Here is a 111,044-nt window from a genome sequence, read left to right on the forward strand (position 1 = left end):
AGAACCCCCCGCGGGGGGGGGGGGGGGGGGGGGGGGGGGGCCCCCCCCCCCTGGGGGTCCCCCCCCCGACCCGGTGGTCACGTCACGCCGGCCAGTTCGGCGAACGGCCGAGCAGGCCGACGAGGCGGTCGGTGATCGGCGCGTCCTCCGGCACCGCGACCGGCATCGCGAACGCGGCTCCCGGCCCTCGGACGTCCGGCGTGGTCGGGAAGTACCGCGACATCCGGTAGGCGGCCGTGGCGAGTTCGGTGTCCAGCGTGCTGTCCACGCCGATCGCGCGGGACAGGTCCCAGGCGTGCACCAGGTTGTCGATGAAGTGCCCGGCCACCAGCTCGCGGCCGCGGCGCAGGCCGTAGTTGGGGAACTCGGCCTCGCGCTCCAGCACGCCGTCCGCGCGGAACGCCTCGGTGACCGCGTCGGTCGCGACCCGGTAGGCGACGGTCAGGTCGTCGCTCGCCGGGGCGTCGACGGCCGTGCCGCGGACGGACGCGGTGAACGCCAGCGTGGACTCGACCTGGTGGCGCAGCAGTTCGTAGACGGTCCAGCCGGCGCACGGCGTGGGCAGGTCCAGGTGCGACTCGTCCAGCTCGGCCATGAGCTTCAGGTTGAGGTCGAGCGACGACCGGTTCAGGTCCAGGAGATCCATGTGTCCATCCACCCCTCAAGTTGTACGAACGATCGTACAATTAGTTTGCGAGTGGTCAAGGGGGCTAGCGTGGAGGACGTGAAGGTCGACGGACGGGTGGAGCGCGGCGAGCAGACGCGGCGGCAGATCCTGCGGCGGGCGGCGGAGATCGCGTCGGTGGAAGGGCTGGAGGGCCTGTCGATCGGGCGGTTGGCCACCGAGCTGGAGGTCAGCAAGAGCGGCGTGTTCGCGCACTTCGGGTCGAAGGAGGAGCTGCAGCTCTCGACCGTGCGCGCGGCGGCGGCGATCTTCGCGCGCGAGGTCGTGGAGCCGGTGACCGAGCCCCCGGGCCCGGCCCGGCTGGCGGCGCTGCTGGACCGGTGGCTGGCGTACTCGGAGAACCGCACGTTCCCCGGCGGGTGCTTCTTCTACGCCGTGCAGGCCGAGTTCGACGCCCGGCCGGGACGGGTGCGCGACGCGATCGCCGGGTACGGGCGCGAGTGGAACTCCTACGTCCGCGAGACCGTCGCCGCGATCCCGGAGGTCGCCGACCCGGACCAGTTGGCGTTCGAGCTGGTCGCGTTCCTGGAGATGGCCAACGCCCAGTCGGTCCTGCACGACGACCCGCACGCGTACGAGCGGGCCCGGGTCGCGGTGCGCAACCGCTTGGCTCAGGCGGCCACGGCCCGGCGCTGAGCGGCCCTCACCGCCATCCCGATCGGCACCCCGACCAGCGTCGCCACCGCGAACGAGACCAGCGTGGCCACCACCGGGTCGGTGAAGACCTGCCCTCCGAAGTAGCCGAGCGTCGCTGTGTAGGCGCTCCACAGCGTGGCGCCGACCGCTGCGATCGGCGCGAACCGCCGCAGGCGCCACCGCAGCGACCCGGCCAGGACCGCACCGGCCAGCCCGCCGCCGGGCACGAACCGCACCGCGACCAGGATCGACTCGCCGCGCGTGGCCAGCCTCTCCGCCGTCCACGCGATCACCGCCCGCGGACCGGGCCGCCTCCCGACCCGCTCGAGCGCCCGCAACCCGACCCCGCGCCCGACGCCGAAGTTGACGAAGTCGGAGAGGGTGCAGCCGAGGGCCGCCACGGCGATCACGGCCGTCAGCGACAGCTCGCCGGAGGCGGCCAGCACGCCGTAGCCGATCAGCACGGCCTCGGTCGGCGCGAGCGGCACGACGGCGACGACGAACAGCACCACGAACGCGGTCATGATCTCCGAACGCGGGGGAGTTCCGGATCATCTCCGACCTGAGGAGGTCTTCAGCAACCCGTTAGCTCACCGTCACATATCCGCTGGCAGGGCCTCGATGATGTGATGCGCGGCACTGATCTCGCCGAGGTCTTCGGTGAAGAACGCGGAGGCCAGGTGCGCGTGGAACACGACGTCCGCCCCCTCCGGCATGAGGAACAACGTGAACGGCCGCGCCCCGCCCCCGACCGTGTGCACCCCGGTGGCCGTCGCGTGCAGCAGGTCGAGCGCGCGGGTCGCCTCGTCGCCCCACGCGCACCGCAGTTCGGGCAGGTGCGCCTGTTGCGAGACCGCCAGCAGCCGCTGGTACTCGCCCCCGAGCGCCGGCGCGCACGCCACCAGGTCGGGGAACCGGACCGGCGCGTACCCGGCCTCGACCCGCTCGATCTGCCGCACCGACCCCCGTGACCGGGCCGCCACCTCCTCGACCCCGAGCCCGGCCGCCTCGCGCAGCGCTCGGACCTCCCGCCCCAGCAGCCGCCCCCGCAACGTCGGCACCGCCATCACGCCACCTCCCGCGCGTCCGCGGCCAGGTCCAGCAACGCCGTGCGCGCCAGCACGTACTGCCGACACGGCACGGTCGGCCGCTGCCACCACCTCCGGCCCCAGCACGCGCGGCAGTGGCCGTCGACGTCCGGCCGGTGCCCGTCGAGCAGCACGCGGATCGCCGCCACGAGGTGCGGGACCTCGGACCGCGCCAAGTCCGCCACCACCCGCTCGTCGCCGCCGGTCGCGACCCCTTCGACCACCGCCAGCCGGTTCCTGACCTGGAGATGCAGTTCCTGCCACACGAGCCCTCCCGAGAGCGGGGATCATCAAGGCAGTCAAAGCTAAGGCAAAATACTTTGAGCGGGATAGTCGCCTGATCGGGTGCACCGCGACACGGCAGGATGGCCGTCATGTCCCGACGCGACACCGTCGCACTCAAGTGGCTCCTCGGCGCGACCCTCCGCAACCACCGCAAGGCGGCGCGGAAGACGTTGGAGCACAGCGCCGCGCACCTCGGCGTCTCCGAGAGCAAGATCAGCAACATGGAGTCGGGCCGCTACGGGCAGCCGCCCGAGGAGGTCGCGAAGCTGCTCGCCTTCTACGGCGCGGACCCCGGCCGCGTCGAGCGGATCATCGCGTTGGCCGAGGCGGACGACACCGGCAGTTGGTGGGCCCCTTGGTCCGGTGTCATCCCCAACTGGCTCCGCCTCTTCGCCGGTCTGGAAGGAATGGCCGAGTCGGCTTTCGTGTACTCACCCCTCTTCGTGCACGCCCTGCTGCAAACCGAGGACTACGCCACGGCCGTGGCGAGTTCGGCGCGCCGGGTGCGACCGGTGGACATGGACCGGATGGTGGCGTTCCGCATGGAGCGCCAACGGCGGCTCACCGCCGACGCGAACCCGCTGAAGCTGCACTTCGTGATCGAGGAGTCGGCGCTTCTCCGCCCCATCGGTGGCAAGGACGTCCTGCGCCGGCAAGCGGAACACCTGCTGGAGGCGACCAGACTGCCCACTGTGGACATCCAGGTGATCGAGGCGCGGGTCGGCATGCACCCCGGCCTCACCGGTGAGTTCACCTTGTTCGGGTTCGAGGAGTTCGACGAAACGGTGTACGTGGAGCTGCAGGAGGACGCGGTCTATCTCAACGACTCGGCGAAGGTCAGGGCCTATAGCATGACTGCGAAGACTCTTCGCGATATCGCCTTGGACCCACCCGAGTCCGCGGCCCTGATCACGTCGCTGATCCGGGCGCTGTAGCAACAGGAGGCCGCCGTGACCACCTCGGCCCGCTGGGTCAAGTCCAGCTACTCGATGGAGAACGGCAGTTGCGTCGAGGTGGCTGTCACCGACGCCGTGACCGGGGTGCGGGACTCGAAGAACGCCGACGGGCCGGTGTTGACCTTCCCGACCGACCGCTGGGCGGCGTTCCTCGCTAAGACCCCCTGACCGCCCGGAGGCAACGGGCGGCGTGCGCGCTCAGCGCGTCGACCAGCTCGGGCGGTCCGTCGGTCAGGGTGAAGTCGACGTCCACCGACGTGATCATCCACACCAGGTCGCCCGCGGTCTCCGCGCCGACGTGCAGCAGGCAGCTGCCCGAGTCCACGGGTTCCAGCACGCCCATGCCCGGCCAGAGCCGGTCGGCCACGGCGACCGCCGGTTCGTGCAGCGTCACGGTCGCCCGCACCGGCCACGCCCGCGCCGAGAGCCGGTGCTCCAGGTACGCCCCCACGTCACCGTCGGGCGGCTCCCGCGGCGCGAAGCGCGGGCCGTTCGGCGTGCGCAGCGCCAGCCGGTCCACGCGGAAGCTGCGCCAGTCGTCGCGGTCGGTGTCCCAGGCGACCAGGTACCAGTGCCGGGTGGAGCTGACCAGGCTGTGCGGCTGCACGGACCGGGTCGTCGCGCCGCCGCGCGGGCTGGTGTAGTCGAACCGCAGCGACTCGTGCCGGCGGCAGGCGTCCGCGATGGCCATGAGCACGTCCGGGTCCACCCGCGGCCCGCCCGCCCCGACGCGGACGGTCGCCGAGTGCAGCGTGCCGACCCGGTGCCGCAGGCGCGCGGGCAGCACCTGCTCCAGCTTGGCCAGCGCCCGCGCCGACGTCTCCTCGATCCCGGCCACCGAACCGCCCGCCGCCGTGCGCAGGCCCACCGCCACGGCCACCGCCTCGTCGTCCTCCAGCAGCAACGGCGGCAGCGAGGCGCCCGCCCCGAGCCGGTAGCCGGCGGTGCCCCGCGTCGCGTGCACGGGGTAGCCGAGGTCGCGCAGGCGTTCGACGTCGCGGCGCACGGTGCGGGTGGTGACGCCGAGCCGTTCGGCCAGCTCGGCGCCGGACCGGTCGCACCGGGCCTGCAACAGCGACAGCAGCCGGAGCAGCCGCGCGGACGTGTCCACCATGGCGTCGAGCCTGCCCGATCGTTAGGAACCGAACCGTCCCAAGGGCCTCCTACCGTCGCGGCCATGACCGAGATCCACCCGTTCCGCATCGACGTGCCCCAAGCGCAACTCGACGACCTGGACGCCCGCCTGGCCAACACCCGCTGGCCCGACGAGCTGCCCGGCGTCGGCTGGAGCCGGGGCGTCCCGGTGGGCTACCTGAAGGACCTCGCCGAGCACTGGCGCACGACCTACGACTGGCGCGCGCACGAGGCCGCGATCAACGCCCACCCGCAGCACCTCGCCACCGTCGCCGGGCAGGTCGTGCACTTCCTGCACGTCCGCTCACCCGAACCGGACGCCCTGCCGCTCGTGCTGCTGCACGGCTGGCCGGGCGGGTTCACCGACTTCCTCGACGTCATCGGCCCCCTGTCCGACCCCCGCGCGCACGGCGGCGACCCGGCCCGCGCGTTCCACCTGGTCGTCCCGTCCCTGCCGGGCTTCGGCTTCTCCACCCCGCTCGCCGGGCCGGGCATGGGCGCGGCGCGGATGGCCGGCGTGCTGGTCGAGCTGATGGCCGCGCTCGGGTACGAGCGGTACGGCGTGCAGGGCTACGACACCGGCGCGTGGGTCGGCCCGGAGATGGGCAGGCAGGCGCCCGACCGGGTGGTGGGCGTCCACCTGAACGCCCTGCTGACGTTCCCGGACGGCGAGGTCGAGGGCCTCACCGAGGTCGAGCAGCGGCGGTGGGAGGCGATGGAGAACTTCAACGACGGCTACCTGCAGTGCAACTCGAAGAGGCCGCAGACGGTGGCCTACGGGCTGCACGACTCGCCGGTGGGCCAGCTCGCGTGGATCGTGGAGAAGTTCAAGGAGCTCACCCACCCGGCGGACGGCCTGCCCGAGGACGGCGTCGACCGGGACCGCATCCTCACCGACGTCTCGCTGTACTGGCTGACGGGCACGGCCGCGTCGGCGGCGCAGGTCTACTACGAGGAGGTCTCCGCGAAGGGGTGGGGCGAGCAGGCGCCCGGGACCGTGCCGACGGGGGTGCTGGTCTCGGCCCACGACGTGTCGATCCGCCGGTGGGCCGAACGCGAGCACCACGTCGTGCGCTGGACCGAGCTCGACGAGGGCGGCCACTTCCTGGCCATGGAACGGCCGGACCTGCTGGTCACCGACGTGCGCGAGTTCTTCGCCGTCCTGCGCTGAGCCGTCCGCCTCGCCGGTGCCCGGGCACCGGCGAGGCGGGCACCGGCCTCAGCGGTGGGCGCGGTTGATCGCGGAGACCAGGGCGCGCAGCGACGCGGCGACCGTGGAGCTGTCGATGCCGACGCCCCACAGCACGCGGTCGGACACGGCGCACTCCAGGTACGCCGCCGCACGCGCGTCGTCACCCGACGACATGGCGTGCTCGAAGTAGTCCAGCACCCGCACGTCGTAGCCCACGGTGGCCAGGGCGTCCACGAACGCGGCGATCGGGCCGTTGCCGCCGCCGGTGATCTCCTGCGCCTCGCCGTCCACCACGACCACGGCCTTGATCGTCTCGTGGCCGCTGCCGTCGCCGGACACCTTCTGGCGCAGCAGCTTCAGCGGCGCGGCGGCGTCCAGGTACTCCTCGGAGAACGCGTCCCACATGTCCTTGGGGCCGATCTCGCCGCCCTGGGTGTCGGTGACCTCCTGGATGACCTTGGAGAACTCCACCTGCAGCCGCCGCGGCAGGTCCAGGTGGTGCTCGGTCTTCATCAGGTACGCCACGCCGCCCTTGCCGGACTGCGAGTTCACCCGGATCACGGCCTCGTAGTTGCGGCCGACGTCCTTCGGGTCGATCGGCAGGTACGGGACCTCCCACGGGAACTCGTCCACGTGCTGCCCGGCGGCCTTGGCGGCGTCCTCCAGGGCCTCGAAGCCCTTCTTGATCGCGTCCTGGTGCGAGCCGGAGAACGCGGTGAACACCAGGTCGCCGCCGTACGGGTGCCGTTCGGGCACGGGCAGCTGGTTGCAGTACTCGACCGTGCGCCGGATCTCGTCGATGTCGGAGAAGTCGATCTGCGGGTCGACGCCCTGGCTGAACATGTTCATGCCCAGCGTCACCAGGCACACGTTGCCGGTGCGCTCGCCGTTGCCGAACAGGCAGCCCTCGATCCGGTCGGCGCCCGCCAGGTAGCCCAGCTCGGCGGCGGCCACGCCGGTGCCGCGGTCGTTGTGCGGGTGCAGCGACAGGATGATCGACTCACGGCGGGCCAGGTTGCGCGACATCCACTCGATCGAGTCGGCGTAGACGTTCGGCGTGGCCATCTCCACCGTCGCCGGCAGGTTGATGATCAGCGGCTTGTCGGGGGTCGGCTGGATGATCGCCGAGACGGCGTCGCAGACCTCCAGCGCGTACGACAGCTCGGTGCCGGTGTAGGACTCGGGCGAGTACTCGTAGCGGAACTCGGTCTCCGGGTAGTCCTTCTCCTGCTCCAGGGCGAACGCGGCGGCGTCCGTGGCGATCTTCTTGATGCCCTCGCGGTCGGACTTGAACACGACCCGGCGCTGCAGGATGGACGTCGAGTTGTAGAAGTGCACGATCGCCTTGCCCGCACCGCGCAGCGACTCGAACGTGCGGCTGATCAGCTCGGGGCGGCACTGGGTCAGCACCTGGATGGTGACGTCGGGCGGGATCGCGCCGTCCTCGATGATCTCGCGGACGAAGTCGAAGTCGGTCTGCGAGGCGGCCGGGAAGCCGACCTCGATCTCCTTGTAGCCCATCCGCACGAGCAGGTCGAACATCTTGCGCTTGCGGGCGGGCGACATGGGGTCGATCAGGGCCTGGTTGCCGTCGCGCAGGTCGACCGCGCACCACAGCGGCGCCTTGGTGATCCGCTTGGTCGGCCAGGTGCGGTCGGGTACGTCGACCGTCTCCACCTGCTCGTGGAACGGCCGGTAGCGGTGCACGGGCATGGACGTGCCGCGCTGCGGGTTCCAGACCGGCTGGTCGGCCACGGGGCGGGCCGGCGGTCGGATGCGGCTGGTGCCGGAGGTGTACGCGTCGGGAGTGGCGCTCATGTTCGGGGTGCTCCTGCTGCTGCCGGTGGGAAGACGACCGGCGGGCAACGCTGCGTCCCGCGACGGGGGGCCGGTCTGATCAGACCCCGTCACGGCGGCGAAGCAGGAGGGCGCGTGCCATGACGGACAGGTTAACCGGATTCCGCGCCGAGGTGGAACCGAGCGCCCAGATGGTGGAACTTCACTCGGTCGAGTTTCACTCGATCGTGGGGCGGGCACCTTCTTGACATGTCCAGATGGCGAACCTCAACGCGCAGCGGCAACTACACCGCTGCCCGAGTGATCCGCGGTGTCGGTGCCGTGTTCGCCGGCATCGAGGTGCTGTACATCCTGATGCTCCTGATCGGGGTGAACACCGCCAACGCGTTCTTCCGCTTCATCCAGCAGCTCGCCGAGCCGCTGGCGCTGTTCTTCCCAGGGCTGTTCCAGACGGGCAACGCCAACCTCGACGTGATCCTGAACTACGGTCTCGCCGCGGTGTTCTGGCTGGTCGTCGCAGGTCTGCTGGCCCGCGTCGTCGCGCGCTAGCGCCCACTCTCCCCGGTCCCCGCCGTCCTCCCCCCTGCGGTGGGGCCGGGGGTTCTTCCGAAGTCACGCGTTCACGACGACCAGCGCGTCACGGCGAGGCCGATCGTCGGTTGCCGCGGGCCGTCGAGAGGGCCGTCACCCCACGGAGCGCCCAGAGCGGTGATCACCGCGGCCACCACGTTGCCCTCGTCGGTCACCACGCACAGCACCGTGCCGACCGGCATGCCGTGGATCGACCGGTAGTCGCCGATCGGGTTGCGCAACGCCGCGCCGCGGCACTGCTCGCGGGTCGGCTTCGGCCCGTCCGCGAACAGCCCGGCCGAGCCGTTGGAGCCCGGGTAGACGTTGCCGTCACAATCGTCGTACTCCAGGTCGGCTTCCTTGCTCTCCTTCTCGCCCGGCACCGACCTCTCAGGCGAGTCCAGGTGCACGTCTACGCCGGCCGACGCGCCGCAGCCCGGCGGCGGGACGCTCATCGGCAGGTCGGTCGCTTCCGGTGCCGGCTCGGCGGAGGTCGTCGTCGTGAGGGCGGCGGTCGAGGAGCCGGGTGCGGACGTCGTCGTGGAAGAGGGTGAAGGCGACGTCGAGGCGGTCGTCGTGCCCAGTGCCGCGGCGCTCCCCTCCGGCGCGTCCGGACCGTCTGCCAGCACGAGCCCGAAGAGCACTCCCACCGTGAGGAACGCCGCCGACGACAGGGCCAGCGCCACCCCTCGCCGGGACGGCTTCCCAGCCCGCTGCGCCGCGTCGGACTTGAGTTGGCGGATCGCGACGACCCCCTGGGGCACACCGACGGCCAATGTCACGAGGGCGATCACGGCTTCGACCGACACGACCGCAAACTAGCCTTCCGGCACGTCGGAGTAGCCGCACTACAGCGGTTTGGACGGGTGAACTCGATCGAGGCATGCGCGGCGGGCGCGGTGGCTTTGCGCTGCGCATGGCGGCGATCTTCTGGCCGGTCGTGCGCTCACTCGTGCCCAGGCTCGTTCGCAGGCTCGTTCGCAGGCTCGTCTGAGAATGCCGGTTGACCCCACCTGCCTGCGAAAACGGTCTCGCTCAGCGGTTTGCGCACCCGTGGCCGCCGTTCCCTGGCCCGCAGGTCCTCGGGCAGGTCCTCGTCGTCGCCGAGCAGTCCGACCGCGATCACGACGACCGGCCGCACGTGCTCGGGCAGCCCGAACGCCTCGCGCACCGCGTCCGGCGAGAACCCGCCCATCTGGTGCGTGACCAGGCCCAGCTCGACGGCCCGCAGCACCAGGTTCTGCACCGCGAGCCCCAGCCCGAACTCGGTGTTCGGCATCGGCCCGCGCTCGTCCGACTCGGCCACCGCGCCCACGAGCAGCACCGACGCCCGCCCCGCCCACGCCTGGTTGCCCGGCCGCAGCGCCGCGAAGATTCGCCCGAACGTGTCGTCGCCGCGGTAGCCGACGAGGAACCGGGCGGGCTGGGTGTTGCCGTGCGAGGCCGCCCACCGGGCCGCCTCGACCAGCGCGCGCACGGTGTCCGGCGACACCTCGGCCGCCCCGTCGAACGCGCGCGGGCTCCAGCGCCGCATGATCAGGTCGTTGCCGTCCACCGACCCATACTGTCGATCAGATCGCGTACGGCCAAGCCGTGATGGCGTAGGCGCCGAACCACGCGCTGAACACCGACACGCCCACCAGCACCGCCACCACAGTGCCGGTGCGCCGCCGCGCCAGCGCCAGCGCGATCGGCAGCAGGAGCGTGAACGCGGGCAGCAGCAGCCGCGCCTTCGAGTTCATCAGCCCGTTCGACCCGAGGTCCATCGCGAGCACGCCGGCGCCGTAGACGATCAGCGGCCACTCCAGCCCGCGCCGCAGGCTGAGCACCACCAGGGCCAGCGCCACCACCAGCAGCCACACCGTGGCCAGCTCCAGCACCGACCGGGGCTCGCCCAGGATGAGCAGCGCGAACTTCCAGGTGGCCGCGCCGCCGTCGAACCGCGAGTCCCACCCGATCTGCTGCACGGCGAACCAGCCGTCCCACCGCCCGGTGCGCGCCGCGACGTACCCGAGGTACCCGACCAGCCCGAGCGGGGCGATCAGCGCGCCCACCCACGGCCGCCAGTCGTCCCGCCGCCGCCACGCCGCCACCAGCGCCGCCGCGCACACCGCCAGGACCAGCGCCGCCGCCGTCGGCCGCACCAGCCCCGCCGCCGCGCAGCACGCGCCGGCCAGCAGCCAGCGCCGTTCCACCACGCCGACCAGCGACCACACGGCGAGCGCGCAGAACGTCGCCTCGGAGTACGTCATCGACAGCACCACGGCCATCGGCGATGCCGCGAACAGCACCACCAGCACCAGCCCGGCGCGCTGCGACCCGCCGGACACCCGGGAACCGAGCCGGGCCAGCCCGTAGGCGCACAGCACGCCGCTGACCAGGCTCACCGCGAACGCGGCGCCGACCGTCGGCACGCCGGGCAGCCCGTCCACCCAGCGCACCAGCGTCGGGTAGCCGGGGAAGAACGCCAGCGGCGTCTCCGCCGTCCGCCGCCCGAACGCGTCCACCAGCCACGTCGGCACGTTCGCGTAGCCGCCCTCGGCGATGCCCAGGAACCACTGCCCGTCCCACGACGTGAGCGCCCGCGTGACGTCCTTGTCCCACCGCGCCGCCATGAGCTGCAGCGCGAGCAGGCCGAGCTCGCGGACGGCCAGGTAGAGCAGGGCGGGCGCGAGCGCCGCGGTGACCCGGTGTCTGGCCACGCGCGCCAACCGCTCACGCGCGCTCGGCGCGTCCTCCGGCTCCACGCGAACGGCCTCCAGGGTCGACACGGGGTCGAGAGTAGTGGCCGTCACGGCGACCGCTGTCCACTCCTTGGGCCAGGTAGTCTCCCCGATGAGCTGGGCTTGAAGCACCTGGGAGGAGTGGGTCTGTGGCGCTCGTCGTCCAGAAGTACGGCGGTTCCTCGGTCGGGAGCGCCGAGCGGATCAAACGGGTGGCCGAGCGCATCGTCGCGACCCGCAAAGCGGGCAACGAGGTCGTCGTCGCCGTCTCCGCGATGGGCGACACGACCGACGAGCTGCTCGACCTCGCGCGCCAGGTGTCCCCGGTGCCGCCCGCCCGCGAGATGGACATGCTGCTCACGTCCGGTGAGCGCATCTCCATGTCGCTGCTGGCGATGGCGATCAGCTCGCTGGGCGCCGAGGCGCGTTCCTACACCGGCTCGCAGGCCGGCGTGATCACCACGTCCGTGCACGGCAAGGCGCGCATCATCGACGTGACGCCGAGCCGCATCCAGGACGCGCTCGCGGAAGGCGCCATCGCGATCGTCGCGGGCTTCCAGGGCGTGAGCCAGGACAGCAAGGAGATCACCACGCTCGGTCGCGGCGGCACCGACACCACCGCGGTGGCGCTGGCGGCGGCGCTGAAGGCCGACGTCTGCGAGATCTACACCGATGTCGACGGCGTGTTCACCGCCGACCCGCGCATCGTGCCGAACGCCAAGCGGCTGGAGACCATCTCCTACGAGGAGATGCTCGAGATGGCGGCGAGCGGGGCCAAGGTGCTCATGCTGCGCTGCGTCGAGTACGCCCGCCGCTACGGCGTCCCGGTGCACGTCCGATCTTCGTTCAGCAACAAGCCCGGGACCATCGTGTCCGGGTCAGTGGAGGACCTTCCCGTGGAACAGGCGATGATCACCGGCGTCGCGCACGACCGGTCCGAGGCCAAGGTGACCGTGACCGCGGTGCCCGACCTGCCCGGCATGGCGGCGCGGATCTTCCGCGTCGTGGCCGAGGCGGAGCTCGACATCGACATGGTCGTGCAGAACGTCTCGCAGGCCGTGTCCGGCCGCACCGACGTGACGTTCACGCTGCCGAAGGACGACGGGCCGCGCGCGGTCGCCGCGTTGGAGAAGTCGCGCGCGGAGATCGGCTTCGACCAGGTGCTCTACGACGAGCACGTGGGCAAGGTGTCGCTGGTCGGCGCGGGCATGCGCTCGCACCCCGGCGTGACCGCCCAGTTCTGCGAGGCGCTCGCGTCGGCGGGCGTCAACATCGAGATCATCTCCACCTCGGAGATCCGGATCTCGGTCATCTGCCGCGACACGCAGCTCGACGACGCCGTGCGGGCCCTGCACGACGCGTTCGACCTCGGCGGCGACGAAGAAGCTGTGGTGTACGCGGGGAGTGGGCGATGAGCGGACCTGTCCTGGCTCTTGTGGGGGCCACCGGTGCCGTCGGCACCGTCATGATCGACATCATGAACGGCCGGGAGTCCGTGCCGTGGGGTGAGGTCCGGCTGATCGCGTCCGCGCGCTCGGCGGGCAAGAAGATCACCGTGCGCGGCGAGGAGCTGACCGTCGTCGCGCTGTCGCCGGAGGCGTTCGACGGCGTGGACGTCGCGATGTTCGACGTGCCGGACGAGGTGTCGGCCGAGTGGGCGCCGGTCGCCGCGGCCAGGGGCGCGGTCGCGGTGGACAACTCGGGCGCGTTCCGGATGGACCCCGAGGTGCCGCTGGTGGTGCCCGAGGTGAACGCCGACAAGATCGGCGAGCGCCCCAAGGGGATCATCGCGAACCCGAACTGCACGACGTTGTCGATGATGGCCGCGCTGGGCGCCCTGCACCGGGAGTTCGAGCTGCGCGAGCTGGTCGTGGCGTCCTACCAGGCCGCGTCGGGCGGCGGGCAGGCGGCGATCGACCGGCTGTACGCGGAGATCTCGGCGTTGGCGGGCAAGGAGGTCGGCGTGCGCGCGGGCGACGTGCGCGAGACGTTGGAGGCCGCCGGCCTGCCGGTGTCGGACTCGCCGTTCCCCGCGCCGCTGGCGTTGAACGTGGTGCCGTGGGCGGGTTCCCTGAAGGACGAGGGGTGGACCAGCGAGGAGCTGAAGGTCCGCAACGAGTCCCGCAAGATCCTGGGCATCCCGGACCTGAAGGTGTCCGCGACCTGCGTGCGCGTGCCCGTGGTGACCACGCACTCGCTGGCGGTGCACGCGACGTTCGCCCGCGAGGTGACCGTCGAGCAGGCGCACAAGATCTTCGACGCGCAGCCGTCGATCGTGCTGGTGGACGACCCGGCGGCCAAGGAGTTCCCGACGCCGGCGGACGTGGTCGGCGGCGACCCGACCTACGTGGGCCGCGTGCGGCAGGCGTTGGACTTCCCGAACACGCTGGACTTCTTCGTGTGCGGGGACAACCTGCGCAAGGGCGCGGCGCTGAACACCTACGAGATCGCCGAGGAGCTGGCGACCCGCCTGTAGGTTCACCCCCATGGCGGACGTAGTGCTCGCGATCGACCTCGGGACGACGTCGACCAAGGTGATCGCGGTGGACCGGGACGCGGGCGTGGTCGCATCGGCGGAGCACGGCTACCCGATGCGCACCACGCCCTCCGGTGAGGCGACCCACGACCCGGCCGAGGTGTGGGGCGCGGCGCTCGAGGCGTTGCGCGAGGTCGCCGCGCAAGGGCTCGCCGTGCGGGCGTTGTCGTTGACCGGCGCGATGCACACCCTGGTCGGGTTGGACTCCTCGGGCACGCCCGTCACGCCGTCGTTGTCGTGGGCGGACAACCGCGCGCTGGAGCAGACGGCGCGGCTGCGCGGCACGGCGGAGGGGATCGCGCTGCACCGCGCGACCGGCACCCCGATCCACACCATGTCGCCGCTGGTGAAGCTCGCGTGGTTCCGCGACCAGGGCTTCTCCGCCGCGCGGTGGTGCGGGCTCAAGGACTTCGTCGCGCTTCAGCTGACCGGGGTGCTGGCGACCGAGCACTCGTCGGCGTCCGCGACCGGGTTGATGGACCTCCGGTCGCTGAACTGGCACCCGGACGCGCTGGCCTTCGCGGGCGTGGACCCCGGGCAGCTGCCCGGCCTGCACGCCCCGGTGGACTCGCTGCCGTTGGCGCTGGACGTGCCGGGCCTGCCCGCCGGCCTGCCGGTCGTGCTGGGCGGCGGTGACGGGCCGATGGCGAACCTCGGCGTCGGCGCGGTCGTGCCGGGGGTGGCGGCGGTGTCGCTGGGCACGAGCGGCGCGCTGCGGGTGGTGCGCGACGAGCCCGTCGTGGACGAGCAGGGGCGGGTGTTCTGCTACGCCGTCGCCGAAGGGCTGTGGGTGCTCGGCGGGGCGGTGAGCAACGGCGGCGTGGTGGCGCAGTGGGCCGCCGAGGCGTTCGGCGTCGACGTGCGCGACCTGCTGGTGGAGGCGTCCGGGGCGCCGGTGGGCGCGGCCGGCGTGATCGCGCTGCCGTACCTGTTGGGGGAGCGCGCGCCGTGGTGGGACGCGGACGCCACGTCGGCGTTGATCGGGCTGCGGCGCGAGCACGGGCGGGCCGAGATCACCCGTGCGCTGGTCGAGGGCGTGGCGCAGCAGTTGGCGCTGGTGCTGGACGCGGTGCGCTCGGTGGCGGACGTGCACGCGGTCCGGGTGACCGGTGGCGCGTTCCGCAGTGAGCTGTGGGCCACCGTCCTGGCGTCCGCGCTGGGCCTGGAGCTGGAACTGGCCGACGACAGCGAGGGCTCCGGCGTCGGCGCGGCCCTGGTCGCCTGGCGGGCACTGGGCGAGATCCCGTCCCTGACCGTCGCCGCCGACCTGATCAAGCCGGTGAGGACGATCCCGCCCGACCCCGACGCGGTCCGCCACTACGCCCGGTCGCGCCCCACCATCGACCGCCTCTACCAGGCCCTACGCGACCTCGAAGGCATCTGACTACTTGGATCGAGCCGACTTCGGCCGATTGGGAATCCCGATCAGCACATCCTTGCCGAGGTGTTGTTTGATCAGATGTACCAGCTCTTGGCCATCGATGAGTTCGATGCGGCCGTGCTCCCTGGCCTTCTGCCTGCACCCCGACGCGAACCACGAGGTGGTGACCAGGATTCCCCACCCTGCCTTCTTCTCCTCCATCGCACCGGCCAACTCGCGGATGTGATTCACCCCGACCACCCGGCTGTACCGCTTGGCCTGCACGATGCTCAGTCCGCCGAACAGCGGGGTGCGGCGGGCGATGACGGCGTCGACACCATCATCCTTGCTCTGCTCCGTGGTCCAGCCTTCTGCTCCCTGTGCCTCGAAGATCTGGCGTACTAAATGCTCGAAGTTCGTGTACGACATGTCCATGAGATCGGGTCGGGCGTCCAGGGTGGAAACCGCGTCGAATCCATCGACAAAGGAGTACTTGCTCAAGTCGAAATCGAGGATCGGTTCGACTGGTTCGAGTTCGTACGGGTGGTTGGACACGATCGCCCGTAGGTGGCGGACGCAGGCGTCGGGATTGATGCGTCGCAGGTTGTCGTCGCTGGGGAAGTCCTCGCGGGCGACCTCAAGACTGACCAGGCACGGATATTCGAGGTCCCCGGTCGCCGGGTTGACCGCGTGCACGTGCCCGTTGAAACCGATCGAAGCCAGGGAACGATCAGCGTTGAAGAGGTCGCGCAGGCACAACAGCGCCACCTGGCTCACCACGTTCCGGTAGAGGTCGCCGACTTCCTTCGGTTTTCTCGGGACCGCGCGTTCCTCGTCCTTCGTCGGCAGATACCGGTAGGAGGCGGTCGTGGGGATGACGTCACGTGGTGGCAGCTCGAACCGCACTACCGCCTGCTCGGCCCGCGGGTTGTACGTCATCTCGAAACGGTGGGGGAACGCCCGCGGAAGTGGAACGGCTGCGAGCACCTTCGACAGGTACTGTTCGACGAAGCTCTGCTGCCGTGTTTCCACACCACGACGGAAGAGCGCGAGTTGTCGATTGTGCTCCTCCGCCTCGGCCTCGGCCTGGGAAACCCGGTCGGCGTGTGCGGCTCGCGCGGCCACTACCGCGCGCTGACGGGCGACTTCTTCAGCTCGCCGAGCCTCGGTGTCCTCATGGAAACGCGTCTTCGCTTCCTCGAGCCTGCGCTCATGGCGACTCTGTCCACCGAACACCCGTGCCAAGCGCCCCGGATCGCTTGGAGCGTAGTCCTCCCACCGTGGCTCTTTGACCGGCACCGCCAGACCACCGAGATCGAGTGGGGAGACTTGGGTCTTCGTCCGGAGGGCGGTCCAATCCAATGCCGCTGGTCGCCCTAGTCCGGCGACCAGAACCGCATTCAGAGCGTCGACCTCGTTCTGCAGTCTGATGGTCTTCTCATCGGCTTCGCCAGCACGTCGTTCGGTGTGCAGTCTCTTGCGTTCCCTTTCCGCAGCGGCTCGTTGCCGTTCCGCTGCGGCCCGCGCGCGTTCTGCTTCACGAGCGATCTGCTGTGCGGTCTTCTGTGTTCGCTGTGGACCGCGTCCTGCGCCCGCCACGAGTGCACCCCCACATCCACTGGTCCGGGATCCCGAACACGGAGCGGCTTCGTTCGAGAGCAACACCCATCATCGACGATGGCGGACTGGCGATCGCGCATTTCGAGGAATCGTGCCTCGACTGGCGGTGTGAATTGGTCTGTTCGAGTGGTCCAGTGTCCCCACGTGAATCGGTTGGGTGACGAAACGTGAGTCGGTCAACGAACCCCGGCCAGAGCAGTGTGGCGGCCGAGCGCCACCGTGCCCGCCGCGACGACGACCGCGCCCGCACCCGCCACGGCGAAGCCCCACGCCGGGGACGAGTGGTCGATCACGAAACCGGTGACCGGCGCGCCCAACGCCACGCCCAGCGTGAACGCCGAGCTCTGCAGGCCCATCGCCACACCGCGCGCGGACACCGGGGCGTACTTCGTGATCAGCTCACCCGTCGCGGTGATCGTCGGCGCGCACAGGAAGTTCGTCGGCACCAGCGCCAGCGCCAGCCACCACGGCGACCAGCCGAACAGGCCGATCGGCACGGCCAGCACCCCCATGCCGCCCATCAGCACCCACAACGGCGGCACGCGCGTCAGCCCGCCGTAGAGGAAACCGCCCGCCAACGACGCCACGCACATCACCACGATCATCGCGCCGGTCCACCCGGTCAGCCCGAGCCCGCGCATCGACGCCACCACCGACACCTCGACGCCCGACAGCACGAACGTCGCACCGCCCGCGCTGATCAGCACGCCGAGCAGCCGGCCGTCCAGCCACTCCCGCCGCGGCACCCGCGCCCCGGTCTCGCCCTCGTGCCGCACCGGCGGGTTCACCGCGTACAGGATCGCGCCGATCAGGACCATGGACGCGCCGATCGCCCACATCGCCGTCCGGCTCGACGCCTGCGTGGTGAGCGCCACCCCGAGCGCCGGCCCGGCCATGAACGACAGCTCGACGGCCATCGAGTCCATCGCCAGCGCGGTGCGCCTGCGGTCCTCCGGCACGAGCGCGGTCAGGATCTGGCGGCCGAGCGACATGACGGGCATCACGGTGATGCCGGTGATGAAGCACGTGACGAGCAGCACCTCGTAGGACAGCAGCGGCGCGACGAACCAGAACGCGCCTTCGGTGACCATCGACAGGACCAGCATCGCGCGCAGACCACGCCGGTCGACCAGGTGGCCCATCAGCGGCGAGCCCAGCGCGATGCCGACCGTGCTGACCGCCCCGACCAGGCCCGCGGCGCCGTAACCCCGTTCCAGGCCGAGGAGGACGTGCATGGTGATCGTCATGCCCGCCGCCGTCGGTGGCACGCGCGCCAGCAGCATCAACAGCATGAAGCCGGGCACGCGCGGGGTCCGGAGGACGGCCAGGTAGTGAGAGACGTTCACGTGCTCATCTTCACTCGCCCGGGCAACAGGTTTAACCGTTCGTTTTCTTGACTCGTTCCAGAAAGCGTGATGGAGTGGTGGAGCCATGACCCCAGGACCACGCGAGCTGCTCAAGGACGCCGGGCTGCGCATCACCGCGCCCCGGATCGCGGTGCTCGAATGGCTCGCCGAGCACCCCCACGCCACGGCCGACGCGGTCGCCGAGGGCGTGCGGGCCAGGTTGGGGTCCGTGTCGACGCAGGCCGTCTACGACGTGCTGCACGCGTGCGCGCGGACCGGGTTGCTGCGCCGGATCGAACCCGCCGGGCACCCGGCGCGGTACGAGACGCGGACCGGCGACAACCACCACCACCTCGTCTGCCGGGACTGCGGCCGGACCGAGGACGTCGACTGCGTCCACGGCGCCGCGCCCTGCCTGGAACCCTCGGACACGGTCGGCTTCGCCGTGGACGAGGCGGAGGTCCTCTTCTGGGGTCTGTGCCCCGACTGCCGAACCCCTCAGAAGGAGCTACCAGCGTGACCGACGCGCGTCACACCACCAACAACGCAGGCATCCCGGTCGCGAGCGACGACCACTCGCTGACCCTCGGCGCCAACGGCCCGATCCTGCTGCAGGACCACTACCTGATCGAGAAGAACGCCCAGTTCAACCGGGAGCGGGTGCCCGAGCGGGTCGTGCACGCCAAGGGTGGCGGTGCGTTCGGCTACTTCGAGACGACCGAGGACATCAGCCGCTTCACCAAGGCGGCCCTGTTCCAGCCCGGCGTGAAGACCGAGACGCTGCTGCGCTTCTCGACCGTCGCCGGTGAGCTGGGCTCGCCCGACACCTGGCGCGACCCGCGCGGTTTCGCGCTGAAGTTCTACACCACGCAGGGCAACTACGACATCGTCGGCAACAACACGCCGGTGTTCTTCCTGCGCGACCCGATCAAGTTCCCGGACTTCATCCGCTCGCAGAAGCGCCGCGCCGACACCGGCCGCCGCGACCACAACATGCAGTGGGACTTCTGGACGCTGCAGCCGCAGACCGCGCACCAGGTGACGTGGCTGATGGGCGACCGCGGCATCCCGAAGACGTGGCGCCACCAGAACGGCTACGGCTCGCACACCTACCTGTGGGAGAACGCCGCCGGCGAGCGCTTCTGGGTGAAGTACCACTTCAAGACCGACCAGGGCATCGAGACCCTGACGTCGGAACAGGCCGCGAAGATCGCCGGCGAGGACGCCGACGCGCACCGCGCCGACCTGTGGCACGCCATCGAGCGCGGCGAGTTCCCGTCGTGGACGCTGCACGTGCAGGTGATGCCCTACGAGGACGCCGCGACCTACCGCTTCAACCCGTTCGACCTGACCAAGGTGTGGCCGCACGCCGACTACCCGCTGATCAAGGTGGGCAAGCTCGTGCTGGACCGCAACCCGGCGGACTACTTCGCCGAGATCGAGCAGGCCGCGTTCGAGCCGACGAACCTGGTGCCCGGCATCGGCACGTCGCCGGACAAGATGCTGATCGGCCGGATCTTCTCCTACCCGGACGCCCACCGCTACCGCATCGGCGCGAACTACAACGAGCTGCCGGTGAACCGGCCGAAGTCGCCGGTGAACTCGTACTCCAAGGACGGCGCGATGCGTTTCAACAACGCCGTCGACCCGGTGTACGCGCCCAACTCCTACGGCGGCCCGCACGCGTCCGTCGAGGCGGCCGGCGAGGTGGCGTCGTCCTACGGCGTCGAGGACGCGGTCACCCGTTCGGCATACAAGCTGCACGCGGAGGACGACGACTTCGGCCAGGCGGGCACCCTGATCCGCGAGGTGATGGACGAGGGCCAGCGCGAGCGCCTGGTGCAGACCGTGATCGCGCACGCCTCGAACGGCGTGTCCGAGCCCGTGCTGGAGCGCGTGTTCGAGTACTGGCGCAACATCGACAAGGAGACCGGCGACAAGATCGCCGCCGCGTTCGGCAAGTGACCGCGCCACCCCGAACTGTGCACCCCTGATAGTGCACACCCCGACAGGGCCGTCCGGATTCGTCCGGGCGGCCCTGTCCCTTGTCCCGAGGGGCTTTCCAGACCGGACCTACGCGCCGGTCTCCCGGTCCTTCTGCCACGGATAACGCGGCACGACCAGCTCGAACGAGTCCACCAGCCACGTCTTCCGCGTCTCCGACTCCGACCCGGCCTCACCGGCGGCGGCACGCGGCGGCGGGGCCACGGCGGCGCGCCGCGTGGCCCGGACCCAACGGGGCTCACTGCCCGTGATCGGAAGGGCAGGCGGCGGCGGGTCACCCACCCTCACCCGCACCCAGTAGCCCACGATCTTCAGATTACCGTAGTGAATAACGGAACCAGGCTCGGTTGATCTTCGTCCGAACGGGGACACCGTGCCGCCGATCGGGGGTCGCGCGCATGACGGATCAGCCTTCACTGGACGAGCTGGCGGCCCGCGCCGAACGACTCGACCAGGCGCGGCTCGCGCTCAAGCGCGACCTCGCCGAACGGGTCGTCTTCGGCCGCGACGACAGCGGCCTGGTCGAGATCGGGGTGGACCACACGGCCAAGGTCGTCGAGGTCGCCCTCAACGCGACGCTGGTCGGCCGGGTCGACCCGAAGGTGCTGGCGAACGCGGTCCTCCAGGCCGCGACCGAGGCGCAGCGCCAGGCGCGCGAGCTGGTGGCGGAGCGGCGTTCGTACTACCTGGGCACGCAGTAGGGCAAGACAGCGAAGGGGGAGGTCATGGCAGGTTTCAAGGTCGACAGCGACCGGTTGCGCCGGTCCGCCGACGGGTTCGGGCGCGCGGGCGAGCACGCCGGCACGGTGGCGAGCTCGTTGGGCGGCGCGACCGTGCCGGGCGGCGCGTTCGGCGTCTCCGGCCCGGGCGCCGGGCTCGCCGCGGACCTGGACGCGATCGTCGGGCGCCGGCGTGACGCGATCGCGCGACGCCGCGACCGGCTCGCCGAGATCGCCGACAAGGTGCGCCGGGACGCCGACGAGTACGACCGGTCGGACGCGGACAACGCCGAGGGCGTCACCCGTTCCGGAGAGGGCCTGCGATGACCCACCCGGCACTGCAGAAGGCGATGGACGGCTGCACGCGGCTCGCGCAGGCCGCCGGCACGGTCGGCTCACCGGACCCGATCGCCGCGATCCGGCAGATCGACTACGACCCGCAGGCCGTCCAGGCCTACGTCGACCAGCTGCGCGCGGCCGCCGGCGACCTCGACAAGGCGATCGCGCAGCAGGAGGACGCGATCGCCGAGCACGAGGCGGGCTCGGAGGGGTCCGCGTCCGACTCCGCCCGCGCGGAGATGGCCAAGGAGCTCGACGCGCTGGTCGACGAGCGCAAGCGGCTCGAGGAGCTGATCAAGGAGGTCGACCGGATCTCCGCGCGGATGGACCAGCTCGCCGGCACCGCGGCCGACCAGGTCCTGGCGATCGCCGCCCACGCCGACCCCGCCGTCTCGATGGTGCTGGACGGCAGCTGGCTCGACGACGCGACCGGCGAGGGCGCGCAGGCGGAGGAGATCGTGCACACCGCCGTCGCCGACGTCATCAAGGTGTGCCAGTCGGTCCAGGACCAGGTCGCCACGCTCCGCGCGGAGCTCAACGCCACGATGGACGACGCCGAGAGCAGCGGCGCGTCGGCGGGCGGCACGACGGGCGGCGCCGGTGAAGGCGGCGTCCCGCAGGGCGAGGGCGAGGTGGGCGCGCCGGAAAGCGGGGGTGAGGCCGGCACGCCGGAGGGCGGGCAGGCGGAAGCAGGCGGGTCGGGCGGCGCCGCGGGCAGCGGCGGCTGAGCCGAACGGGCCGGTCGCCCCGCCCGGGGCGACCGGCCGCGCGTCACGCGGTCTCGGGGATGTCCTGCCGCGTGTTGGCCAGCGCCAACCCGGTGCGCAGCGACCCGACCGCCTCCGCCACCGCCTCCCGGAACACGCCACCGACGCCGAGGATGTTCGCGTAGCCGTGGAACAGCCCCTCGTACCGCCGCAGCACCACCGGCACGCCCTGCCGCGCCAACTTCTCCGCGAACGCCTCGCCCTCGTCCCGCAGCGGGTCGAACCCGGCCGTCGCCAGGTACGTCGGCGGCAGCCCGCTCAGGTCCTCCGCCAGCAGCACCGACAGCCGCGGATCGGTGTGCGTCTCGCGTGAGGGCGCGTAGTGGTCCAGGAACCAGTCCATCTTCTGGTCGGTGAGGAAGAACCCGTTGCCGAACAGCTCCCGCGACCGCCGGCGCACCGACGCGTCCACCGCCGGGTAGAACAGCAGCAGGAACACCGGCTTCACCTCGCCCGCGTGCAACGCCGTCACCGCCGCCAGGTTGCCGCCCGCGCTGTCACCGCCCAACGCGATCCGCCGCGGGTCGACCTTCAGCTCCTCGGCGTGCGCCACCGCGTACTCGAACGCCGCCCGCGCGTCGTCCGCCGCCGCCGGGAACGGGTGCTCCGGCGCGAGCCGGTAGTCGGCCGACAGCACCCGCACCCCGCCCTCGACGGCGAGGAACCGGCACAGGTTGTCGTGGCTGTCCAGGTCGCCGCTGACCCACCCGCCGCCGTGGTAGAAGACCAGCAGCGGCGAGCCGGCGGCCAGCCCGGTCGGCTCGTAGAACCGCGCGCCGACGCCGTCCAGCGACAGCGAGCGCACCGCCACGCCACCGATGACCGGACCGCACACCAGCGCGTTGCTGCGGGTCAGCGCCAGGCGGTTCGCGGCGGGCGTGGTCGTCTGCCAGTCCTCGCCGCTGAGCTGCTGCAGCCTGAGCAGCAGCTGGGCTTCCGGGTGCAGCCGCTGGCCGTCCACCGTGACGGGACGGCCGGCGATCAGCTTGCGCAGCGGCGCGGGCAGGCCGAACACGAAGCGCAGGGCACCGGCCAGGACACCGGGAGGGATCGACTCGGCGAGCTTCGACATGAGACGTACGTTACTCGCCGGTAGGGCCTCGGGCGAGCGACTGGACCTCCAGTTAGGTCCAGGTGGCAGGATCGGACACCATGACGGTCACCGTGGTGGGCATCGGCGGATCCCTCCGCCCCAACTCGCAGTCCGAGCGCGCGATGAGGATCGCCTTGGAGGGCGCCGTGGACGCGGGCGCGAAGGTCGTCGAGGTCTCCGGGCCCGACCTGGTGCTCCCGTTCTACGACCCGGCCATCCCGGACCGCACCGAGAACGCCCACCGGCTGGTCGAGGCGCTGCGCGGCGCGGACGGCGTCGTGCTCGTCTCGCCCGGCTACCACGGCACGGTGTCCGGCCTGGTCAAGAACGCCCTGGACTACATCGAGGACCTGCGCGGCGACGCGCGCCCCTACCTCGACGGCCGCGCGGTCGGCTGCGTGGCCACCGCCCAGGGCTGGCAGGCGTCGGTGACCACGCTGACCGCGTTGCGCTCGATCGTGCACGCGCTGCGCGGCTGGCCCACGCCGTTGGGCGCGGCGGTGAACTCGCGCGAGGTCGAGTTCGACCTCGAAGGCGGCTGCACGGTGCCGTCCGTGGCCGACCAACTCCGCACGATCGGGCGACAGGTGGCCGAGTTCGCCGTGTCGAGGGCGGGCTGAGCGGGTACGTGTGAGGGGGCGTGAGCTGCCACACGACCGGGTGTGGTTCGGCTTCGGCCGGGTGTTGGGCTGATCGACGGGGCTTGACCACCAGCTCGAAGGGGAGCGTTGAAGATGCAGGTGCTCTACACCGCGGAAGCCATCGCAGTCGGGGACGGCCGCAACGGAGAGGTCCGCTCCTCCGACGGCGTGATCGACGAGCAGCTCTCCACGCCCAAGGAGCTCGGCGGCCCCGGCGGCGACCGGACCAACCCCGAGCAGCTGTTCGCGGCCGGGTACGCGGCGTGCTTCCACAGCGCGCTGAAGGTCGCCGCGCGGCAGGCCAAGGTCAAGATCGGCGAGACGTCGGTGACCGCGAAGGTCGACCTCGGCGCCAACGGCAGCGGCGGCTTCCAGCTGGCCGTCGAGCTGGTCGCGCACGTCCCGGGCGTCGAGCAGGCCGTGGCCGAGCAGCTGTCCGCCGCCGCGCACCAGATCTGCCCGTACTCCAACGCCACGCGAGGCAACATCGAGGTGGCCCTCACGACCACCGTCTGAGGAGGCGTCAGACCCATGAGCAAGTCGCAGAAGTCTCCGATCACCAGCCCCCTGGCCGACGCGGACAAGGCGTCGGTCGCGGCGGTGCTCCAGGCCACCCTGGTCGACCTGGTCGACCTGTCCCTGGTGGCCAAGCAGGCGCACTGGAACGTGGTCGGCAAGAACTTCCGCAGCGTCCACCTCCAACTGGACGAGCTCGTCACGACCGCCCGCACGTACACCGACGAGGTGGCCGAACGGGCCGCCGCGCTCGGCATCTCGCCGGACGGCAAGGCGAAGACCGTGGCGGAGGGCTCGGGCGTGCCGGAGTTCCCCGGCGGGTGGTTGAAGGAGGACCAGGTCGTCGCGGCCGTCGTCACGGCGCTGGGCGAGCTGATCGGGCGGCTGCGCAAGCGGATCGACGAGACCGACAAGTCCGACCTCGTCACCCAGGACCTGCTGATCGAGATCACGAAGAACTTCGAGCAGGCGCACTGGATGTGGCAGGCGCAGCAAGCCTGACCCACCTGCCCGCGCACCGGCCTCGACCGACCTTCGGGGGCCACCGGACATCCGGCGGCCCCCGAAAATGTCGGACCCCCTCGGTAATATCGAAAACAGGGATCCCCTGGGCGGGGACTCCTGCGCAGCTTCGCCCCGCAGGCCGGCTCGGCCAGGCCCGCGGCTACAGCACGCGCTGCACGAACGCGACCTCGGCGGCCGTCTGCCGGATCGTCTCCGCGACCACGAGCGAACCGTGCCCGGCGTCGTACCGGTACACCTCGTACGCCGCCCCGCGCGCCGCCAGCCGCTCCAGGTAGTTGTCGATCTGCCGGATCGGGCAGCGCGGGTCGTTCTCCCCCGCCAGCACGAGCACCGGCGCGCGCACCGCGTCCACGTACGTCAACGGCGAGCACTCGCGGTACCGGTCGGGGAGTTCCTCCGGCGAACCCCCGAACAACGCCCGGTCGAACGCGCGCAGCGGCTCCATCTCGTCCTCGTACGCGGCCAGGTAGTCGGCCACCGGCACGCCCGCCACGCCGGCCGCCCACCGCTCCGGCTGCGTGCCCAGCGCCAGCAGCGACAGGTACCCGCCCCACGACGCGCCGTTGACCACGCACTTCGCCGGGTCGGCGAACCCGGACCCGACGGCCCACTCGTGCACCGCCGCCACGTCCTCCAGCTCGGTCAACCCCGGCCGGCCCTCGATCGCGTCACGCCACTTCGACCCGTACCCGGTGGACCCGCGGTAGTTCACGTGCACCACGGCGAACCCGGCGTCCAACCACACCGCGCGGTACGCGGAGAACCGGTCCTCGTCCGCCGAGTGCGGCCCGCCGTGCAGGTGGAACACCGTCGGCAGCGGACCGTCGGGCGCGCCGGCGGGCCGGGCGACCAGGGCGTGCACCTCGCCCACGAACACGTCGGTCAGGTCGACCGACGGCGGGGCCTTGTGCCCGGGCGGCTCCAGCAGCACGCGCTCGTCGCCGTCCACGTCCAGCACCCGCACCACGCCCGGCCGGGCGGCCGACGACCACGAGTACTCCACCGCGCCGTCCGGCCGCACGTTCGCGCTGCCGACCGTGCCGTGCGGGGTGTCCAACGCGTGCAGGACGCCGGTGGCCAGGTCGTAGCGGTGCAGGGTGTTGCGCGCCTGGAACGTGTGCACGACCAGCAGCGACTTCGCGTCCGGGTACCAGTCGGCGCTGATCTCGCCCGGCAGGTCGATCACGACCTCGGTCTCGGTGTCCGCCGCGACGTCCCAGATCAGCAGCTCCTCCTTGCCGCGCCGCTCGTGCCCGACCAGCAGCCGGTTGTCGCCGCGCACCGGGCTGAACGCGATCGCGTCCAGGCCCTTGCCCGGCCCGTCCCACTTCTCGGCGACTTTTTCACCCGACGGGGTGACCACGCGCAGCGCCGCGTGCCGGTTGTCGCCGTGCTCCGAGTGCGACAGCACGACCAGCGTCTCGTCCTTGGACAGCGCCGACACGCCGCCGTCGTTCTCGTGCGCGTAGATCACCTCGGCCGGCCCGCCGCCCCGCGCCACGTACACGGTGGTGCCGTCGTCGGTGGACGTGCCGACCGCGACGACCTCGTGCCCGATCTCCAACCCGGCCGGGTACCCGGCCCGCACGCCGTCCACCGCGGGCTTCGGGTCGCGGCCCGGCTGGAACGGCTCGCTGACCCACGTGCCGAACTCGTCACCGTCGGTGTCGGCGAACCACCAGATCGTGTCGCCGTCGGGGCTGAGCGCGCCGTGCGACGTGCCGTTCGGGCGGTCGGTCACCTTGCGGTGGGTGTCGCTCGCGCGGTCCCAGGCGTAGATCTCCCACACACCGCTGGAGTTCGACAGGTACAGGCTGCGGTCGGGTGCGTCGTCGGCCCACCCCGGCAGGCTCACGCGCGGGGCCGTGAAGCGGGCCCGCCAGCGGGCTTCGGCCTCGGCGTCGGCGAACAGCGGGTCGGGCACTTCGGCGGTCGGGTGCGTCGTCACAGCCCCGATCCTGCCGGCTTCCGCGCGGTGACCAGGTAGTAGTCCACGAGACCCTGCTCGACGGCGCGCAACCAGTTGCGGTCCCAGTGGTCCGGGCGCGGCCCCTGCTCGAGCCACCGGTCCAGGCCGCGCCACACGTGCTCGCCGACGCTGCGGGCGGTGACGTCGGCGAACCCCGCCGCACGCAGGTCGCGCACCACGTCGTCGACGCGGTGCGCGTGGTCGAGGCCGGAGGCGAACGTCTTCAGCAACCCGGCCAGCCGCTCGGCCGCGTCACCCGTCCTGGTGAAGAACGTGGTGACGGCGAACCGGCCGCCCGGCGCGAGCACGCGGGCGCTCTCGCGCGCGAACCCCGGGACGTCCTCGAAGTGCTGCGCCGCCTCCACGGACAGCAGCGCGTCGAACGAGCCGGCGGGGAACGGCAGGTCGTCGCACGCGCCCTGGACGAACGCCACCCGTGGGTCGTCGTTGGCCTCCGTCGCCCGCGCGACCTGCTCCGGCACCAGGTCCACGCCCCGGACCACCGCCGGCCCGCGCCGCAGGACGCGACGCGCGCCCAGGCCGTGCCCCGAGCCGACCTCCAGCACCCGGTCGCCCGGCCCGATCGAGAGCGCGGCCACGACCAGGTCGTACAGGGCCTCCTGCGAGGCGATCCGCTGCTCGACGGTCAGCTCGCCGTCCAGCGGGATGCCCGCCCAGTAGCCGAAGTTGATGAAGCCGCCCGCGAACACCGGCAACGCCGCCAGGTCGCCCGTCCCGTACGCGCGCCGAACCTCGGTGAGATCTCCCATCTGTCGATCTTCCCGGCTAGCGTGCGGACATGACCGGGGACGGGTACGACTTGGCGCAGGTGAACATCGGCCGGATGCTCGCGCCGCTGGACAGCCCGCGGATGGCGGGGTTCGTGGCGGCGCTGGACCCGGTGAACGCGGTCGCCGACCGCGCGCCGGGGTTCCGGTGGCGGCTGCAGACCGAGGACGGCGACGCGACCGCGATGCGGATCTTCGACGACGAGTGGCTGCTGGTGAACATGTCGACGTGGGCGTCGCACCAGGCGCTCGTCGACTACGTGTACGGGCCGGAGCACGTGGCCGTGCTGCGGGAGCGCAGGCAGTACTTCGAGCGGCCGGCCGAGGCGATGACCGCGCTGTGGTGGGTGCCCGCCGGCCACCGGCCGACCGTGGCGGAGGCGCAGGAGCGGCTGGTGCGGCTGCGCGAGGACGGTCCGACGCCGTTCGCGTTCACGTTGCGCGAGACGTTCCCGGCGCCGGACGCGACGGAGCGTGACCTGGTGGAGCGTGACCTGGCGGGCTGCGGGGTCGACTAGCGGTCCAGTTCCTCGGCCAGGATCCGGTCCACCTGGCGTGACGCGCGGAGCAGGGCGCGGACCGCGAGGGCGATCAGCGCCACCGCCGCCGCGACGACGACGGCCGCGGTGGGCGAGGCCAGAACCGCGACCAGACCGGCTAACCCGAGCGCGACCTGGATCGAGGCGACGACAGGGACCCAGCTCTTCACGGCGGTGGTGGTGGTCATCGGGCATCTCCCTGCTGGCGGTGGCGGGCGGCGGCGCGACGCGTTGACTCGTCGTCGCCCGAACCCCGCCGCTCGTTACGCAACGTCACTTGAATCGGCAACGTTCACTCGAACGGTGTAGCCCAACGTGACGAAGGTTCACGGAAGATGGCAGTGGACGAATTAAGCAACAGCGAGGAGTAGTTCGTAACGTCCTCGTTGGTCCGAACGAATCACGAGTTACACGGGTGGTAGCGCAGGGAGGTCTGACCGATGATCGAGAACACGGTTCGGCAGGGCGGTCGCGTCGGGTGCGTCGACGCCCTGGGTCGTCGGCGGACGCTGGAGGTGTCGCTCACCGAAGAGGGCAACGTCTGCATCCACACCCCGCCCGGCGAGTCCGCGAAGCTCGACTGGAACGAGGTCGGCGAGCTCCTCCGGCGCCTCGCGGAGCTGCGACCGCACGTCAAGTGACGTCCGGCCGGCGCGCGTCCGGGAGGGCCGGCTAACCCTCCCGGACGCCCCGGCGCGGGAAAACCGCTCGCCCGTGGTCGGGCGAGCCACTCCAATGAGCGGATGATCGACCACACGGAACTCAACCGCCGGCACTGGGAAGACACCGCCGCCGCGGCGCACGGACCACTGGCCCGTGAGCACTGGGCGAAGACCGAGCCGCAGTGGGGCCTGTGGGCCACCCCCGAGTCCGAGGTCTCCGTGCTGCCGCCCGACGTGTCCGGCATGGACGTCATCGAACTCGGCTGCGGCACCGCCTACGTGTCCGCGTGGCTCGCCAGGCTCGGCGCCCGTCCCGTCGGCATCGACATCTCGGCCCGCCAGCTCGACACCGCCCGCGAGATGCAGGCCGAGTTCGGCCTCGACTTCCCGCTGCTCCTCGGCGACGCCCAGCGCGTGCCCCGCGACGACGCCACCTTCGACCTCGCGATCAGCGAGTACGGCGCCTCCCTCTGGTGCGACCCGCACCGCTGGATCCCCGAAGCCGCGCGCCTGCTCCGGCCGGGCGGCCACCTGGTCTTCCTCCACCGGTCACCGCTGTTCGCCCTGTGCGCCCGCGACGGCACGACCGCGTCCACGTCGCTCATGCGCCCGCAGTTCGGCCTCAACCGGGTCGACTACGCCGACTCCACCGAGTTCACCCTGCCGCACGGCGACATGCTGCGGCTGCTGCGCTCGTCCGGCTTCACCGTGGACGACCTGATCGAGATCCAGGCGCCCACCCCCGCGAACCGCGAGTTCCACGAGGTGTCGTCGGCGTGGGCGAGCCAGTGGCCGAGCGAGGAGATCTGGAAGGCGCGACTGACGTCTCCCCAGGTCAGGTAGTCCTGGCTGCCCGGTCGAGCAAATCTATGATCGCCGGAGTAGACATTCGCACCTCGACGTGTGTAGTGTTCTCCCTGTACGAGAGAACGTCGGATCGGCACGGGAGATGACGAACTACCCGTGACGCGAGGGCGGTCGGCGCGTGCGGTACCCGGAGTGCAAACGATTTACGCAGGACAGCAAGTCGCACTCCGAGCCGACAGACCCGCGCGTGCAGTGGCAAGGCGGTCAGGCGAGCTGGAGCCGATCAGTGGAAGGGGTTCCAGCGCGGTGGCCGGGCGGTCGGCGAGGTGAGCCGGAGCAAGCGAGAAGTCCGGTGTCGGCCGTCGAACGAGTGGCGAGAAAGTCCGGAAACCAGAGAAGAAGGGAAGGGTTGAACACCATCGGATCGCCTGCCTCGGGCTGAAGTCGGGCCAGGCGGGTACCGCAGTCCAGAAAGATTGGAAGGTGGTCTCCGGTTACGCAAACGCGATCCACGCAGTCTCCGCCGCTGTACGGGCGGATGACGCGGACACGGTAAACCGGCCGCGAGGCCGGATGGTGGGAACCCATAACCCTGGGGCCCGGTGCCGACAGACGGCACCGGGCCCCTCGTGGCGCGGAGGTGCGATGACCCCAGAAACGAACGAGCCGCGACCGGCGGCGGACAACTTGGACGACGACCACTACCCCGCCTTCACGATGGGCAGGGCCGCGGAGATGCTCGGCACCACGCCGGGTTTCCTGCGGGGCCTCGACGAGGCGAAGCTGATCGAGCCGGAGCGCTCGTCAGGCGGCCACCGCCGCTACTCCCGGTACCAACTCCGGTTGGCCGCACGGGTCAGGGAACTGGTCGACCAGGGCATGAGCCTCGACGCCGCGTGCCGCATCGTCACCCTGGAGGACCAACTCCAGGAAGCCAGGAACCTGAACAAGCAGAACGCACCGCCCGAGCCGGACCAGCCGTACCCGCCACTGCGGGGCGTGTGACCGGGTCGGGCCGTCGACCCGACCGAGCAGAGAGCGCGCGTCACGGCCTCACCACCCGTGACCGCGCCCGCCGCTGACTCAAGCCCTCGCGAACCCGTCGCCGTCCGCTTGCCGGCCCCGTGCCACATCACGCGTCGGCGGTTTGCCTGCGTGCCTGGTGTCCTCCACCAACGCCGCGCCACCCGCTGCGGCCAACGCGATCATGCCTCCGCCGGCACAAACCCTCCAGCGCGCTCGAACCGCCGACAGCAGCCGAAGTGAGCTGCACCGAAAACGACTCAGGGCCTGTCCGAAGACTTCTCGGACAGGCCCTGATCTGGTCGGGGTGACAGGATTTGAACCTGCGACCTCTTCGTCCCGAACGAAGCGCGCTACCAAACTGCGCCACACCCCGGCTTGCTCTCGAACGAGGAGAACTCTACCTGACGTTCCCACCCACTCCGAACCGGGTATCCCTTTTCGCTTCGGACACGTCCTGACCTGCGTCGACAGGGCGCGGCACCAAGGTCAGCAGGCTCGCCTCCGGCGGGCACGCGAAGCGCACCGGCGCGTACGGCGACGTGCCCAGGCCGGCCGACACGTTCAGCCACATGTGCGCGCCCCACCGCGAGACGCCCCGCGCACGCGAGCGGTCCAGTTCGCAGTTCGTCACGATCGCGCCGTAGCCCGGGATGCGCAGCTGGCCGCCGTGCGTGTGGCCCGCCAGCACCAAGTCGTAGCCCTCCGCCGCGAACGGGTCCAGCACGCGCGGTTCCGGGGAGTGCGTCACGCCGAGCCGCAGCGGCACGTCCGGCAGCGGGCCGCTGATCTCGTCGAACCGGTCTCGCTTGAGGTGCGGGTCGTCCAGGCCCGCGGCGAAGACCTCCAGGCCGTTCACCTCGAACCGGCGGCGCGCGTGGGTCAGGTCCAGCCAACCGCGTTCGATCATCGCCGCGCGCAGGTCCTTCCACGGCAGCGGGATGCCGTGCACGCGCCGCGTCTTCGCCGACGGCAGCAGGTAGCGGGCCGGGTTCTTCGGGCGCGGCGCGTAGTAGTCGTTGCTGCCGAACACGAACACGCCGGGACGGTTCAGCAGCGGACCCAGCGCGCGCACCACGGCGGGCACGGCCTGCTTGTGCGCCAGGTTGTCCCCGGTGTTCACGACGAGGTCCGGCTCCAACTCGTCCAACGCCGCGACCCACCGCTGCTTGGACTTCTGGCCCGGCATCATGTGGAGGTCCGAGAGGTGCAGCACGCGCAGCGGCGACGAGCCCGGCGCGAGCACCGGCACCGTCGCCTCGCGCAACGTCCACCGCCTGCGCTCGATGCCCGCGGCGTAGGCGAGCGTGGCGGTGCCCAGGGCGGTCGTGGCGAGCAGCGTTCGGACGAGCGTGTTCACGTAGTCGAGGGTAGGGGGTTGACCGATTCGGGGTGCGACGGGCTTCCCGGTACCGTTCCGGCTCATGGCGGAGTTGAAGGCGCGGTTGCAGGCGGACCTGACGGCGGCGATCAAGGGCCGGGAGACGGTGCGGGCGGGCGCGCTGCGGATGACGTTGGCCGCCCTGACCACCGAAGAGGTCTCCGGCAAGAGCGCTCGCGAGCTGAGCGACGACGAGGTGCTCAAGGTCATCACCCGTGAGGTGAAGAAGCGCAAGGAGGCGGCGGAGGCGTTCGCCGGCGCCGGGCGGACCGAGCAGGCCGAGCTGGAGCAGGCGGAGTCCAAGGTGCTGGAGGACTACCTGCCGGCGCAGTTGGACGACGCCGAACTGGCGATCCTGGTCGACGCCGCGATCGCCCAGGTGGCCGAGCAGCTCGGGGAGCAGCCCGGCCAGCGGCAGATGGGCCAGGTCATGAAGGCCGTCAACGCCCAGGTCGCGGGTCGCGCGGACGGCGGCCGAGTCGCCGCCGCGGTCAAGGCCAAGCTCGCCTGAGGCCCGGTTCTGCTGACTGCGGACGCTTGGCAGCGTCCGCAGACGCCTCGCCTCTGCCCGTGCGGCAGGCCGGGACGGCTGTGGTCGAACGGTCCAGCGGCTCGCGGTCGGCGCGTGGGCCCGGTTGCCGGGACGGTCAGGACGTACACAATCGGGTGATCATCGCCCGAAAATGTACGGAAACACTGTTACCGCACCTCGGTTGAAAACCAGCGGAACCGCCGAAACCACCCCCGACCGCCCAAGAGCACCCCGACCGCCCACCGCCCCGACCGCCGCCCAGTGCGACGGCCCACCGCGACGGCCCCCACGGCCACCGCCCCACCGCCGCCGCCACCACGGCCACCGCCCCACCACCACGGCGACGACACCGGGCCAACGACCCGACGAGCGCTTCCGGCGGCAGACGCGCCGCACTCGCCGCACTCGCCAGCGCCCGAACCGCCGACGCCGGAGCAGGCGGGGTGAGGAGTCCGGCCGTGCGGGGCGCGGGGGTGTGGGTTGGCGGCGCGGGGGTTAGCGGCGTGGTGGGTCGGTGGGGATGGTGATTTGTGGCGGGCCCGTGGGGCGGCCGGGGTCGCCTGGGCGGCCCGGTTGGCCTTGGCCCGGGTCGGGGGATTCGCTGGTCGGCGGTGGGTCGCTCGCCTGCGGCGGGGGGACGTAGCCCGTGGACACCAGAAGGGTGATCACGGTGCCCTTCAGGGCGCTGCCGCGCGGTGTTTGGCTGACCACTTGGCCCTTCGGCTGGTCGGAGTTGCGGTTCTGCGCGGAGACCTTGTAGCCGGCCTGTTCGAGGATCCTGGTGGCGTCGTTGACGTTCCGGCCGACGACGTCGGGCACGCGGATCTCGCTGCCGCCCTTCAGGTAGCGCTCCTCGACGGCCGGCATGCCGCGCACCGGCAGTCCTTCGTGGACCTTCGTCATCGTGTCGAACCACGTCCGCGCGGGCACGGTGCCGCCGTAGATGTCACCCTTGCCGCACAAGCGAGGCGGGCCGCCGTTGACGCAGATCCCGCGCGGTTCCACGCCGTCGTTGAACGTCTGCACGGCACCGGCGAAGTCCGGCGTCGCGCCGATGAACGCGGCCGACTTGTAGTCCTCCGTCGTCCCCGTCTTGCCCAGCATCGGCCGGGTCCACTTGAACTGCCGCGCCGCGGCGGCGGCGGTTCCGCTGCCCTGGTCGTCCTTCGACATCCCCACGGCCAAGCCGTTCGCCAACGGCTCGGCCACGACCTGCTCGCACGGCGCCTCGTTGACCGGCACGGGCTGGCCGGAGCGGTCCACGATCTGGGCGATCGGGGACGGCGGGCACCACACGCCGCCGCTCATGATCGTCGCCGCCACGTTCGCCAGCTCCAACGTGCTCACCGGCGCCGGGCTCAACGTGAACGAAGCGTTGCCGCCGTTGGACTTGTAGAACTCGGTCTGCGAGACCCGCAGCTCCTTGCTCTTCGCCTTCGGGTCCGGCCGCACGCCCGCGATGTTCGTCGCCATCGTCTCGCGCATCCCCAACCGCGACGCCATGTCCACCACCGGGTCCATGCCCAGCTGCTCTTCCAGGATCACGAACCCGGTGTTCGGCGAGGTCTGCAACGCCGTCTGCAACGACATCTGCGGCGGGTACGTCGACGACGCGTTGCCCAGGCAGTACCACCGCGTGGCAGGCTCCGGGGCCGGCGGGCACTTGTCCCCACCACCCTTGAACACCCGCGACACGTACGAGTTCGGCGTGGCCATCGTGCTCTCGATGCCCATGCCCTTCTCCAACGCCGCCGCGGCCGTGAACACCTTGTAGACCGACCCGGCCCCGAACTTGTTCTCCACCCCGGACGGCAGGTCGAACTGCGTCTGGAACTGGTCGGCCTTCAACCCGTAATCACGGTTCGCCACCAGCGCCACGACCTCGTGCCGCTCCTTGCCCGGCCGCACGACCGCCACCGTGTTCGCGATGCCGTCGGTCGACTTCGCGACCTGGCCCTCCGCCGCGCGCTTCGCGTGATCGGTGATCGTGCGGTCCAAAGTGGTCCGGATCGTGTAGCCGCCGGTCTTCAGCTGCTCCTCGCTGAAACCGTTGCGCGCCAAGTAGTTCAACGCGTACGAGCAGAAGAACCCGTGCTCCGGCCCGGCCCCGACGCACCCGTTGGGCGGCGTCCGCACCGGCGTCGCCAGGCCGAGCGGCTCGGCCTTCGCGGCCTCGGCGGCGTCACGCGACAGCTTGTCGTTCTCGACCATCTTGTCGATCACCTGGTTGCGCCGCTCCAGCGCCTTCTCCGGGAACACCTCCGGGTTCAGCGCGGACGGGCTGTTGACCATGCCCGCGAGCATCGCCGCCTGCGGCACGGTCAACTTGTCCGCCGTCGTGTTGAAGTACGCCTGCGACGCCGCGGCGATGCCGTAGATCGTCGAGCCGAACGGCACCACGTTCAGGTACCGGGCGAGGATCTCCTCCTTGCCGAGCTGGCTCTCCAGCTGCAACGAGATGCGCCACTCGCGGGCCTTGCGCGCGACCGTCTGCTCCTGCGCCTTCTGCTGCTCGACCTGGTTGTTGCGCGCGACGACGTGCACGAGGTAGTTCTTCACGTACTGCTGCGTGAGCGTGGACGCACCCTGCGTGACCGAGCCGCTGAACTGGTTCGTCAGCCCGGCCCGGATCGTGCCCCGCCAGTCCACGCCCTGGTGCTCGTAGAACCGCCGGTCCTCGACCGAGACCAGCGCGGCCTTCATCGTCGGCGAGATCATGTCGGGCTCGACGAGCACGCGGTACTGGTCGTACAGGTACGCGATCGGCGCGCCGTCCTTGTCGGTGATCGTGGAGATCAACGGCGGGTCGGTGGTGACCAGGTCGGCGGAGATGCTGTCGACGGTGTCGCTGGCTCTGTTCGACACCATCCCCAGCGAGCCGACGACAGGGAACAACATGCCTGCCAGCAGCACCCCGGCCAGCAGACACAGTCCGAGCAGTTTCAGCACGCCGTTCCTGGCTCGCATGCAGGTCAGCGTACGCGGCACCTGAAGAGGTGATCGGATTCGCGCACAGTTGATTACGCAGGATGAGTACTCGTACTCAAGACAGGTAACAGGTGGGCAACCCAGGGTTGGAGGTGGAACCGGAAGGCTCTACAGTCCGTCACTGTCCAAGACAGCAGCCAACGGCATGACCACTCGATGGTGAGCCTACGGCATCCGCGGCAGGGGTGTGGCGGATTTAGAACGTCTGGGCACTGTGTGAACTGAGGTGGGGGATATGCAGCAGGTGCAGGGGGATTGGCGGATCAAGGCCTCGTGCCGTGACGAAGAGCCGGACCAGCTCTTCGTGCGCGGCGCGGAGCAGCGCAAGGCGAAGGTGGTGTGCCTGGGATGCCCGGTGCGCACCGAGTGCCTCGCCGAGGCCCTGGACAACCGGATCGAATTCGGCGTCTGGGGCGGCATGACCGAGCGTGAACGGCGGGCGTTGCTGCGGCGTCGCCCGGACGTCACCTCATGGCACGAGCTCCTCGACACCGCACGTCAGGAGCACCACGAGGAGTCCGCGGTCGGCTGACCGGCCGGGCTCCACTACTCGCCCGCCAACCGCCGACCGATCTCGTGCAGACCGTCCAGGTCGTGCACGTCGGTAGGCAGCGCGGGTACCCCGATCAGCGGAACACCGGGGTGCGCACGGGTGAACCGCGCGAGCAGTCGCTTCTCCCGATCGGCGACGGCCACGCGATCCGCGTGCACCCGCAACACCGCGGCAGCCAGCGGAGCGTCCCCAGTGCGCTCGAGCCGGTCCGCCGCCGCCAACGCGCCTGGTGCCGGCAAGGGGGCCAGCACCGGGTGCGTCCGGTTCGCGACCAGGCCGGTCAACGGCATCCGTTCCGCGCTCAACCGCTCCACGAAGTAGCTGGCCTCGCGCAACGCGTCCGGTTCGGCCGCCGCGACCACCAAGAATCCGGTTCCGGGTGATCGCAGCAGCTCATAGGTGGCCTGGGCGCGTTGCCGGAAGCCACCGAACATGCTGTCGAACGCCTGCACGAACGTCGAGGCGTCCTGCAGGAGTTGGCCGCCGACGATGGTGGACACGGCTTTGGTGAACAGGCCGAAGCCCGCGCCCACGATCTTGCGGATGCCGCGCCCGCCCGCCCGGGCGGGCGCCGACAGCATCCGGATCAGCTTGCCGTCCAGCACCGTCGACAACCGCTGCGGCGCGTCCAGGAAGTCCAGCGCCGACCGGCTCGGCGGCGTGTCCACGACGACCAGGTCCCACTCGTCGCGCTCGACCAGCTGGCCCAGCTTCTCCATCGCCATGTACTCCTGCGTGCCGGAGAACGACGTGGAAATCGTCTGGTAGAACGGGTTCGCCAGGATCTGCTCGGCCCGCTCACGACCGGCGTGCTGCCACACCATGTCGTCGAACGTGCGACGCATGTCCAGCATCATCGCGTGCAGCTCGCCCTTGACGCCCTCCACCTCGACGCGTCGCGGCTGGTTGTCCAGCTCGCCGAGGCCGAGCGACTGCGCCAGCCTGCGCGCCGGGTCGATGGTCAGCACGACGGCCCGCCTGCCGCGTTCGGCGGCACGGATGGCCAGCGCCGCCGCCGTGGTCGTCTTGCCGACGCCACCGGACCCGCAGCACACCAGCACCCGGGTCGCCGGGTCGTCCAGCAACGCGTCCACGTCGAGCCGGTTCACCGCACACCCCGCCCGACCAGCACCTCGGCCAGCTCGTAGAGCGCGGCCACGTCCACCCCGTCGGTCACCTCCGGCAGTTCCAGCGTCGGCAGGTCCGCCTCGGCCAGCTTCTCCTTCGCCCGTTCCTCCATGCGGACCCGCAACGCGTGCTCCACGGCCTGCTCGACCAGCCCGTCCAGCACGTCGGCGTCCACGTCGAGACCCGCCGCCTCCAGCCCGGTGCGCACCCGCCCGGCGTCGACCCGCCCCTCGGACGCCGACGCGACCGACCGCGCGGGCAGCCGCGGCGCGCTGACCCGGTTCACGAACACCGCGCCCGGCCGCAGGTCCGCGGCGTCCAGCTCGGCCACCGCGTCCAACGTCTCCCGCACCGGCATCTCCTCGAGCAGCGCGACCAGGTGCACCGCCGTGTCACCGGAGTGCAGCAGGTTGACCACGCCGTCGCTCTGGCCCTTGATCGGCCCCACCTTGGCGAGGTCGGCCATGGCCCTGGTGACGTCCAGGAACCGGACTACCCGACCGGTCGGCGGCGCGTCGAGCACGACGGCGTCGTACTCGTGCCGCCCGGTCTTGCCCGCGCGGCGCACGCACTCCTTGACCTTGCCGGTGAGCAGCACGTCCCGCAGGCCCGGGGCGAGCGTGGTGGCGAACTCGATCGCGCCCATCTTCTTCAACGTCCGGCCGGCGAAGCCGAGGTTGTAGAACATGTCGAGGTACTCGAGCAGCGCCGCCTCGGGGTCCACCGCGAGCGCACGCACCTCGCCGCCACCGGGCGCCGACGCGATCCGCTCCTCGGAGTACGGCAGCGGCGGGCGGTCGAACAGCTGCGCGATGCCCTGCCGGTTCTCCACCTCCACCAGCAGCACGCGCCGTCCGCCGGTGGCCAGCGCCAGCGCGAGCGCGGCGGCGACCGTGGTCTTGCCGGTCCCGCCCTTGCCCGTCACCACGTGCAGTCGCGCACGGGCGAGTTCGTCGGTCCAGCCGTTCACCAGATCAGCCTATGCGCGCCGCCCTGAGAACCGCTGGCCACGCCGCCTGTCACGGTCAGTCCCACATGGTGACGAACACCACCGCGATGGCGGTCGCCGCCACGACGCCCCACGCCAGGACCGACGGCAGCACGTACGCGATCAGCACCGCCACGACCGCGACGACCACCGCCCCGATCAGCAACGCCCGCATCACGTCGGGCCGCTTGGCGCCCTTGCGATCCCGCGCCTGCGCCATCCCGACGAGGATCATCACCAGCCCGCCCAGCAGGAACGCGCTGGTGGCGACGATCCGCCACGTTTCCACGTGATCAACGCTAGCGCCGCGTGATGGCCCAGTCACGTCACGCTTTGGGGCTCCGGCACCACCTCCTCCCCTTCCACCCACACCAGGCGCGCCCGCGCCGTCCTGTCGATCGCGAAGTACCAGAGCGCCCGCTCCGCGCTCGTGGTCGAGATCCGCAGGCCCGGACCGCCCTCCGGACCCGTCACCTCCGCCGTGCCGTCCCCGAAGTCCAGGCCCCACGCCGCGACCCACCCGTCCTCGGCGTCCTCCTGGACGATCGCGAACAGCCTCGGCGCCTCCGCGACCACGTCTTCGTCATCCATGGTTTGAGAGTACAGTTTGATTTGTTCAAGTCGGTCGAATCGAACGAGTGAAGTTCGGGCGATACGTTGTCACCGAGAGTGGTTAGGGTGATCGAATGGCTATTGGCTCGACGCGGGGCAAGCGCAGGCTCGGACGCCACATCCGGCCGATCCTGGAGCGGTCCGGCCTCAAGGTGGACGAGGTGGTCAAGTCCTCAAGGGTGTCCCGGCCGACGATCGTCCGGATGCTCTCCGGCGACGCCCTGGCGCGCTGGCCCACGCTGGCGATGGTCCTCGACGTCATCGGGGCGACGCCGGAGGAGAAGACACGCGCGCTCCAGCTCTGGGAGGTAGCCGACGTCGACCCGTACGCGATCGAGCACGCCCGCGACCTGCCCAGCGGCTACAAGCGGTTCCGGATGGACGAGCTGGAGGCGGTGCGGGAACGCTCGCTCGACCCGGCGTTGATCACGGGCCTGCTCCAGACGGCCGGCTACGCCGAGGCGGTCGCGCGGGCCACCTCCAGGCGGATCATCGGCGACAGTTGGGACGCGCACGCCGCCGCCGAGAGGTCTGAGCGGCAGGAGCTGTTGTCCCGCGAGAAGCCGTTGGAGTTCCACGCGCTGGTCGACGAAGCGGCGCTCCGGCGGTTGGTGGGCGGGGCCGAGGTGATGCGCGGGCAGTTGGACCACCTCGTCGCCGTGGCCGACCTGCCGAACGTGACCATCCAAGTCCTGCCGTACAGCCGTGGGGCGTACGAGGCGCAGGCCGGCGGGCTGCACCTGCTGGACTTCGCCGAGTCGGACGAGCCCATCACGGCCTATGTGGAGGCACTGACCGGCCTCGCGGCGGTGGAAGATGAAGATGCCGAGGTGCTGTCGGCTGTGTGGGACGACGCGGCACGCCTCGCGCTCACGGCCGAGGACTCCGTGGGCCTCATCAAGGAAGTGCGGGACACACTAGGAGATTCGTGACCGACCGAAGATGGCGGAAGAGCAGCCGGAGCGCCTCCGCTGCGCAGTGCGTCGAGTTGGCGATCGGTGAGCAGGTCGCCGGGGTGCGGGACACCAAGAACCGGGACGGCGGGACGTTGGAGTTCGGCGTGCGGGCCTTCTCCGCGTTCCTGGCCGATGTGAAGAGGTCTCGGGTCTGAGCACGGCGTGACACGAATGGGGGTACTCGGACGGGTGCCCCCATTCGACACCCCGCTAGGCTGCCGCTCATGCAGAAGTGGGAGTACGCGACGGTCCCGCTGTTGATCCACGCCACCAAGGCGATCCTGGACCAGTGGGGTGCCGACGGTTGGGAGCTGGTCACCGTGCTGCCGAACCCGAGCGGCGAGCAGCACGTCGCCTACCTGAAGCGGCCCAAGGCATGAGCTGGACGGCACGTCTGGCCGAGTTGGGTGTCGAACTGCCCGAGGTCGCGGCTCCGGTCGCCTCCTACGTGCCCGCCGCGCGCACCGGGCAGCTGGTCTTCACGTCCGGGCAGCTGCCGTTCGTCAAGGGCTCGCTCGCCGCCACCGGCAAGGTCGGCGGCGACATCAGCCCCGAAGAGGCCAAGGCGCACGCCCGCACCTGCGCGCTGAACGCGCTGGCCGCCGTCGACGCGCTGGTCGGCCTCGACAAGGTCGTGCGCGTCGTCAAACTGGTCGGGTTCGTCGCCTCCGCCGACGGCTTCACCGGCCAGCCCGCCGTGATCAACGGCGCCTCCGACCTGCTCGCCGAGGTGTTCGGCGAAGCCGGGCGGCACGCGCGGGCCGCGGTCGGCGTCGCCGAGTTGCCGCTGGGCGCGCCGGTCGAGGTGGAACTGATCGTCGAGATCGGGGAGTGAGATGTCGGACACGTGCCACGAGCTGTTGCTGAGGCTGGCCGGTCGGCTGCCGGACGACCTCCTCTGGAGGTTCCGGGACTGGGCCGCCACGGACGCCGTCGCGGTGCTCGCGAGAGCCCTTCCGCGCACGTTGCTGCACGACAGGATCGGTCTGACCGACTACGAGCAGCGCCTGCTGGCCGACGCCCTCGTGCCGCACGGGGCCGACCGGTCCACGATCAGTTCTGTCAAAGGGCTGGACGAACTGCCCGAATCCGGCTACACCTTCTCCCCGGAATCACCCGATCGGGTGTCGATGGGTGATTCCGCGACCGTGGTGCTCGGAGCGACCTTGCGGGGACGCCTCGGGGTCGGCGAAGTCCGGTCCTCGTGGCGGCTGGGCGAGGGCGGACCCAGGAGGGTGATCCTGGTCACCGCCTCGACCGGCGAAGCCCGGCTGACCGGTGAGCTCCAGCGGGTGCTGCGGGCGCTCGGCGAGCACGACCCCTGTGTTGAGGTCCTGCCCGCCGGACTGGACCTGCCGCCCTACCACAGGGCGGCGTTGGCGGCATCGGAGCTGGTGTGCGCCGGCGCTGACGCCGACGGGCACTTGGTGCCCGTATAGAGCTCGGCGCTCCCGCGCGGGCCGGAAGGAGAACAGGCGTGACGAACGACGGAGTGGGACTCCCCGTCCGTTTACACGACCTCCTGTTGGCGTTGGCCGGACGCGTCGACGACGACGCGTTGACCCAGGCTCGGGAGCTGCTGGCGGTCGCCGAGCTGGACAGAGCCGTGGAGCTCGTCGTCGGCTGCCTGCTGGCCGGCCGCATCCCGGTGTCGCCGGAGGAACGCCACGAGATCGGCTTGCTGCTGGGCGAGGTCCGGTCGGACCGGACGCTGGCGGACAGGCTGTTCGCGGTGGAGCGCGTGCCGGTGGTCAAGCACCGGTTCAGCGTGGAGTCCGACCCGGCCGAGGGCCTGGGCGACGTGCTGGGCAAGACCGTGTCGGTGCTGCCGGACGTGCGCGGCGTGCGCGCCACGTGGCGGTCCAGCCCGGCCGGCGCGACGCCCGGACCGCTGCCCCAGCGGGTCGTCCTGGTGGACATCGGCCCGGCGGGCTTCGCGCCCGCCACCGCCTACCGGGTGGACACCGTGCTGCGCAAGGCGGGCATCCGCGCGGCGGTCGAGGTGCTGTCCGTGGGCACGCAACTCGGCGAGTACCACGCGGCGGCCGTCACCACGGCGCGCGAGGTGTTCTTCCCGTCGGGGTCCACGAGCCCACAGCCACCACCGGACTCGGCCGCGTGGTTCGACGGTGAAGTCCGGGGCCAGGCACCGGTCGTCGAGCCGGAACCGGTGCCTGTCGAACCCCAGAACGGCTCCAAGTCACGTCGGGCGCGCGTCGAGTCCTACGAGGGCGTGCAGCCGTTCCCACCCAAGCCGGTGAAGCGGTTGCCGGTGCGCGAGCCGGTCGAGGACGTCCGCGTCGAGGAAGCGCGCGTCGAGGACGCCCACGTCGAGGACGTTCGCGTCGACGATGTCCGCGTTGACGACGTTCGCCTTGACGACGAGGTGCACGTGGTCGACGTTCACCCGGACGAGGTGCTGGACGTGCGCGTCGAGGAGACGCCCGTCGAGCCGCCGCCCGTGGTCGACGAACGGCCGCCGATGCCGATGTTCGCGTTCCCGGACGACCACCCGCTGTCGCGGGCCGAGGTCACCACGGAACTCGGGCCGGACGACCTGGCCGCGTTGCAGGCCGCGTTGGCGGAGGGGCAGGCGCCCGCCGCCGTGCAGCTGCCGCCGACCGTGGACGCCAAGCTCAGCGACCGGGAACGGGCGTTGTTGCAGCAGTTGCACGAGGAGCTGGCGCAGCGGGAGCAGCAGTCGTGGCCCGGTGGCCCCGAGTTCGTCAACGGGACGCCGAAGCCGACGAACGGCAAGTACCCCGGCTAGAGGTTCCACAGCTCGGCCCTGTCGTCCCCGGTGAGGGGGCGGCAGGGCCGAGCTGCTTCACGCCTCGGCCTTCCTCCGCGCCAGGTCGATGATCCGCTGCAGGTGCAGGCCGCGGCGGACGTCCAGCGGGTGCTCGGTCGTGCCGCTGTCGATCATGGCCACGAAGTCGTCCAGCAGGTTCGTGAAGGCCTGTTGCGCGGTCGTGCCGCGGTCGGCCAGCACGCGGTGCCCGTGCTCGCCGTAGACGATCACCTCGGCGATGCTCGGGTTGAGCGGCAACGTCATGGTCATCGTGGCCACGCTGGTCGCGCCGCCCTCGTGCTGGAAGACGATCTGCCACAGGCCGTGCTCGGACCGGTTGGCCGCGATGACGTCGGTGATCGTGCCCAGGGTGGCGTCGAGCAGGTCGAACGCGTGCGGGCCGATGTCGTCCAGCGGGCCGCGCTCGTGCCGCCACGGCGAGTGCGAGAACGGGCCGCCGAGGAGCGCTCCGGTGAGCCAGCGCGCGCTGCCGCCCACCCAGCCGCCCTGCTGCTCGAGCTGGGCCAGCTGTTCCCGGGTCTCGGGGGCGTAGCGCTTGGTGAGGACGACCAGGGAGGCGACGCCGTTGGCCTTGACGGCGTCGGCGAGGCGTTCGGCGTCGGCGAGACTGGCCGCGATCGGCTTCTCCAGGACGAGGTGCTTGCCCTGCTCGGCCGCCTTGATCGCGATCTCGGCCTGGACGCCCGGCGGGACGGCGAACGCGACCGCGTCCACGTCGGCGATGAGCTCGTCGGGGGTCTTGGCGACGGCCGCGCCGTGCGCCAGGGCGAGTTCGGTGGCCGCCTCTTCACGGCGGGCCCAGATGGTGGTCAGGCGGGTGCCCGGGTGGTCGGCGATGCCCGGCGCGTGCACCATGGTCGCCCACGGGCCGGCACCGACGAGTCCTACGCGCAGCTGTTCGTCCACTTGGCCCATCCTGCCTTTCATCGGCCGCCGACGTAACTCGATTCCGGGACGAAGATCCGGCCGCCGTGGTCGAAGGCCAGCTCCACGCCGTCCGGGCGGCGTTCGACCTCGGGCGTGGTGTCCCAGCCGTTCGGGATCTCCACCACGTGGCCGTAGTCGGGTGTGCGGCCGAGCCACACCTCGTGGTGCGTGCCGCCGACCAGGCTGGAGCGCTCTTTGACGTAGACGTTCGGCGAGCCCTCGTTCGTGCTGGTCGTGGTGCTGCCGGGGAGGAAGAGGAGCACGGCCGCGGTCGCCGTCAGGGCCGTGCCGAGGATCGCGCCCGTGACGAACAGCAGGACGTTGAGGAGGCAGCCTTTGCGCGTGGTGTCCACACGCGGATGATCCTCGTAGGCTCGGGTCGTGCGCGAACTCCCCGATGAACTCGTGTTGCCGGCCTCCGCGGTGCCCCCGGACTTCAGCGGGCCCCCGGTGGAGCCCCGTGACGCGGCGACCGTGGTGCTGGTGCGTGACGGCGCGGCGGGGCTGGAGGCGTTCCTGCTGCGGCGGGTGGCCGGGATGGCGTTCGCGGGCGGGATGACGGTGTTCCCCGGTGGTGGGGTCGACCGGCGTGACGCGGACACGTCGGTGGCGTGGAGCGGGCCGCCGCCGTCGTGGTGGGCGTCGCGGTTCGGGTGTTCCGTCGAGCTGGCCACGGCTTTGGTGTGCGCGGCGGTGCGGGAGACGTTCGAGGAGTCCGGGGTGTTGTTGGCCGGGCCTTCGTCGTCGTCGGTGGTGGCCGACACGGCTGCTTACGCCGCGGCGCGTGCGGCGTTGGTGGGGCGGGAGTTGTCGTTGGCGCAGTTCCTGGCCGCGGAGGGGTTGGTGCTGCGGGCGGATCTGCTGCGGCCGTGGGCGAACTGGTTGACGCCGGTGGAGGAGCCTCGGCGGTACGACACGTACTTCTTCGTGGCCGTGCTGCCGGAGGGGCAGAGCGCCGACGGGGTGACGACGGAGGCCTCGGACGCGGCTTGGCAGCGGCCCGCGGAGGCCCTGGCGGACTGGAAGGGCGGGCGGCGGGCGTTGATGCCGCCCACTTGGGTGACGTTGATGGAGTTGGACGAGTTGGGGTCGGTGGCGGCGGTGCTGGACGCGCCCCGGACGGTGTCGAAGGTGATTCCGAAGTTGGTGCGGGAGGGGTCGGTGTTCCGGGTGGTCGTGCCGTGAGCGGGTTGGCTTATGGGGTGTTGCGGCAGGTCACGCCCACGGCGGCGGTGTTGCTGGCGGAGAACCCCGGTGTGATGACGTTGGAGGGGACGAACACCTGGGTGTTGCGCGCGCCCGGGTCGGCGTCGTGCGTGGTGGTCGATCCCGGGCCGGCGGATGACGTGCATTTGGGGCGGATCGCGTTGGAAGCGCCGGTGGAGGTGGTGCTGCTGACGCACGGTCATCCCGATCATTCGGATGGGGCACGTTCGTTCGGGCGACTGGTGGATGCGCCGGTGAGGTCGGTGGACCCGGCGTTCCGGTTGGGTGGGGAGGGGTTGGCGGAGGGTGACGTGATCTCGGCGGCCGGGTTGTCGATCCGGGTGTTGCCCACGCCGGGGCACACGGCTGACTCGGTGTGCTTCCTGCTGGACGATGCCGTGTTGACCGGGGACACGGTGCTGGGTCGGGGGACGACCGTGGTCGCCCATCCGGATGGGCGACTTGGTGACTACCTGGAGTCGTTGCGGCTGCTGACCACGCTTCCGGTGGGCACGATCGGGTTGCCGGGACACGGGCCGGAGTTGCCGGACGTGGTGGCTGCCGCCGGTGGGTACTTGGTGCACCGGGAGCAGCGGTTGGCCCAGGTTCGGGCGGCGGTGGCGGCGTTGGGCGGTGCTCCGACGGCGCGCGAGGTGGTGGAGGTGGTGTACGCGGAGGTGGATCGTTCGCTGTGGCCGGCGGCGGAGTGGTCGGTGCGGGCGCAGTTGGAGTACCTACGCGATGCCTGACGGGTTGTCGATCGCGTAGCGCCAGGCGCCGTCGGGGCCTCGGCGGGCGACGTCGGTCGCCGTGCCGGTGATGTCGCCGATGCGCCAGTCGACGATGAGCAGGGCCAGGTCGTTCCTCGTGATTACCTTTCGGGTGACGACGGTCATCTTTTCGGTGAGTGCGAGGTGTCCGTCGAGCTCGGCCGGCTGCGCCCCGGGCTCGTAAAGCCCGCTGGGGTCGCCGGCGTTGAAGGCTTGGGCGAACAGCGGGGGCAACTCTTCTGGGGTACGAGCGATCATGCGGGTGACGCTAGGAGGACGTCGCGTGACCAACCAAACGGTGAGCACCGGGCCTCGCTCCAACGCCACCACAACCACCACCCACCGTGCCGCCGCCGACCGTGCGCCCGCCGCCCCTGCCGCCGCCGCTCCCGGCCTCGCCGACCCTGCCGCCGCCGACCGCGCGCCCGCCACGTCTGCCGCCGCCGCTCCCGGCCTCGCCGCCCCAGCGGCCGCCGCCACTCCCGGCCTCGCCGACCCGGCGGTCGCCGCCGCTCACCCGATCGCGGCCGTTGACGCCAACGCGAAACCCGCCGCCGCCGACCCCGCCGCCGCCGACCCCGCCGCCGCCGACCCCGCCGACCCCGCCGCCGACCGTGCCATCGCCGCCAACCTCGCAGCGATCGCCCCTGCCGCCGACCGTGCCATCGCTGCCGCTTCGGCTGCAGAGGCCACCGCAACCGCGCCCGCAATCGCACCCGCGGCCGCTGACGCCATTGCCGACCGCGCCGCCATCGCCGAGGCCGCGGCCCGGACCAGGGCCAGCGCCTGGGAGGGCGAGCCGCACGGCGAGGTCGATCACCCGGTGCCCGACTGCCCGGTGGAGGTGACGTTGCGGGCGTTGCGCGGTCGGTGGACGACGTTGGTGGTGCGGGAGTTGTTCGCGGGTGAGCGGACGTTCGGTGACTTGGCCGCTGCCCTGCCGGCGTTGTCGGACAAGGTGCTCAGCGATCGGCTCGGGCAGCTCGTCGAGTGCGGCGTCGTGGTGCGGGTGCGGGAGCCGGGGTGGCCCAGCCGGGTGCAGTACTCGCTGACGTCTCGTGGGCACGCGTTGCGTGAGGTGCTGGACGCCATGTGGGCCTGGGGCGCTGCCGTGCGGTAGGCGGCTCGGCTGCGGGCTGCGGGCTGCGGGCTGCGGGCTGCGGGCTGCGGGCTGCGGGCTGCGGGCTGCGGGGCTGCGGGCTACGGGGCTGCGGGCTACGGGGCTGCGGGCTACGGGGCTGCGGGCTGTGGGGCTGCGGGCTGTGGGCTGTGGGGCTGCTGGGTGGTCAGTGGGGCGGGGGTGGTTCGGCTGTGGGGCTGCCGGGTGGTGGGTGGGTTGGGGTGGTGGTGAGTCGGGGGTGGTCGAGGCGTTCCGCTGGTTTTCAACCGAGGTGCGGTAACGGTGTTTTCGTACATTTTTGGGCGATGTTCACTCGATGGTGTCCAGTGGCGGGTTAGGAGACGGTTCGGAGGGGGACGACCAGGTAGGTCAGTTCTACTCCGTCCGGTCCCGCTTGGCTCGTCAGGACGGTGGAGCGGAGGCCGTCCTGGATTCGGAGTTCGACCCGGCGGCCGCTGAAGGCGCGCAGGGCGTCTGCCAGGTACTTGGCCTGGAAGGTCTTGGTCACGCGGTTGCCGTCGATGGTGGCTTTGATCGACTCCTCGGACTCGCCGCTCTGCGGGTCGCTGCCGCGCACCCGCAGCTCCCCGTCGTCCACCTGGATGGTGACCGAACCGTGCGGCCCGGCGTACGGGACGGCGCGGCGCACCGCACCGGCCAGCACATCGGCCTCCACCAACACCGTGCTGTCGATGACCGCCTCCAACAGCTTCCGCACTCGATCGTCGGGGAACGGGGCCGCCAGCAGCGCCGTGCTCACGCTCCCGCCCGCCCACGACAAGGCGATGCGGTCCGCGTCGGCGTGCACCGCCACCTCCGCCTCGCGGTCCGGCTGCCGGGACGCCTCGGCCAGCACCACCGCCGGCGCCAGCACGTCCAGCTCACCCGTCGGCGCCCACGGTAGCGAAGCGAACGCCATGCGATAGCGGTCCGTCGCGATCAGCTCCAGCCGCCCTCCCGGCGCGCTGTGCATCCGCACCCCGGTGAACATCGGCAGGGCGTCGTCCTTCGACGCGGCCGACGACACCGGGGTCAGGGCGGCGGTCAGGGTGAGGGCCGGGATGACGCCCACGGCGGGCGGCAGCGGGGGGATGCCCGGGTGGGACGCGAGGTCCAGCTGTGGCAGGGCGAAGCGGGCCGTCGAGGTGCGCACGGCCAGGCGCGATCCCTCGACGACGAGTCTGACCTGCGGGTCTTCCAGGCTGCGGAGGGTCTCGGCGAGCGGACGGGCCGGGACGACCACGGCGCCGTCGGTGTGCACGGTCGCGGCACGGGTCAGGCGGACGGCGTGTTCGCGGTCGCTGCCCGCCAGCTCGACGCCGCCGCCGGACGCGCGCAGCACCAAACCGGCCAGCACCGGGTCGTAGACCCTGGTCGGCAGGAGGCGGGCGACATCGGCGGCGGCGGAGGCCAGGTCGGCGGTGGTGGCGGTCAGGTCCATGCGGTGAAGCTAGACCCGACCACCGACAATTCCGGCCCCGGTGATGGGGAGACGGGGAGACGAAGGCCTGGGGAGGCCGGCGGACGGTTGGGGGTGCGTCGGCGGGGGACCCGGGCGATCGGCGGGAGGCTGTGGCCGGTGCGTCGGCGGGGGACGCGGGCGGTCAGCGCGAGACCAGGGCCAGTTCGTCCTGGCGCAGCGGCACGCCGGCGGCCACCGTGCCGCGGAAGATCCACACCAAAGCCGCGATCACCAGACCGGCGCCCGCCGCCGCGACGAACGCCACGCCGGTGCCGTAGACCTCGACCAGCTGACCGCTCGCCGACTGGCCGATCGCCAACCCGACCGTCACCGCCGTCACCACCCAGCCGAACGCCTCGGTGGCCGTCCCGGCGGGCGCGACCTGCTCGATCGCCGCCGAGTGGGTGGTGGCCTGCGGCGTGATCAGGGTGCCGACCACGAACAGCGCCGCACCCAGGCCGATCAACGTCGTCGGCACGGCGAGCAGCAGCGACAGCAGCGCGAACCCGCCGAGCAGCACCGGCAGCCGCAGGTGCATCGCCCGCGGGAACGGCTTCATCGAGTACAGGATGCCGAACAGCACCGAGCTCACCGACCACAGGCTGAGCAGCAGCCCGCCCATGCCGACGTGACCGGCCTGCGCCGCGGCCGCGGGCACGGCCACCTCGATGAACCCGATCGTCACGCCGAAGCCCAACGCCGCCAACGCGACCGTGCGCATGCCGGGTGAGGCCAGCGCGCCGAGCAGGTTCCGGCTCATCGGCGCCGGACGGACACCGCGCACCGTCGGGTTCAACGCGAACCACAGCGCGCCGACCGCCATCGACGCCGCGCCGATCACCACGCCGGTCCCCGCCCACGGCGCCGTGACCAGCAGCCCGGCGAGACCGGGACCCAGGATGAAGAAGACCTCCATGCTGATCGCCTCGTAGGCGTACCCGGCCAGCCGCGTGGGCCCGGCCGGCAGCACGTGCGACCACAGGGCGCGGGACGCGGAGCCGACCATCGGCTCGGTGATCCCCACCAGGAACGCCACCGGCACCAGCACGGCCAACGTGGCGCCGGCCTCGACCGCGCCGATCGCCAACGCCACGAACACCGCGAACAGCGACACGGCGCCGAGCAGCGGGCGGGTCGGCCCGTGCCGGTCCATCAACCTGCCCTGCACGATCGACCCGACCGCGACACCCACCAACGACGACGCCGACACCAGACCGGCCGCGGCGAACGAGCCGGTCTCGCGCTGCACGTAGAGCAGCAGCGACAGACCGACCATCGCGATCGGCAGGCGGGCGAGCAGGGACGCGACCACGGGGCCGCGCATTCCCGGGGTGGTGAGGGCAGCTCGGTAGTCGGAGAGGCGGGCAGAGTGGGACATGTGTACCAGTATGCCCCGCACTGGTACGCCCGTACCAGTCATTGCGCGGTGTGATCCATCACCTGGTCATCGCGGGTGCGCCGGATGGTCTTGAACCGTCCATCGGCTGGGAGTGGGTTGCAGTTCGGTTACAACAATGGGATGACCGGGTGAAACCACCCGGAGAAACCGCTGAACAGAGGGTCCTTGAGGGTGAACGGGCTTGAGTTGCGGGGGAGGTGGCATGCGATCGTGGAAGCAGCCACCACCAAATCACCGCCAAGCTGCCGTCGTGCCGTTTCGACTGCGGTAGCAGCGGGTAACCAAGCCTCCTTCCGGCGCCACGAGGGTCGGGGCCTGCGGGTGCCGGAGGTGTGGAAGGCGCGGTCTGTCGGGGGATGGGCCGTGCGGCAACAAGACCGGTGCGCCGCGTCGGGGGCGGCGCCCGGTCTTGTTGTTCTCTCCGGTGCTGTTCAGCGGGCGCGGCGGGCCAGGCGCTCCGGGTCCAGGATCAGCACGCTCTTGCCTTCCAGCCGCAGCCAACCGCGGTGGGCGAAGTCGGCCAGGGCCTTGTTCACCGTCTCGCGCGAGGCGCCCACGAACTGGGCGATCTCCTCCTGCGTCAGGTCGTGGGTGACCCGCAGCAGTCCGGCCTCCTGGCTGCCGAAGCGCTGCGCGAGCTGCAGCAACGCCTTGGCGACCCGGCCGGGCACGTCGGTGAAGATCAGGTCGGCCAGCATGGAGTTCGTCCGGCGCAGCCTGCGGGCCAGGGCCCTCAGCAACTGCTCGGCGATCTCCGGCCGGTTGGTGATCCACTGCCGCAGCGCTGGGCGGTCCATGCTGACCGCGCGCACTTCGGTCACCGTGGTCGCGGTGGACGTGCGCGGACCCGGGTCGAAGATCGACAGCTCGCCGAACATGTCGGACGGTCCGAAGATCCCCAAGAGGTTCTCCCGGCCGTCCGGCGACTTGCGGCCGATCTTCACCTTGCCGGACTGGATGATGTAGAGCCGGTCTCCCGGCTCGCCTTCCGCGAAGATCACGTGGCCACGCGGGAATTCAACAGACTCCAGCGTCTGCGCCAGCGCCTCCGCTGCGGCCTGTTCAACCCCCTGGAAAATGCCCGCGCGGGCCAGGGTCTCGTCCACCTCGTCCCTCCTGTCGAGACGCGGCGGCATGGTTGAGCGCGTTCCGCCTTCTGGCGGATCAGCGCCTGCCGCCGATCACTGAGTGCAGTCTAAGGGCTGTGGTCGGGATCGCCTTTCGGCGCGCCGCCCATCGCAGCCCGGACAGCCCGATAAGGCCCGCGGGGGGTTGACCCCGTGGGCCTCGCCGGTCCTTCCCGCTTAGCGGCGGGTGCGCCGCTGACGCAGGTTCCTGGCACGACCGCCCAGCCTGCGCAGCCGGAACAGCTCCAGCGCGCGGCCGATGCCGTGCCCGTAGAGCGCCCTGACCTCGTCGGGGCGCGCCGACTCCAGGAACTCCTCGACCTCGTCCTCCTGCACGGCGACGTGCCGCAGACGAGCTTCGACGCGCTCCATGAAGAGCGCGAAGAACATGATCACGATCGGAACGGCGATGACGAACCAGGCAGTCATGATGGCTCCGATCCTTGCGCATCCGGTTCGGCGCGCGGTCAAGGGGGGTCATTCCGGCGTGTCGGTTCGAGGTCCTTCAGACGTTCAAAGGACGTGTGCGGTCGGCCGATGGTTGCCTGCCCACGATCGTCGCGCGTCAAACCGGACGCCGCCCGCCGGCCCGTATCCCCCGCGAGGGTGGGTCTTCCCGGAGACCACGCGGGAACCCCGGGAGACCCGGCGGGGCTCCGCCGACGACCGAGCCGCCGTGCGCACGGCGCCGGCCAGTAATCTCGTCCGCATGGCGAAGAGCGCGGTGAAGCAGCCGGAGACGCGGCTGGGGCTGGTCCGCCGGGCGCGTCGCATGGTGCGGGTCCTCGGTGAGGGTTACCCCGACGCGCACTGCGAGTTGGACTTCACCGAACCGCTGGAACTGCTGGTGGCCGTGGTGCTCTCGGCGCAGACGACGGACGTGCGCGTGAACCTGGTCACGCCCGCGCTGTTCAAGCGGTACCGGACGGCGGCCGACTACGCCTCCGCCGACCGCGCCGAGCTCGAGGAGCTGATCAAGCCGACCGGGTTCTACCGCAACAAGGCGACGTCGCTGATCGGCCTCGGTTCGGCGCTCGTGGAGCGGTTCGGCGGCGAGGTGCCCGGCCGGCTCCAGGACCTGGTGACGTTGCCCGGCGTCGGCCGCAAGACCGCGAACGTGGTGCTGGGCGACGCGTTCGGTGTGCCCGGGATCACGGTCGACACGCACTTCGGCCGGCTCGTCCGCCGCTGGGGCTGGACCCGGGAGGAGGACCCGGTCAAGGTCGAGCACGCGATCGGCGCGCTGGTCGAGCGCAAGGAGTGGACCTTGCTCTCGCACCGCACGATCTTCCACGGCCGCCGCGTCTGCCACGCCCGAACCCCCGCGTGCGGTGCGTGCCTGCTCGCGCCGCAGTGCCCGTCCTACGGCATCGGCCAGGTCGACCCGGTCAAGGCGCAGAAGCTGGTCAAGGGCGAGGAAGCGCCGCACCTGATCGAACTCGCCGAACGCGTGCGTGCGGGGGAGAAGCTGGCGTGAGCTCGGCAGCGCGGTGGGCCGCCGTCGTCCTGGTGCTGGCGGTGGCGGGCGTGGTCGCGCTGTGGCCCCGCTCACCGGACCCGGTCGACCAGGCCGCGATCCCGACCCGGACCGAGCGGACGACGGACCTGGACGCGGCGCGCGCCCAGGCCGTGCTCCGGCCGTGCCCGCAAGGCCCGGCGGACGCTCAAGGGCCCGGGGTCCTGCGAGGTGTGACGGTCACGTGCCTGGGCGACGGACGGCCGGTCGACGTGGCGTCCACCGTGACGGGCCGGACTGTGGTGAACTTCTGGGCCACCTGGTGCGTTCCCTGTCAGGAGGAGCTCAAGGTCCTCGACGCCTACGCGCGGGAGCCCGGCGCGGCGGCGGTGGTCGCGGTCCTGGTGGAGAGCAAGGAGGCTGACGGTCTGGAGCTGTTGGCGAAACTCGGCGTGCACCTGCCGTCGGTGGTCGACCCGCCCGACGCGGTGCGCAAGGCCGCCCGCGTGCCGCGGACGTTGCCGATGAACTACGTCGTCGGCGCGGACGGCTCGCTGACCCAGGTCACCGATCCCGTCACCTTCACGTCGGTCGAGCAGGTGCGCGAGGTGGTCGGATGACGGCCCTGGTCGACCCGGACGACGTGCCCGAGTGGATGGGCGGGCTGGTCAAGGCGACCGCCGAGATCGACGCCCGCGCGTTCACCCGGATCAAGCCGCCGCCCGACGGCACCGGACGCCCCGCCGCCGTGCTCATGCTGTTCGGCGAGGGTCCGGGCGGTCCCGACGTGCTGCTGCTGCGGCGTGCCGACACGCTCGGCTCGCACCCCGGGCAGGTCGCGTTCCCCGGCGGCGCGGCCGACCCGACCGACGACGGCCCGGTGGACACGGCGCTGCGCGAGGCGTTCGAGGAGACCGGCGTGCTGCGCGAGGGCGTGCGGCCGGTGGCGACGTTGCCGCAGTTGTACGTGCCGGTGTCCGGGTTCGTCGTCACGCCGGTGCTGGCGCACTGGGACGAGCCGTCGCCGGTCGCGCCCGTCGACCCGGCCGAGACCGCGGCCGTGGCGCGGGTGCCGATCGCGCACCTGGCGGACCCGGCGAACCGGTTCCGGGTGAGCCACCCGTCCGGCTACATCGGTCCGGCGTTCGCCGCGCCCGGCATGCTGGTGTGGGGCTTCACCGCCGGCCTGCTCGACGGCCTGCTCGCGCTGGGCGGGTGGGAACGGCCGTGGGACCGCGCGGACGTGCGCGATCTCGACCTGGCCCTGCGCGCGGTGGAGGTCTCGTGAACTGGGTCGACCTGCTCGTGCTGGCGCTGGCCGCCTTCGCCGCGGTCTCCGGCGCGCGGCAGGGCATGGTCGTGGCGCTGCCCGCGTTCGTCGGGGTGCTGATCGGCCTGGTGCTGGGCACGCAGCTCGCGCCGCTGGTCGTCTCCCGGGTCGACAGCGTGGTGACCAAGGTCGTGTTCGCGGTCGGCATCGTGGTGCTGCTGGTGGCGTTGGGCGAGACGCTGGGCGTCTACATCGGCCGCAGCATCAAGTCGAAGGTCAACTCCACCCCGTTGCGCGGCGTGGACAACGCGCTGGGCGCGATCGTGCAGGGCGCGGTGGTGTTCGTGGTGGCCTGGATGATCGCGCTGCCGCTGACCATGGTCGCGGGCCTGCCGTCGTTGGTGAAGTCGCTCAACCAGTCGGTGATCCTGTCCACGGTCGACGACACCATGCCGCAGGCCGCGCGCACGTTGGCCGACGACCTGCAGAACCTGTTCGACGTGTCCGGTTTCCCGGCCGCGATGGACCCGTTCGACCGGACGCCGTTGCGGGAGGTGGGTCCGCCGGACCCGGCGCTGGGCGCGAACCCGATCGTGCGGAAGCTGGAGCCCAGCGTGCTGAAGGTGCGCGGGCGCGCGCCGTCGTGCTCGCGGGCTTTGGAGGGGACGGGTTTCGTCATCTCGCCGGAGCGGGTCATGACGAACGCGCACGTGGTCGCGGGCACGACGGACGTGACCGTCGAGGTCGGCATCGGCGAGTTCGACGCCACCGTCGTGCACTACGACGCGCAGACCGACATCGCGATCCTGGCCGTGCCGGACTTGGAGGCGACGCCGCTGCCGTTCCGCACCGACGAGATCGCGCCGGGCGAGGACGGGATCGTGCTCGGCTACCCGCTGGACGGGCCGTACACGGCGTCCGAGGCGCGGGTGCGCGAGCGGATCAGGATGCTGCGCGGGCCGGACATCTACGACGCGCAGACCGTGACGCGGGACGTGTACACGGTGCGGGCGACGGTGCGCAGCGGCAACTCCGGCGGGCCGTTGGTCGACCCGCAGGGCCGGGTGATGGGCGTGGTGTTCGGCGCGGCCGTGGACGACCAGGAGACCGGGTTCGTGCTGACGGCGGACGAGGTCGCGGAGGAAGTGGCGAAGGCGCCGACGATGGTGCGCCGGGTGTCCACGCAGACCTGCGCGTCGTGACTAGACCTTCGCGAGGAAGTCGGTGATGTGCCGGCTGGTGGTGTCCGGCGCCTCCTGGTGCGGGAAGTGGCCCACGTCCGGCAGCACGGCGTACGCGGAGCGGCCGCCCGTCCACAGCCCCGAGTCGGCCGCGGTCTGCTCCAGCACCACCGGGTCGAGCGCGCCGTGCAGCTGGAGGACGGGCACGTCCAGCCTGCGGTCCACCGCCTCGGCGAAGCGGCGGCCGTCGCTGCGCAGCTGGGACCGCACGGCCCAGCGGTGGTACTCCATGGAGCTGTGCGCGACGCCGGGCACCAGGACCGCCTCGCGGTTGCGGCGGGCCACCTCGTCGAACTCGGGCGACACCCTCCACTTCGGACCGCCCCACGCGCCGAGCATCCCGGCGACGGCCGCACCGCGGTCCCTGGTCAGCCACCGCTCCGGGTAGACCGGGAGCTGGAAGCGGAACAGGTGCGCGCTCGCCCGGCCCTGGCGGCGCGGGTGGCGGCGGATCGCGCGGCGCAGCGCCAGCGGGTGCGGCGCGGACACGGCCGTCACCGAGTAGACCAGCCGGGAGTGCATGGCGGCGACCGTCCACGCCAGCATGCCGCCCCACGCGTGGCCGACGAGGTGCGCCCGCGGTTCGCCGAGCGCCTTCACCAGGCCCGCGACGTCACCGGCGAGGGTGAACCCGTCGTAGCCGCGCGGTGGTTTGTCGGAGTCGCCGTAGCCGCGCAGGTCGACGGCCACGGCGCGGTAGCCCGCCTCGGCGATCGAGACGAGCTGGTGCCGCCACGTCCACCAGAACTCCGGGAAACCGTGCAGCAGCAGCACGAGCGGGCCCTCGCCCAGCTCGGCGACGTGCAGGCGGATGCCGTTCGCGGACACGTCGCGGTGCGTCCACGGGCCGGGCACCCGAGCGGTCGACGGGTCCGGCGGCAGCCGCACGGCGCGGCTCAGCGGCCCTCGCCGCGGTGCCGGAGTGCCGCGACGGTGTCCTTGGCCGAGTCGATGGTCCGCTGCGGCGCCCGCAGCTTCTTCACCTTCCGGTACCCCAGCAGCGCGAACAGCACCGCGGTGACGAGCATCAGCCCGAACACGATGAGGAACGCCGACCAGCGCGGCAGCCACACGTCCAGCAGCTCGGCGCCGAAGAAGAAGAGGAAGAACGAGCTGAACAGCAGCACCGTCAGCGCGATGATGAAGTAGACGCTGCCCTTGAGGCCCTTCTTGACCTCGCCCGCGACCTCGGACTTGGCGAGCTCGACCTCCGCCCTGACCAACGTGGACAGGTGGGCCGTGGCGTCGCGCACCAGGCCGCCGATGGACGTTTCCTCCGCGATCTTCACCGCGCTCTCCGCGGTCAACGGGATCGACGGAACAGGTGGCAGGCCGCTGCCGTTGGTGTTCTCCCGAGCGCTGGTCACCGGCTCATCGTGCCATGCACGCGGGACCGAGGCCGCCCGACCGGCTGAACGACTGCGGTTTACTCGTCGTCGTACTCGTCCTCGTCGGCGCGCTGGTGCACCCGGCTGCGCCGGACCAACAGGACCGCCGCGAGCAACGACGCCGTCAACGACGCCAGCAGCACCGCCGCCTTGGCCTGCTCGGCCGCCGGGCCCTCCAGCGCCAGGTCCGCGATCAACAGGCTCACGGTGAACCCGACCCCGCCGAGCATGGCCACCGCGACGATGTCCCGCGGTCCCGCGCCGCTCGGCCACCGGGCGGCCTTGAACAGCACCGCCAACGCCGACGCGCCCACGATGCCGACCACCTTGCCCACCACCAGGCCGAGCATGACGCCCCACGCCAGCGGGCTGGCGAACAACGAGCCCAACGCCTCGCCGTTCACCGGCACGCCGGCCGCGAACAGCGCGAACAGCGGCACCGCCACGGCCGCCGACCACGGCTGCAACCGGTGCTCCAGCCGCAGCGCCGGCGCCTCGTGCTCGTAGCGGTCCTTGCGCACGCGGGTCAGCAGGGCCAGCGCGACGCCCGCGATGGTGGCGTGCACGCCCGCCGCGTGCACGGCGACCCACGTGCCCACCGCGATCGGGACGTACAGCCACGGCGTCGTCACCCGCTTGTGCTGCAGGAACGCGTACAGCGCCAGCAGCGCGACCGCGGTCGCCGCCGCGACCAGGTTGAACGACGCGGTGAACAGCACCGCGATGAGGATGATCGCGCCGAGGTCGTCCACCACGGCCAGGCTGAGCAGGAACAGCCGCAGGCCGTTCGGCAGGCCGGACGCGGTGATCGCCAGCACGCCGAGCGCGAACGCGATGTCCGTGGCCACCGGGATCGCCCACGCCCGTTCGACACCGGGCTCACCCCAGCCGACGCCCAGCGCGATCAACGCGGGCACGACCATGCCGCCGATGGCGGCCACCAAGGGCAGGATCGCCGACTTGAAGTCGTTCAACTCGCCGATCACGAGCTCGCGCTTGAGCTCGAGCCCGGCGACGAAGAAGAAGATCGCGAGCAGGCCGTCCTTGGCCCAGTCGCCGACGCTCAGGCTCAGGTGCAGCGACTCGGGTCCGAGGTGGAAGTCCCGCAACGCCGTGTAGGAACCGGAGATCGGCGTGTTCGCCCAGATCAGCGCCACGGCGGTGGCGGCGAGGAGGATCATGCCGCCGACGGTCTCCGTGCGCAGGTAGCGCGCGAACTCGACGGCGGTGGGGCGAATGCGGTTCAAGATCGACTCCGGTGGTTCGGCAACGACTCATCCTCGTGCCGACCAGGCTTCCCGGCTCACCGGGACCGACCCTAACCCACGGAGGGGCCCGCCGACGAACCGGCGGACCCCTCCTGTGCTGGACCTCAGTGCTCGGTCCTGCCCTGCTCAGTCCTCCTGGGCGCCCGACTTCAGACCGCTGGAGATCAGGTCCATCACCGACGAGTCCGCGAGCGTGGTCACGTCGCCGACCTGCCGGTTCTCCGCCACGTCGCGCAGCAGGCGGCGCATGATCTTGCCCGAGCGGGTCTTCGGCAGCTCCGGCACGACCATGATCTGCCGCGGCTTCGCGATCGGGCCGATCTCCTTGGCCACGTGGTCGCGCAGCGCCTTGATCGCCTCGGCGCCGTCGGAGCCCTCGGCCACGCCGCCGCGCAGGATCACGAACGCCACGATGCCCTGGCCCGTCGTCGGGTCGGTCGCGCCGACCACCGCCGCCTCGGCCACCGTCGGGTGCGAGACCAGCGCGGACTCGACCTCGGTGGTGGAGATGCGGTGCCCGGACACGTTCATCACGTCGTCCACCCGGCCCAGCAGCCAGATGTCGCCGTCGTCGTCGTACTTCGCGCCGTCGCCGGCGAAGTAGAAGCCCTGCTCGGCGAACCGCGACCAGTACGTGTCGCGGTAGCGCTCCTCGTCGCCCCAGATGCCGCGCAGCATGCCCGGCCACGGCTGGTCGAGCACCAGGTAGCCGCCGCCACCGTGCGGCACCTCGTTGCCCTGGTCGTCGACGACCTTGGCGCCGATGCCGGGCAGCGGGCGCTGCGCCGAACCGGGCTTGGCGGACGTCGCGCCGGGCAGCGGCGAGATCATGATCGCGCCGGTCTCGGTCTGCCACCAGGTGTCCACGACGGGCGTCTTCCCCGCGCCGATGGTCTCCCGGTACCAGATCCACGCCTCGGGGTTGATCGGCTCGCCGACGCTGCCCAGCACGCGGAGGCTGGACAGGTCGTACTCGGCGGGGATGTCGGCGCCCCACTTCATGAACGTGCGGATCAGCGTCGGCGCGGTGTAGTAGATCGACACGCCGTACTTCTGCACGATCTCCCAGTGGCGGCCCTCGTGCGGGGTGTTGGGCGTGCCCTCGTAGACGACCTGCGTGACGCGGTTGGACAGCGGGCCGTACACGATGTAGCTGTGCCCGGTGACCCAGCCGATGTCGGCGGTGCACCAGTAGACGTCGGTGTCCGGCTTGAGGTCGAACACGTTGTAGTGCGTGTACGACGCCTGGGTCAGGTAGCCGCCGGAGGTGTGCAGGATGCCCTTGGGGCGGCCCGTGGTGCCCGACGTGTAGAGGATGAACAGCGGGTGCTCGGAGTCGAACGCCTCCGGCGTGTGCTGGTCGGACTGGCGGTCGACGACGTCGTGCCACCAGACGTCGCGGCCCTCGGTCCACTCGACGTCGGAGTTCGTGCGCTTGACCACCAGGACGTGCTCGACGCTCGCGGCCTTGGCCACGGCCTCGTCCACGGCGGGCTTGAGCGCCGCCGGGTTGCCGCGCCGGTACTGGCCGTCGGTGGTGATCACCAGCTTGGCCTGCGAGTCCTCGATGCGGGTGCGCAGCGCCTCGGCGGAGAAGCCGCCGAACACCACGCTGTGCATCGCGCCGAGCCGTGCGCAGGCGAGCATGGCGAAGATCGCCTCGGGGACCATCGGCATGTAGATGGCGACCCGGTCCTCCGCGCCCACGCCCAGCTCGACCAGCGCGTTGGCGGCCTTGGAGACCTCGCGCTGCAGGTCGGCGTAGGTGATGGCGCGGCTGTCGCCGGGCTCGCCCTCCCAGTGGATGGCGACCTGGTCGCCGTGGCCGGACTCGACGTGCCGGTCGACGCAGTTGTAGGCGACGTTGAGCTTGCCGCCGACGAACCACTTCGCGAACGGCGCGTTCGACCAGTCGAGGACGCGGTCCCACTTGGTGTCCCAGGACAGCCGCTCGGCCTGCTTCGCCCAGAACGCCTCGCGGTCGGCGTCCGCCTCCTCGTACAGCGCGGAGGTGGCGTTGGCCTGCGCGGCGAAGTCCTCGCTCGGCGGGAACGTCCTGGTCTCCGTCGACAGGTTGTCCAGGGCGACTTGCGGCTCTGTCATGGCGGGCGGACCTCCTGAATCCGTGGGGTGCGCACTGACCGTAGTGCGATTCAGCTCACTGCGCACCCAAAAGGTTCAGACCAATTGTGGCCGATTCGAAACGCGTGGGTAACTGTGTAACCCGTGGCAGGCCCGGTGACCACCGCGATTCCGCCGAACGACACCTGGGTTGCGACCAGCGGCACGTCTCGTGACCCACGTCACGTCGTGAGCCTGGCCTTCAGGGCCGGCCACTCGTCCGAGGTCATCGAGTACACGACCGTGTCGCGCAGGGTGCCGTCCGGCCTGATGCGGTGCACGCGGAGGACGCCCTCGCGGGTCGCGCCGAGGCGTTCGATGGCCCTCTGCGAGCGCTCGTTGCGCAGGTCGGTGTGCCAGCCGACGCGGAGCGCGCCCAGGTCCTCGAAGGCGCGGCGCAGGAGCAGGAACTTGGCGTTCGTGTTGAGGGCGGTGCGCTGCCAGCGCGTGCCGATCCACGTGTGGCCGATGTAGAGGCCGCGGTTCTTCGGGCCGATCTCGTAGTACGACGTGGTGCCGGCGACCTCGTTCGTCCGCGGGTCGATCTGCGCCCAGACCAGTCGGGTGTGGTCGGCGAGGCTGCGCTCGACGTAGGCGCGGGTGTCTTCGACCGTCGTCGGCTGGGGCGTGCTGAGCCACGTCCAGACGTCGGGGTCCTTGCCCGCCTCGTGCAGGCCCTCGGCGTGGTCGGGGCTGAGCGGTTCGAGGCGGACGTGGCGGCCGGTGAGGACGGGGCGGTCGTACCAGTTCATGGCGTGGACGCTAGGTCGGCCAGTGGCTACTTGGAATATCCATTTCCGGCTTGTTGTGAAGGGCCACTTACCGGCGGGTAGTGTGCTCCGGCGTGACCGATCCGCTTGCTCCGCTGCTGGACCTGCCCGGTGTGGCCGACGCCGTCGCCGGTGCTCGTGACGCCGTGTTCCAGGTGCACCGGCACCGGGTGAACCTGCGTGGGTGGGCGACCACCGCGGCCGAGGCGTCCGTGCGCGCCGCCCGCGCGTCGGCGGCGTTGGACGGCGGGCCGACCGCCATCCCGTCGGACGGGTCGGTGTCGGACCCCGTGCTGGCGGGGGCGCTGCGGGTGGCCGAGTCGCTGGGCGTGGTGCTGCCGACGTGGCAGCGGGCGCCGTTGCAGGCGTTGGCGCGGTTGCACGTGCTGGCGGGGGCGGACCTGGGTGGTGAGCTGGGACGTCCCCGTGCGGCGGCGGGCGTCTCGGAACGCCTCGGGCTGCTGTCGCAGCTCGTCACCGGCGGCACGTCCGCGCCCGGTCCGCTGCTGGTGGCCGTGGTGCACGGTGAGCTGATGTCGCTGGCGCCGTTCGACACGGCGAACGGCGTGGTGGCGCGTGCGGCGTCCCGGCTGGCCTCGATCGCCACGGGCCTGGACCCGAAGTCGCTGGGCGTGCCGGAGGTCTTCTGCCTGCGCCGGCAGAACGACTACGCCTCCGCCCTGCACGGCTACTCGACCGGCGACCCGGAGGGCATCACCCGCTGGCTGCTGTTCTGGTGCGAGGCCCTGACCGCCGGCGCCCGCGAAGCGCGGAGCATCGCGGACGCCGCCTCCGCTTAGGCCGGTGCGTCCGGGCAAGGAAAAACCCGGCCCACGAGGGACCGGGCGGGTATGGATCCAGGCTATCCGGTCCCCGTCGGCTTATCAAACGCCGCTGCCGCCGAAAGCGGACGTCACCAGCCCGGTGGCCGGGTGTAGCGGCCGGCCGGGTCCGGGAGCTGGTGGCCGGTGTAATCGCCGCTGTTCAGGGTTCGCCACCAGTGGTTCCCACTGCCCAACCCAGTGCCCGCGTTCATGGACAGGGCACCCGCGGTGTAGCCGCCGCCGGGGTTGACCAGACCTACGGGCACGCGGTTCCACGCCTCGTGGACGGGCATCCGGAGATCGCTGTCGTTGCTGATCACGATGACCGCGTCCACCACGGACGTGAGAACGTCGACCAGGAGGTGTGCGGCGACGTTGACGTCCGAGCCCTTCTCCTCGAACGTCGCCACCGAGGCCATGAACACCGCGTCGGTCACCGGTGCGCCCCCGTCCTGGACCATGATCGGCCAGGTTGGTGCAACCAGGACGGGGTGGTGCCTGCTCTTCCCGCCACCGCCCTTCTCCACGGCCAACGGCCTCTTGACGACCTTGCTGATGTAGTTGCCGTACTCGATGTGGTCCACGCTGCCTGCGGCGAGCAGAGCCTTGAGGTAGACGTCCTGGTCCTGGGATCCCGACGCGTTGTGCGCGGCGCTGATGCGAGCGGTGCGGTACACGATCCGTTCGAGCGAGGCTGACGGCCAGTCGACCGCCTTCTCCGCCAACAAGGCCTCGACCAGCGCCCGGACGTCCAACCAACGCCAACCGGCTGTACCCCGACCACAGTGCTTACGCCCGCCGTAATACAGGTTGTAACCGTCCACGTACACACCGACACGCATCCGCCGATGCTAGGGGAGGACTGCGTGCTCGATATCGGCACGTGTCCGGCTGCCGAACCCGCGGGTCAGAGCAGTTCTTTCAGGGTGGCCGCGGCGCGGTCGGCGTCGGTGAAGGTGTTGTAGAGCGGGGCGAAGCCGAAGCGCAGCAGGTCCGGCGGGCGGTGGTCGCCGATGACCTGGCGCTCGACCAGCTCGCCCATGATCCGCTCGGCCTCGGGGTGGCGCAGGCTGATCTGGTGGCCGCGCCAGTCGTCGGCCGGCGTGATCACCTCGATGCCCGGCAGGTCTTCGACCAGCGACCGGAAGTGCGCGGTCAGGGCCAGGCCCTTGGCGCGGACGTCACGCAGGTCCACGTGGTCCCACACGTCCAGCGCGGCGTCCAGGGCGAGCATCGAGATGATGTCCGGCGTGCCGACGCGCGCCCGCGAGACGCCCGGGTCCGGCGTGTACTCCGGCGACATCGCGAACGGCACCTCGTGGCCCGTCCACCCCGTCAACGGCTGCTCGAACGTCGCCTGCGCGTGCTTCGGCACGTAGAGGAACGCGGGCGAGCCCGGCCCGCCGTTGAGGAACTTGTACGTGCACCCCACGGCCAGGTCGACGTCCAACGCGTCCAGCTCGATCGGCAGCACGCCCGCGCTGTGGCACAGGTCCCACACGACCTTCGCGCCCACCGCGTGCGCCTGCTCGGTCAGCTTCGCCATGTCCAGCAGCCGACCCGTGCGGTAGTCGACGTGGTTGAGCAGCACGACCGCCGTCGTGTCCCGCAGGTCCAGCTCCTCCGGCGGCGCCGGCCGCAACGCCAGGCCGGTCAGCTCCGCCACCGACCGGGCGATGTACCCGTCGGTCGGGAACGTCCCCGCGTCCACCACGATCTCCATGCGGTCGGTGTTGCGCACCGCCGCCATCAGCGCCTTGAACAGGTTCACGCTGGTCGAGTCGGCCACGACGACCTGCCCGGGCTTGGCCCCGACCAGCCGGCCGACGCGGTTGCCGACCCGCTCCGGCGCCTCCCACCAGCCCTCGGACCAACTGCGGATCAGCCGCCGACCCCACTGCTCGCGCACGACCTCCTGCACGCGTTCGGCGACGGCCTTCGGCGGTGCGCCCAGGGAGTTCCCGTCCAGGTACACCACGTCGTCGTCGAGGTCGAACAAGTCGCGGATGTGCGCCAACCGGTCGTTCATACGTAGCTCCTGGCCGTCCACAGTTCGGGGAACACGGAGCGTTGCGTGCGCTTCTCCAACCACGCAACCCCCGCGGAGCCGCCGGTCCCGGTTTTCGCGCCCATCGAACGTCGGGTGGCCAGCAGGTGGTCGTAGCGCCAGCGGGCGAACTCCTCGGCGATGTCGGTCAACGCCTCGCCGAGTTCGAGCAGGTCACGCGACCCGCCGCGGTAGATGTCCGCCCACACGGCCTCCACCTGGGCGTTCGGCTCGTACGGCCCGCTGACGTCACGCTCCAGCACTTCCGCCGGGATCGGCAGCCCCTGGCGGCTCAGGGCGGCGAGCACGTCGTCGTACAGGCTCGGCTCGTGCAGCAGCCGTTCGAGCGCGTCGTGCTGCTGCGGCACGGCCCGGTGCGGCACGAGCATCGACCGCGACTTCTCGCCGAGCAGGAACTCCACCTCGCGGTACCGGCCCGACTGGAAGCCGGAGCCCTCGCCGAGGGCGTCGCGGAAGGAGTTGAACTCGGCGGGCGTCATCCGGGCGATCGGCCGCCACGCCGCGTTGAGCGCCTGCATGTGCAGGTCGCTGCGGCGCAGCGTGCGGACCGCCGCACGCAGGTCGTCGGCGCGCAGTTCGGACTTGGCCTGCCGCCACTCGAAGCACAGCAGGCCGAAGTACAGCTCCATGACCTGCGTGATCACCAGGAACGACATCTCACGCGGGTCCTTGGACCACTGCTGCTGCAGCGAGTGCAGCACGGAGGCGTGCACGTAGTCCTCGTAGGGCGTCGTGCCGCCGAAGTCGAGTTTGGGTGAGACGGGGCAAGTCATGCCTTCCATCATGACCGCGCGTTCGGGGTAGTTGAATGGGTGACGAACAGTGTTGCAGCGGAAAGTTCTTACGAACAGAAGGCGTTCGCCGGAGTAGCTTTGCGGTTGTGAGCATCGAGCTGGACGGCGTGGACTGGGCCCTGCTGGAGGCCCTGCAGGAGGACGCGCGGCTGTCGTACAACGAGCTGGCACGGCGCGTGCACGTGTCGCCCCCGACGGTCGCGCAACGCGTGCGGCGGCTGGAGAACGCGGGCGTCATCACGGGGTACCGCGCGACCGTCGACCCGACGGCGGTGGGACGGTCGGTGGTCGCCCTGGTGCGGATGAAGTGCTACGGACCCCGGTGCATCACGGTGCACCCGGAGCTGCTCGACGACTGCCCCGAGGTGGTGGAGGTGGTGCGGCTGACCGGCGACATCTGCTCGGTGGTCAAGGTGGTGACCACGTCGATCAGCGAGTTGGAGCGGTTGCTGGTGCGGCTGGGCGGCTACGGCGAGACGTCCAGCGCGATGGTGCTGTCGACGCCTATCCCGTGGCGCCCGGTGCTAGCTGGCTGAGCGCCATCCGGACGTGCCCCTGGGTGCGTTCCAACGCCTCCGCAGCGCGCGCTGCGGGCACACCGGACAACAGGTGCACCAACGCGACCTTCAGGTCGCCGCCCGAGTCGGCCAACGCCGTCGTGCACTCCTGCTCGCCCAGGCCCGTGGCCTCGCGCAGGATGCGCACCGTGCGGCCGCGCAGCTTGGCGTTGGTCGCGCGCATCGACACCATCAGGTTCGAGTACGTGCGGCCGAGCCGGACCATCACCGCGGTCGAGAACGACGTCAGCACCAGCTTCTGCGACGTGCCCGCCTTCATCCGGGTGGACCCCGCGATCGCCTCCGGGCCGGTGTCGACCGCGATCAGCACGTCCACGTCGACCGGGGCGGGCGCGGTCGGGTTGTTGGACACCAGCACGGTGTGCGCGCCGAGCGAGCGCGCCTCCTCCAGCGCGGCCATCACGAACGGCGTGCGGCCGGACGCCGTGACGCCGACGACCAGGTCGCCCGCCGCCGCGTGCTTGCGGATCTCGGCGGCGCCGTCGGACCCCTGGTCCTCGACGTCCTCCACGGCGTTGACCAGGGCGTCCCGGCCGCCCGCGTGGTGGGCGACGAACCAGTCCGGCGGCGCGTTGAACGTCGGCACCAGCTCGGCGGCGTCGAGCGTGGCCAGCCGGCCCGAGGTGCCCGCGCCGACGTAGTGCACGCGGCCACCGCCGCGCAGGGCGCCCACGGCGAGGTCCGCCGCCCGCGCCAGCTCGGGCAGCACGGCTGCCACGGCGTCGGGGACCAGGTGGTCCTCGCTGTTGATCAGGCGGAGCACGTCCAGCGTGGAGAGCCGGTCGATGTCCTGCGTCCGCGGGTTCCTGGCCTCGGTGGGTGAGTCCACGCGGACCGCGACACCGTCCGGGGGCGGGGTCATTTACCGGACTCCCGACGTCGCCTGCCGTCCGGTCGGGCGCCGAGGCGGTGCCCCGACACCGCGTCGTACGTCGCCTCGAGCGCCGACTTGGCGCTGTCCACGTGCCGTTGCGCGACACCGATGAACAGGCAGTCGATCACGGTGAGCTGGGCGATCCGGCTGGCCATCGCGCCCGAGCGGAACGTGGTCTCGCGCGCCGCCGTGGTCAGCACGTGGTCGGAGACCTCGCTGATCGGCGAGCGCGGGAAGTTCGTCAGCGCCACCGTGGTCGCGCCGTGCTCCTTGGCCACCCGCAGCGCCTCGACGGTCTCGGACGTGGAGCCGGTGTGCGAGATCCCGACCGCCACGTCGGCCTCGGTGAGCACGGCCGCCGACGTGAGCGCGATGTGCGTGTCGTTCCAGGCGAAGCAGGTACGCCCTATGCGGTGCAGCTTCTGCTGGAGGTCGAACGCGACGAACGCGCTCGCCCCGAACCCGTAGACGTCGACCCGGCCCGCGCCCGCGACCGCCGCGACCACCGCTTCGAGCGTCTCCACGTTCAGCTGCTCGGCCGTCTCCTCGACCGCGCGCGCGTCCGCGAACGCCACCTTGCCCACGACCTGGCGCATGTCGTCGCCGGGGCCGATGTCGCCGCCGAGGTCCCGGTCGGGGCGCATGGACGTGCGGGCCGTGTCGGCGGCCAGCGCTATGCGCAGCTCCGGGTACCCGCCGACGCCGATGGCCTTGCAGAACCGGGTCACCGTTGTCTCGCTGGTGCCCGCGGCCTCGGCGACCTCGGTGATGCTGCGGTGTGCGACGGTCGCCGGGTTGTCCAGCACGACCTTGGCGACCCGCTGCTCCGCCCGGGCCAGGCCGGGCAGGAGTGAACGGATCTTGACCAGAGGACTGGAGTCGGCGGTACTTTCGGTGGACACGTGGGAAACTTACTAACCGCTCAACGTACGGTCAACGCGGGGTGGGGGTAACTCACCCCAACCGTGACCCAATCTCACCGCTTGGCGGGATCGGGCGGACCGAATGTCACTAACGGTCCGCGGTCCGCCACCCTTCGAGGCTCATCGCCGCTGGTTCGCGCTCCGCGTCCAGCGCCACGCCCCGTTCGTCGGTGACGCGGACGGCGTCCACGTACACGCCGCGCCCGCCGTAGCCCGTGCCGCGCACGTACCGCCAGCGGAACTTCGTCGCCGACTCCGTGTCGACCTCGACCTTCTGCCAGCGCCGCTGCCCGTAGCCGGCCAGCACCCGGACCTCACGCCAGGCCGACCCGTCGTCGGTCGCCTCCACCACGACCTGGTCGCCCGGGTCGAGGTCGACGAACGCCCAGAACGACAGCTTCTGCCGATCGGAGCGCCGCGGGAGGTCACGCGTGGTCAACGTGCCGCCGGCCGTCTCCGGCGTCCACGCCGTGCCGTGCCGCGGGCGCACCGCCAGGGCCTGCGCCAGGCCGTTGGCCGCCACGCGCCGGGCCGGGTTGATCGAGCCCCAGTTGCGGCTCGGGTGCACGCGGTTGGTCAGCAGGATCGCGATCGACCGCGACAACGGGTCCAGCACCAGCGTGGTGCCCGTGTAGCCGGTGTGCCCGGCGGCCCTCGGCGACGTCAGCGCGCCCATGTACCAGCGCTGGTCCAGCTCGAAGCCGAGGCCGTGCGAGTTGCCGGGGAAGGCCTGGTTGAAGTCGGTGAGCATCAGCTCGACGGTGTCCTCGCGCAGGATCCGGCCGCCCGCGTGCGCGCCGCCGTTGAGGATCGCCTGGCCGAGCACGGCCAGTTCGCGCGCCGTGGAGAACATGCCCGCGTGGCCCGCGACGCCGCCCAGCGACCAGGCGTTCTCGTCGTGCACGGTGCCGCGGATGATGCCCCGGCCCGCCTGGTACTCGGTGGCCGCGATCCGGTCCAGCTTGGCCGCCGGCGGGTTGTAGCCGGTGTCCACCAGGCCCAGCGGGCGCGTGATGTCGTCGTGGACGAGCTGGTCGAGCTTCTTGCCCGACCACTTCTCGACCAGCACGCCGAGCGTGATCAGGTTCAGGTCCGAGTACAGGTAGGTGGTGCCGGGGGTGCTGCGGGGCGTCGTGTCCATCACGGCCTTGAGCCGGGACGGGATGTCCGGGTACTGCGACCACAGCGGCAGCCACGCCACCAGGCCCGAGGTGTGGGTCAGCAGCTGCCGGACCGTGATCTTGTCCTTGCCGTTGACGCCGAACTCCGGCAGGTGGCTCGCGACCGGGTCGTCCAGGCCGAAGCGGCCCAGCTCGTGCTGGCGCATCACCACGATCGAGGTGAACAGCTTGGAGATCGAGGCCAGGTCGAAGATCGTGTCCTGGGCCATCGGCACCCGTTGCGACTCGGGCAGCTCGGTGCCGGCGGCGTCGGCGTAGCGGACCGCCCAGCCCGTCGGCTCGTGCGTGACGACCACGCCGTCGTGCGCGAACAGCGTGACGGCGCCCGCGAACAGCGGGTGGCCGGTCGCGTCCGGGACGGTGTAGCGCTCGATCTGCGCCAGGGCGGCGTCCAGCGGGGCCTGGTCGAGTCCCACGCGGTCCGGGGTACCCGTTCTCAGCACGGCGCTCGACCAGCCTTCGTGCGGCTGGTCGAAGCGGGCCTCACGGCCCTCGGCGTGCGCCGGCAGCGTGACGGACACGGCCATCGTGGTCGCGATCAGCAGGGCGGGGATGCGCATCGCTGTCTCCCTCTACCGGTAGCGCAGGTACGGCTGGCGGGTGCGGTCGAACGCGGCCAGTTCGTCGGCCCAGGCCCCGACCACCTCGTCGGTGCCCGCGCCCGCGTCGACCATGCGGCGCAGCCGGTCCGAGCCGCTGAGCTTGTCGATGTAGAGGTCCGGCCGCCACGCGAAGACCTGGGGGTAGCGGGCCTTCGCGGTGACGATCATGGCGACGGCGGTGCGCGGCGCGTCGAACCGGTGCGGGTCGGTGAGGTGCAGGACGACACCGCCGCAGAGCTTGTTGGCGAACTTGTTGAACGTGGGCGTGAAGTAGGTCTCGCGGAACCGGACGCCGGGCAGCCCCAGCGCGTTCAGGTCCTCGGCCCACCGCCAGTCCAGGCCCGGCGCGCCGATCGTCTCGAACGGGCGGGTGGTGCCGCGGCCCTCGGAGAACACGAGCCCCTCGAACAGGCACGTGCCGGGGTAGACCAGCGCGGTGTCGTGCGTGGGGACGTTCGGGCTCGGCGGGACCCACGGGATGCCGGAGTGCAGGTCGTCCCGCTTCCAGCCCTTGACGTCGACCACTTCGAGGCTGCTCACCCGGCCGCCGTCGGTGGGCAGGAACTCGCCGTCGAACAGCCGCGCCAGCTCGCCGATCGTCATGCCGTGCTGCTGGGCGATCGGCTTGCGGCCGACGAACGTGGCGTAGGCCGGGTCGAGCTGCGGGCCGCGGGCCGTGCCGCCGACCGGGTTGGGGCGGTCGAGCACGACGAACGCCACCCCGGTGGCGGCTGCGGCCTGCATGACGGCGTACATCGTCCAGATGTAGGTGTAGAAGCGGGCGCCGATGTCGGCGATGTCGAACACGAGCGTGTCGACGCCCGCCTTGGTGATCATCTCGGCGATCTTGGCGGTGCTCGCGCCGTAGGTGTCGTAGACCGGGATGCCGGTGCGCGGGTCGAGGTAGTTCCCCTCCGAGCCGCCTGCCTGCGCCGTGCCGCGGAAGCCGTGCTCGGGGCCGAACGCGGCGTGCGGCCTGAGCCCGGCGGCCACCATCGAGTCGACGATGTGGGTGTGGTCGCGCAGCACGCCGGTCGGGTTGGTGACCACGCCGACCTTGCGGCCCGCGAACCGCCGCCAGCCGTCCTCGGCCAGCTGCTCGGCGCCGGTCTTGATCAGCCGCGGCCGGTCGGGGTGCTCGGGGGCGCTGTCGAAGGCGCTGAGCGCCGGGACGGCGAGGGCGCCGGCGCCCGCGGCGAGGAAGTGCCTGCGGTCCATGTCACCACTCCATGCCGTGGCCGAAGGGGTACGGGGTCGGTCCGGGCACCGCGACCGGCAGCTTGCCGACCGGGCCCACCTCACCGGTGATCACCCTGGCCAGCGCCTCCATCGACACCGCGCCGTAGGAGTAGGTCGCCAGCCAGGTCGGCGCGGCCGTGTGCGCCACGTCGTACGGGTTCTGCACGGCGACCGCGATCACGGGTTTGCCGGTGGCCAGGAGCCGCGTCAGCAGGGTCTGCTGCGCCGGTTGGCGCGACAGCGCGTTGGTGAGCACGACGACCACGTCGGCGTCGGCCGCGGCTTGGACGGCGGCCGTGATCTGGGCCTGGGTCGGCGCGCTGCCGGTGGGGAGCGCCGTGCCGCCGAGCACGCCCGCCAGGGTGCGGGTCGTCGTCTCGCCCCAGCCCGTGACCAGGGCGGCGGTGGGCTTCGCGCGCAGGGGCAGGACGCCCGCGTCGTTGCGCACGGCGGTGACGGTCCGGTCGGTGATCGCCCTGGCGGCGGCGAGGTGCTCGGCCGGGCCGACCGCCGAGTCGACCTTGTCCACGTCGACGAGCGGGCCGGTGAGCATGCCGCGCAGGAACTTCATCCGCAGGATCCGCAGCACGCTCCGGTCCACGCGCTGCTCGGTGATCTCGCCGCTGCGCACGGCCGCCAGCACGCTGTTCACCGCGAGCTCGAGGTCGACGGGCATGAGGAGCTGGTCGACGCCGGCCTTCAGGGCCAGCACGGGGATCTCGGCGTCGTCGTGCAGCTGCCGCACCCCCGCCATGGCCAGCGAGTCGGTGATGACCACGCCGTCGTAGCCGAGGTTCTCGCGCAGCAGGTCCAGCGAGGGCTTGGACAACGTCGCCGGCTCGCCCGACGGGTCGATCTTCGGCATCTGGATGTGCGCGGTCATGACCGAGTCGACGCCCGCGGCGATGGCGGCCCGGAACGGCGGCGCGTCCACCTCGGTCCACTCGGCCTCCGTGCGGTCGACCTTCGGCAGCGTCGTGTGGCTGTCGGTGTCGGTGTCGCCGTGGCCGGGGAAGTGCTTGGCAGTCGCGCTGACGGTGTGCTTGGCCAGGAAGCGGCCCTGGTAGCCGCGCACCTGGGCGGCGGTCAGCTCGGCCGCCAGCGCCGGGTCGCTCGAGTAGGAGCGCACCCCGATGACCGGGTTCGCCGGGTTGGAGTTGACGTCCGCGTCCGGCGCGAAGTTCTGGGTGATGCCCATGGCGCGCAGCTCGCGTGCGGTGATGCGGGCGGCGTGCTCGGCGTTCTCGGCGCTGCGGCCCGCGCCGAGGGCCATGTTGCCGGGGAACTGGGTGGCGGGCGCGCCGATGCGGGTGACGATGCCCATCTCCTGGTCCGTGGCGATGGCCAGCGGGACCCGGCTCGCCCGTTGCAGGCCGTTGGAGAGGGTGGCGATCTGGCGCGGGGTGTCGATGTTGTCGTAGCTGGAGTTGTTGAAGTAGACGACACCGCCCGGCTGGAACTTGGCCACCACCTCGGCCGGGGTGGCGACGCCGAAGTCGCGCAGGTTGCCGGGGTGCGCCTCGTCCGGCGACTGGCCGTGCAGGTAGGTGACGAACAACTGGCCGACCTTCTGCTCCAGCGACATGCCGCGGACCATCGCGGTGATGTGCTGCGCCTGGTCCGGCGAGGCGTGCGCCGGCGGCGCCGCCGGTGAGGTCACTGCGGAAGCCGCGGCCACGGCGACGGCGACGAGCGGACGGAGCACTGCGGCCTCCCCTCTGGGAACTTTCCACCACTCAGTGGTGCGTTTGGCAAGTTACCCACGTCACAGTGGTGGGTCAACGGGTTGCGCTGCGTGGCCATTGTGCGGAGGGGGACCGACAGAACCAGGGGGTTCGCGCTTCACTCGTTCGGGCACTGTTTCGGTGTCCGGGCGCGAAAAGACGGTGGGGCCCCTCAGCAGAGGGGCCCCACCGTCGTCAGCGCGGGCTTCTGAGTTACCAAGCGTGCAACTCGTGTCGTACCAACCTGGCCTCGGCGTCCGGCGTCCCGGTACGCAGGCCCTAGACGACAAGCCTCCCGCGGCGTGCTGCGCGTGGGTGTCTCGAAGTCCGCGCACGGAGCTCTGCCGGGGTGGACGCCGCTTCTCTTCCGCTTCGTCCCTGGCCGACCCGAGGTCCGCACTTCCTTTGTAGTGCGTGTCCGGCGTCACAGCAAGGGCTCGATGGGGTGCACCGTTCAAGCGACGTTCAGTAGCGGAAAGGCTTTTGTGACAGTGATTCCGACGCGCTCGGGACCACTGGTACCGCTGACCGGGGCACGGCGGGGTGAACTAGCTCCGGCGCCGCCTGCGCAGGCCGTACCAGGCCACGCCCGCGGCCGTCGCCGCGCCCAACCCGATCGCGGTCACGGCGACCGCGGTGCCGGACGGGCGGGGGATGCGGGCGCGCAGCGACACGGGGTCGGAGAACGTCAGCACCGGCCAGCCCCGCTGGGTCGCGATCCGCCGCAGCGCGCGGTCCGGGTTGACCACCGTGGGGTGGCCGACGGCCTCCAGCAGCGGCAGGTCGGTGATGGAGTCGGAGTAGGCGTAGCAGCTGCTCAGGTCGTAGTCGTGCTGCTCGGCGAGCTGCTTGACGGCGATCGCCTTGTTCTCGCCCGCGCAGTAGAAGTCGACCTCGCCGGAGTAGCGGCCCTCCGCGACGACCATCCGCGTGCCGACGCTGTGCGTCGCGCCGACCATGGTGGAGATGGGCGCGACCAGCTCCTCGCCCGAAGCGGAGACGACGACCACGTCGTGCCCTTCGCCCTTGTGGTCGGTGATGAGCTGCGTGGCCTCCTTGTAGACGAGGGGGTCGACGATGTCGTGCAGCGTCTCCTCGACGATCGAGCGCACCTGCTCGACGTCCCAGCCCTCGCAGAGCGCGGTGATGTGCGAGCGCATCCGGTCCATCTGGTCGGCGTCCGCGCCGGCCAGCATGAAGACGAACTGCGCGTAGGCGCTCTTGAGCACCGCACGCCGGTTGATCAGGCCCTCTTGGAAGAAGGGCCGGCTGAACGCCAGCGTGCTCGACTTGGCGATGACGGTCTTGTCCAGGTCGAAGAACGCGGCGACTCGACTGCCTTCGGTGGCGTGCTCGGTCACCGGTCAAGCTTAAGCGGGGAGGGGGTGGCGGGCCGCCGCCAGTGCTTCGTCACTTTACGAAGTAGGTGTGCGGTCCATCGAAATTTGGTCTCCCTCTGACGGAAGACACGCAAGACCCTGTCCTGTGGGGATACAGTAGACGGGTCCGGCTCGACCGGACGGGTTCAGTCCGACCCCCCGGGACTGAACCAATGACGACCCCCGTCCCTCCCCCCTGGCGGGGGTCGTCCCATGTCCGGGGTCGGTTTCGCCGGTGCTCCGCGCTGGACCTCCGCGCGCTCGTGCCGCTTCTTGCATCAGCCTCCGATCTTTCGTCCGGGTGCCGTGACGGCTGCCGTTCGGCCGGGCGCGGCCGTTCGCGGCGCTCCGAGTTGTCCACAGGCAGTCCGGTTGTCCACATGTTGATCATGTGGCGTTGTGTCCTTCCTCACCGCTCGACACCGTGGAACCCGTAGATCCACCACGGAGAACGGGGAGAGCGGGATGAAGCGACCGGTGGCACTGGTGACCGATGCGGGCCTGGTGGACGAGGTGCTCAACGCGGCGGCGGTCGTCGGCTGCGAGGTGGAGCGCGTGGTCGACGTGACGGCGTTGCGCGGGCGCTGGCACGGCGCGGCGGCGGTGGTGCTCGACTTCGAGGCCGTCGTCGCGTGCGGCGGGTTCCCGCGCAGATCGGGGGTCCACGTCGTCGGCGCCGGTCCGCCGGGCGCCGAGGTGTGGCGGCGTGCCCTGGCCCTGGGCGCGGAGCAGGTGTTGGAGCTGCCCGCCGACCAGGAGCGGCTGCGGGCGGTGCTGGCCGATGCCGCCGAGGGCGCGCCGGTCGGTGAGGGGAAGGTGCTGGCGATCCTGGGCGCCCGCGGTGGCGCCGGGGCGTCGGTGCTGGCGGTGGCGGTGGGTCAGGCCGTGCTGGCGGCCGGCGGCCACGGCCTGCTCGTCGACTGCGACCCGTTGGGTGGCGGCCTGGACCTGACGTTGGGCGCGGAGCGGCAGGAAGGGCTGCGGTGGCCCACGTTGAGGCTGACGGGTGGCCGCGTGCCGGCGGCGGCGCTGCGCACGGCGCTGCCGGGCCGTTCGGGCAGGCACGGGAGCCTGACCGTGCTGTCGTGCGGCCGGACGGGGCCGGGACCGGAGCCGGACGCCGTGGTGGCGGTGGTCGAGGCGGGCAGGCGTGCCGGTGGCACGGTGGTGTGCGACGTGCCGCGCCAACTGACCGAGGCCGCCTGCGCCGCCCTCGACCGGGCCGACTTGGCGGTGCTGGTGGTGCCGGCGGACGTCAAGGCGTGCATGGCGGCCAAGACCGTGGTCGACCGGGCCGGTGCGCGGGGCGTGCGGCTGAAGGCGGTGGTCCGCGGCCCGGCCCCGGGCGGTCTCACCACGGCGCAGGTGGTGGCGGCGATAGGCGTTCCGCTGCTGACCACCATGCGTCCGGAGCCGCGGCTGGCCAGGGCCCTGGACAACGGCCACTTCCCCGAAACCACGCGCGGCCCACTGGCCAAGGCCGCCCGAACAGTCCTGGCAGCCCTCCATGCGCACTAACCAGAACCCACTCGCCCACATCCACAACCGCGATCTTGACCGCGACCACGACAGCTACCGCGGCCGCGACCATGACCCCGGTCCAATCGCCGGCGAACGACGACCGCCTGCTCGTGGACCGGCGTATCGGTTGTCGCGCCACGCAACCGGGGCTGTTCCGCTCCGGATGCCTGGAGCGCGATGCCAAACCCTGTTGGCCGCAGTCGGGCCGAGCGTTCCGGCCGGCGGCGGCGATCTGCACCTCGCCGTCCCTCCGCGAACGCCGACCGCCGGCGGAAACGACCCGTTCCGCGACCTCGCCCACCTACCTCATCGGCACGATCCGGCCGTTCCTCGCCCGCCTTGGGGAAGAGGTCGCGGGATGGGCGCGGACAGCGGTCGTCGTGCGGATGTCGGTCGTGGCGCGGTTGGCCCCGGGTGGATCGGCGATGGATTGGCGGTGGGCGGTGACCTGTGACCGCGGGCCCACTGTGCGGCGGCATCCCGCGTACCGGCCGCCCGTGGGATTTCGGAGTTGTCGGCCCGTGTCGCTGTCGGAGCTGGTGCTCGCCGAGCTGTCCGCGTCGTTCCTGGGCGAGCCGGGCGATGGCCGGCCGGGGCTGGTCGAGGCGGCTCGGGAGGTTCTGGGAGGTCGTCGTCGAGCTTTGAGGGAGGGTGGTTGTGAACGATCTGGTTGAGCGCGTTCGCCTGCGGCTGGCCAGCGGGCGCGGTGACCTCACGTCGGCGGCTGTCGCGGCGGCCGTGCGTGGTGAGGCCGGCGGGGTGCTCGGTGACGAGGACGTCCAGCGGGCGCTTTCGGTGCTGCGGCAGGAGTTCGTCGGTGCCGGGCCGCTGGAGCCGCTGTTGCGGGACCCGGACACGACCGACGTCCTCGTCACCCGGCCGGATGAGGTGTGGGTCGACGGGGTCGGCGGGTTGCGGCGCACCGACGTCGCCTTTCCCGACGAGGCGGCCGTTCGTCGGCTCGCGCAGCGGCTCGCGGTGGCGGCCGGGCGGCGGTTGGACGACGCCGCGCCCTGTGTCGACGGGTGGTTGCCCGGCTCGGTGCGGTTGCACGCGGTCCTGCCCCCGATCTCACCGTTCACCTGCCTGTCGTTGCGGGTCCTCCGCCCGGCGGTGCACGACCTGGAGACCTTGGAGGCTTGCGGCACGTTCGACCGGATGGCGGCCGACCTGCTGCGGGCGATCGTGGTTGCCCGGCAGGCCTTCCTGGTCGTCGGCGGCACGGGTTCGGGGAAGACGACGCTCCTCGCCGCGTTGTTGGGGTGCGTGCCGCACGACGAACGGGTCGTGTGCGTCGAAGACGCAGGAGAACTCCAGCCCCACCACCCGCAGGTCGTCCGCCTGCTGGCACGCGGCCCGAACGTCGAGGGCGCGGGCGAGGTGACGATGCGCGACCTCGTCCGGCAGGCGTTGCGGATGCGGCCCGACCGGATCGTGGTCGGGGAGGTGCGGGGCGCGGAGGTGTGCGAGCTGCTGTCGTCGCTGAACACCGGGCACGACGGCGGCGCGGGGACGTTGCACGCCAACTCGCCGGCCGAAGTCCCCGCGCGGCTGGAGGCCTTGGCCGCGCTCGGTGGGCTCGACCGGCACGCCTTGCACAGCCAACTGGCCGCCGCGGTGAAGGTCGTGCTGCACATGCGCCGGGCGGGCGACGGCACGCGGTACCTGGCCGAGATCGGTGTGCTGGAACGGCGGTCCGGTCACCTCGTCGTCCGACCCGCGTGGCGGCGTGACGGGGGTTGGCAGGAAGCCGGCGCGGTGCTCAAGGGCCTGGTGAGGGCGTCATGAGCCTGCTGTTGCTGGCCGCCGCGTTGGTGGTGCTGCCGTCGGCCCGGGCGCGACGGCGGCTCGCCGGGCCTCGGCCCGCGGGGCGGTGGAAGTCGTGGAGGCCCAATCGGGTGCTGGTGGTCCTGGTGGGGATCGCGCTGGGGATGCCGGTGGGAGCAGGTGGCGCGATCGCGGGCGCGTTGCTGGCCGCGACCGTGTGGCGGACGTACCGGGAGGCGATCCGGCAGCGCGACCGGATGGCGGCGTCCGTCGCGCTCGCCGACGGGCTGAAGGCGTTCGTCGCGGAACTGCGGTCGGGCGCTCACCCGGCCAAGGCGGCGATCGGCGCGGCGGAGGACGCACAGCCGCCGGCGACCGACGTCCTGCGGGCCATCGCGGCGACGTCGGCACGTGGTGGCGAGGTCGAGGCGGCGCTGGCCGACTTCCCCGACGCCACCCACCTGGCCAGGGCGTGGCGGCTGTCGGCGGTGCACGGCGTGCCGTTGGCCGACGTGCTGGACGCGGTCCGGCGGGACCTCGACCGGCGCACCGCGTTCGCGGGGCAGGTCCACGCCCGCATGGCCGGTCCGCGGGCCGGCGCGGCGGTGCTGGCCGGGCTGCCGCTCCTCGGCGTGGTGCTGGGCGAACTCGGCGGCGCGGGACCGTTGGCCGTCCTGTCCGGCACTGCGCCGGGACAGGTGCTGCTGGTGGCCGGGGTTGCCCTGATCTGCGCCGGGCTGCGGTGGAGCGGTCGGTTGACCAGGCAGGTGATCGCATGAGCCTGCTGCTGCTCGCCCTGGCGGTGATCGCCTTCCCCGCGCCGACGAGAGCCGCGGCGCGGCTGCGACCGAGGACCAGGCGAAAACCCGTGCCGAAGGCCAGGCCGCCGGACCCGTTCGCCGCGGCGGCGACGTGGGACCTGCTGGCCGCCGCCTTGCGGGCGGGCCTGCCGGTGGCCGGCGCGGTGCGGGCCGTGCTGCCGGCCGTCCCTCCGGGGCCGGCCGAACGCCTCCGCGAGGTGGTCGACCTGCTGACGTTGGGCGCGGACCCGGTGCACGCGTGGGCCAAGGCGCTCGCCCACCCGGACACCGCGCCGCTGGCGCGAGCGGCACGTCGGACGGCCCGGTCGGGCGCGGCGCTGGCCGGGGCGGCGGCGGACCTGGCCGCGGAGGCGCGGGCGAGGGTGTCCGACCAGGCCGAGGCCCGTGCGCAACGCGCCGCGGTGCTCGTGGCGGGACCGCTGGCGCTGTGCTTCCTGCCCGCGTTCCTGTGCCTGGGCGTCGTGCCGGTGGTGATCGGCGTCGTCGCCGGCGTGAGCGACGACTGGTAACTGTCCACAGTGGAGCTGAAGGAGAGTGGGAGATGGTGGCCGGCAGGCGGAACGTGTTGGGCGACAGCGGGATGTCGACGGTGGAGTACGCGATCGGCACGCTTGCCGCCACGGCGATCGCCCTGCTCCTGTACTCGCTGATGAGCGGGGACTGGGTGGAAGGGCTGCTCCGGGCCTTGGTGCAGCGGGCGTTCACGGTGGACGCGTGAGGCGGGAGGTGCTGGGCGATGACCGGGGCGGGGTGACCGTCGAAGCGGCGGTGGCGGTGTGCGGGTTGGTCGCCGTGCTGGTGCTGGGTGTCGCCGCGGTCATGGCGGTCGTGGCTCAGCTCCGGTGCACGGATGCGGCACGGGAGGCGGCTCGGCTGGTCGCCCGGGGCGATTCCGCGCGGGTCGACGCAGTGGTCGGGGCGATCGCGCCGGAAGGGGCGCGGTGGGAGGTGAGGAGGGAGGGGGACACGGCAACGGTGGAGGTCGCGGTCTCGCGGCTGGGTGTCGAACTGCGGGCACGTGCGTACGCGGTGGTCGAGCCGGGGGTGGTCCAGCCTGGGTAGCCGAGCTGGGTAGTCGAGCCGGAGTAGTCGAGCCGGAGTAGTCGAAGGACGGCTCGGGTCGCGGGAGTCGGCGGACGGCTCGGGCGGCGGTGGTCGCGGCGGCCGGTGAGCCGCTGAGGCCCGCGTCGGTCGCGGCGATCGGGGAGATGCCGGGCAGGAAGGGGGCGGGCAGGCAGGAAGGGCCGGCGGGACAGGAAAGGGCGGGGAGGGCAGGGGCCGGAGCGCAGGGGTCGGAGCAGGGCGAAGGGCCGGAAGTAGGGACAGACAAGGAGGGGAGGGGTGGGTGGTTGGTGATGACCGTGGGGCGGCGTCCGTCATGGCGGTCGCGGTGGGGGCGGTGTGGTTTGGGCTCGTGGTGGTCGGCGTGCACGTCGGTGAGGCCGTGGTGGGCAGGCACCGGTTGGGTGCGGCGGCCGACCTCGGGGCGTTGGCGGCGGCCGGGCAGTTGGCCGGTGGGGTGGCGCACGCCTGCGGCCGGGCCGAGTGGGTCGTCGAACGGATGGGTGGGCGGTTGGCCTCGTGCCAGGTGGAGGGGTGGGAGGTGAGTGTCCGCGTCACCGGCGAGCCCACGGTGTTCGGCGCGCCCAGCGCCCGGGCCCGTGCAGGTCCGGCCGAACCGTAACCCGTACCCGACACGACGAACGGTCGTCCGTCGGCGGTGAGCGGACTCACACGACCGCAGATTCGCGGCTTCGCGGCGGGCGGACGGCTCGCAGGCCGTTCTGCTCCACGCCCCCGGCCGCCGCGTTCGCCGTGCCACAACGACCAGTTGTCGACAGGCGGTTACCAAAACCCCCGGTCATGGCGTTAGTTCAAGTGGTGGCACCGACACGGTGTCGAACGACGCGCGACACGGTGTCGTGGACGCAGGACGCAGGAGGCGAACGAAAGATGGAGTGGTCGGATAGCTGGCGCGGGGCCTTCCGCATCGAGCTGCGCGCAGAGGCGGTCAACCTCGCGTGGCACGGGTGGCCTGTGCTGCCGGGCACCTATCCGGCGGGTGAGCGGTGGGCCGGGCGCGACGGCGTCGAGGACCTCGGGCCGGTCCCGGTGCACCGCGACTGGCAGGAGCGCATCGGCACCAAGGCGGAGCAGGTCGCCACCTGGTGGGCGGGCCACTCCTACAGCATCCTGCTGGCCACCGGCCACGGCGTGGACGCCGTCGAGGTGAGCGCCGACCTCGGCCGCCGCGCCGCGGTCGAACTGCGCGCCGCCGGCGTCCCGGTGCCGATCGTGGCGACCCCGGAAGGCCGCTGGATGTTCCTGGTCGCCTCCGGCGGCACGCCGGTCACGGACCCGGACGTCAAGCACTACGGCCAGGGCGAGTACGTCCCGCTGCCGCCGAGCACGGGCCACGTCGGCGTCGTGCACTGGCGGGTCAAGCCGCAGATCTGCGCGTGGCACCTGCCGCACGTGGACGTGGTCCGCGACGCCCTGCTCCAGGCCGCCGACCGCACCAGCGCCTACGGCCTGGTCGCCGCCGACCGGTCCTGATCGACTCGGCCGTGCCGGACGTCGTGGCGGCTCTCCCCGACGACCCCGAGCACGACGTCCAGCACGGCCACCCCGCCCGCCTTGTCCAGCGGATCGTTGCCATTCCCGCACTTCGGCGACTGCACGCAGGACGGGCACCCGGCCGGGCACGCGCAAGCCGCGATGGCCTCCCTAGTAGCGACCAACCACGGGACTACCGCGTTGAACCCGCGGTCGGCGAACCCGGCTCCCCCGGGATGACCGTCGTGCACGAACACCGTCGCCTCCCCGGTGTCCTGGTGCAGCGCGGTCGAGACTCCGCCGATGTCCCAGCGGTCACAGGTCGCGAAGAGCGGTAGCAGGCCGATCGCCGCGTGTTCGGCGGCGTGGGGGGGGGGGGGGGGGGGGGGGGGGGGGGGGGGGGGGGGGGGACGGGCTGGTCGCCGTGGGGGTGGTGGGGGGGGGGGGGGGGGGGGCGCTCCCGGCCCCCCCCCCCCCCCCCCCCGCCCCACTGCCCAACAACTCCGCGGACACCGTGTACCAGACCGCCCGTGTCACCAAGGTCTGCGCGGGCAGCGACAGCGGCACCGAGTCGACCACCTGCCCGGACGGCAGTTTCCGCAGGTAACCGACGACCTGCGAGGTCACCTCGACCTCGCCGAGGCACACCGTCACCCCGTCGAACGAGCGCTTCTCCAGCACCCGGACCACCGAGATGTCCTTGGTGTCGCGCGCGGTCGTCGTCCAGTCCGGCTTCTCCGCGTGCACCATCGCCAGACCGCTGTCCAGGTCCAGCTCGTCCACCACGTACGACTCGCCCTGGTGCAGGTAGACGGCGCCGGAGTGCACCTGCCAGCACGCCGAACCGGGGTCGACCGTGCCGAGCATCCGCCCCGAGTCGGCCTCCACCACCACGACCTGCTCGCCGCCGGACCCGCGGATGTCCACGGACGAGTGCGGCCGGTCGTGCGAGGTCCAGTACCAGCCGTTCGGCCGCCGCCGCAGCACCCGCCGCGCCACCATGTCCTCCACCACGGCCAGTGCCGCGTCACCGCCGAAGGACTCCAGCGACTCCGGCGTCAGCGGCAGCTCCGCCGCCGCGCACGCCAGCTGCGGCTCCAGCACGTACGGGTTCGCGGGGTCCAGCACCGTCGCCTCGACCGGCTTGTCCAGCACCGCCGACGGGTTGTGCACCAGGTAGGTGTCCAACGGGTCGTCCCGCGCCACGAACACCACCAGCGCGTCGGCGTCCTCGGTCCGCCCCGCCCGCCCGGCCTGCTGCCAGAACGACGCCAGCGTGCCCGGGAAACCGGCCACCACCACGGCGTCCAACCCGACGATGTCGACGCCGAGCTCCAACGCGTTCGTCGTCGCCACGCCGAGCAGCTCGCCCGACGACACGGCACGCTCCAGCGCCCGCCGCTCCTCCGGCAGGTACCCGCCCCGGTAGGCGGCCACCCGCTCGGCCAACGACGGGTCGACCTCCGACAACACCCGCCGCGCGCCCAACGCGGTCAGCTCCGCGCCCACCCGCGACCGCACGAACGCCAACGACCGCGCGCCCTCCACGACCAGGTCGGCCAGGATCCGCGCCGTCTCCGCGCCCGCCGAACGCCGCACCGGCGCCCCGTTCTCGCCCTCCAGGTCGTCCAGCAGCGGCGGCTCCCACAACGCCACCGTCCGCCCCGCGCGCGGCGACCCGTCCTCGGTCACCGCCTCGCACGGCGCGCCGAGCAGCGCCGCCGCCGACGCCGCCGGATCGGCCACCGTCGCCGACGCCAGCACGAACACGGGATCCGCGCCGTACCGCTGCGCGACCCGCCGCAACCGCCGCAGCAGCAACGCCACGTGGGAACCGAAAACTCCCCTGTACGTGTGACATTCGTCGACCACCACGTACGACAGCCGGCGCAGGAACCTGATCCACCGGGCGTGGTTGGGCAGCACGCCGCGGTGCAGCATGTCCGGGTTGCTGAACACCCAGTTGGCGTGCGCCCGCACCCAATCGCGTTCCGCCATCGGCGTGTCGCCGTCGAACGACGCCGCGCGCACGCCCGGCACGCCCAAACCGCTCACCGATCTCAACTGGTCCGCGCCCAACGCCTTCGTGGGCGAGAGGTACAGAGCTGTTGCCTTCGGATCAACTGTCAACGCGCTCAGGACCGGCAATTGGTACGCCAGCGATTTGCCCGACGCGGTGCCCGTCGCCACCACGACGTGCGATCCGGACCACGCGTGCTCCGCCGCTTGCGCCTGGTGCCGCCACGGCTGGGCCACACCCCGTTCCACCAGCGCCGACACCACCGGTTCGGCTGCCCACGACGGCCACTCGACGGGTTGCGCGGGACGCGGGGGCTGCTCTTCGGTGTGCGTCAACGGCGATTCGCCCGCGGGTACCCCGGCGAGGACACGGTCCAGCAAACGACGTCCCTGGTTCGCCACGGGGCGCAGCTTCGCACACCCGGGGGACATCCGAACCCCACCTCTGCGGATAACGGTGTGTGTACGGATCGGGACGCGTTGTTGCCTGGTTGCGCACTATGAATAGACTCCGCCGCTATCGCATCCAATGAGGGGTGCATCACGTTGTGTCGGGGCTGACAGTCGCGTGAGTGACCCGCCTCACACCAGCGGGGTGGCCCTGACATTGGGCTTGGAAAACTCACCAGGAGGACGGATGTCCCGGCAATTCCTCGCGGAGGGCCTCGAGCTCTCCGGAGGTGATCGCGGCCTCGTCGCCGTGGTCGCCGTGGTCGCCCTGGCTGCCCTGGCCGTGGGCTACGTGCTGCTCCGGGAGGTGCTGGCCGCGGGCCAGGGCACCTCCAAGATGCAGGACATCGCCAAGGCGGTCCAAGAGGGCGCAGCGGCCTACCTCAACCGGCAGTTCCGAACGCTCGGCATCTTCGTCGTGATCGTGTTCGTGCTGCTGTTCGCGCTTCCTGCCGAGGACATCGGCGAACGGATCGGCAGGTCGCTGTTCTTCCTCGTCGGCGCCGGCTTCTCCGCCGTCATCGGCTACCTCGGCATGTGGCTGTCGACCCGCGCGAACGTGCGCGTCGCCGCCGCGGCCAAGGAGACCGGCGGCCGGGAGAAGGCCATGCGGATCGCGTTCCGCACCGGCGGCGTGGTCGGCATGTTCACCGTCGGCCTGGGCCTGTTCGGCGCGGCCCTGGTCGTGTTCGTCTACGTCGGCCAGGCGCCCAGGGTGCTGGAGGGCTTCGGCTTCGGCGCCGCCCTGCTCGCCATGTTCATGCGGGTCGGCGGCGGCATCTTCACCAAGGCCGCCGACGTCGGCGCGGACCTGGTCGGCAAGGTCGAGCAGGGCATCCCCGAGGACGACCCGCGCAACGCCGCGACCATCGCCGACAACGTGGGCGACAACGTCGGCGACTGCGCCGGCATGGCGGCGGACCTGTTCGAGTCCTACGCCGTCACCCTGGTCGCGTCGCTGATCCTCGGCACGGCCGCGTTCGGCGCGAAGGGCCTGCTGTTCCCGCTGATCGTGCCCGCGATCGGCGTGCTCACGGCGGTCATCGGCGTCTACATCACCAGTGCCCGCACCGGCGAGAACGGCCTCACCGCGATCAACCGCTCATTCTACATCTCGGCGGTCGTCTCGGCGGTGCTGTGCACGGTGGCGGCGTTCGTGTTCCTGCCCAGCTCGTTCGCGGGCCTCGCGGGCGTGTCGGAGGAGATCGCGGGCACGCCGGGCAACCCGGCCCTGATCGCCGCCGTCGCGGTGATCATCGGCATCGTGCTGGCGGGCGTCATCCTGTGGCTGACCGGCTACTTCACCGGCACCGAGCACAAGCCCGTCAAGGAGGTGGGCCGCACCTCGCTCACCGGCGCGGCGACCGTCATCCTGTCCGGCATCTCGGTCGGCTTCGAGTCGGCGGTCTACACCGCGCTGGTCATCGGCGGCGCGGTCTACGGCGCGTTCCTGCTGTCCGGTTCGGTGGTCGTGTCGCTGTTCGCGGTCGCGCTGGCCGGCTGCGGCCTGCTGACCACGGTCGGCGTCATCGTGGCCATGGACACCTTCGGCCCGGTCTCCGACAACGCTCAGGGCATCGCGGAGATGTCCGGCGACGTGGACGGCGAGGGCGCGCAGATCCTCACCGAGCTCGACGCGGTGGGCAACACCACCAAGGCCATCACCAAGGGCATCGCGATCGCCACCGCCGTGCTGGCGGCGACCGCGCTGTTCGGCTCCTACAAGGACGCGATCGAGCAGGCGCTGCGGGACGTGCAGGTGGGCCTCGGCGAGGTGCCGGTGTCGTTCACCAACGTGGTGTTCAGCCCGAACGTGCTGGTCGGCCTCATCATCGGCGCGGCCGTGGTGTTCATGTTCTCCGGTCTCGCGGTCAACGCGGTGACCCGCGCGGCCGGCGCGATCGTGTTCGAGGTGCGCCGCCAGTTCCGCGACAACCCCGGGATCATGGACGGCACGGTCAAGCCGGAGTACGGCAAGGTCGTCGACATCTGCACGAAGGACTCGCTGCGCGAGCTGGCCACCCCCGGCCTGCTCGCGGTGCTGGCGCCGATCGCGGTCGGCTTCGGCCTCGGCGTCGGCCCGCTGGCCGGCTACCTGGCCGGCGCGATCGCCACCGGCACGCTGATGGCGGTGTTCCTGGCCAACTCCGGTGGCGCCTGGGACAACGCGAAGAAGCTGGTCGAGGACGGCAACCACGGCGGCAAGGGCTCCGACGCCCACGCCGCGACCGTCATCGGTGACACCGTCGGCGACCCGTTCAAGGACACCGCCGGTCCGGCCATCAACCCGCTGATCAAGGTGATGAACCTGGTCTCGGTGCTGATCGCGCCCGCGATCGTCGGGTTCTCCGTCGGCTCCGGCGAGTCGGCCGGCATCCGGTACGCGATCGCGATCGTGGCGGTCGTGGTCATCGTGGGCGCCGTGGTCGTGTCCAAGCGGCGCGGCACGGCGATCTCGGACACCCCGGCGGAGGTCACCACCTCCGCGTGACGTGCGAGTGGGAGGGCGGGGTGCCGCAGTCGGGGGCACCCCGCCCTCCCACGTCCGGGTAGGCCGGGTGGGCGCGCCCGGATGGGGGCACACTGTTCGGTGTCGCCCGGGATCGGAGTTGCACGCAACGATGGGGAGCACCCTGATGAGACTTCTGCCGCTGGTCGCCGCGACCACCCTGGTCGTGGCGGTTGCCGGGTGCGGGTCCGGGGGTGACTCCACCGCGCCCACGTCGTCGTCCGCGGCTCCGTCCGACGCGGCGGCGGTGGCGTACATGGACAAGGTGTGCACGGCGGCGGCGTCGTTCGCCACGGTGCCGAAGACACCGCCGCAGCTGGACGCGAACGACCCGGCGAAGCTGAAGGCCGACATGGGCGCGTACATGGGCCAGATGGCCGACGCGTTCACCCAGACCGCCACCAAGCTGCGCGACGTGGGCCCCTCGCCGGTGGCGGGCGGTGACCAGCAGGTCGAGCAGATGGCGGCGACGTTCACCGACATCGCGAAGAACTTCAGCGACGCGAAGGCGGCCATCGAGGCGGCGGACGCCAACGACCCGGTCGGCGGGTTGCAGGCCGCCGGGGAGGCCATCACCCGGCTGGATGATTTCGTCGCGCCGCTGAAGCAGTTGGAGGCGTCGCCGGAGCTGTCCGCGGCGGCCGAGAAGGCGCCGGCCTGCCAGGACCTGCGGACGCTGAGGCCGTCGGAAGCCGTCACGCCGACCTCGTAGTAGGTTGCCCCCTCACCTTTTTCACCCGATTTGGGGGGCATTTCCGTGAAGCACCGTGTCGCGCTCGCCGGCGTGTTCGCCGCAGTCCTCGTCACGTCCGCGTGCGGGGGTGGCGGCTCGTCCTCGTCGTCCGGTTCGACCGCGACCACCACGACCACCACGACCGCGGCGGCCACCGCCGACCCGATCGTGTGGACCGGCACGTTCTGCGAGGGCATCGCGCCCACCATCGAGGGCGTGCTGACCCTGCTGAAGACGATGTTCGAGGGCGGCGCCGAGGACCCGGCCGTGCAGAAGACGGCGCTGCTCGACTACAGCTCCAAGGCGGGCAAGTCGCTGACCGAGGCGGGCGCGAAGCTCGAGGACCTCGGCGCGCCGTCGCCCGAGAGCCAGGAGCTGCACGACGAGCTGGTCAAGTTCTTCACCGATTCGGGCAAGACGCTGACCGAGGTCAACACCGAGCTGGCGGCGCTGGACCCGGCCGACCCGGAGTTCGCCACCAAGCTGGAGCAGCTGGGCGGCGACCAGGCGGACCCGTCCAAGCTGCAGGAACAGATCAAGAAGCTGCAGGAGGACCCGAAGCTCGGCCAGGCGTTCAAGGAGGCGCCGGAGTGCGTGGCGATGGCCGAGACGCTGAAGAGCCTCGGCAGCTGACACCGCTGGGACGCGTGAGGCCATTGGGGTACGTGGTTCAGCCCTTCGGAGACTGGCCGTGGTCGAACGTGTGTTCTACGCTGCGTCTTCGTGGGGCAATTGTCCTTCTACTCGGCCGAGGCGAGACAGCCTTGCGTCGGTGACCTGGCGGGCCTGCTGTGCGGGCCCGGCCGGGCGCTGGGCTTCGCCCGCGGACGTGCGGCCCGGGTGTCGGTGGGTCTCGACACCCGGGACCGGGCCGCCGCGGTGGTGGCGGCGCTGGCCGAGCGGGGCGTGCAGGCCCGGGTGGAACTCGTGCGGACGGTGCAGGTCGCGGCCGGGGCCACCGAGGACGAGCCCGAAGCGGCCGGACCAGGGGTGGACGAGCCAGGGGTGGACGAGCCAGGGGTGGACGAGCCAGGGGTGGACGAGCCAGGGGTGGACGAGCCGGCCGGGACCGAGGCCGCCGCGGCCGAGCCCGATCCGGACGAGGTAGCCCCGGACGAGGTAGCCCCGGACGAGCCCGTTCCCGACGAACCAGTCCCCGACGACCCGTTCGACGAGCTGGTCGAACCTCTCGACGACCTGGGCGAGCCCCTGGACGAGCTGGTCGACGACGAGCCGGACGGGTTCGCGCCCGTCGTGATCGGGTCGGGCCGGCGCGGACCGGCAGCCGCCGAGCCGGAACCCGAGCCCGCGCCGGAGCCGGAAGCGGAAGCTGCCGAGGGCGAGACCGAGACCGAGACAGCCGAACCCGTGGTCATCGAGGCGTGGCAGGTCACGACGGCTTTCCGCACCGACCTGGCCGGGTTGGCGGCGCAGTGGTTCGACGGCGACCGCAAGGTCGTCCCGCCCGATTTCACGCTCGACGGCGCGGCCCTGCGGCTGTGGGCGCTCACGTCCGGCCGGTGGGTCGAGTCCGGCTCCGGGTACCTCCTCGGCCTCGACCCCGAGGCGCCCGACACGCACGAAGCGTTGCGAAAAGCATTGGCCACGTCGGGCCTGCCCTCGACACTCTTGACCGGGAAAGCCGGGGGACCGGCGTTGCGCGTCGTCGGCAGACGGCGGCTCGAACGGCTCGCCGAGCTGGTCGGACGCGCGCCCAGGGGCGTCGCGGAACGCACCTGGCCGGCCGCGTAGCGCGTCCTCCTGGCGGAGGATCCGGCACAGTTGTGTCACCCTGTCCCGACCAGGGCTGCCCAGCGGCGACGAAGGACAGTGCACACTGGCGGGTCGGGACACAGTGTTCGAAGAGAGCGGGACGGCGTGGCTGGATCGACACGGGCGAGGAAGACAAACGGGGGATCAGCGAGCGGCAACCGGCGGTTGGTGATCGTCGAGTCGCCCGCGAAGGCGCGGAAGATCGCGTCGTACCTCGGCAGCGACTTCGTCGTGGAGTCATCCAAGGGGCACATCCGCGACCTGCCCCGCGGCGCGGCCGACGTGCCCGCGAAGTACAAGGGCATGCCGTGGGCCCGCCTCGGGGTCGACGTCGACCACGGCTTCGAGCCGCTCTACGTCGTCACGCCGGACAAGAAGTCGACCGTCTCCGAGCTGAAAGAGCTGCTCAAGGACGTCGACGAGCTCTACCTCGCGACAGACGGCGACCGCGAGGGCGAGGCCATCGCCTGGCACCTGCTCGACACGCTGAAGCCGAAGGTCCCGGTCCGGCGGATGGTGTTCCACGAGATCACCGAGCCCGCGATCCTCGCCGCCGCCGCGAACCCGCGCGACCTGGACCAGGACCTGGTCGACGCCCAGGAGACCCGCCGCATCCTCGACCGCCTCTACGGCTACGAGGTCAGCCCGGTGCTCTGGAAGAAGGTCATGCCGAAGCTCTCGGCGGGCCGCGTCCAGTCCGTGGCGACCCGGATCGTGGTCGAGCGCGAGCGCGAGCGGATGAAGTTCGTCACCGCCTCGTACTGGGACGTCTCGGCGACCATGGACGCGGGCGAGGACGCCGCGCCCCGCACGTTCGGCGCCCGGCTGATCGCGGTCGACGGCACGCGCCTGGCCGCGGGCCGCGACTTCGGCCCGGACGGCAGGCTCAAGGCGGGTGCCGACGTCCGCGTGCTGGACGAGGCGCACGCGAGGGCCATCGCGGACGGCCTGGTCAACGCCTCGATGACGGTCTCCTCGGTCGAGGAGAAGCCGTACACGCGCAAGCCGTACGCGCCGTTCATGACCTCCACGTTGCAGCAGGAGGCGGGCCGCAAGCTGCGCTTCTCCGCGGACCGCACCATGCGCACCGCGCAGAAGCTGTACGAGAACGGCTACATCACCTACATGCGCACCGACAGCACGACGCTGTCGGAGACCGCGATCGCGGCGGCCCGCGCGCAGGCCACCGAGCTGTACGGCTCGCAGTTCGTGTCCAAGGAACCGCGCCAGTACACGCGCAAGGTCAAGAACGCGCAGGAGGCCCACGAGGCGATCCGCCCGGCCGGCGAGGTGTTCCGCACCCCCGGCCAGGTGGCCCGCGAGCTGGAGTCCGACGAGTTCAAGCTCTACGAGCTGATCTGGCAGCGCACGATCGCCTCCCAGATGGCCGACGCGCGGGGCAACACCACGTCGGTCCGCATCTCCGGGACCACGGCGGGCGGCGAGGACGTCACCTTCGCCGCCTCCGGCCGCACGATCACCTTCGCGGGCTTCCTGAAGGCCTACGTGGAGACGGTCGACTCGGAGGCGGGCGGCGAGTCCGACGACGCCGAGTCGCGGCTCCCGCAGCTGGTCAAGGACCAGGCGCTGCTGGCCGCCGAGCTGTCCGCGGACGGCCACTCGACCTCGCCGCCGCCGCGCTTCACCGAGGCGAGCCTGATCAAGACGATGGAGGAGCTCGGCATCGGCCGGCCCTCCACCTACGCCTCGATCATCAGCACCGTCCAGGACCGCGGCTACGTGTGGAAGAAGGGCTCCGCCCTGGTCCCGTCGTGGGTGGCGTTCGCCGTGGTCGGGCTGCTGGAGCAGCACTTCGGCCGGCTCGTCGACTACGACTTCACCGCCGCGCTGGAGGACGAGCTCGACGGCATCGCCGCGGGCCGGCAGGAGCGGACCACGTGGCTGTCCGGGTTCTACTTCGGCGGCAACGTCGGCCCCGAGTCGTCGGTCGGCCGCTCCGGCGGGCTGAAGAAGCTGGTCGGGTCGAGCGTCGAGGCGATCGACGCCCGCGAGGTCAACTCGATCCCGCTGTTCCCCGACGTGGAGGGCCGCACGGTCTACGTCCGGGTCGGCCGCTACGGGCCGTACCTGGAGCGCGAGGTCGAGGGCGAGGACGGCACGACCAGCGCGCAGCGGGCGAACCTGCCCGACGACCTGCCGCCGGACGAGCTGAACCGCGAGATCGCGGACAAGCTGTTCGCCACGCCGCAGGAAGGCCGCTCGCTGGGCAACGACCCGGTCACCGGGCACGAGATCGTGGCCAAGGAGGGCCGGTTCGGCCCGTACGTGACCGAGGTGCTGCCCGAGGCGCCCGAGGGCACCAAGAAGGCGCCGAAGCCGCGCACCGGCTCGCTGTTCAAGTCGATGTCGCTGGACACGGTCACGCTGGACGACGCGCTGAGGCTGCTCTCGCTGCCGCGCGTGGTCGGCAAGGACCCGGAGACCGGCGCGGAGATCACCGCGCAGAACGGCCGGTACGGGCCCTACCTGAAGAAGGGCACCGACTCGCGGTCGCTGACCAGCGAGGACCAGCTGTTCACGGTCACCCTCGACGAGGCGCTCAAGATCTACGCCGAGCCGAAGAAGCGGGGCCGGGCCGCCGCCGCGCCGCCGTTGAAGGAGCTGGGCGCGGACCCGGTCTCCGGCAAGCCGATGGTGGTCAAGGAGGGCCGGTTCGGCCCGTACGTGACCGACGGCGAGGTCAACGCGTCGCTGCGCAAGTCCGACAGCGTCGAGGGCCTCTCCGACGAGCGGGCGGCCGAGCTGCTGGCCGAGAAGCGGGCCAAGGGGCCGACGACGAAGAAGAAGGCACCGGCGGCCAAGAAGGCGCCCGCGCGGAAGAAGGCTCCGGCGAAGACCAAGAGCTAGGGGAGGCGGGGCGGTGGGCGACTCCGACGCGGGCCGGCTCGACGCCGGTCGGTCCGGCTACGACGGGACGCAGCCGCCCCCGCCCCCGCCGCTGTTCCCGGACCCGCTCGCGGGCCTGGTGACGGGCGAGCACCACGTGGCGAAGGCCGTGCCGCCGATCGCGCCGCCGACGCCGGCGCCCGTGCCGGAGCCCGGACCGGCGTACGTCGCGCCGAACCGTCGTGCGGCGGCACGCAAGCCGGTGCGCGCTCCGGCCCAGCAGGTGTCGGGCGAACCGGCGGCGCACGTGCCGCACGCGGGGCTGACCCGCCGTCAGCCCCACCAGGACGTGGCGGGCCCGACCTCCGGGCCGCAGGCGCCCAAGAAGGGCAAGGGCGGGCTGATCGGGTGCCTGGTGGTGCTGGCCGCGCTCAGCGGGCTGCTGTTCAACGTCGTGCGTGAGATCATCGAAGCCGTGGTCGACCTCGTGCGCTGATGTCGCTCAGGTCACCCGAACGGCGGATGTGGTCAGACGGGTGAATCGGTCCGGCTACCCTTACCGCCTGCACCATCGGCGGGGGTGAGCACCATCCAGGACGGCGGCACAGCGGCCTCGACCAGCCACCGGATTCGCAGCGTGTTGGCGATCCGGCCGTTCCGCAGGCTCTGGGGTGTCACCTATCTGTGCAGCGTTGGTGACTGGTTGTCACTACTGGCCTTGACCGGCCTCGTCACCAAGATGATGGACAGCTACCAGTGGCAGAGCTTCTCGCTCAGCCTGGTCGTGCTGACCCAGCTGCTGCCCGGCATCCTGTTCGCCCCGCTCGGCGGCGTGCTCGCGGACCGGTTCGACCGCCGCAAGATCATGGTGGTCTGCGACCTGCTGCGCGGCGGCCTGTTCATCTCGATCGCGCTGGTCGGCACGGCGTGGTGGCTGTTCATCGCGAACTTCCTGGTCGGCTGCTGCGCGATGCTGTGGATCCCGGCCAAGGACTCGGCGGTGCCGAACCTGCTGCGCCGGCCCGACCAGGTGGAGACGGCCAACCAGCTCGGCCTGGTGATGACCTACGGCATCTCGGTCATCTCCGGCGCGGGCCTGTACTCGATCATCTCCGGCATCCCCGGCTACCTCGGCCTGCAGAACAGCGACATCGAGTTCCGCATCGCGACCATCGCGGTCATGGTCAACGGCGCGCTGTACGTGACGTCGGCGATCATCGTGGCGACCCGCATCCCGGAGCTGTCCGGCCGGATCGCCGCCGTCAAGCGCACCCGCGAGAACGGCGAGGCGCCCGGCTTCTTCGCCATGCTGCGCGACGGCATGAAGTACGCCGCCCGCACGCCGCTGGTCCGCGGCCTGGTCATCGGCATGATCGGCGCGTTCGCCGCGGCCGGCGCGGTGATCGGCACGGCCACCCCGTACTCGCTGTCGCTGCTGGGCGGCGACTCCACGTTCGGCCTGCTGTTCGTGGCCGTGTTCGCCGGGTTGGCGCTGGGCATGGCGACCGCGCCGCGGATGGCCCGGCGGCTGCCGTACGACCGGCTGTTCGGCGTGACGATCCTGGTCGCGGGTGTGAGCCTGCTGTTCGTGGCGTTCGCGCCGCACCTGTGGGTGGCGCTGGTCGCGGTGGCGTGCGTCGGCGCGTCGGCGGGCATGGCGTTCCTCACCGGCCTGACCATCGTCGGCTCGCAGGTCGAGGACGCGATGCGCGGCCGGACCGTGGCGCTGCTCCAGTCGCTGCTCAAGATCGTGCTGTTCGCCGCGTCGGCCACCGCTCCGCTGCTGGTCACGCTGGTGCAGAAGCGCACGGTCACGGTCTTCGGTCACCCGATGGTGGTGGACGGGACCCGGCCGGTGCTGTTCGGCGCGGGCGTGATCGCCGCCCTGCTGGGGCTGATCGCCTACCGGCAGATGGACAACCGGCGCTCCGAGCCCTTCCTGTCCGACCTGCTCGCGGCGCTGCGCGGGCGGGCGCGGCGGACCGCCGGCGTGCTGATCGCGGTCGAGGGCGACACCCGGCAGGACACGTCCGTGCAGGCCAGGCGGCTGGCCGAGGCGTTGCGCGAGACCGGCCGCGAGGTCGTGCTCGCCTCCGACCCGGACCTGGACGAGCAGCGGTTGCGCAACCTGCTGACCACCGCAGACCTCGCCGGGGTGCGGGCGCACGCCCTGGTGGCCGCGGCCGTGCGGGCCGACGTGGTGGAGCGCGAGGTGCGGCCCGCGTTGGACAACGGCGCGCTGGTCGTCATGGAGCGGTACGTCGACAGCCCGCTGGCGCACTTCAGCGCGGCGGGCAGCGTGGAGCCGCGCGAGGTGGAGGGCCTGGTCGACTGGGCCACCGGCCGGCTGCGGCCGGACATGACCGTGCTGCTGGACCGGATGCCGCCCAAGGTGCGGGCCTCCGGCGGCACGCTGGACACCGTCGAGCACCACTGGCGGGTGCAGAAGCTGCTGACCGACATGGCCTCGGCGGACCCGGAGCGGTACGTCGTGGTCGACGCCGACGGCACCGAGGACGAGGTCGCCGCCCGGGTGCGGACCGCCGTGCTGCCGCTGCTGGCCCGGCGGACCAGGATGCCGGTCAAGCCGGTGGCGGAGACGCCCTGACGGATCGGTACGGTCGCCTGGTGAGCGGTGGTGTGTGGGGCGACGTCGTCGGCCAGCCGGAGGCGGTCGCGGTGCTGTCGGCGGCGGCGGAGGCCGCCGCGTCGATCGTGGCGGGTGGCACGCCGGCGTCGGGCGCGATGACGCACGCGTGGCTGTTCACCGGGCCTCCCGGGTCGGGGCGCCTGGTCGCCGCACGGGCGTTCGCCGCCGCGTTGCAGTGCGTCGCCGTGGACGACCGGCCGGGCTGCGGCTCGTGCGCCGGGTGCCACACGACGGTGGCCGGCACGCACGCCGACGTGCGGGTGGTCGCGCCCGAGGGCCTGTCGATCTCGGTGGCCGAGATGCGGTCGCTGGTGCAGGTGTCGGCCCGGCGGCCGACGTCGGGGCGGTGGCAGGTGGTGATCATCGCCGACGCCGACCGGCTCACCGAGGGCGCGGCGAACGCGCTGCTCAAAGCGGTGGAAGAACCCCCGGCACGGACCGTGTTCCTGCTGTGCGCGCCGTCGGACCACCCCGAGGACGTGTCGGTGACCATCCGGTCGCGCTGCCGGATCGTGTCGCTGGCGACCCCGCGCACCGCGGCGATCGCGTCGGCGTTGGAGCAGGAGGGCGTGGCGCCGGAGGTGGCGTCGTGGGCGGCCTCGGTGTGCGGCGGGCACGTGGCCAGGGCGCGGCGGTTGGCCACCGACGAGGAGTCGCGGGCGCGGCGCGAGGCGGTGCTGCGGATCCCGACCGCGCTGCGGCGGCCCGCGGACATCTTCACGTGCGCCGACCAGCTCGTCTCGGCCGCCGAGGGCGACGCGCAGACCGCGAACGAGAGCCGTGACGTGGCCGAGCGCGAGGCGTTGGAGACCGCCATGGGCGCCGGCGGCACGGGCAAGGGCACGGCCGCCGCGTCACGCGGGGCGAAGGGCGCGTTGAAGGACCTGGAGAAGCGGCAGAAGTCGCGGGCCACCCGGACCCAGCGGGACTCGCTGGACCAGGCCCTGGTCGACCTGGCCGCGTTCTACCGGGACGTGCTGGTGACCGCGACGGGCGCGCGGGCCGTGCTCAACCACCCGGACCGGGCGGAGGACGCGCGCGCGGCGGCGGCGCAGTGGTCGCCGGAGTCGACGTTGCGCCGGCTGGAGGCCGTGCTGAACTGCCGGACCGCGCTGGAGCTGAACGTGAAGCCGCGGATCGCCATCGAGGCCATGCTCACCACGCTCCAGCGGGGCTGACCGGTTCGCCCGCGACGGCGGTCCCGCGTTGTTGCCGATTCGGGTGGAATTGATCGGATAAGACGACGGGACAACCGCAGAATTGCGGACGTGGGGCGGTCCTTTTCCAGGTGGACAGGTTATTTCGGCACCACGACGCGGTGGCGGATTCGGTCGTCGAATCGTTCGGATAATACGTTCGGGTGATGGCGGTTCGACCCGGGCCGGAGTGGGCGGCGCTCTACTACGTTGATCTCGTAGCAGTGCTCTCCGGAGAGGTCTTCGCATGTCTCGGATCAATGGCCGACGCCCCCGGTTGCCGCTGCTCGGCGTGCGCCCGCTCGCGGCGCGTCCGCCCGCCGGACTGCCGTGGTCTCCGACCCACCCCGTGCTTGAAGTGCTGCGCGCCCGCCGTGCGGCGGGCAGCAAGCCCGGTGCGCGCGAGGACGGGTTCAAGGTCGGGCTCGCCATCGAGGGCGGCGGACTGCGCGGGGTCGTCTCCGGCGCGATGCTCACGGCGGTGGAGGACCTCCGTTTCGCCGACGCGTTCGACGACGTGTACGCGTGTTCGTCCGGCGCGGTCAACGGCGCGTATTTCATCACCAGGCGCACTTGGTTCCCGCTGTCCATCTACTTCGACGACCTGACCGATCCGGTGTTCCTCGACTTCCGCCGGGTGTTGCGGCGCGAAGGGCCGATGAACCTGGCCTACGTGTTCGAGGAAGTGCTGGTCCGGCGCAAGCCGCTGGACTACGCGGCGATCATCGCGTCCCCTCAGCGGCTGCACGTCATGGTCACCGACGTCGACGCGCTGCGCACGCTCGACGTCAGCGATTTCTCCTCACCGGAGGACCTGCGGGAGGCGTTGCGGGCGAGCACCTGGTTACCCCTGGCGATCAAGGGCACCACCACTTTCCGGGGCAGCCGCGCCATCGACGGCGGCGTGCTGCGCTTCCACCCGTTCCGGGCCGCCGTCGACGACGGGTGCACGCACGTGCTGTCGTTCAGCACCAGGCCGATCGCGCCGCCGAAGAACGGCGTGTCGGTGGTCAACCGCCTGGTCGCGCGCCACCTGGAGAAGATGCGCCCCGGCCTCGGCGCCGGGTTCACGGCCTCGACCGCGGAGTACCTGACCGAGGACCGGCCGTACCTGGCCCGCAGCCGGCGGGACCCGGACCCGTCGCCCGCGGTGCTGGACCTCGCGCCGCTGCCCGGCACGCCCGAGGTGAAGCGGCACGAGGTCGACCGGGGCAAGCTGCTCGACGGCGCGCGCTCGGCGTACCGCATGCTCCACCTGGCGTTGGAGGGCGTCGACGCGGAGGTGGTGCCGAGGCTGACGGTCGTGCGCCCGATCCCGGCGGCCGGGGAGCCGGCGTTGTGAGCGGGACGCCACCGGCCCGGCAGCCCGACGTGGAGACCCTGAGGCAGGTCTTCCGCGAGATCACGGCCCTCGACGCGAAGGCGGCGGACACCGCGCGGCTGCGCCGCATCCGCGAGCTGTGCCCGGCGGTGGAGGACTGGCGGCGGCTGCTGGCCGCGATCCCGCCCGACAAGCTGTCCTTCCAGCTCGACGTCGGCGTGCAGCGCCTGCGCGCCGTCGACTCGTTGACCCGCTGGTGCGGGAACTTCAAGACCGGCCGGGTCGGCGGGCACACCCGGCGGGACGCCGAGACGCACGGCTACCTCTCCGTGCTGCTGATGACGCTCATCACGATGGAGGACTCGGCGCGGTCTGGCAACGGCCCCGGCCGGAAGCCGGAGGCGCACGACTGCGACGGCCTGTGCCGGCAGCTGGTGCGCGACGCCTCCGTGCGCGCCGCGCTGCTCGGCCTCTACGCGCCCGACGCCGGTGACCGGTCCGACGAGCGCGCCGTGCGGGAGTGGCAGCGGATCCGGGAGGCGGAGCTCGAGTTCCACCGGCACGGCTCGACCTCGTTCATCCTGCGCGGGCTGCCCGACGAGTCGGCGGGTCGGCGGATCCGGTTCGCGCTCAAGTGCGTGCTGTTCCCCTACTCGAAGATCCCGGTGATCGCGGAGAAGACCCGGACCTACGCGCGCGACCACAACGCGCTCGACGTCGACGGCAGGCCGGTCCAGCACATGGTGCGGGTCTGGGCGAGCACGTCGCACTGGATCCTGATGGACTTCGCCGAGGGCAACACGCTGGCGGAGGAGATCCAGCGGATCAAGGACGACTCCGCCACCGTGGCGCTGGGCTGGCGGCGCGCCCCGGTCCGCTCGCCCGCGGGCAACGTCCGCCTCGACATGATCCGCAAGATCGGCCTGCCGCTGGTGACCGCGCTGGCCGAGCTGCACTCGCGGGACAAGCGGCACGAGGACCTGTCGCCGACGAACATCATCGTGCGGCGCCGCGACCCCGGCGCGGGCGGCGGCGAGTACGACGTCACGTTCGTCGACTTCGGCCGGAACTACCTCTACAGCGGCGCGGTCGGCGGCCTGGAGAGCGGGCAGGGCGCCTACGTCGCGCCGGAGGTGCGCGAGAACGGCGACGACGTCACCAAGGCCGACGTGTACTCGCTCGGCCGGATCCTGATCGCGCTCGGCGACGTCGGCGAGAACCGCGACGGCACCATCCCGGACCGCTTCTACGGGCAGGCGCCGCTGCTCGCGCGGTTCATCGAGGACCTGATCGACGTGCGGCCGCAACGGCGGCTGCTGGTCTTCCCGATCGCCGCCGACGACCCCGACGTCTACCGGGTCCTCGGCCAGGTGCTGGCGCAGGAGCTGGACGTCACGCAGGCCGCCCTGGTCGAGGACCCCCAGCTGCGGCCCCACGCGATCCCGGACGACCGGCAGTCGGTGGTGGCGATGCTGTCGTCGCTGTTCCCGCCGTCGCGCGAGCCGAAGAAGAGGCGGCGGATCTACCGGCTCCGCAAGGCGCAGGGCGTGCTGGCGGACCCGCGCCGGTCGATGCACGCGCGGTGGCTGCTGACGTTCTCCGTGCTGTCGTCGATCAGCTTCGCGCTCGGCCTCACCGTGTGCGTCTACTGGTTCCTCCGGGACATCGGCATCGACGTGCTGGGGCCCGCCGACCAGCTCGTGCTGCGGCTGCTCGGCGCGCGGCCCGACGTCATCCCGCTGCTCGACGACCTGCGCCGGCCGGGCTACGAGCTGGGCCGGGTGTGGGAGAACCTGCCCGCGCGGATCATCGGCGTGAGCTTCGCGCTCGCGTCGGCCCGCTACTACCAGAACATCCTGAGCGGGCTGACGACCCGGGTCGCCGACTCGCCGGGCGCGCCCCGCCCGGTGCTGCGGTTCGGCGCCGAGCTGTGGATGAGGATCATGTCCATCTGGGCCTCGTGGCTCATCCTGGGCGTGAACCTGGTCGACGTCCGCTGGTGGCCGATCGGGACCGCGGTCGGCTACACGGGGGTGCTGTTCTCCAACATCCTCTGCGCCCGGTTCGCGACGGAGCAGCTCGCGCGGGCCAGGCGGCACGGGCTGAGCACCGTGCCGCCCGAGCACCAGAAGATCACCGGCCTGGACGGCTTCCGGCAGTGGGGCCCGACGATCACGTTCTACGCGATCACGGTGTGGACGTTCGCCGTCCTGATCGTCCAGGGCGTGCTCAACGACACCTACGTGTACGCCGCGGCCGTGGCGCTGGTGAACATCGGCCTGTTCTACGTGATCAAGACCGGGATCAACGCGCTCGACGTCCGCACCGGCCTGAACCGGTGCTTCCTGGCCGCCGAACGGCTGCGGTACGAGGCCGACCGCGACCGGCGGCTGCTGCTCCCGGTCGACCGACCCCGGCCGGTGCTCGCGGACATGGGGTGACGCGCTACGCGGTGGACGTGCGGTCGGGCGTGCCCGGGTCGGTGCGCCGCACCGGGCGACGGGTCGGCAGGGCGGCCACCAGGACCACGCCGACCAGCAGCAGCGCGGTGCCCGTCCAGAAGATCGGGACGGTCCGGTAGGCCGCGTTCGTGTAGGCCAGCGGCTCGCCCTTCTTCGGCGGCGCGGCCTGCCCGCCGCCACCGGGCGGCGGCTGCGACGGAGCGCAGACCACGCCGCCGCTCGGGGCCGCCGCGCGCACGATCTGCTCACCCAGGGACACCTGTGCCAGCGCCGCCGGCAGGTTCGGCAGACCGAGGGCGTCGGTCGGCAGCAGCTGGAGGTCGAGCAGGCGCGCGGTGGCCCCGAGCATGAACCCGTTGATGGTGGGACCGCCCTGCTGGAGCGGGCCGTCGATCACCACGTCCTTCTGGTTGAGCTGGGCGACCTGCAACCGCAGCACGCCGATGTCGAGCTTGGGCAGGCCGTCGGCCACGGCGCCGACCAGCGGCAGCTCCAGGCCCGGCGCGACGCCGATCGGCACGTCCAGCTTCGGGTTGGCCGCGTCGAGCGTGCCCAGCTCCTTGCCGCCCTGGCTGACCCGCAGCACGGGCGCGGTGTAGGTGATCCCGGACGTGGCCCGGTCGCCGGTGGACAGGGCGACCAGCGTCGGCTGACCGACCACGTCGATGCGGATCTCCGCCGCCGTGCCGGCGAGGAGGCGGACGCTCGCGGCCTGGAGCGTGGACGTCGACCGCACGGCCTTGTTCGGGCTGCCGGGCAGGTCGACCAGGTCGACGGTGGAGCGGGCGCTGAGCGTCTCGGGCAGGCTGAGCAGCGAGCCGTCCGCGCCGGTGTCGGGCGTGCCGGAGAGCAGGCCGCCCAGCCGGCTCAGCGGCGCGGTGAGCTGCTTGACGTTGTCGATCAGGGCCTGCTCGGCGGCGGCGTCGAGCTTCGGCGTGCCCCCGGTGAGCAGGCCGGTCAGGTCCGGCGTGCTGGGCAGGGTGGGGATGGCGTTGAGGACGCTCAGGGACGCGACGGAGGTCTTGGCGTCGGCGAGGGGCTGCACGCACGGGCCGAGCTCGTCGTGCCAGCGGGCGTGCACGCTGCCGTCGAGCAGGCCGACCTTGAGCAGGGTGTCCAGCGGGGTGGCGGGTGGTGTGAGGCCGCCGGTGACGGGGGCGGCGTTGTCCGGCGACGCGGTCTGCACCAGCGTGCCCGGGGTCTGCGGGGCCCGGCCCTGCACCGCGAAGCCGAGCGGGGACGCCTGCGCGATCGACCGCTCGTAGGACAGGAACGCCTCGGTGTTGGCCTGGGCGGAGGCGAGCCCGACGCCGATCTCGGCCGCCGACTGCTTGGGCAGCTGCTCGCCGAAGCCCGGCAGGATCGTGTTCGTCGGCGTCGAGTCCGGCGCGAGCCTGACCACCGCCAAGCCGGTGCCCGCGTCGCCGATCGCGTGCGTGCGGGGCGCCGGTCCGGCGGACACCGGCGGCTGGCCCGGGTCGCGCGGACCGGGCACCGGCGTGGTCGTGGGCTGGGCGAGGGCGGGTGCGGCGCAGAGCGCGACCAGCGCGGCGGCGACGGGCACGGCCATCAGGCGCATGTGGTCGGACCTCCAGGACAGCGGCGGTCGTCGTGCGGTGCTCACGTGAGCACCGTCACTTGTCGCTCTAACGACCATCCCCCCGTTCGGTGACGGCGGAGGGGTCGGCTATAGTTGTCGCGTCTCGCCGCCTTAGCTCAGTCGGCCAGAGCGGCTCACTCGTAATGAGCAGGTCATCGGTTCGATTCCGATAGGCGGCTCGCGAGATGCGAAGGCCCCGGGCGTCCGTCCGGGGCCTTCGCCACGTCCGGGGCACGTGTTCGTTCCCGTGCCGCTACCGTCGGGCCCTTGCCCGCTACCGTCGGGTCGACGACGCTGCTCCATCGGGGTGACCTTTTCACCATTGGCGTCAGCCGTGGGTCACCGTGTCGTTGCCACCGTGGAGGTGATGGCGATGGTCACGATGGTCGTGCTGACGGTGCTGGCCCTGCCGCTGGCCGTGCTCGCGGCACGCGTCGGGCGTCGGCGCTGGGTGCGGAGGCGGACCGTGGCGCGGGTCCGGGCGGAGTTGTTCCGGCACTGGGTGATGCGCGACGAGCCGAGCGGGCGGCACCTCATCCGGTCCTGACGACCGGCGCCGCGATCCTGGTGATCACGTCGCCGTAGCGGCGGGTCAGCTCGGCCTTCGCCGCGGCGGGCGCGCCCACGACGGCGAAGGCGGCCAGGACCTCGTCGGTGACGGCGCCGGCCATGTCGTCCCACCGCTGCCGCCGGGACAGGTGGTGCAGCTCCTCGTGCAGCTCGCCCCAGCCGTGCAGGTCCAGCACCCGGCGGTAGGCGGGCGTCGAGCCGTAGAACGCGATCTGCCGCCTGACCTCGGCCACGCCCCGCTCGTCGCACGCCACCAGCGACGGCCCGCTGATCTCCAGCCCCGCCAGGGGTTTGCCCGCCTTGGCCCGGCCGCGCGCCAACGCGGGCAGCGTCACTTCGCGCAGGTACCGCTCGGTGGTGAAGGAGTGGCACAGGAACCCGTCCGCCACCTCGCCCGCGACCTCGGTCATCAGCTCGCCCACGCCGGCCAGCCACACCTTCGGCGGGCCGTGCGGGTTGGGGCCGGGGTCGAAGAACGGCGTCATCAGCGTGTGGGTGTAGAACTCGCCGCGGAACCTCAGCCGCTCGCCGGTGGCCCAGCTGTGCCAGATGGCGCGCAGCGCCAGCACGAACTCGCGCATGCGCGCGGCGGGCCGTGACCACGGCATGCCGAACCGCTTGGTGACGTGCGGCTCCACCTGCGAGCCCAGGCCGAGGTGGAACCGGCCGCCCGACAGCAGCTGCAGGTCGTTGGCCTGCACGGCGGTGCTCATCGGGTTGCGCGCGAACGCCACCGCGATCGCCGTGCCGAGGTCGAGCCCGTCCACCCGCCCGGCCACGCGGCCCAGCGCCAGGAACGGGTCGTGCCTGGTCTCGGCCAGCCAGAAGCCGTCGCAGCCCTCGTCCGCCGCCGCCCGGGCCGCGGCCGACACGGCGCGGGGGTCGTACTCGATCTCCAGCCGGTCCACCTTCACGGCGCCCGAACCTACCCGCGAGCGGCGCCGGGCCGGGTCAGCGGTTGGGGCGCAGCGTCCACACGACGGTCATCTCGCCCGTCGTCACGCCGTTCGCGTCGGTGATCGTCACCGCGACGGGGAACTCCGGCCGCGTGCCCGCCTCCAGCTCGGCCACGACCTCCGCCGCGGGCCGGCCCAGCACCGCCTCGGCGCGCAGGTCGCCCAGCGCCAGCTTCTTGTAGGTGATCTCGGACCGCACCACCAACGGGGTCGCCTTGGCCAGGTGCGGCGCGAACGCGGCCATCACCACGGCGCCCGACGCGGTCTCCGCGACGCCGAACATCATCGCCGCGTGCGGTCCGCCGACGTGGTTGCGCAGTTCCTCGCGGTCCGGCAGCGCGGCGACCACGCGGTCGCCCGTGACCTCGGTGAACTCCACGCCCACGGTCTTGACCCACGGCACGGCCTGCTTCATCGCGTCGGCGACGAACGAGTGGTCAGCGCTCATGGCCGCTGATGCTACCCGCCGGTAACCATGAGACCCGAGTCACCGGCAATTCGTTTGCCATGTCACCCGTCCGAGCGCATGCTTGTACTCAGCAACTAGTTGGTTGATGCAAGCAAACGGAGTGTGCGATGGCGACCCCGGTGGGTGACGAGGTGCGGGTCGACGAGCTCGCCATGGCCGACCGGCTCGGCATGGCGTTGGTGCGGATGAACAAGATGCACGCCTGCGTCGCCGCGCACATGAGCAAGGCCGGCCTGGACAAGGCCTCCTTCGTGCTGCTGGCCAACCTCAACCACCTCGGCCCCTCGCGGGCCGGCGCGTTGGCGGAGGCGGTGTTCTCCGACCCGTCCACGGTCAGCCGCCAGGTGGCGACGCTGGTCAAGGACGGCCTGGTGGAACGCCGGGCCGACCCGGAGGACGGCCGGGCGAGCGTGCTGGCGGTGACCGAGGCGGGCGAGCGACTGCTCGCCGAACGCCGCGCGCAGCGCAACGTCGCACTGGCCCGCCTGTTCACGGACTGGTCCCCGCGGGAGTGGACCCAGTTCATCGAGTACTTCGAGCGCTTCGTGGGGGACTACGAGAAGGCGCTACCGGATTTCATCGCTGAGAGCGGACTGGGGCCGCGCTCAGAAGAGGAGAAGTGATGTCGGAAACGACAACCCGAGCGGACGCGCCGCCACCCGGCGCGGCCCTGCTCACCCACCGGCAGATCCTGACGATCCTGTCGGGCCTGCTGCTCGGGCTGTTCCTGGCCGCGCTCGACCAGATGATCGTGGCCACCGCCATGAAGACCATCGCGGACGAGCTGCACGGCCAGACGCTGCAAGCCTGGGCGACGACCGCGTACCTGATCACCGCGACGGTCTCCACGCCGCTGTACGGCAAGCTGTCCGACATCTACGGCCGCAAGCCGATGTACCTGACCGCGATCACGCTGTTCCTGGCGGGCTCGCTGCTGTCCGGCATCGCGAACTCGATGTACGAGCTGGCCGCGTTCCGCGCGGTGCAGGGCCTCGGCGCCGGCGGTCTGATGTCGCTGGCCATGGCGATCCTGGCGGACATCACCTCGCCGCGTGAGCGCAGCCGCTACACCGGCTACTTCATGGCGGTGTTCGGCATCTCCAGCGTCGCGGGCCCCGTGGTCGGCGGCCTGTTCGCGGGCATGGAGTCGTTCCTGGGCACGGCCGGCTGGCGCTGGGTGTTCCTGATCAACGTGCCGATCGCGCTGGTCGCGCTCGTCGTGGTGGCCAAGGTGCTCAACATCCCGCACCAGCGGGTGAACCACCGCATCGACTTCGTCGGCGCGGGCCTGCTGACCACCGGCCTGGTGCCGCTGCTGATCGTGGCCGAGCAGGGCCGCGGCTGGGGCTGGGCGTCGGGCACCTCGATCGCCATGTACGTCATCGGCGTGCTCGGCCTGGTCGGGTTCGTGCTCACCGAGAGGCGGATGGGCGACGAGGCGCTGCTCCCGCTGCGGCTGTTCAAGCGGCAGACGTTCGCGCTGGGCAACGTCATCAACTTCCTGCTCGGCGTCGGGATGTTCGGCGGCATGGTCTCGCTGCCGCTGTACCTGCAGATCGTGAAGGGCTACTCGGCCACCGAGTCCGGCCTGATGATGCTGCCGCTGACGCTCGGCATCATGTCGGCGGCGGGCACGAGCGGCAACATCACCGCCAAGACCGGCCGCTACAAGGTGTTCCCGATCATCGGGTTCGGGCTGATCACGGCCGCGCTGTTCGTCTTCAGCACGGTCGGCACGGACACGCCGATCTACCAGCCGCTGGCGCTGATGTTCTTCCTGGGCGCCGGGCTCGGCCTGTGCATGCAGACCCTGCTGGTGGCCATCCAGAACGACGCCGAGCCGCGCGACATGGGCGTGGCGACCTCGTCGGCCACGTTCTTCCGCCAGATCGGCGGCACGGTCGGCACCGCGGTGTTCCTGTCGATCCTGTTCAGCACGGTCGGCGACAAGATCGGCGACGCGCTGCGCTCGGCGGCGGCCACGCCCGACTTCCAGGCGGCGCTGGCCCGGCCGGAGAACCGCGAGTTCGCCGCCGGCCTGCAAGGCGGCGGCCCGGCGTTCGACCTGGACAACACCGAGTTCCTGACCAAGCTGGACCCGGCGCTGGCGCGGCCGTTCCTGGACGGCTTCTCCTCGTCGATCGACCTGGTGTTCCTGGTCGGAGGCCTGGTGACGGCGATCGGGTTCGCGGTGATCTGGTTCCTGCGCGAGGTGCCGCTGTCCAACCGGTCCGGCCTGGAGCGGGTGCAGGACGCGCAGGGCGAGAAGCCCGCGCCGATCGCGGCGCACTGACGCCTCGGCAACGCCCGAAAGCGCAAGAGGCCCGTCCCCGGAACCGGGGGCGGGCCTCTTCGCGGATCAGCTCAGTGGTCTTCGCCGCGGGCCACGGCGTCCTTCAGCCGCTGGTACGAGCGGACGATCTCGGCCTCGGCCTCGGTGCGGCCGACCCACGTCGCGCCCTCGACGCTCTTGCCCGGCTCCAGGTCCTTGTAGACCTCGAAGAAGTGCTGGATCTCCAGCCGGTAGAACTCGTTCAGGTGGTGGATGTCGCGCAGGTGCTCCGAGCGCGGGTCCTCCGCCGGGACGCAGAGCAGCTTGTCGTCGCCGCCCTTCTCGTCGGTCATCCGGAACATGCCGATCGCGCGCGAGCGGATCAGGCAGCCGGGGAACGTCGGCTCCTGGACCAGCACGAGGGCGTCGAGCGGGTCGCCGTCCTCACCGAGCGTGTCGTCGACGAACCCGTAGTCCGCCGGGTACTGAGTGGCCGTGAACAGGGTCCGGTCCAGCCGGATGCGCCCCGTCTTGTGGTCCATCTCGTACTTGTTGCGGACCCCCTTGGGGATCTCGATGGTGACGTCGAACTCCACTGCGCGGTCCTCGCTCGTCTTCGCCGTTCGTTACGCCACTAGTGTGGACTACGTCGTCTCGTCAACCCCTTGCCGAGGGTGTGACGTTGCCCGTACTCGACCGCGGAGGACTGCGTGCCCGACGAGCCATCGTGGCCGACCTTTGACGGTGACGAGGTCGACCGCGAGCCGCCGACGGTGCAGGTCAGACGGCCTGACCCGCCCACCGTGCGCATGCCGGCGCCGGTGCCCGCCAAGCCCGTGAGGGTGCCGCCGAAGCCCGTCGCGCCGCCCTCGCCCGCGCCGCCGACCGAGATCAAGTCGGAACCTGAACCGGTCCCTGAACCGATCACGGAACGTGAAGAGCCGTCGGTTCCGACGCGGCGGAAGCGCCCGTTCGTGTTGGGTGCGGCGGCGCTGCTCGTGGTCGCCCTCGCCGGCACCGCGCTCGTCGGGACGCAGCAGGGGTGGTTCGACGCCACGCCCGTGCCGACGACCGCCGCGCCGCTGCCGCCCGCGCCGGTGTCGTTGGCGATGAAGGGCGTCGGCGCGGACGGCAAGCCGGCCACGGCGGCGGGCGTGCGGGCGGTGCTGGCCGGTCCGGCCGCGAACGGGCTGCTGGCGCCGTTGTCGGGCGTGGTGGTGGACCCGGTGGCCGGCACGCCGCTGTGGAACCAGGGCGAGACGACGCCGCAGACCCCCGCGTCCACGATCAAGGTGCTCACCGCCGCGGCGGCGCTGCTGGCCCTGGACCACCGGGCCCAGTTCTCGACGAAGGTCGTGCGCGGGGCGCAGCCGGGCTCGGTCGTGCTGGTCGGCGGCGGCGACCCGACGCTGTCGTCCCGGCCCGCCGGCGAGACGACGGTCTACCCCGGCGCGGCCACGATCGACGACCTGGCCGCGCAGGTGCGCGCGTCGGGCGGCCAGGTGACGCAGGTGCAGTACGACGTGTCGCGGTACGCGGGCCCGGGCACCGCGCCCGGCTGGGACCCCAGCGACGTGCCGAACGGGTACGTGGCGCCGATCGAGCCGGTGATGCTGGACGGCGGGCGCGGCGACCCCACGAAGTACGACACGCCGCGCACGGCGACCCCCGCGGCGGTGGCGGCGCAGGCGTTGGCGCAGCGGTTGGGCGTGCCCGCGGTGGCGGCGGGCGTGGCGTCGCCCGCCGCGGAGGTGCTCGGCGAGGTCAAGTCCGCGCCGGTGGACCAGCTGGTCGAGAACCTGATGCAGATCTCGGACAACGTGCTGGCCGAGACGATGGCGCGGGAGGTGGCCAAGGCGCGCGGGCTGGAGCCGTCGTTCGCGGGCGCGACCCAGGCGGTGCGGGACGTGCTGACCGAGAACGGGTTCGACCTGTCGACGTCCACGATCGTGGACGGCAGCGGGTTGTCGCCGAACGACAAGGTGCCCGCGAAGCTGCTGGCGGACGTGCTCGTGGCGGCGGCGAAGCCGGACGCGTCCGACCCGAAGACGGCCAAGCTGCGGCCGTTGCTCACGGCCCTGCCGGTGGCGGGCGGCAGCGGCACGCTGGCGACCCGGTACGAGCAGTGGGGCGCGGGCGGCCGGGGCTGGGTGCGGGCCAAGACGGGCACGCTGACCTCGGTGAACACGCTCGCGGGCGTGGTGGTGGACGCGGACGGCAGGCTGCTGGTGTTCGCGTTCATGTCGTTGAGCCCCGAGCAGAACAACTCCTTGGTGCGCGGCGCGCTGGACGAGATGGCCGCCGCCCTCCGGACCTGCGGCTGCTGAACGCTCAAGACGTGGACGCGGGAGTGTCGGCCGGGCGGTCCCCGCAGGTAGCGTCAGGGGCGTGAACCCGGCGACGCAGGACCGCAGTGCCCCGGTCGATTGGGCCCTGGCCGTCACCACGGCGACCAGGCTCGTCCGGCCGGGCCCGATCGTGCCCAGAGCCGAGGCCGACATCGCCGTGCACCGCCTGCGCGAACTCGCCGTGGACGCCGAGGTGCACGTCCGCGAGCTCACCGGCCTCGGCCACGGCATGCCGCTCCAGCAGGGCGAAGTGGTCGACCGGCCGGCGTGGGTGCGCGCCGCCGTGCAGGGCCTCGCCGCCCTCACCGACGGCGCGCTGCCCAAGCAGTCCGGCGCGCTCAGCGGCGTCCTCGCGGGCACGGCGGGCGTCCAGGCGGGCGTCGTCATCGCCTTCCTCAGCGGCCGGGTGCTCGGCCAGTACGACCCGTTCTCCGAGGGCGGCAGGCTGCTGCTGGTCGCGCCGAACATCGTCGGCGCCCAACGGGCCCTCGACGTCTCCGGCGAGGACTTCAGCATGTGGGTCTGCCTGCACGAGGGCACCCACCGCCTCCAGTTCACCGCCGTGCCGTGGCTCGCCGAGCACTTCGCGGGCCTGGTCGCCACCCTGCTCGGCAGCATGGACGAGGGCTCCGCGCCACGCCTGCGCGACCTGCCGAAGCGGTTGCGCGAGTCGGGTGGCCTGGTGGAGCTGCTGCAGAGTCCCGGCCAGCGCGAGGTGCTCGATCGGCTGATCGCCTTGTCGACGTTGCTGGAAGGCCACGCCGACCACGTGATGGACGCGGTCGGCCCGGACGTCGTGCCGTCGGTCCGCACGATCCGCGAGCGCTTCACGGCCCGCCGCCAGGGCGGTGGCGTGCTGGACCGCGTGCTGCGCACGCTCCTCGGCGTGGAGGCGAAGGTCCGCCAGTACGCGGAGGGTGCGGCGTTCACCGGGCACGTCGTCGACGCGGTCGGCATGGACCGCTTCAACACCGTCTGGACCAGCGCCGACACCCTGCCGACGCGTGCGGAGATCGCCGACCCGGCCGGTTGGCTGCGTCGCGTCCAACCGTGAACGGACCGCTCGCCGAGGTGCGCACGGCCGTCAAGCGCTTCCTCGCCGAACACCGGCCCGACCCGGTCGCGGTGGCCGTCAGCGGCGGCGCGGACTCGCTCGCCCTGGCCGCCGTCACGGCCGGGCTGACGCGGGCACGCGCGGTCGTCGTGGACCACGGCCTGCAAGCCGACTCGGCGCAGGTCGCCGAACGGGCCGCGAGCACGTGCCGCGAGCTCGGCCTGGTCGCCGAGGTGCGCCGGGTGGAGGTCACCGGATCGGGTGGACCTGAGGCCGCCGCGCGCAAGGCCAGGTACGCCGCGCTGAGACCGGAGCGCGGCCTGGTCCTGCTCGGCCACACCAGGGACGACCAGGCCGAGACCGTCCTGCTGGGCCTGGGTCGCGGCTCGGGGCCGCGCAGCATCGCCGGCATGCGCGCGCACGACCCGCCGTGGGGCCGTCCGCTGCTGCGGGTCTCCAGGGCCGTGACGGAGGCCGCATGTGACGAACTCGGCCTCACGCCGTGGCGCGACCCGCACAACGAGGACCCGCGCTACACCAGGGTCCGCCTGCGCCGCGAGGTCCTGCCGCTGCTGGAGGACGTGCTCCAGGGCGGTGTGGCCGACGCCCTCGCCCGCACCGCCGCCCACCTGCGCGAGGACAACGACGCGCTGGACGAGCTGGCCGAGGCGTTCGACGGCGACCGCCGGTCGGTGGCCGACGTCGGGCGCCTGCCGACCGCCCTGCGCCGCCGCGTCCTGCGCCGCTGGCTGCTGGAGGAGAACGTGCCCGAGTTGTCCGACTCGCACCTGCGCCGGGTGGACGCGCTGGTGGGCGAGTGGCGCGGGCAGGGCGGCGTGTGGCTGCCCGGCGGCTTTGTGGCGCGGCGCGCGCATGGCAGGCTGCGAGTGGAACCAGTGCAGTCATGACAAAAGGGGAACCGTCCGTGTACGACGGCGACATCAGTTCCGTGCTCATCAGCGAGCAGGAGATCAGCGACAAGGTCACCGAGCTGGCCAACAAGGTCGCGGCTGACTACCCGGCCGACGGCGCGAACGACCTGGTGCTGATCACCGTGCTCAAGGGCGCGGTGATGTTCATGACCGACCTGGCCAGGGCGTTGCCGGTGCCGGTGCAGCTCGAGTTCATGGCGGTGAGCTCCTACGGCTCGTCGACCTCGTCCTCCGGCGTGGTGCGCATCCTCAAGGACCTCGACCGGGACATCGCGGACCGCGACGTGATCATCGTCGAGGACATCATCGACTCCGGTCTGACGCTGTCGTGGCTGCTCAAGAACCTGGCGTCGCGCAAGCCGCGGTCGCTGGAGGTCTGCACGCTGCTGCGCAAGCCGGACGCGGTCAAGGTCGAGGTGCCGGTGAAGTACGTCGGCTTCGAGATCCCGAACGAGTTCGTGGTCGGCTACGGCCTGGACTACGCCGAGCGCTACCGCGACCTGCCCTACATCGGCACCTTGGACCCTAAAGTCTACTCAAGCTGATCACTCGAACCGGGGGCGGCCCTCGACTGGACCACCCCCGCGAGGTCGCGTCGGTCGTTCGCGTCCTCATTCCCGGCGATCACGCTTTTCGATCGTCGGGAATCAGGGCGCGAACGACCGACTTCCAGGCGACCGAGCCGCCGTCTGCGGAGCAGCGGCAATCCAACACAGCCGCCGTCTGCGGAGCAGCGGCAATGTTTCAGCAGTTCGGCCGGCACCGCCGCTGGGAGATGCCGTCCAGCAGCACGCCGCGGATGTCCTCCGGCTCCATCGCCTGGTAGGCCTTGCCGCCGGTGGCCTCGGCGATCTGCCGCAACGCGTTCATGTCCGCGTCCGCGCCCAGCCCCACCATGATCATCGGCACCGGCCGCGACGGGTCGGCCTCCTGCTTCAGCGTGGCCAGCAGGCCGGGCAGGTCGATGCTGGAGATGTCGTCGTTGCTGCCGTCCGTGATCAGCGTGACCGAGTTGATCTTGGACGGGTCGTAGGTCTGCTGCACGTGCCGGAACGCGGCCAGCGCCGTCTCGTGCAACGCCGTGCCGCCGCCGACCAGGGCGGGCAGGTTGCCCGCGCCCTTCTGCAGCTGCACCCGCCGCGGCGCGCCGCCGATCGGCTCGCCGAGCGGACCGACCGGCACCAGCTCGATCCAGTCGTTCGGCGGCTTCTTGTTCGTCGAGAACGCCCACAGGCCGATCTCCGAGGTGTCGGGCAGCATGCCCAACGCGGTCAGCGCCGCCTCCCGGGCCGCCTCGACGCGGGTCTGGCCGTTGCTCATCTTCTCGGCCATCGAGCCGGACACGTCCAGCACCGCGAGCAGCCGGGTGTCCAGGCTGACCGCACCCCACGTGCGCAGCAGCTCGGAGACCTGGTCGGGGTCCGGCGTCTTCAGCACGGCCACGTCGTCGCCGCGCACGCCGTGCTCCTCGTTCGTCCAGCCGCCCGGGGCCTTGCCGTCGGGCGTGCGGAAGCCCGCCTCGGCGAACCGCTGCGCGGTCCGGCCCGTGCGCAACGCCTGCTCGAAGCCCTCCGCGGCCTGCGCGGTGCCCGCCTGCTCGCTCAACCGGCTCACCCGCACCAGGGGGTAGTCGAACGAGACCGTGCCCTCCTTGGGGTAGGAGGCGACGACCCGGCGCGACCCGGCCGTGCGGTTGGCGGACAGCACGGACTGCTCCGAAGCGGTGAACACGGGCGCGTTGTCCGCGCCCTGCACGACCTTGCCGAACGCGTCGCGCACGGACGGCAGCGCGTTGCGGCCGACCCGCAGCAGCGCGCCGATCAGCTCCGGCTTCGGCGTGCCGTCCGGGTTGCCGAGCTGCGCCCGGATGACCGCGAGCGTGGCCAGGCCCTCGGTGGACGTGGTCGGGTCGCTCAGCGTCACCGGCACCCTGGGGTCGACGACCTTCGCCCACGTCACGGGCGTGATCGGCCAGCCGAGCGCGGTCATGGCCTGCTCCGAGCCCGCGATCACCAGCGGCGAGCTCGCCAGCGGGTCGTGGATGTCCAGCCGCGGCGCCTCCGCGCCCTCGTCACCGGCCTGCCGCTGGGTCTCGGCCGCCCACATGGACGAGTCCGGCACCCACAGCGCGGGCGGGTTGATCTGGGCGGTCGGCAGCTCGTTGGCCACGTCGGCGGCGCCGCGCGCCTCGACCTGCACCTGCACGCACTTGCCGTCCACGATCGGCTGGGTCGCCTGGTAGTCGTCGGCCGCGCCGCGCACGACCTCCTCGATCACCGGGGTCACCGCGATCTTGAGCGGTAGGGTGCCCTTGCACTCGGGTCCGCTGGTGGCTCGCAGCGCCACCACGGTGACGCCCGCGGCGGCGATGACGCCGAGCAGCGCGCCGACGGGCAGGACGACGCGGCGGAGCCGGCCGGGGCGGTCCGGGTTGCGAGCTGACATGCTTCGTACCTTCGGTCGGTGTTCACCCTTTCGGGTGGGCGAGGAACACTCGGTTGGTTGCCGAGGATGACACGGCTCACTCACATGACAAACTCTCGTGTTCTACGTCACTCGAGTGGTCCTCGCGTTGTCGCTACCTGCTAGTGCGGGATGACCCCTCGTGAGTGGTTACGGGATCGAGCCCTCGCCGGTTCACGATCGAGTCAGTCGACCGGCTGAACCTGGTTGACCTGGGATCCGTGTCCGCGGTCACCACGGGAACACCGGACGCCCCTCGCCCGTTGGTCCGGCAAGACGCGACAGGGCCCGCACGCGGAGCGCTTCGCCCGAGCCATGGGCGGTAGTCTGGTCGGACGGGTGTGCCCGTCTACGCCCGTCGACAAGTCAGGGAGGGTCGAGGCCGCCCGCCGGCCGTAAGTGCATGGACCGCAAGCGCCTGCTTCGCAACCCGCTGCTGTGGATCGTGGCGGTGTTGTTGCTCTTTTACGCCTTCAACGTGCTCTTCGACGACAACCGGGGCTACACCCCGATCAAGACGTCCCAGGCACTGCAACAGATCCGGGACGGCCAGGTCAAGGAAGCCACGATCGAGGACAAGGAGCAGCTCCTCAAGCTCACCCTCAACGACGGGGTGACCGTCGAGGGCAGCAACCGCGTGCGCGCCCAGTTCCCGGCGAGCTCGACGGACGAGGTCTTCACCATCCTCGACCAGGCGGGCAACAAGCCCGTCGTGGAGACCAAGGTCACGCAGGACTCGTTCCTGATGCAGATGCTGCTGTACATGATCCCGCTGGGTCTGCTGCTGCTCCTGCTGATGTGGATGATGAACAACTCCCAGGGCGGCGGCAACCGCGTCCTGAACTTCGGCAAGTCCAAGGCCAAGCAGCTGTCCAAGGACATGCCCAAGACGACGTTCAGCGACGTCGCGGGCGCCGAGGAGGCCGTCGAAGAGCTCTACGAGATCAAGGACTTCCTGCAGAACCCGGGCCGCTACCAGGCCCTGGGCGCGAAGATCCCCAAGGGCGTGCTGCTGTACGGCCCGCCCGGCACCGGCAAGACGCTGCTCGCGCGCGCCGTGGCCGGCGAGGCGGGCGTGCCGTTCTACTCGATCTCCGGCTCGGACTTCGTGGAGATGTTCGTCGGCGTCGGCGCCTCGCGCGTCCGCGACCTGTTCGAGCAGGCGAAGCAGAACGCGCCGTGCATCATCTTCGTCGACGAGATCGACGCGGTCGGCCGCCACCGCGGCGCGGGCCTCGGCGGCGGGCACGACGAGCGCGAGCAGACGCTCAACCAGCTGCTGGTGGAGATGGACGGCTTCGACTCGCGCGGCGGGATCATCCTGATCGCGGCGACGAACCGGCCCGACATCCTCGACCCGGCGCTGCTGCGCCCCGGTCGCTTCGACCGGCAGATCCCGGTGTCCGCGCCGGACCTGAAGGGCCGCAAGCAGATCCTGCGCGTGCACGCCAAGGGCAAGCCGTTGGCCCCCGAGGCCGACCTGGACGGCCTGGCCAAGCGCACCGTCGGCTTCTCCGGCGCCGACCTGGCCAACGTGATCAACGAGGCCGCCCTGCTCACCGCGCGCAAGAACGGCACGGTGATCAGCAGCCTCGAGCTGGAAGAGTCGGTGGACCGCGTGATCGGCGGTCCGGCCCGCAAGAGCCGGATCATCTCCGAGAAGGAGAAGAAGATCACCGCCTACCACGAGGCCGGGCACGCCCTGGCCGCGTGGGCGATGCCGGACATCGACCCGGTCTACAAGGTCACGATCCTGGCCCGCGGCCGGACGGGT

General features: G+C 71.7%; 111 protein-coding genes, 2 tRNA genes and 1 pseudogene (1 of these 114 running past the window's edge). 64 read left to right on the forward strand and 50 right to left on the reverse strand.

All coding sequences use genetic code 11. The features are described from left to right. Positions 1-82 precede the first annotated feature (82 nt). Entirely contained in the window at positions 83-646 is a 564-nt protein-coding gene (locus ACZ7GX_RS22265) for a TIGR03086 family metal-binding protein (protein WP_498779145.1), read from the reverse strand. 78 nt (positions 647-724) lie between these two features. Here ACZ7GX_RS22265 and ACZ7GX_RS22270 point away from each other — a divergent pair, with 78 nt between their 5' ends. Then, the gene (locus tag ACZ7GX_RS22270) at positions 725-1,321 is read left to right on the forward strand and encodes a TetR/AcrR family transcriptional regulator (RefSeq protein ID WP_498779146.1); all 597 of its coding nucleotides are present in this window, start codon (positions 725-727) and stop codon (positions 1,319-1,321) included. Here the strand turns inward: ACZ7GX_RS22270 and ACZ7GX_RS22275 are convergent. The 3 genes from ACZ7GX_RS22275 to ACZ7GX_RS22285 all read right to left on the reverse strand — a co-directional run bounded on the left by ACZ7GX_RS22275 (position 1,297) and on the right by ACZ7GX_RS22285 (position 2,675). Further along, positions 1,297-1,845: a DedA family protein gene (locus tag ACZ7GX_RS22275; RefSeq protein ID WP_498779150.1), complete on the reverse strand. Its 549-nt coding sequence runs from the start codon at positions 1,843-1,845 to the stop codon at positions 1,297-1,299. The genes ACZ7GX_RS22270 and ACZ7GX_RS22275 overlap by 25 nt on opposite strands. Positions 1,846-1,917: 72 nt before the next feature. Then, positions 1,918-2,388 carry a helix-turn-helix domain-containing protein gene (locus ACZ7GX_RS22280; protein WP_498779152.1) on the reverse strand — a complete coding sequence of 157 codons (471 nt, stop codon included), beginning with the start codon at positions 2,386-2,388 and terminating at the stop codon, positions 1,918-1,920. Further along, a complete protein-coding gene (locus ACZ7GX_RS22285) occupies positions 2,388-2,675 on the reverse strand; it encodes a hypothetical protein (RefSeq protein WP_498779154.1) in 288 nt (95 codons plus the stop codon). The genes ACZ7GX_RS22280 and ACZ7GX_RS22285 overlap by 1 nt, the downstream gene beginning before the upstream one ends. Positions 2,676-2,783: 108 nt before the next feature. On the opposite strand from ACZ7GX_RS22285, the gene ACZ7GX_RS22290 reads away from it, so the two are divergent. After that, positions 2,784-3,629 carry a helix-turn-helix domain-containing protein gene (locus tag ACZ7GX_RS22290; RefSeq protein ID WP_498779156.1) on the forward strand — a complete coding sequence of 282 codons (846 nt, stop codon included), beginning with the start codon at positions 2,784-2,786 and terminating at the stop codon, positions 3,627-3,629. A 15-nt stretch (positions 3,630-3,644) separates the two neighbouring features. Beyond that, on the forward strand, positions 3,645-3,818 hold the full coding sequence (locus ACZ7GX_RS22295) for a DUF397 domain-containing protein (RefSeq protein WP_498779157.1): 174 nt from the start codon (positions 3,645-3,647) through the stop codon (positions 3,816-3,818). On the opposite strand, the gene ACZ7GX_RS22300 is transcribed toward ACZ7GX_RS22295, so the two are convergent. Next, on the reverse strand, positions 3,805-4,764 hold the full coding sequence (locus ACZ7GX_RS22300; RefSeq protein ID WP_498779158.1) for a helix-turn-helix transcriptional regulator: 960 nt from the start codon (positions 4,762-4,764) through the stop codon (positions 3,805-3,807). The two genes, ACZ7GX_RS22295 and ACZ7GX_RS22300, sit on opposite strands and share 14 nt — an antisense overlap. 63 nt (positions 4,765-4,827) lie before the next feature. On the opposite strand from ACZ7GX_RS22300, the gene ACZ7GX_RS22305 reads away from it, so the two are divergent. Continuing rightward, complete coding sequence (locus tag ACZ7GX_RS22305; protein ID WP_498779160.1) at positions 4,828-5,955, forward strand: epoxide hydrolase family protein; 1,128 nt, start codon at positions 4,828-4,830, stop codon at positions 5,953-5,955. A gap of 48 nt (positions 5,956-6,003) precedes the next feature. On the opposite strand, the gene leuA is transcribed toward ACZ7GX_RS22305, so the two are convergent. Further along, positions 6,004-7,794, reverse strand: a complete 1,791-nt coding sequence (gene leuA / locus ACZ7GX_RS22310) for a 2-isopropylmalate synthase (RefSeq protein WP_498779162.1) — start codon at positions 7,792-7,794, stop codon at positions 6,004-6,006. Between the two features lie 228 nt (positions 7,795-8,022). Between leuA and ACZ7GX_RS22315 the strand changes: the two genes are divergently transcribed. Then, the gene (locus ACZ7GX_RS22315) at positions 8,023-8,322 is read left to right on the forward strand and encodes a hypothetical protein (protein ID WP_230570061.1); all 300 of its coding nucleotides are present in this window, start codon (positions 8,023-8,025) and stop codon (positions 8,320-8,322) included. A 71-nt stretch (positions 8,323-8,393) separates the two neighbouring features. Here ACZ7GX_RS22315 and ACZ7GX_RS22320 read toward each other — a convergent pair whose 3' ends face one another. The 3 genes from ACZ7GX_RS22320 to ACZ7GX_RS22330 all read right to left on the reverse strand — a co-directional run bounded on the left by ACZ7GX_RS22320 (position 8,394) and on the right by ACZ7GX_RS22330 (position 11,114). After that, positions 8,394-9,152, reverse strand: coding sequence for a hypothetical protein (locus ACZ7GX_RS22320; protein WP_498779163.1), 759 nt, complete (start codon positions 9,150-9,152; stop codon positions 8,394-8,396). Between the two features lie 137 nt (positions 9,153-9,289). Then, a complete protein-coding gene (locus tag ACZ7GX_RS22325) occupies positions 9,290-9,877 on the reverse strand; it encodes a nitroreductase family protein (protein ID WP_498779362.1) in 588 nt (195 codons plus the stop codon). 37 nt (positions 9,878-9,914) lie between these two features. Further along, entirely contained in the window at positions 9,915-11,114 is a 1,200-nt protein-coding gene (locus tag ACZ7GX_RS22330) for a hypothetical protein (protein WP_498779165.1), read from the reverse strand. Between the two features lie 101 nt (positions 11,115-11,215). Between ACZ7GX_RS22330 and ACZ7GX_RS22335 the strand changes: the two genes are divergently transcribed. From ACZ7GX_RS22335 to ACZ7GX_RS22345, 3 genes are read left to right on the forward strand one after another with little or no spacing between them, the layout of a single operon-like run. Then, on the forward strand, positions 11,216-12,481 hold the full coding sequence (locus tag ACZ7GX_RS22335; protein WP_498779166.1) for an aspartate kinase: 1,266 nt from the start codon (positions 11,216-11,218) through the stop codon (positions 12,479-12,481). After that, positions 12,478-13,542 carry an aspartate-semialdehyde dehydrogenase gene (locus tag ACZ7GX_RS22340; protein ID WP_498779167.1) on the forward strand — a complete coding sequence of 355 codons (1,065 nt, stop codon included), beginning with the start codon at positions 12,478-12,480 and terminating at the stop codon, positions 13,540-13,542. Before ACZ7GX_RS22335 ends, ACZ7GX_RS22340 begins: the two co-directional genes overlap by 4 nt. A 10-nt stretch (positions 13,543-13,552) precedes the next feature. Beyond that, the gene (locus ACZ7GX_RS22345) at positions 13,553-14,986 is read left to right on the forward strand and encodes a gluconokinase (RefSeq protein WP_498779168.1); all 1,434 of its coding nucleotides are present in this window, start codon (positions 13,553-13,555) and stop codon (positions 14,984-14,986) included. On the opposite strand, the gene ACZ7GX_RS22350 is transcribed toward ACZ7GX_RS22345, so the two are convergent. Together ACZ7GX_RS22350 and ACZ7GX_RS22355 are read right to left on the reverse strand one after the other, a co-directional pair. After that, entirely contained in the window at positions 14,987-16,561 is a 1,575-nt protein-coding gene (locus tag ACZ7GX_RS22350; protein ID WP_498779169.1) for a restriction endonuclease, read from the reverse strand. Between the two features lie 197 nt (positions 16,562-16,758). Further along, complete coding sequence (locus ACZ7GX_RS22355) at positions 16,759-17,928, reverse strand: MFS transporter (RefSeq protein WP_498779171.1); 1,170 nt, start codon at positions 17,926-17,928, stop codon at positions 16,759-16,761. Positions 17,929-18,013: 85 nt separating this feature from the next. Here ACZ7GX_RS22355 and ACZ7GX_RS22360 point away from each other — a divergent pair, with 85 nt between their 5' ends. Then, positions 18,014-18,448, forward strand: a complete 435-nt coding sequence (locus ACZ7GX_RS22360; protein ID WP_498779173.1) for a Fur family transcriptional regulator — start codon at positions 18,014-18,016, stop codon at positions 18,446-18,448. Next, positions 18,445-19,893 (forward strand): catalase, encoded by a 1,449-nt coding sequence (locus ACZ7GX_RS22365; protein WP_498779175.1) that lies wholly within the window; start codon positions 18,445-18,447, stop codon positions 19,891-19,893. Before ACZ7GX_RS22360 ends, ACZ7GX_RS22365 begins: the two co-directional genes overlap by 4 nt. 108 nt (positions 19,894-20,001) lie before the next feature. Here the strand turns inward: ACZ7GX_RS22365 and ACZ7GX_RS22370 are convergent, their stop codons facing one another. Then, a complete protein-coding gene (locus tag ACZ7GX_RS22370; protein ID WP_498779179.1) occupies positions 20,002-20,238 on the reverse strand; it encodes a hypothetical protein in 237 nt (78 codons plus the stop codon). Positions 20,239-20,330: 92 nt separating this feature from the next. On the opposite strand from ACZ7GX_RS22370, the gene ACZ7GX_RS22375 reads away from it, so the two are divergent. From ACZ7GX_RS22375 to ACZ7GX_RS22385, 3 genes are read left to right on the forward strand one after another with little or no spacing between them, the layout of a single operon-like run. Continuing rightward, positions 20,331-20,633, forward strand: a complete 303-nt coding sequence (locus tag ACZ7GX_RS22375) for a YbaB/EbfC family nucleoid-associated protein (protein WP_498779181.1) — start codon at positions 20,331-20,333, stop codon at positions 20,631-20,633. Positions 20,634-20,657: 24 nt separating this feature from the next. After that, complete coding sequence (locus tag ACZ7GX_RS22380) at positions 20,658-20,978, forward strand: DUF2563 family protein (protein ID WP_498779182.1); 321 nt, start codon at positions 20,658-20,660, stop codon at positions 20,976-20,978. Then, a complete protein-coding gene (locus tag ACZ7GX_RS22385; protein ID WP_498779184.1) occupies positions 20,975-21,718 on the forward strand; it encodes a hypothetical protein in 744 nt (247 codons plus the stop codon). Before ACZ7GX_RS22380 ends, ACZ7GX_RS22385 begins: the two co-directional genes overlap by 4 nt. Before the next feature lie 43 nt (positions 21,719-21,761). On the opposite strand, the gene ACZ7GX_RS22390 is transcribed toward ACZ7GX_RS22385, so the two are convergent. After that, positions 21,762-22,829, reverse strand: coding sequence for an alpha/beta hydrolase (locus ACZ7GX_RS22390; RefSeq protein WP_498779185.1), 1,068 nt, complete (start codon positions 22,827-22,829; stop codon positions 21,762-21,764). A gap of 80 nt (positions 22,830-22,909) precedes the next feature. Between ACZ7GX_RS22390 and ACZ7GX_RS22395 the strand changes: the two genes are divergently transcribed. The 3 genes from ACZ7GX_RS22395 (at position 22,910) to ACZ7GX_RS22405 (ending at position 24,508) form a co-directional block, all read left to right on the forward strand. Beyond that, the gene (locus ACZ7GX_RS22395) at positions 22,910-23,470 is read left to right on the forward strand and encodes an NADPH-dependent FMN reductase (RefSeq protein ID WP_498779187.1); all 561 of its coding nucleotides are present in this window, start codon (positions 22,910-22,912) and stop codon (positions 23,468-23,470) included. Positions 23,471-23,584: 114 nt separating this feature from the next. Next, positions 23,585-24,007, forward strand: a complete 423-nt coding sequence (locus ACZ7GX_RS22400; protein WP_498779188.1) for an organic hydroperoxide resistance protein — start codon at positions 23,585-23,587, stop codon at positions 24,005-24,007. A gap of 15 nt (positions 24,008-24,022) precedes the next feature. Further along, a complete protein-coding gene (locus tag ACZ7GX_RS22405) occupies positions 24,023-24,508 on the forward strand; it encodes a Dps family protein (RefSeq protein ID WP_498779190.1) in 486 nt (161 codons plus the stop codon). Between the two features lie 163 nt (positions 24,509-24,671). Here the strand turns inward: ACZ7GX_RS22405 and ACZ7GX_RS22410 are convergent, their stop codons facing one another. Both ACZ7GX_RS22410 and ACZ7GX_RS22415 read right to left on the reverse strand, forming a co-directional pair. Continuing rightward, a complete protein-coding gene (locus ACZ7GX_RS22410) occupies positions 24,672-26,480 on the reverse strand; it encodes a prolyl oligopeptidase family serine peptidase (RefSeq protein ID WP_498779192.1) in 1,809 nt (602 codons plus the stop codon). Further along, positions 26,477-27,271 carry a class I SAM-dependent methyltransferase gene (locus ACZ7GX_RS22415; RefSeq protein ID WP_498779194.1) on the reverse strand — a complete coding sequence of 265 codons (795 nt, stop codon included), beginning with the start codon at positions 27,269-27,271 and terminating at the stop codon, positions 26,477-26,479. Before ACZ7GX_RS22415 ends, ACZ7GX_RS22410 begins: the two co-directional genes overlap by 4 nt. 29 nt (positions 27,272-27,300) lie before the next feature. On the opposite strand from ACZ7GX_RS22415, the gene ACZ7GX_RS22420 reads away from it, so the two are divergent. Next, positions 27,301-27,807 (forward strand): DUF3291 domain-containing protein, encoded by a 507-nt coding sequence (locus ACZ7GX_RS22420; protein WP_498779196.1) that lies wholly within the window; start codon positions 27,301-27,303, stop codon positions 27,805-27,807. On the opposite strand, the gene ACZ7GX_RS22425 is transcribed toward ACZ7GX_RS22420, so the two are convergent. Continuing rightward, on the reverse strand, positions 27,804-28,016 hold the full coding sequence (locus ACZ7GX_RS22425; RefSeq protein ID WP_498779198.1) for a hypothetical protein: 213 nt from the start codon (positions 28,014-28,016) through the stop codon (positions 27,804-27,806). The two genes, ACZ7GX_RS22420 and ACZ7GX_RS22425, sit on opposite strands and share 4 nt — an antisense overlap. Positions 28,017-28,268: 252 nt before the next feature. Here ACZ7GX_RS22425 and ACZ7GX_RS22430 point away from each other — a divergent pair, with 252 nt between their 5' ends. The 3 genes from ACZ7GX_RS22430 to ACZ7GX_RS22440 all read left to right on the forward strand — a co-directional run bounded on the left by ACZ7GX_RS22430 (position 28,269) and on the right by ACZ7GX_RS22440 (position 30,302). After that, the gene (locus tag ACZ7GX_RS22430) at positions 28,269-28,469 is read left to right on the forward strand and encodes a hypothetical protein (protein WP_073897285.1); all 201 of its coding nucleotides are present in this window, start codon (positions 28,269-28,271) and stop codon (positions 28,467-28,469) included. 102 nt (positions 28,470-28,571) lie between these two features. Further along, a complete protein-coding gene (locus ACZ7GX_RS22435; protein WP_498779200.1) occupies positions 28,572-29,333 on the forward strand; it encodes a class I SAM-dependent methyltransferase in 762 nt (253 codons plus the stop codon). A 609-nt stretch (positions 29,334-29,942) separates the two neighbouring features. Continuing rightward, positions 29,943-30,302 carry a helix-turn-helix domain-containing protein gene (locus ACZ7GX_RS22440; RefSeq protein ID WP_230570040.1) on the forward strand — a complete coding sequence of 120 codons (360 nt, stop codon included), beginning with the start codon at positions 29,943-29,945 and terminating at the stop codon, positions 30,300-30,302. Between the two features lie 317 nt (positions 30,303-30,619). On the opposite strand, the gene ACZ7GX_RS22445 is transcribed toward ACZ7GX_RS22440, so the two are convergent. Continuing rightward, positions 30,620-30,696 (reverse strand) — tRNA-Pro (locus tag ACZ7GX_RS22445). A gap of 24 nt (positions 30,697-30,720) precedes the next feature. Continuing rightward, positions 30,721-31,680, reverse strand: coding sequence for a metallophosphoesterase (locus ACZ7GX_RS22450; RefSeq protein ID WP_230570038.1), 960 nt, complete (start codon positions 31,678-31,680; stop codon positions 30,721-30,723). Between the two features lie 64 nt (positions 31,681-31,744). Here ACZ7GX_RS22450 and ACZ7GX_RS22455 point away from each other — a divergent pair, with 64 nt between their 5' ends. After that, positions 31,745-32,212, forward strand: a complete 468-nt coding sequence (locus ACZ7GX_RS22455) for a GatB/YqeY domain-containing protein (protein ID WP_498779203.1) — start codon at positions 31,745-31,747, stop codon at positions 32,210-32,212. Between the two features lie 516 nt (positions 32,213-32,728). On the opposite strand, the gene ACZ7GX_RS22460 is transcribed toward ACZ7GX_RS22455, so the two are convergent. After that, positions 32,729-35,200: a penicillin-binding protein gene (locus ACZ7GX_RS22460; RefSeq protein WP_498779204.1), complete on the reverse strand. Its 2,472-nt coding sequence runs from the start codon at positions 35,198-35,200 to the stop codon at positions 32,729-32,731. Positions 35,201-35,456: 256 nt separating this feature from the next. Between ACZ7GX_RS22460 and ACZ7GX_RS22465 the strand changes: the two genes are divergently transcribed. Further along, a complete protein-coding gene (locus ACZ7GX_RS22465; RefSeq protein ID WP_123744590.1) occupies positions 35,457-35,753 on the forward strand; it encodes a WhiB family transcriptional regulator in 297 nt (98 codons plus the stop codon). A gap of 14 nt (positions 35,754-35,767) precedes the next feature. Here the strand turns inward: ACZ7GX_RS22465 and bagB are convergent, their stop codons facing one another. From bagB to ACZ7GX_RS22485, 4 genes are read right to left on the reverse strand one after another with little or no spacing between them, the layout of a single operon-like run. Continuing rightward, on the reverse strand, positions 35,768-36,883 hold the full coding sequence (gene bagB / locus ACZ7GX_RS22470) for an ATPase BagB (RefSeq protein ID WP_498779206.1): 1,116 nt from the start codon (positions 36,881-36,883) through the stop codon (positions 35,768-35,770). Beyond that, positions 36,880-37,872: an ATPase BagA gene (bagA, locus tag ACZ7GX_RS22475; protein WP_498779208.1), complete on the reverse strand. Its 993-nt coding sequence runs from the start codon at positions 37,870-37,872 to the stop codon at positions 36,880-36,882. The genes bagB and bagA overlap by 4 nt, the downstream gene beginning before the upstream one ends. Positions 37,873-37,927: 55 nt before the next feature. Then, positions 37,928-38,179, reverse strand: coding sequence for a hypothetical protein (locus tag ACZ7GX_RS22480; RefSeq protein ID WP_498779210.1), 252 nt, complete (start codon positions 38,177-38,179; stop codon positions 37,928-37,930). Between the two features lie 32 nt (positions 38,180-38,211). Next, a complete protein-coding gene (locus tag ACZ7GX_RS22485; RefSeq protein WP_498779212.1) occupies positions 38,212-38,481 on the reverse strand; it encodes a hypothetical protein in 270 nt (89 codons plus the stop codon). Positions 38,482-38,576: 95 nt separating this feature from the next. Here ACZ7GX_RS22485 and ACZ7GX_RS22490 point away from each other — a divergent pair, with 95 nt between their 5' ends. From ACZ7GX_RS22490 to ACZ7GX_RS22515, 6 genes are all read left to right on the forward strand, one after another. Continuing rightward, the gene (locus ACZ7GX_RS22490; RefSeq protein ID WP_498779214.1) at positions 38,577-39,434 is read left to right on the forward strand and encodes a helix-turn-helix domain-containing protein; all 858 of its coding nucleotides are present in this window, start codon (positions 38,577-38,579) and stop codon (positions 39,432-39,434) included. Beyond that, positions 39,431-39,613, forward strand: coding sequence for a DUF397 domain-containing protein (locus ACZ7GX_RS22495; RefSeq protein WP_498779216.1), 183 nt, complete (start codon positions 39,431-39,433; stop codon positions 39,611-39,613). The genes ACZ7GX_RS22490 and ACZ7GX_RS22495 overlap by 4 nt, the downstream gene beginning before the upstream one ends. 69 nt (positions 39,614-39,682) lie before the next feature. After that, positions 39,683-39,838, forward strand: coding sequence for a Sp36 family protein (sp36, locus tag ACZ7GX_RS22500; protein WP_141979599.1), 156 nt, complete (start codon positions 39,683-39,685; stop codon positions 39,836-39,838). After that, positions 39,835-40,293: a RidA family protein gene (locus ACZ7GX_RS22505; protein ID WP_230570029.1), complete on the forward strand. Its 459-nt coding sequence runs from the start codon at positions 39,835-39,837 to the stop codon at positions 40,291-40,293. Before sp36 ends, ACZ7GX_RS22505 begins: the two co-directional genes overlap by 4 nt. A gap of 1 nt (position 40,294) precedes the next feature. After that, positions 40,295-40,897, forward strand: coding sequence for a hypothetical protein (locus ACZ7GX_RS22510; RefSeq protein ID WP_498779218.1), 603 nt, complete (start codon positions 40,295-40,297; stop codon positions 40,895-40,897). Positions 40,898-40,935: 38 nt separating this feature from the next. After that, complete coding sequence (locus tag ACZ7GX_RS22515; protein ID WP_498779220.1) at positions 40,936-42,228, forward strand: hypothetical protein; 1,293 nt, start codon at positions 40,936-40,938, stop codon at positions 42,226-42,228. Between the two features lie 57 nt (positions 42,229-42,285). Here ACZ7GX_RS22515 and ACZ7GX_RS22520 read toward each other — a convergent pair whose 3' ends face one another. Both ACZ7GX_RS22520 and ACZ7GX_RS22525 read right to left on the reverse strand, forming a co-directional pair. Next, complete coding sequence (locus ACZ7GX_RS22520; protein WP_498779364.1) at positions 42,286-43,185, reverse strand: Gfo/Idh/MocA family protein; 900 nt, start codon at positions 43,183-43,185, stop codon at positions 42,286-42,288. A gap of 8 nt (positions 43,186-43,193) precedes the next feature. Then, complete coding sequence (locus ACZ7GX_RS22525) at positions 43,194-43,550, reverse strand: hypothetical protein (RefSeq protein ID WP_498779222.1); 357 nt, start codon at positions 43,548-43,550, stop codon at positions 43,194-43,196. Positions 43,551-43,578: 28 nt separating this feature from the next. Between ACZ7GX_RS22525 and ACZ7GX_RS22530 the strand changes: the two genes are divergently transcribed. After that, positions 43,579-44,382, forward strand: coding sequence for an NUDIX hydrolase (locus ACZ7GX_RS22530; protein ID WP_498779223.1), 804 nt, complete (start codon positions 43,579-43,581; stop codon positions 44,380-44,382). Further along, positions 44,379-45,152, forward strand: a complete 774-nt coding sequence (locus tag ACZ7GX_RS22535; RefSeq protein WP_498779224.1) for an MBL fold metallo-hydrolase — start codon at positions 44,379-44,381, stop codon at positions 45,150-45,152. The genes ACZ7GX_RS22530 and ACZ7GX_RS22535 overlap by 4 nt, the downstream gene beginning before the upstream one ends. Here ACZ7GX_RS22535 and ACZ7GX_RS22540 read toward each other — a convergent pair. After that, positions 45,138-45,431 carry a YybH family protein gene (locus ACZ7GX_RS22540; protein ID WP_498779225.1) on the reverse strand — a complete coding sequence of 98 codons (294 nt, stop codon included), beginning with the start codon at positions 45,429-45,431 and terminating at the stop codon, positions 45,138-45,140. The two genes, ACZ7GX_RS22535 and ACZ7GX_RS22540, sit on opposite strands and share 15 nt — an antisense overlap. Positions 45,432-45,456: 25 nt before the next feature. Here ACZ7GX_RS22540 and ACZ7GX_RS22545 point away from each other — a divergent pair, with 25 nt between their 5' ends. Beyond that, positions 45,457-46,293 (forward strand): winged helix-turn-helix transcriptional regulator, encoded by an 837-nt coding sequence (locus ACZ7GX_RS22545; RefSeq protein ID WP_498779227.1) that lies wholly within the window; start codon positions 45,457-45,459, stop codon positions 46,291-46,293. Positions 46,294-46,627: 334 nt separating this feature from the next. On the opposite strand, the gene dnaN is transcribed toward ACZ7GX_RS22545, so the two are convergent. The 4 genes from dnaN to ACZ7GX_RS22565 form a co-directional block, all read right to left on the reverse strand. Continuing rightward, positions 46,628-47,734, reverse strand: coding sequence for a DNA polymerase III subunit beta (dnaN, locus tag ACZ7GX_RS22550; RefSeq protein ID WP_498779229.1), 1,107 nt, complete (start codon positions 47,732-47,734; stop codon positions 46,628-46,630). 163 nt (positions 47,735-47,897) lie between these two features. Then, positions 47,898-49,133 carry an MFS transporter gene (locus ACZ7GX_RS22555; RefSeq protein ID WP_498779231.1) on the reverse strand — a complete coding sequence of 412 codons (1,236 nt, stop codon included), beginning with the start codon at positions 49,131-49,133 and terminating at the stop codon, positions 47,898-47,900. Between the two features lie 452 nt (positions 49,134-49,585). Then, a complete protein-coding gene (locus ACZ7GX_RS22560; protein WP_033441932.1) occupies positions 49,586-50,260 on the reverse strand; it encodes a Crp/Fnr family transcriptional regulator in 675 nt (224 codons plus the stop codon). A gap of 198 nt (positions 50,261-50,458) precedes the next feature. Next, on the reverse strand, positions 50,459-50,710 hold the full coding sequence (locus ACZ7GX_RS22565; protein WP_015097743.1) for a hypothetical protein: 252 nt from the start codon (positions 50,708-50,710) through the stop codon (positions 50,459-50,461). Positions 50,711-50,990: 280 nt separating this feature from the next. Between ACZ7GX_RS22565 and nth the strand changes: the two genes are divergently transcribed. Genes nth through ACZ7GX_RS22585 form a run of 4 tightly spaced genes read left to right on the forward strand, consistent with a single transcriptional unit; the run spans position 50,991 to position 54,209 of the window. Beyond that, entirely contained in the window at positions 50,991-51,758 is a 768-nt protein-coding gene (nth, locus tag ACZ7GX_RS22570; protein ID WP_498779232.1) for an endonuclease III, read from the forward strand. Next, the gene (locus tag ACZ7GX_RS22575) at positions 51,755-52,357 is read left to right on the forward strand and encodes a TlpA disulfide reductase family protein (protein ID WP_498779233.1); all 603 of its coding nucleotides are present in this window, start codon (positions 51,755-51,757) and stop codon (positions 52,355-52,357) included. Before nth ends, ACZ7GX_RS22575 begins: the two co-directional genes overlap by 4 nt. Further along, on the forward strand, positions 52,354-53,025 hold the full coding sequence (locus ACZ7GX_RS22580; protein ID WP_498779234.1) for an NUDIX hydrolase: 672 nt from the start codon (positions 52,354-52,356) through the stop codon (positions 53,023-53,025). The genes ACZ7GX_RS22575 and ACZ7GX_RS22580 overlap by 4 nt, the downstream gene beginning before the upstream one ends. Further along, a complete protein-coding gene (locus ACZ7GX_RS22585; RefSeq protein WP_498779235.1) occupies positions 53,022-54,209 on the forward strand; it encodes a MarP family serine protease in 1,188 nt (395 codons plus the stop codon). Before ACZ7GX_RS22580 ends, ACZ7GX_RS22585 begins: the two co-directional genes overlap by 4 nt. Here the strand turns inward: ACZ7GX_RS22585 and ACZ7GX_RS22590 are convergent, their stop codons facing one another. The 5 genes from ACZ7GX_RS22590 to ACZ7GX_RS22610 form a co-directional block, all read right to left on the reverse strand. Further along, positions 54,210-55,136 (reverse strand): alpha/beta fold hydrolase, encoded by a 927-nt coding sequence (locus ACZ7GX_RS22590; RefSeq protein ID WP_498779237.1) that lies wholly within the window; start codon positions 55,134-55,136, stop codon positions 54,210-54,212. It lies immediately after the preceding gene. Positions 55,137-55,144: 8 nt separating this feature from the next. Then, complete coding sequence (locus ACZ7GX_RS22595; protein WP_498779239.1) at positions 55,145-55,615, reverse strand: phage holin family protein; 471 nt, start codon at positions 55,613-55,615, stop codon at positions 55,145-55,147. Positions 55,616-55,674: 59 nt separating this feature from the next. Continuing rightward, positions 55,675-56,883, reverse strand: coding sequence for a Na+/H+ antiporter NhaA (gene nhaA / locus ACZ7GX_RS22600; RefSeq protein ID WP_498779241.1), 1,209 nt, complete (start codon positions 56,881-56,883; stop codon positions 55,675-55,677). A gap of 147 nt (positions 56,884-57,030) precedes the next feature. Beyond that, entirely contained in the window at positions 57,031-59,007 is a 1,977-nt protein-coding gene (acs, locus tag ACZ7GX_RS22605; protein ID WP_498779243.1) for an acetate--CoA ligase, read from the reverse strand. A 200-nt stretch (positions 59,008-59,207) separates the two neighbouring features. Further along, the gene (locus tag ACZ7GX_RS22610; RefSeq protein WP_498779245.1) at positions 59,208-59,777 is read right to left on the reverse strand and encodes a GNAT family N-acetyltransferase; all 570 of its coding nucleotides are present in this window, start codon (positions 59,775-59,777) and stop codon (positions 59,208-59,210) included. Positions 59,778-59,869: 92 nt separating this feature from the next. Between ACZ7GX_RS22610 and ACZ7GX_RS22615 the strand changes: the two genes are divergently transcribed. Further along, the gene (locus tag ACZ7GX_RS22615; RefSeq protein WP_498779247.1) at positions 59,870-60,595 is read left to right on the forward strand and encodes a Fic family protein; all 726 of its coding nucleotides are present in this window, start codon (positions 59,870-59,872) and stop codon (positions 60,593-60,595) included. A gap of 113 nt (positions 60,596-60,708) precedes the next feature. Here the strand turns inward: ACZ7GX_RS22615 and ACZ7GX_RS22620 are convergent, their stop codons facing one another. From ACZ7GX_RS22620 to ACZ7GX_RS22630, 3 genes are all read right to left on the reverse strand, one after another. Beyond that, positions 60,709-61,461: a PIN domain-containing protein gene (locus ACZ7GX_RS22620; protein ID WP_498779249.1), complete on the reverse strand. Its 753-nt coding sequence runs from the start codon at positions 61,459-61,461 to the stop codon at positions 60,709-60,711. A 65-nt stretch (positions 61,462-61,526) separates the two neighbouring features. Then, positions 61,527-62,648 carry a kynureninase gene (kynU, locus tag ACZ7GX_RS22625; RefSeq protein WP_498779251.1) on the reverse strand — a complete coding sequence of 374 codons (1,122 nt, stop codon included), beginning with the start codon at positions 62,646-62,648 and terminating at the stop codon, positions 61,527-61,529. Continuing rightward, positions 62,645-63,460 carry a tryptophan 2,3-dioxygenase gene (locus tag ACZ7GX_RS22630; RefSeq protein ID WP_498779253.1) on the reverse strand — a complete coding sequence of 272 codons (816 nt, stop codon included), beginning with the start codon at positions 63,458-63,460 and terminating at the stop codon, positions 62,645-62,647. The genes kynU and ACZ7GX_RS22630 overlap by 4 nt, the downstream gene beginning before the upstream one ends. A 107-nt stretch (positions 63,461-63,567) precedes the next feature. Here ACZ7GX_RS22630 and ACZ7GX_RS22635 point away from each other — a divergent pair, with 107 nt between their 5' ends. Next, the gene (locus ACZ7GX_RS22635; RefSeq protein ID WP_201438208.1) at positions 63,568-64,017 is read left to right on the forward strand and encodes an Lrp/AsnC family transcriptional regulator; all 450 of its coding nucleotides are present in this window, start codon (positions 63,568-63,570) and stop codon (positions 64,015-64,017) included. Here ACZ7GX_RS22635 and murQ read toward each other — a convergent pair. The 6 genes from murQ to ACZ7GX_RS22665 all read right to left on the reverse strand — a co-directional run bounded on the left by murQ (position 63,986) and on the right by ACZ7GX_RS22665 (position 71,963). Beyond that, entirely contained in the window at positions 63,986-64,921 is a 936-nt protein-coding gene (gene murQ / locus ACZ7GX_RS22640) for an N-acetylmuramic acid 6-phosphate etherase (protein WP_498779254.1), read from the reverse strand. The genes ACZ7GX_RS22635 and murQ overlap by 32 nt on opposite strands. Then, the gene (locus ACZ7GX_RS22645; protein ID WP_498779255.1) at positions 64,918-65,835 is read right to left on the reverse strand and encodes a MurR/RpiR family transcriptional regulator; all 918 of its coding nucleotides are present in this window, start codon (positions 65,833-65,835) and stop codon (positions 64,918-64,920) included. Before ACZ7GX_RS22645 ends, murQ begins: the two co-directional genes overlap by 4 nt. Positions 65,836-65,944: 109 nt before the next feature. After that, the gene (locus ACZ7GX_RS22650; protein ID WP_498779257.1) at positions 65,945-67,597 is read right to left on the reverse strand and encodes a serine hydrolase domain-containing protein; all 1,653 of its coding nucleotides are present in this window, start codon (positions 67,595-67,597) and stop codon (positions 65,945-65,947) included. 12 nt (positions 67,598-67,609) lie between these two features. Next, positions 67,610-68,857: an exo-beta-N-acetylmuramidase NamZ family protein gene (locus ACZ7GX_RS22655; RefSeq protein ID WP_498779258.1), complete on the reverse strand. Its 1,248-nt coding sequence runs from the start codon at positions 68,855-68,857 to the stop codon at positions 67,610-67,612. Between the two features lies 1 nt (position 68,858). Beyond that, a complete protein-coding gene (locus ACZ7GX_RS22660) occupies positions 68,859-70,583 on the reverse strand; it encodes a glycoside hydrolase family 3 protein (protein ID WP_498779260.1) in 1,725 nt (574 codons plus the stop codon). A 567-nt stretch (positions 70,584-71,150) separates the two neighbouring features. Next, positions 71,151-71,963 (reverse strand): HAD-IB family hydrolase, encoded by an 813-nt coding sequence (locus ACZ7GX_RS22665; protein WP_498779262.1) that lies wholly within the window; start codon positions 71,961-71,963, stop codon positions 71,151-71,153. Positions 71,964-72,446: 483 nt separating this feature from the next. Between ACZ7GX_RS22665 and ssd the strand changes: the two genes are divergently transcribed. The 8 genes from ssd to ACZ7GX_RS22705 all read left to right on the forward strand — a co-directional run bounded on the left by ssd (position 72,447) and on the right by ACZ7GX_RS22705 (position 78,646). Then, a complete protein-coding gene (gene ssd, locus ACZ7GX_RS22670) occupies positions 72,447-73,499 on the forward strand; it encodes a septum site-determining protein Ssd (protein ID WP_498779264.1) in 1,053 nt (350 codons plus the stop codon). Between the two features lie 660 nt (positions 73,500-74,159). Beyond that, a complete protein-coding gene (locus tag ACZ7GX_RS22675; protein WP_498779266.1) occupies positions 74,160-75,290 on the forward strand; it encodes a TadA family conjugal transfer-associated ATPase in 1,131 nt (376 codons plus the stop codon). Next, positions 75,287-76,048, forward strand: a complete 762-nt coding sequence (locus tag ACZ7GX_RS22680; RefSeq protein ID WP_498779267.1) for a type II secretion system F family protein — start codon at positions 75,287-75,289, stop codon at positions 76,046-76,048. The genes ACZ7GX_RS22675 and ACZ7GX_RS22680 overlap by 4 nt, the downstream gene beginning before the upstream one ends. Further along, positions 76,045-76,599 carry a type II secretion system F family protein gene (locus ACZ7GX_RS22685; RefSeq protein ID WP_498779269.1) on the forward strand — a complete coding sequence of 185 codons (555 nt, stop codon included), beginning with the start codon at positions 76,045-76,047 and terminating at the stop codon, positions 76,597-76,599. The genes ACZ7GX_RS22680 and ACZ7GX_RS22685 overlap by 4 nt, the downstream gene beginning before the upstream one ends. Before the next feature lie 32 nt (positions 76,600-76,631). Beyond that, a complete protein-coding gene (locus ACZ7GX_RS22690; protein ID WP_498779270.1) occupies positions 76,632-76,808 on the forward strand; it encodes a DUF4244 domain-containing protein in 177 nt (58 codons plus the stop codon). Then, entirely contained in the window at positions 76,805-77,152 is a 348-nt protein-coding gene (locus ACZ7GX_RS22695) for a TadE family type IV pilus minor pilin (protein ID WP_498779272.1), read from the forward strand. Before ACZ7GX_RS22690 ends, ACZ7GX_RS22695 begins: the two co-directional genes overlap by 4 nt. Positions 77,153-77,435: 283 nt before the next feature. Beyond that, entirely contained in the window at positions 77,436-77,774 is a 339-nt protein-coding gene (locus ACZ7GX_RS22700) for an Rv3654c family TadE-like protein (RefSeq protein ID WP_498779273.1), read from the forward strand. A gap of 269 nt (positions 77,775-78,043) precedes the next feature. Continuing rightward, on the forward strand, positions 78,044-78,646 hold the full coding sequence (locus ACZ7GX_RS22705; RefSeq protein ID WP_498779275.1) for a bifunctional DNA primase/polymerase: 603 nt from the start codon (positions 78,044-78,046) through the stop codon (positions 78,644-78,646). Here ACZ7GX_RS22705 and ACZ7GX_RS22710 read toward each other — a convergent pair. Further along, positions 78,616-81,097: pseudogene (locus tag ACZ7GX_RS22710) on the reverse strand (DEAD/DEAH box helicase). The gene ACZ7GX_RS22705 and the pseudogene ACZ7GX_RS22710 sit on opposite strands and share 31 nt — an antisense overlap. A gap of 205 nt (positions 81,098-81,302) precedes the next feature. Between ACZ7GX_RS22710 and ACZ7GX_RS22715 the strand changes: the two are divergent. From ACZ7GX_RS22715 to ACZ7GX_RS22760, 10 genes are all read left to right on the forward strand, one after another. Continuing rightward, positions 81,303-83,606: a sodium-translocating pyrophosphatase gene (locus ACZ7GX_RS22715; protein WP_498779277.1), complete on the forward strand. Its 2,304-nt coding sequence runs from the start codon at positions 81,303-81,305 to the stop codon at positions 83,604-83,606. A gap of 145 nt (positions 83,607-83,751) precedes the next feature. Then, the gene (locus tag ACZ7GX_RS22720) at positions 83,752-84,336 is read left to right on the forward strand and encodes a hypothetical protein (RefSeq protein WP_498779278.1); all 585 of its coding nucleotides are present in this window, start codon (positions 83,752-83,754) and stop codon (positions 84,334-84,336) included. A gap of 45 nt (positions 84,337-84,381) precedes the next feature. Next, positions 84,382-84,990, forward strand: coding sequence for a hypothetical protein (locus ACZ7GX_RS22725; RefSeq protein ID WP_498779280.1), 609 nt, complete (start codon positions 84,382-84,384; stop codon positions 84,988-84,990). Positions 84,991-85,080: 90 nt separating this feature from the next. Further along, positions 85,081-86,109 (forward strand): hypothetical protein, encoded by a 1,029-nt coding sequence (locus tag ACZ7GX_RS22730; RefSeq protein WP_498779281.1) that lies wholly within the window; start codon positions 85,081-85,083, stop codon positions 86,107-86,109. A gap of 126 nt (positions 86,110-86,235) precedes the next feature. Beyond that, positions 86,236-88,998 carry a type I DNA topoisomerase gene (topA, locus tag ACZ7GX_RS22735; RefSeq protein ID WP_498779283.1) on the forward strand — a complete coding sequence of 921 codons (2,763 nt, stop codon included), beginning with the start codon at positions 86,236-86,238 and terminating at the stop codon, positions 88,996-88,998. A 13-nt stretch (positions 88,999-89,011) separates the two neighbouring features. Further along, positions 89,012-89,473, forward strand: coding sequence for a hypothetical protein (locus ACZ7GX_RS22740; protein WP_498779285.1), 462 nt, complete (start codon positions 89,012-89,014; stop codon positions 89,471-89,473). Positions 89,474-89,557: 84 nt separating this feature from the next. Then, positions 89,558-91,585 carry a bifunctional MFS transporter/dTMP kinase gene (locus ACZ7GX_RS22745; protein ID WP_498779286.1) on the forward strand — a complete coding sequence of 676 codons (2,028 nt, stop codon included), beginning with the start codon at positions 89,558-89,560 and terminating at the stop codon, positions 91,583-91,585. A gap of 20 nt (positions 91,586-91,605) precedes the next feature. Next, positions 91,606-92,805 carry a DNA polymerase III subunit delta' gene (locus ACZ7GX_RS22750; protein ID WP_498779288.1) on the forward strand — a complete coding sequence of 400 codons (1,200 nt, stop codon included), beginning with the start codon at positions 91,606-91,608 and terminating at the stop codon, positions 92,803-92,805. A 265-nt stretch (positions 92,806-93,070) separates the two neighbouring features. Then, complete coding sequence (locus ACZ7GX_RS22755; protein WP_498779290.1) at positions 93,071-94,165, forward strand: patatin-like phospholipase family protein; 1,095 nt, start codon at positions 93,071-93,073, stop codon at positions 94,163-94,165. Then, a complete protein-coding gene (locus tag ACZ7GX_RS22760; RefSeq protein ID WP_498779292.1) occupies positions 94,162-96,585 on the forward strand; it encodes a protein kinase domain-containing protein in 2,424 nt (807 codons plus the stop codon). Before ACZ7GX_RS22755 ends, ACZ7GX_RS22760 begins: the two co-directional genes overlap by 4 nt. Positions 96,586-96,589: 4 nt before the next feature. On the opposite strand, the gene ACZ7GX_RS22765 is transcribed toward ACZ7GX_RS22760, so the two are convergent. Further along, complete coding sequence (locus ACZ7GX_RS22765; RefSeq protein ID WP_498779366.1) at positions 96,590-98,185, reverse strand: hypothetical protein; 1,596 nt, start codon at positions 98,183-98,185, stop codon at positions 96,590-96,592. Between the two features lie 126 nt (positions 98,186-98,311). Here ACZ7GX_RS22765 and ACZ7GX_RS22770 point away from each other — a divergent pair. Next, positions 98,312-98,385, forward strand: a tRNA-Thr gene (locus ACZ7GX_RS22770). Between the two features lie 188 nt (positions 98,386-98,573). Next, the gene (locus ACZ7GX_RS22775) at positions 98,574-98,753 is read left to right on the forward strand and encodes a hypothetical protein (protein ID WP_498779294.1); all 180 of its coding nucleotides are present in this window, start codon (positions 98,574-98,576) and stop codon (positions 98,751-98,753) included. Here the strand turns inward: ACZ7GX_RS22775 and ACZ7GX_RS22780 are convergent. Next, positions 98,740-99,690, reverse strand: a complete 951-nt coding sequence (locus ACZ7GX_RS22780; RefSeq protein ID WP_498779295.1) for a TIGR03617 family F420-dependent LLM class oxidoreductase — start codon at positions 99,688-99,690, stop codon at positions 98,740-98,742. The genes ACZ7GX_RS22775 and ACZ7GX_RS22780 overlap by 14 nt on opposite strands. 37 nt (positions 99,691-99,727) lie before the next feature. Then, positions 99,728-100,180 (reverse strand): DUF4442 domain-containing protein, encoded by a 453-nt coding sequence (locus ACZ7GX_RS22785; RefSeq protein WP_498779297.1) that lies wholly within the window; start codon positions 100,178-100,180, stop codon positions 99,728-99,730. A 128-nt stretch (positions 100,181-100,308) separates the two neighbouring features. Between ACZ7GX_RS22785 and ACZ7GX_RS22790 the strand changes: the two genes are divergently transcribed. Together ACZ7GX_RS22790 and ACZ7GX_RS22795 are read left to right on the forward strand one after the other, a co-directional pair. Further along, on the forward strand, positions 100,309-100,824 hold the full coding sequence (locus ACZ7GX_RS22790; RefSeq protein WP_498779298.1) for a MarR family winged helix-turn-helix transcriptional regulator: 516 nt from the start codon (positions 100,309-100,311) through the stop codon (positions 100,822-100,824). Continuing rightward, complete coding sequence (locus tag ACZ7GX_RS22795; RefSeq protein WP_498779299.1) at positions 100,824-102,494, forward strand: MDR family MFS transporter; 1,671 nt, start codon at positions 100,824-100,826, stop codon at positions 102,492-102,494. Before ACZ7GX_RS22790 ends, ACZ7GX_RS22795 begins: the two co-directional genes overlap by 1 nt. A gap of 71 nt (positions 102,495-102,565) precedes the next feature. Here ACZ7GX_RS22795 and ACZ7GX_RS22800 read toward each other — a convergent pair whose 3' ends face one another. After that, a complete protein-coding gene (locus tag ACZ7GX_RS22800) occupies positions 102,566-103,069 on the reverse strand; it encodes an inorganic diphosphatase (RefSeq protein WP_498779300.1) in 504 nt (167 codons plus the stop codon). A gap of 114 nt (positions 103,070-103,183) precedes the next feature. Here ACZ7GX_RS22800 and dacB point away from each other — a divergent pair, with 114 nt between their 5' ends. From dacB to hpt, 4 genes are all read left to right on the forward strand, one after another. Further along, positions 103,184-104,800 (forward strand): D-alanyl-D-alanine carboxypeptidase/D-alanyl-D-alanine endopeptidase, encoded by a 1,617-nt coding sequence (gene dacB / locus ACZ7GX_RS22805; RefSeq protein WP_498779302.1) that lies wholly within the window; start codon positions 103,184-103,186, stop codon positions 104,798-104,800. Positions 104,801-104,861: 61 nt separating this feature from the next. Continuing rightward, the gene (locus tag ACZ7GX_RS22810) at positions 104,862-105,875 is read left to right on the forward strand and encodes a zinc-dependent metalloprotease (RefSeq protein WP_498779304.1); all 1,014 of its coding nucleotides are present in this window, start codon (positions 104,862-104,864) and stop codon (positions 105,873-105,875) included. Further along, positions 105,872-106,783: a tRNA lysidine(34) synthetase TilS gene (tilS, locus tag ACZ7GX_RS22815; protein ID WP_498779305.1), complete on the forward strand. Its 912-nt coding sequence runs from the start codon at positions 105,872-105,874 to the stop codon at positions 106,781-106,783. Before ACZ7GX_RS22810 ends, tilS begins: the two co-directional genes overlap by 4 nt. 17 nt (positions 106,784-106,800) lie before the next feature. Then, positions 106,801-107,352 carry a hypoxanthine phosphoribosyltransferase gene (gene hpt, locus ACZ7GX_RS22820; protein ID WP_360466193.1) on the forward strand — a complete coding sequence of 184 codons (552 nt, stop codon included), beginning with the start codon at positions 106,801-106,803 and terminating at the stop codon, positions 107,350-107,352. A 199-nt stretch (positions 107,353-107,551) separates the two neighbouring features. On the opposite strand, the gene ACZ7GX_RS22825 is transcribed toward hpt, so the two are convergent. Then, a complete protein-coding gene (locus ACZ7GX_RS22825; protein WP_498779306.1) occupies positions 107,552-109,252 on the reverse strand; it encodes a substrate-binding and VWA domain-containing protein in 1,701 nt (566 codons plus the stop codon). A 421-nt stretch (positions 109,253-109,673) separates the two neighbouring features. On the opposite strand from ACZ7GX_RS22825, the gene ftsH reads away from it, so the two are divergent. Further along, positions 109,674-111,044: the 5' portion of an ATP-dependent zinc metalloprotease FtsH gene (ftsH, locus tag ACZ7GX_RS22830; RefSeq protein ID WP_498779307.1), read on the forward strand. It continues 855 nt past the right edge of the window; the window shows 1,371 of its 2,226 coding nt (coding positions 1-1,371); the start codon lies at positions 109,674-109,676; its stop codon lies beyond the right edge, outside the window.

The sequence above is a fragment of the Actinosynnema sp. NPDC037264 genome (genome assembly GCF_055603705.1).

Bases quoted from the DNA above. Each gene is read 5' to 3' on its own strand.
- ACZ7GX_RS22265 (WP_498779145.1), bottom strand. From the start codon at position 646: ATGGATCTCCTGGACCTGAACCGGTCGTCGCTCGACCTCAACCTGAAG.
- ACZ7GX_RS22275 (WP_498779150.1), bottom strand. From the start codon at position 1,845: ATGACCGCGTTCGTGGTGCTGTTCGTCGTCGCCGTCGTGCCGCTCGCG.
- ACZ7GX_RS22280 (WP_498779152.1), bottom strand. From the start codon at position 2,388: ATGGCGGTGCCGACGTTGCGGGGGCGGCTGCTGGGGCGGGAGGTCCGA.
- ACZ7GX_RS22290 (WP_498779156.1), top strand. From the start codon at position 2,784: ATGTCCCGACGCGACACCGTCGCACTCAAGTGGCTCCTCGGCGCGACC.
- ACZ7GX_RS22300 (WP_498779158.1), bottom strand. From the start codon at position 4,764: ATGGTGGACACGTCCGCGCGGCTGCTCCGGCTGCTGTCGCTGTTGCAG.
- ACZ7GX_RS22305 (WP_498779160.1), top strand. From the start codon at position 4,828: ATGACCGAGATCCACCCGTTCCGCATCGACGTGCCCCAAGCGCAACTC.
- leuA (WP_498779162.1), bottom strand. From the start codon at position 7,794: ATGAGCGCCACTCCCGACGCGTACACCTCCGGCACCAGCCGCATCCGA.
- ACZ7GX_RS22315 (WP_230570061.1), top strand. From the start codon at position 8,023: ATGTCCAGATGGCGAACCTCAACGCGCAGCGGCAACTACACCGCTGCC.
- ACZ7GX_RS22325 (WP_498779362.1), bottom strand. From the start codon at position 9,877: ATGCGGCGCTGGAGCCCGCGCGCGTTCGACGGGGCGGCCGAGGTGTCG.
- ACZ7GX_RS22340 (WP_498779167.1), top strand. From the start codon at position 12,478: ATGAGCGGACCTGTCCTGGCTCTTGTGGGGGCCACCGGTGCCGTCGGC.
- ACZ7GX_RS22345 (WP_498779168.1), top strand. From the start codon at position 13,553: ATGGCGGACGTAGTGCTCGCGATCGACCTCGGGACGACGTCGACCAAG.
- ACZ7GX_RS22360 (WP_498779173.1), top strand. From the start codon at position 18,014: ATGACCCCAGGACCACGCGAGCTGCTCAAGGACGCCGGGCTGCGCATC.
- ACZ7GX_RS22375 (WP_498779181.1), top strand. From the start codon at position 20,331: ATGACGGATCAGCCTTCACTGGACGAGCTGGCGGCCCGCGCCGAACGA.
- ACZ7GX_RS22380 (WP_498779182.1), top strand. From the start codon at position 20,658: ATGGCAGGTTTCAAGGTCGACAGCGACCGGTTGCGCCGGTCCGCCGAC.
- ACZ7GX_RS22385 (WP_498779184.1), top strand. From the start codon at position 20,975: ATGACCCACCCGGCACTGCAGAAGGCGATGGACGGCTGCACGCGGCTC.
- ACZ7GX_RS22390 (WP_498779185.1), bottom strand. From the start codon at position 22,829: ATGTCGAAGCTCGCCGAGTCGATCCCTCCCGGTGTCCTGGCCGGTGCC.
- ACZ7GX_RS22395 (WP_498779187.1), top strand. From the start codon at position 22,910: ATGACGGTCACCGTGGTGGGCATCGGCGGATCCCTCCGCCCCAACTCG.
- ACZ7GX_RS22400 (WP_498779188.1), top strand. From the start codon at position 23,585: ATGCAGGTGCTCTACACCGCGGAAGCCATCGCAGTCGGGGACGGCCGC.
- ACZ7GX_RS22405 (WP_498779190.1), top strand. From the start codon at position 24,023: ATGAGCAAGTCGCAGAAGTCTCCGATCACCAGCCCCCTGGCCGACGCG.
- ACZ7GX_RS22415 (WP_498779194.1), bottom strand. From the start codon at position 27,271: ATGGGAGATCTCACCGAGGTTCGGCGCGCGTACGGGACGGGCGACCTG.
- ACZ7GX_RS22420 (WP_498779196.1), top strand. From the start codon at position 27,301: ATGACCGGGGACGGGTACGACTTGGCGCAGGTGAACATCGGCCGGATG.
- ACZ7GX_RS22425 (WP_498779198.1), bottom strand. From the start codon at position 28,016: ATGACCACCACCACCGCCGTGAAGAGCTGGGTCCCTGTCGTCGCCTCG.
- ACZ7GX_RS22430 (WP_073897285.1), top strand. From the start codon at position 28,269: ATGATCGAGAACACGGTTCGGCAGGGCGGTCGCGTCGGGTGCGTCGAC.
- ACZ7GX_RS22435 (WP_498779200.1), top strand. From the start codon at position 28,572: ATGATCGACCACACGGAACTCAACCGCCGGCACTGGGAAGACACCGCC.
- ACZ7GX_RS22440 (WP_230570040.1), top strand. From the start codon at position 29,943: ATGACCCCAGAAACGAACGAGCCGCGACCGGCGGCGGACAACTTGGAC.
- ACZ7GX_RS22455 (WP_498779203.1), top strand. From the start codon at position 31,745: ATGGCGGAGTTGAAGGCGCGGTTGCAGGCGGACCTGACGGCGGCGATC.
- ACZ7GX_RS22460 (WP_498779204.1), bottom strand. From the start codon at position 35,200: ATGCGAGCCAGGAACGGCGTGCTGAAACTGCTCGGACTGTGTCTGCTG.
- ACZ7GX_RS22465 (WP_123744590.1), top strand. From the start codon at position 35,457: ATGCAGCAGGTGCAGGGGGATTGGCGGATCAAGGCCTCGTGCCGTGAC.
- ACZ7GX_RS22485 (WP_498779212.1), bottom strand. From the start codon at position 38,481: ATGGATGACGAAGACGTGGTCGCGGAGGCGCCGAGGCTGTTCGCGATC.
- ACZ7GX_RS22490 (WP_498779214.1), top strand. From the start codon at position 38,577: ATGGCTATTGGCTCGACGCGGGGCAAGCGCAGGCTCGGACGCCACATC.
- sp36 (WP_141979599.1), top strand. From the start codon at position 39,683: ATGCAGAAGTGGGAGTACGCGACGGTCCCGCTGTTGATCCACGCCACC.
- ACZ7GX_RS22505 (WP_230570029.1), top strand. From the start codon at position 39,835: ATGAGCTGGACGGCACGTCTGGCCGAGTTGGGTGTCGAACTGCCCGAG.
- ACZ7GX_RS22510 (WP_498779218.1), top strand. From the start codon at position 40,295: ATGTCGGACACGTGCCACGAGCTGTTGCTGAGGCTGGCCGGTCGGCTG.
- ACZ7GX_RS22520 (WP_498779364.1), bottom strand. From the start codon at position 43,185: ATGGGCCAAGTGGACGAACAGCTGCGCGTAGGACTCGTCGGTGCCGGC.
- ACZ7GX_RS22540 (WP_498779225.1), bottom strand. From the start codon at position 45,431: ATGATCGCTCGTACCCCAGAAGAGTTGCCCCCGCTGTTCGCCCAAGCC.
- dnaN (WP_498779229.1), bottom strand. From the start codon at position 47,734: ATGGACCTGACCGCCACCACCGCCGACCTGGCCTCCGCCGCCGCCGAT.
- ACZ7GX_RS22555 (WP_498779231.1), bottom strand. From the start codon at position 49,133: ATGTCCCACTCTGCCCGCCTCTCCGACTACCGAGCTGCCCTCACCACC.
- ACZ7GX_RS22565 (WP_015097743.1), bottom strand. From the start codon at position 50,710: ATGACTGCCTGGTTCGTCATCGCCGTTCCGATCGTGATCATGTTCTTC.
- nth (WP_498779232.1), top strand. From the start codon at position 50,991: ATGGCGAAGAGCGCGGTGAAGCAGCCGGAGACGCGGCTGGGGCTGGTC.
- ACZ7GX_RS22580 (WP_498779234.1), top strand. From the start codon at position 52,354: ATGACGGCCCTGGTCGACCCGGACGACGTGCCCGAGTGGATGGGCGGG.
- acs (WP_498779243.1), bottom strand. From the start codon at position 59,007: ATGACAGAGCCGCAAGTCGCCCTGGACAACCTGTCGACGGAGACCAGG.
- ACZ7GX_RS22610 (WP_498779245.1), bottom strand. From the start codon at position 59,777: ATGAACTGGTACGACCGCCCCGTCCTCACCGGCCGCCACGTCCGCCTC.
- ACZ7GX_RS22620 (WP_498779249.1), bottom strand. From the start codon at position 61,461: ATGCGTGTCGGTGTGTACGTGGACGGTTACAACCTGTATTACGGCGGG.
- kynU (WP_498779251.1), bottom strand. From the start codon at position 62,648: ATGAACGACCGGTTGGCGCACATCCGCGACTTGTTCGACCTCGACGAC.
- ACZ7GX_RS22630 (WP_498779253.1), bottom strand. From the start codon at position 63,460: ATGACTTGCCCCGTCTCACCCAAACTCGACTTCGGCGGCACGACGCCC.
- murQ (WP_498779254.1), bottom strand. From the start codon at position 64,921: ATGACCCCGCCCCCGGACGGTGTCGCGGTCCGCGTGGACTCACCCACC.
- ACZ7GX_RS22650 (WP_498779257.1), bottom strand. From the start codon at position 67,597: ATGCGCATCCCCGCCCTGCTGATCGCGACCACGATGGCCGTGTCCGTC.
- ACZ7GX_RS22655 (WP_498779258.1), bottom strand. From the start codon at position 68,857: ATGGACCGCAGGCACTTCCTCGCCGCGGGCGCCGGCGCCCTCGCCGTC.
- ssd (WP_498779264.1), top strand. From the start codon at position 72,447: ATGAAGCGACCGGTGGCACTGGTGACCGATGCGGGCCTGGTGGACGAG.
- ACZ7GX_RS22680 (WP_498779267.1), top strand. From the start codon at position 75,287: ATGAGCCTGCTGTTGCTGGCCGCCGCGTTGGTGGTGCTGCCGTCGGCC.
- ACZ7GX_RS22685 (WP_498779269.1), top strand. From the start codon at position 76,045: ATGAGCCTGCTGCTGCTCGCCCTGGCGGTGATCGCCTTCCCCGCGCCG.
- ACZ7GX_RS22690 (WP_498779270.1), top strand. From the start codon at position 76,632: ATGGTGGCCGGCAGGCGGAACGTGTTGGGCGACAGCGGGATGTCGACG.
- ACZ7GX_RS22705 (WP_498779275.1), top strand. From the start codon at position 78,044: ATGGAGTGGTCGGATAGCTGGCGCGGGGCCTTCCGCATCGAGCTGCGC.
- ACZ7GX_RS22715 (WP_498779277.1), top strand. From the start codon at position 81,303: ATGTCCCGGCAATTCCTCGCGGAGGGCCTCGAGCTCTCCGGAGGTGAT.
- ACZ7GX_RS22720 (WP_498779278.1), top strand. From the start codon at position 83,752: ATGAGACTTCTGCCGCTGGTCGCCGCGACCACCCTGGTCGTGGCGGTT.
- ACZ7GX_RS22755 (WP_498779290.1), top strand. From the start codon at position 93,071: ATGTCTCGGATCAATGGCCGACGCCCCCGGTTGCCGCTGCTCGGCGTG.
- ACZ7GX_RS22765 (WP_498779366.1), bottom strand. From the start codon at position 98,185: ATGCGCCTGATGGCCGTGCCCGTCGCCGCCGCGCTGGTCGCGCTCTGC.
- ACZ7GX_RS22775 (WP_498779294.1), top strand. From the start codon at position 98,574: ATGGCGATGGTCACGATGGTCGTGCTGACGGTGCTGGCCCTGCCGCTG.
- ACZ7GX_RS22785 (WP_498779297.1), bottom strand. From the start codon at position 100,180: ATGAGCGCTGACCACTCGTTCGTCGCCGACGCGATGAAGCAGGCCGTG.
- ACZ7GX_RS22790 (WP_498779298.1), top strand. From the start codon at position 100,309: ATGGCGACCCCGGTGGGTGACGAGGTGCGGGTCGACGAGCTCGCCATG.
- ACZ7GX_RS22795 (WP_498779299.1), top strand. From the start codon at position 100,824: ATGTCGGAAACGACAACCCGAGCGGACGCGCCGCCACCCGGCGCGGCC.
- ACZ7GX_RS22825 (WP_498779306.1), bottom strand. From the start codon at position 109,252: ATGTCAGCTCGCAACCCGGACCGCCCCGGCCGGCTCCGCCGCGTCGTC.